Annotated in this window: 118 protein-coding genes, 2 riboswitches and 1 other annotated feature (2 of these 121 only partly in view); of the genes, 37 read left to right on the top strand and 81 right to left on the bottom strand. The window is 42.9% G+C overall.

Annotation, left to right across the window (positions count from 1 at the left end; translation table 11 throughout):
• The 4 genes in view from NST94_RS12825 to NST94_RS12810 are tightly spaced (at most 13 nt apart) and all read right to left on the bottom strand, a layout consistent with a single transcriptional unit that may run on beyond the window.
• Window positions 1-144, bottom strand: partial view of an ABC transporter ATP-binding protein gene (locus NST94_RS12825; protein WP_248548154.1) — the beginning only. The gene continues 558 nt to the left of window position 1, outside the view; the window shows 144 of its 702 coding nt (coding positions 1-144); its start codon is at window positions 142-144; the stop codon falls past the left edge of the window.
• Window positions 145-157: 13 nt separating this feature from the next.
• Window positions 158-532: a GntR family transcriptional regulator gene (locus NST94_RS12820; protein ID WP_076101764.1), complete on the bottom strand. Its 375-nt coding sequence runs from the start codon at window positions 530-532 to the stop codon at window positions 158-160.
• 2 nt (window positions 533-534) lie between these two features.
• Window positions 535-1,281: an ABC transporter permease gene (locus tag NST94_RS12815; protein ID WP_076301870.1), complete on the bottom strand. Its 747-nt coding sequence runs from the start codon at window positions 1,279-1,281 to the stop codon at window positions 535-537.
• The gene (locus NST94_RS12810; RefSeq protein WP_081383247.1) at window positions 1,274-2,230 is read right to left on the bottom strand and encodes an ABC transporter ATP-binding protein; all 957 of its coding nucleotides are present in this window, start codon (window positions 2,228-2,230) and stop codon (window positions 1,274-1,276) included. Before NST94_RS12810 ends, NST94_RS12815 begins: the two co-directional genes overlap by 8 nt.
• A gap of 195 nt (window positions 2,231-2,425) precedes the next feature.
• Here NST94_RS12810 and NST94_RS12805 point away from each other — a divergent pair, with 195 nt between their 5' ends.
• From NST94_RS12805 to NST94_RS12795, 3 genes are all read left to right on the top strand, one after another.
• Window positions 2,426-2,797 (top strand): hypothetical protein, encoded by a 372-nt coding sequence (locus tag NST94_RS12805; RefSeq protein WP_076126089.1) that lies wholly within the window; start codon window positions 2,426-2,428, stop codon window positions 2,795-2,797.
• A gap of 151 nt (window positions 2,798-2,948) precedes the next feature.
• Window positions 2,949-3,320, top strand: coding sequence for a hypothetical protein (locus NST94_RS12800; RefSeq protein WP_076126088.1), 372 nt, complete (start codon window positions 2,949-2,951; stop codon window positions 3,318-3,320).
• Between the two features lie 101 nt (window positions 3,321-3,421).
• On the top strand, window positions 3,422-4,258 hold the full coding sequence (locus tag NST94_RS12795) for a sulfurtransferase (protein ID WP_339282032.1): 837 nt from the start codon (window positions 3,422-3,424) through the stop codon (window positions 4,256-4,258).
• Between the two features lie 83 nt (window positions 4,259-4,341).
• Here the strand turns inward: NST94_RS12795 and NST94_RS12790 are convergent, their stop codons facing one another.
• Window positions 4,342-4,725 (bottom strand): helix-turn-helix domain-containing protein, encoded by a 384-nt coding sequence (locus NST94_RS12790; protein WP_076183618.1) that lies wholly within the window; start codon window positions 4,723-4,725, stop codon window positions 4,342-4,344.
• A gap of 138 nt (window positions 4,726-4,863) precedes the next feature.
• Between NST94_RS12790 and NST94_RS12785 the strand changes: the two genes are divergently transcribed.
• A complete protein-coding gene (locus tag NST94_RS12785; RefSeq protein ID WP_339282031.1) occupies window positions 4,864-5,277 on the top strand; it encodes a DoxX family protein in 414 nt (137 codons plus the stop codon).
• A 300-nt stretch (window positions 5,278-5,577) separates the two neighbouring features.
• Here NST94_RS12785 and NST94_RS12780 read toward each other — a convergent pair whose 3' ends face one another.
• Window positions 5,578-6,045 carry a hypothetical protein gene (locus NST94_RS12780; RefSeq protein WP_076126071.1) on the bottom strand — a complete coding sequence of 156 codons (468 nt, stop codon included), beginning with the start codon at window positions 6,043-6,045 and terminating at the stop codon, window positions 5,578-5,580.
• Window positions 6,046-6,129: 84 nt separating this feature from the next.
• Here NST94_RS12780 and NST94_RS12775 point away from each other — a divergent pair, with 84 nt between their 5' ends.
• Complete coding sequence (locus NST94_RS12775; RefSeq protein WP_076126069.1) at window positions 6,130-6,510, top strand: hypothetical protein; 381 nt, start codon at window positions 6,130-6,132, stop codon at window positions 6,508-6,510.
• Here NST94_RS12775 and NST94_RS12770 read toward each other — a convergent pair whose 3' ends face one another.
• The 3 genes from NST94_RS12770 to NST94_RS12760 all read right to left on the bottom strand — a co-directional run bounded on the left by NST94_RS12770 (window position 6,511) and on the right by NST94_RS12760 (window position 9,436).
• A complete protein-coding gene (locus NST94_RS12770; RefSeq protein ID WP_076126068.1) occupies window positions 6,511-6,969 on the bottom strand; it encodes a hypothetical protein in 459 nt (152 codons plus the stop codon).
• A gap of 113 nt (window positions 6,970-7,082) precedes the next feature.
• Entirely contained in the window at window positions 7,083-7,268 is a 186-nt protein-coding gene (locus tag NST94_RS12765) for a hypothetical protein (RefSeq protein ID WP_076126066.1), read from the bottom strand.
• 212 nt (window positions 7,269-7,480) lie between these two features.
• Window positions 7,481-9,436, bottom strand: a complete 1,956-nt coding sequence (locus NST94_RS12760; protein WP_248548328.1) for an AraC family transcriptional regulator — start codon at window positions 9,434-9,436, stop codon at window positions 7,481-7,483.
• A 374-nt stretch (window positions 9,437-9,810) separates the two neighbouring features.
• Here NST94_RS12760 and NST94_RS12755 point away from each other — a divergent pair, with 374 nt between their 5' ends.
• The gene (locus NST94_RS12755) at window positions 9,811-11,874 is read left to right on the top strand and encodes a methyl-accepting chemotaxis protein (protein ID WP_076126062.1); all 2,064 of its coding nucleotides are present in this window, start codon (window positions 9,811-9,813) and stop codon (window positions 11,872-11,874) included.
• Window positions 11,875-12,039: 165 nt separating this feature from the next.
• On the opposite strand, the gene NST94_RS12750 is transcribed toward NST94_RS12755, so the two are convergent.
• Window positions 12,040-14,259 carry a M56 family metallopeptidase gene (locus NST94_RS12750; protein WP_076183597.1) on the bottom strand — a complete coding sequence of 740 codons (2,220 nt, stop codon included), beginning with the start codon at window positions 14,257-14,259 and terminating at the stop codon, window positions 12,040-12,042.
• 5 nt (window positions 14,260-14,264) lie between these two features.
• Window positions 14,265-14,645 (bottom strand): BlaI/MecI/CopY family transcriptional regulator, encoded by a 381-nt coding sequence (locus NST94_RS12745; RefSeq protein WP_254847611.1) that lies wholly within the window; start codon window positions 14,643-14,645, stop codon window positions 14,265-14,267.
• A 200-nt stretch (window positions 14,646-14,845) separates the two neighbouring features.
• On the opposite strand from NST94_RS12745, the gene NST94_RS12740 reads away from it, so the two are divergent.
• From NST94_RS12740 to NST94_RS12720, 5 genes are all read left to right on the top strand, one after another.
• On the top strand, window positions 14,846-16,336 hold the full coding sequence (locus NST94_RS12740) for a 4-hydroxyphenylacetate 3-hydroxylase N-terminal domain-containing protein (RefSeq protein ID WP_076183910.1): 1,491 nt from the start codon (window positions 14,846-14,848) through the stop codon (window positions 16,334-16,336).
• Between the two features lie 214 nt (window positions 16,337-16,550).
• Complete coding sequence (locus tag NST94_RS12735; RefSeq protein WP_076135640.1) at window positions 16,551-17,210, top strand: response regulator transcription factor; 660 nt, start codon at window positions 16,551-16,553, stop codon at window positions 17,208-17,210.
• Window position 17,211: 1 nt separating this feature from the next.
• Window positions 17,212-18,585 carry a HAMP domain-containing sensor histidine kinase gene (locus NST94_RS12730; protein WP_339190774.1) on the top strand — a complete coding sequence of 458 codons (1,374 nt, stop codon included), beginning with the start codon at window positions 17,212-17,214 and terminating at the stop codon, window positions 18,583-18,585.
• A gap of 60 nt (window positions 18,586-18,645) precedes the next feature.
• On the top strand, window positions 18,646-19,458 hold the full coding sequence (locus tag NST94_RS12725) for a hypothetical protein (protein ID WP_339282030.1): 813 nt from the start codon (window positions 18,646-18,648) through the stop codon (window positions 19,456-19,458).
• 79 nt (window positions 19,459-19,537) lie between these two features.
• Window positions 19,538-19,915: a PilZ domain-containing protein gene (locus NST94_RS12720; protein WP_076126051.1), complete on the top strand. Its 378-nt coding sequence runs from the start codon at window positions 19,538-19,540 to the stop codon at window positions 19,913-19,915.
• Window positions 19,916-20,048: 133 nt separating this feature from the next.
• Here the strand turns inward: NST94_RS12720 and mnhG are convergent, their stop codons facing one another.
• From mnhG to NST94_RS12685, 7 genes are all read right to left on the bottom strand, one after another.
• A complete protein-coding gene (mnhG, locus tag NST94_RS12715) occupies window positions 20,049-20,447 on the bottom strand; it encodes a monovalent cation/H(+) antiporter subunit G (protein ID WP_036686408.1) in 399 nt (132 codons plus the stop codon).
• Window positions 20,422-20,715, bottom strand: a complete 294-nt coding sequence (locus NST94_RS12710) for a Na(+)/H(+) antiporter subunit F1 (RefSeq protein WP_076135632.1) — start codon at window positions 20,713-20,715, stop codon at window positions 20,422-20,424. The genes mnhG and NST94_RS12710 overlap by 26 nt, the downstream gene beginning before the upstream one ends.
• Window positions 20,715-21,188, bottom strand: coding sequence for a Na+/H+ antiporter subunit E (locus tag NST94_RS12705; RefSeq protein WP_076126047.1), 474 nt, complete (start codon window positions 21,186-21,188; stop codon window positions 20,715-20,717). Before NST94_RS12705 ends, NST94_RS12710 begins: the two co-directional genes overlap by 1 nt.
• Window positions 21,189-21,192: 4 nt before the next feature.
• Window positions 21,193-22,671, bottom strand: coding sequence for a Na+/H+ antiporter subunit D (locus tag NST94_RS12700; protein WP_339282029.1), 1,479 nt, complete (start codon window positions 22,669-22,671; stop codon window positions 21,193-21,195).
• Window positions 22,668-23,003 carry a Na(+)/H(+) antiporter subunit C gene (locus NST94_RS12695; protein WP_036686402.1) on the bottom strand — a complete coding sequence of 112 codons (336 nt, stop codon included), beginning with the start codon at window positions 23,001-23,003 and terminating at the stop codon, window positions 22,668-22,670. Before NST94_RS12695 ends, NST94_RS12700 begins: the two co-directional genes overlap by 4 nt.
• The gene (locus NST94_RS12690; RefSeq protein ID WP_076126230.1) at window positions 23,003-25,867 is read right to left on the bottom strand and encodes a Na+/H+ antiporter subunit A; all 2,865 of its coding nucleotides are present in this window, start codon (window positions 25,865-25,867) and stop codon (window positions 23,003-23,005) included. The genes NST94_RS12695 and NST94_RS12690 overlap by 1 nt, the downstream gene beginning before the upstream one ends.
• Before the next feature lie 127 nt (window positions 25,868-25,994).
• Window positions 25,995-26,633, bottom strand: a complete 639-nt coding sequence (locus NST94_RS12685) for a universal stress protein (protein ID WP_232061321.1) — start codon at window positions 26,631-26,633, stop codon at window positions 25,995-25,997.
• Between the two features lie 345 nt (window positions 26,634-26,978).
• Here NST94_RS12685 and NST94_RS12680 point away from each other — a divergent pair, with 345 nt between their 5' ends.
• Both NST94_RS12680 and NST94_RS12675 read left to right on the top strand, forming a co-directional pair.
• On the top strand, window positions 26,979-27,311 hold the full coding sequence (locus NST94_RS12680) for a metalloregulator ArsR/SmtB family transcription factor (protein ID WP_076126043.1): 333 nt from the start codon (window positions 26,979-26,981) through the stop codon (window positions 27,309-27,311).
• Window positions 27,312-27,362: 51 nt separating this feature from the next.
• Window positions 27,363-27,899 carry an SRPBCC domain-containing protein gene (locus NST94_RS12675; RefSeq protein WP_076183573.1) on the top strand — a complete coding sequence of 179 codons (537 nt, stop codon included), beginning with the start codon at window positions 27,363-27,365 and terminating at the stop codon, window positions 27,897-27,899.
• A 63-nt stretch (window positions 27,900-27,962) separates the two neighbouring features.
• Here NST94_RS12675 and NST94_RS12670 read toward each other — a convergent pair whose 3' ends face one another.
• From NST94_RS12670 to NST94_RS12640, 7 genes are all read right to left on the bottom strand, one after another.
• Window positions 27,963-28,715, bottom strand: coding sequence for an alpha/beta hydrolase-fold protein (locus NST94_RS12670; protein ID WP_339282028.1), 753 nt, complete (start codon window positions 28,713-28,715; stop codon window positions 27,963-27,965).
• Between the two features lie 11 nt (window positions 28,716-28,726).
• Complete coding sequence (locus NST94_RS12665) at window positions 28,727-29,527, bottom strand: alpha/beta hydrolase-fold protein (RefSeq protein WP_339282027.1); 801 nt, start codon at window positions 29,525-29,527, stop codon at window positions 28,727-28,729.
• Between the two features lie 19 nt (window positions 29,528-29,546).
• On the bottom strand, window positions 29,547-30,551 hold the full coding sequence (locus NST94_RS12660) for an iron ABC transporter permease (RefSeq protein WP_076144064.1): 1,005 nt from the start codon (window positions 30,549-30,551) through the stop codon (window positions 29,547-29,549).
• 25 nt (window positions 30,552-30,576) lie between these two features.
• Entirely contained in the window at window positions 30,577-31,593 is a 1,017-nt protein-coding gene (locus NST94_RS12655; protein WP_339282026.1) for an iron ABC transporter permease, read from the bottom strand.
• Between the two features lie 13 nt (window positions 31,594-31,606).
• Complete coding sequence (locus NST94_RS12650; protein ID WP_339282025.1) at window positions 31,607-32,623, bottom strand: ABC transporter substrate-binding protein; 1,017 nt, start codon at window positions 32,621-32,623, stop codon at window positions 31,607-31,609.
• Between the two features lie 221 nt (window positions 32,624-32,844).
• Window positions 32,845-33,297 carry a hypothetical protein gene (locus NST94_RS12645; RefSeq protein ID WP_081386290.1) on the bottom strand — a complete coding sequence of 151 codons (453 nt, stop codon included), beginning with the start codon at window positions 33,295-33,297 and terminating at the stop codon, window positions 32,845-32,847.
• Window positions 33,298-33,324: 27 nt separating this feature from the next.
• Complete coding sequence (locus NST94_RS12640; RefSeq protein WP_076126032.1) at window positions 33,325-33,663, bottom strand: winged helix-turn-helix transcriptional regulator; 339 nt, start codon at window positions 33,661-33,663, stop codon at window positions 33,325-33,327.
• 165 nt (window positions 33,664-33,828) lie between these two features.
• Here NST94_RS12640 and NST94_RS12635 point away from each other — a divergent pair, with 165 nt between their 5' ends.
• Window positions 33,829-34,557 (top strand): SDR family oxidoreductase, encoded by a 729-nt coding sequence (locus NST94_RS12635; protein WP_076279085.1) that lies wholly within the window; start codon window positions 33,829-33,831, stop codon window positions 34,555-34,557.
• A 171-nt stretch (window positions 34,558-34,728) separates the two neighbouring features.
• Here NST94_RS12635 and NST94_RS12630 read toward each other — a convergent pair whose 3' ends face one another.
• The 7 genes from NST94_RS12630 to NST94_RS12600 all read right to left on the bottom strand — a co-directional run bounded on the left by NST94_RS12630 (window position 34,729) and on the right by NST94_RS12600 (window position 43,444).
• Window positions 34,729-36,120: an alpha/beta hydrolase-fold protein gene (locus tag NST94_RS12630; RefSeq protein WP_076304203.1), complete on the bottom strand. Its 1,392-nt coding sequence runs from the start codon at window positions 36,118-36,120 to the stop codon at window positions 34,729-34,731.
• Between the two features lie 513 nt (window positions 36,121-36,633).
• Complete coding sequence (locus NST94_RS12625) at window positions 36,634-37,356, bottom strand: sensor domain-containing protein (protein WP_076217792.1); 723 nt, start codon at window positions 37,354-37,356, stop codon at window positions 36,634-36,636.
• A 155-nt stretch (window positions 37,357-37,511) separates the two neighbouring features.
• On the bottom strand, window positions 37,512-38,651 hold the full coding sequence (locus NST94_RS12620) for a toxic anion resistance protein (RefSeq protein WP_076279087.1): 1,140 nt from the start codon (window positions 38,649-38,651) through the stop codon (window positions 37,512-37,514).
• A 24-nt stretch (window positions 38,652-38,675) separates the two neighbouring features.
• Window positions 38,676-40,364, bottom strand: a complete 1,689-nt coding sequence (locus NST94_RS12615) for a VWA domain-containing protein (RefSeq protein ID WP_076217793.1) — start codon at window positions 40,362-40,364, stop codon at window positions 38,676-38,678.
• Between the two features lie 13 nt (window positions 40,365-40,377).
• Window positions 40,378-41,121 (bottom strand): hypothetical protein, encoded by a 744-nt coding sequence (locus NST94_RS12610; RefSeq protein ID WP_339173748.1) that lies wholly within the window; start codon window positions 41,119-41,121, stop codon window positions 40,378-40,380.
• Between the two features lie 151 nt (window positions 41,122-41,272).
• Window positions 41,273-42,514, bottom strand: coding sequence for a molybdopterin-dependent oxidoreductase (locus NST94_RS12605; protein WP_339282024.1), 1,242 nt, complete (start codon window positions 42,512-42,514; stop codon window positions 41,273-41,275).
• Between the two features lie 51 nt (window positions 42,515-42,565).
• A complete protein-coding gene (locus tag NST94_RS12600; RefSeq protein WP_076126224.1) occupies window positions 42,566-43,444 on the bottom strand; it encodes a LysR family transcriptional regulator in 879 nt (292 codons plus the stop codon).
• 115 nt (window positions 43,445-43,559) lie between these two features.
• Here NST94_RS12600 and NST94_RS12595 point away from each other — a divergent pair, with 115 nt between their 5' ends.
• The gene (locus tag NST94_RS12595; protein WP_339282023.1) at window positions 43,560-44,849 is read left to right on the top strand and encodes an adenylosuccinate synthase; all 1,290 of its coding nucleotides are present in this window, start codon (window positions 43,560-43,562) and stop codon (window positions 44,847-44,849) included.
• A 142-nt stretch (window positions 44,850-44,991) separates the two neighbouring features.
• Here the strand turns inward: NST94_RS12595 and NST94_RS12590 are convergent, their stop codons facing one another.
• Together NST94_RS12590 and NST94_RS12585 are read right to left on the bottom strand one after the other, a co-directional pair.
• Window positions 44,992-45,180, bottom strand: coding sequence for a hypothetical protein (locus tag NST94_RS12590; RefSeq protein WP_036686376.1), 189 nt, complete (start codon window positions 45,178-45,180; stop codon window positions 44,992-44,994).
• 119 nt (window positions 45,181-45,299) lie between these two features.
• Window positions 45,300-46,541, bottom strand: a complete 1,242-nt coding sequence (locus NST94_RS12585; RefSeq protein WP_339282022.1) for a stalk domain-containing protein — start codon at window positions 46,539-46,541, stop codon at window positions 45,300-45,302.
• A gap of 167 nt (window positions 46,542-46,708) precedes the next feature.
• Here NST94_RS12585 and NST94_RS12580 point away from each other — a divergent pair, with 167 nt between their 5' ends.
• A complete protein-coding gene (locus tag NST94_RS12580; RefSeq protein WP_076301855.1) occupies window positions 46,709-46,984 on the top strand; it encodes a hypothetical protein in 276 nt (91 codons plus the stop codon).
• Window positions 46,985-47,093: 109 nt separating this feature from the next.
• The gene (thyX, locus tag NST94_RS12575; protein WP_339282021.1) at window positions 47,094-47,810 is read left to right on the top strand and encodes an FAD-dependent thymidylate synthase; all 717 of its coding nucleotides are present in this window, start codon (window positions 47,094-47,096) and stop codon (window positions 47,808-47,810) included.
• 55 nt (window positions 47,811-47,865) lie between these two features.
• On the opposite strand, the gene NST94_RS12570 is transcribed toward thyX, so the two are convergent.
• From NST94_RS12570 to NST94_RS12500, 15 genes are all read right to left on the bottom strand, one after another.
• Window positions 47,866-49,272, bottom strand: coding sequence for a GNAT family N-acetyltransferase (locus NST94_RS12570; RefSeq protein ID WP_339282020.1), 1,407 nt, complete (start codon window positions 49,270-49,272; stop codon window positions 47,866-47,868).
• A gap of 372 nt (window positions 49,273-49,644) precedes the next feature.
• The gene (locus NST94_RS12565; RefSeq protein ID WP_076301853.1) at window positions 49,645-50,781 is read right to left on the bottom strand and encodes a hypothetical protein; all 1,137 of its coding nucleotides are present in this window, start codon (window positions 50,779-50,781) and stop codon (window positions 49,645-49,647) included.
• A gap of 238 nt (window positions 50,782-51,019) precedes the next feature.
• Window positions 51,020-51,253: a phosphopantetheine-binding protein gene (locus NST94_RS12560; protein WP_076301852.1), complete on the bottom strand. Its 234-nt coding sequence runs from the start codon at window positions 51,251-51,253 to the stop codon at window positions 51,020-51,022.
• 301 nt (window positions 51,254-51,554) lie between these two features.
• Entirely contained in the window at window positions 51,555-52,052 is a 498-nt protein-coding gene (locus tag NST94_RS12555; protein ID WP_179089383.1) for an IS3 family transposase, read from the bottom strand.
• On the bottom strand, window positions 52,049-52,747 hold the full coding sequence (locus NST94_RS12550; protein WP_076301851.1) for a helix-turn-helix domain-containing protein: 699 nt from the start codon (window positions 52,745-52,747) through the stop codon (window positions 52,049-52,051). The genes NST94_RS12555 and NST94_RS12550 overlap by 4 nt, the downstream gene beginning before the upstream one ends.
• Before the next feature lie 460 nt (window positions 52,748-53,207).
• Window positions 53,208-53,864: a DUF6531 domain-containing protein gene (locus NST94_RS12545; RefSeq protein ID WP_076301850.1), complete on the bottom strand. Its 657-nt coding sequence runs from the start codon at window positions 53,862-53,864 to the stop codon at window positions 53,208-53,210.
• On the bottom strand, window positions 53,861-54,493 hold the full coding sequence (locus NST94_RS12540; RefSeq protein ID WP_076301849.1) for a hypothetical protein: 633 nt from the start codon (window positions 54,491-54,493) through the stop codon (window positions 53,861-53,863). Before NST94_RS12540 ends, NST94_RS12545 begins: the two co-directional genes overlap by 4 nt.
• A 23-nt stretch (window positions 54,494-54,516) precedes the next feature.
• Window positions 54,517-55,437, bottom strand: coding sequence for an S-layer homology domain-containing protein (locus tag NST94_RS12535; protein WP_339282019.1), 921 nt, complete (start codon window positions 55,435-55,437; stop codon window positions 54,517-54,519).
• Window positions 55,438-55,611: 174 nt separating this feature from the next.
• A complete protein-coding gene (locus tag NST94_RS12530; RefSeq protein WP_339282018.1) occupies window positions 55,612-56,550 on the bottom strand; it encodes a hypothetical protein in 939 nt (312 codons plus the stop codon).
• A 108-nt stretch (window positions 56,551-56,658) separates the two neighbouring features.
• Window positions 56,659-56,753: riboswitch (cyclic di-GMP riboswitch) on the bottom strand.
• A 526-nt stretch (window positions 56,754-57,279) separates the two neighbouring features.
• Window positions 57,280-58,287, bottom strand: coding sequence for an ROK family protein (locus tag NST94_RS12525; RefSeq protein WP_339282017.1), 1,008 nt, complete (start codon window positions 58,285-58,287; stop codon window positions 57,280-57,282).
• A complete protein-coding gene (locus tag NST94_RS12520) occupies window positions 58,280-58,966 on the bottom strand; it encodes an N-acetylmannosamine-6-phosphate 2-epimerase (protein ID WP_339282016.1) in 687 nt (228 codons plus the stop codon). The genes NST94_RS12525 and NST94_RS12520 overlap by 8 nt, the downstream gene beginning before the upstream one ends.
• An 8-nt stretch (window positions 58,967-58,974) precedes the next feature.
• Complete coding sequence (locus NST94_RS12515; protein ID WP_038570494.1) at window positions 58,975-59,892, bottom strand: dihydrodipicolinate synthase family protein; 918 nt, start codon at window positions 59,890-59,892, stop codon at window positions 58,975-58,977.
• A 58-nt stretch (window positions 59,893-59,950) separates the two neighbouring features.
• A complete protein-coding gene (locus NST94_RS12510) occupies window positions 59,951-60,838 on the bottom strand; it encodes a carbohydrate ABC transporter permease (RefSeq protein WP_051491452.1) in 888 nt (295 codons plus the stop codon).
• A gap of 12 nt (window positions 60,839-60,850) precedes the next feature.
• Window positions 60,851-61,699 carry a sugar ABC transporter permease gene (locus tag NST94_RS12505; RefSeq protein ID WP_052097471.1) on the bottom strand — a complete coding sequence of 283 codons (849 nt, stop codon included), beginning with the start codon at window positions 61,697-61,699 and terminating at the stop codon, window positions 60,851-60,853.
• A 129-nt stretch (window positions 61,700-61,828) separates the two neighbouring features.
• The gene (locus NST94_RS12500) at window positions 61,829-63,220 is read right to left on the bottom strand and encodes an extracellular solute-binding protein (protein ID WP_076183515.1); all 1,392 of its coding nucleotides are present in this window, start codon (window positions 63,218-63,220) and stop codon (window positions 61,829-61,831) included.
• A 262-nt stretch (window positions 63,221-63,482) separates the two neighbouring features.
• Between NST94_RS12500 and NST94_RS12495 the strand changes: the two genes are divergently transcribed.
• Both NST94_RS12495 and NST94_RS12490 read left to right on the top strand, forming a co-directional pair.
• Complete coding sequence (locus tag NST94_RS12495; RefSeq protein ID WP_339282015.1) at window positions 63,483-65,111, top strand: response regulator; 1,629 nt, start codon at window positions 63,483-63,485, stop codon at window positions 65,109-65,111.
• 5 nt (window positions 65,112-65,116) lie between these two features.
• A complete protein-coding gene (locus NST94_RS12490; protein ID WP_339282014.1) occupies window positions 65,117-66,922 on the top strand; it encodes a sensor histidine kinase in 1,806 nt (601 codons plus the stop codon).
• 2 nt (window positions 66,923-66,924) lie between these two features.
• Here the strand turns inward: NST94_RS12490 and NST94_RS12485 are convergent, their stop codons facing one another.
• On the bottom strand, window positions 66,925-68,496 hold the full coding sequence (locus tag NST94_RS12485) for an ABC-F family ATP-binding cassette domain-containing protein (protein WP_076126001.1): 1,572 nt from the start codon (window positions 68,494-68,496) through the stop codon (window positions 66,925-66,927).
• Window positions 68,497-68,663: 167 nt separating this feature from the next.
• Between NST94_RS12485 and NST94_RS12480 the strand changes: the two genes are divergently transcribed.
• On the top strand, window positions 68,664-70,919 hold the full coding sequence (locus NST94_RS12480) for a pectate lyase (protein WP_339282013.1): 2,256 nt from the start codon (window positions 68,664-68,666) through the stop codon (window positions 70,917-70,919).
• Between the two features lie 1,218 nt (window positions 70,920-72,137).
• Here NST94_RS12480 and NST94_RS12475 read toward each other — a convergent pair.
• Both NST94_RS12475 and NST94_RS12470 read right to left on the bottom strand, forming a co-directional pair.
• On the bottom strand, window positions 72,138-73,259 hold the full coding sequence (locus NST94_RS12475) for a DUF4179 domain-containing protein (protein WP_076301841.1): 1,122 nt from the start codon (window positions 73,257-73,259) through the stop codon (window positions 72,138-72,140).
• Window positions 73,252-73,788: a sigma-70 family RNA polymerase sigma factor gene (locus NST94_RS12470; RefSeq protein ID WP_036686352.1), complete on the bottom strand. Its 537-nt coding sequence runs from the start codon at window positions 73,786-73,788 to the stop codon at window positions 73,252-73,254. The genes NST94_RS12475 and NST94_RS12470 overlap by 8 nt, the downstream gene beginning before the upstream one ends.
• Before the next feature lie 225 nt (window positions 73,789-74,013).
• Between NST94_RS12470 and NST94_RS12465 the strand changes: the two genes are divergently transcribed.
• Window positions 74,014-74,397 carry a winged helix-turn-helix transcriptional regulator gene (locus tag NST94_RS12465; RefSeq protein WP_076125996.1) on the top strand — a complete coding sequence of 128 codons (384 nt, stop codon included), beginning with the start codon at window positions 74,014-74,016 and terminating at the stop codon, window positions 74,395-74,397.
• Between the two features lie 150 nt (window positions 74,398-74,547).
• On the opposite strand, the gene NST94_RS12460 is transcribed toward NST94_RS12465, so the two are convergent.
• Entirely contained in the window at window positions 74,548-74,973 is a 426-nt protein-coding gene (locus NST94_RS12460; RefSeq protein ID WP_036686349.1) for a hypothetical protein, read from the bottom strand.
• 197 nt (window positions 74,974-75,170) lie between these two features.
• Window positions 75,171-75,453: a binding site (T-box leader), on the top strand.
• A gap of 102 nt (window positions 75,454-75,555) precedes the next feature.
• On the opposite strand from NST94_RS12460, the gene trpS reads away from it, so the two are divergent.
• The gene (gene trpS / locus NST94_RS12455; RefSeq protein WP_076301840.1) at window positions 75,556-76,551 is read left to right on the top strand and encodes a tryptophan--tRNA ligase; all 996 of its coding nucleotides are present in this window, start codon (window positions 75,556-75,558) and stop codon (window positions 76,549-76,551) included.
• Between the two features lie 69 nt (window positions 76,552-76,620).
• On the opposite strand, the gene NST94_RS12450 is transcribed toward trpS, so the two are convergent.
• From NST94_RS12450 to NST94_RS12440, 3 genes are all read right to left on the bottom strand, one after another.
• Complete coding sequence (locus NST94_RS12450; RefSeq protein WP_076189916.1) at window positions 76,621-77,853, bottom strand: aminopeptidase; 1,233 nt, start codon at window positions 77,851-77,853, stop codon at window positions 76,621-76,623.
• Between the two features lie 104 nt (window positions 77,854-77,957).
• The gene (locus NST94_RS12445; RefSeq protein ID WP_076219157.1) at window positions 77,958-78,416 is read right to left on the bottom strand and encodes a hypothetical protein; all 459 of its coding nucleotides are present in this window, start codon (window positions 78,414-78,416) and stop codon (window positions 77,958-77,960) included.
• 103 nt (window positions 78,417-78,519) lie between these two features.
• Window positions 78,520-78,867, bottom strand: a complete 348-nt coding sequence (locus NST94_RS12440) for a hypothetical protein (protein WP_076279804.1) — start codon at window positions 78,865-78,867, stop codon at window positions 78,520-78,522.
• Window positions 78,868-79,058: 191 nt separating this feature from the next.
• Between NST94_RS12440 and NST94_RS12435 the strand changes: the two genes are divergently transcribed.
• Window positions 79,059-80,156 (top strand): VanZ family protein, encoded by a 1,098-nt coding sequence (locus NST94_RS12435; protein WP_248548119.1) that lies wholly within the window; start codon window positions 79,059-79,061, stop codon window positions 80,154-80,156.
• 87 nt (window positions 80,157-80,243) lie between these two features.
• The gene (locus tag NST94_RS12430) at window positions 80,244-81,683 is read left to right on the top strand and encodes a serine hydrolase (protein ID WP_339282012.1); all 1,440 of its coding nucleotides are present in this window, start codon (window positions 80,244-80,246) and stop codon (window positions 81,681-81,683) included.
• 67 nt (window positions 81,684-81,750) lie between these two features.
• Here NST94_RS12430 and NST94_RS12425 read toward each other — a convergent pair whose 3' ends face one another.
• Entirely contained in the window at window positions 81,751-82,515 is a 765-nt protein-coding gene (locus NST94_RS12425; RefSeq protein ID WP_076279814.1) for an exodeoxyribonuclease III, read from the bottom strand.
• A gap of 191 nt (window positions 82,516-82,706) precedes the next feature.
• Between NST94_RS12425 and NST94_RS12420 the strand changes: the two genes are divergently transcribed.
• Complete coding sequence (locus tag NST94_RS12420; protein ID WP_076183499.1) at window positions 82,707-83,852, top strand: MFS transporter; 1,146 nt, start codon at window positions 82,707-82,709, stop codon at window positions 83,850-83,852.
• A 162-nt stretch (window positions 83,853-84,014) separates the two neighbouring features.
• The gene (locus NST94_RS12415; RefSeq protein WP_076125983.1) at window positions 84,015-84,302 is read left to right on the top strand and encodes a hypothetical protein; all 288 of its coding nucleotides are present in this window, start codon (window positions 84,015-84,017) and stop codon (window positions 84,300-84,302) included.
• 60 nt (window positions 84,303-84,362) lie between these two features.
• Here the strand turns inward: NST94_RS12415 and NST94_RS12410 are convergent, their stop codons facing one another.
• Window positions 84,363-85,223: a helix-turn-helix transcriptional regulator gene (locus tag NST94_RS12410; protein WP_076301836.1), complete on the bottom strand. Its 861-nt coding sequence runs from the start codon at window positions 85,221-85,223 to the stop codon at window positions 84,363-84,365.
• Between the two features lie 127 nt (window positions 85,224-85,350).
• Here NST94_RS12410 and fabF point away from each other — a divergent pair, with 127 nt between their 5' ends.
• The gene (gene fabF, locus NST94_RS12405) at window positions 85,351-86,589 is read left to right on the top strand and encodes a beta-ketoacyl-ACP synthase II (RefSeq protein WP_076301835.1); all 1,239 of its coding nucleotides are present in this window, start codon (window positions 85,351-85,353) and stop codon (window positions 86,587-86,589) included.
• Window positions 86,590-86,673: 84 nt separating this feature from the next.
• Here fabF and NST94_RS12400 read toward each other — a convergent pair whose 3' ends face one another.
• From NST94_RS12400 to NST94_RS12385, 4 genes are all read right to left on the bottom strand, one after another.
• Window positions 86,674-88,140 carry a family 43 glycosylhydrolase gene (locus tag NST94_RS12400; protein WP_076301834.1) on the bottom strand — a complete coding sequence of 489 codons (1,467 nt, stop codon included), beginning with the start codon at window positions 88,138-88,140 and terminating at the stop codon, window positions 86,674-86,676.
• A gap of 190 nt (window positions 88,141-88,330) precedes the next feature.
• On the bottom strand, window positions 88,331-89,398 hold the full coding sequence (locus NST94_RS12395) for an ABC transporter ATP-binding protein (protein WP_076135552.1): 1,068 nt from the start codon (window positions 89,396-89,398) through the stop codon (window positions 88,331-88,333).
• 139 nt (window positions 89,399-89,537) lie between these two features.
• Window positions 89,538-90,077 carry an HXXEE domain-containing protein gene (locus NST94_RS12390; protein WP_076125975.1) on the bottom strand — a complete coding sequence of 180 codons (540 nt, stop codon included), beginning with the start codon at window positions 90,075-90,077 and terminating at the stop codon, window positions 89,538-89,540.
• Window positions 90,078-90,144: 67 nt separating this feature from the next.
• Entirely contained in the window at window positions 90,145-91,107 is a 963-nt protein-coding gene (locus NST94_RS12385) for an aminoglycoside phosphotransferase family protein (protein ID WP_076301956.1), read from the bottom strand.
• 180 nt (window positions 91,108-91,287) lie between these two features.
• Between NST94_RS12385 and fabV the strand changes: the two genes are divergently transcribed.
• A complete protein-coding gene (fabV, locus tag NST94_RS12380; RefSeq protein ID WP_076301833.1) occupies window positions 91,288-92,478 on the top strand; it encodes an enoyl-ACP reductase FabV in 1,191 nt (396 codons plus the stop codon).
• A gap of 19 nt (window positions 92,479-92,497) precedes the next feature.
• Here fabV and NST94_RS12375 read toward each other — a convergent pair whose 3' ends face one another.
• The 6 genes from NST94_RS12375 to NST94_RS12350 form a co-directional block, all read right to left on the bottom strand.
• Window positions 92,498-92,755, bottom strand: a complete 258-nt coding sequence (locus NST94_RS12375; RefSeq protein ID WP_076125970.1) for a DUF2164 domain-containing protein — start codon at window positions 92,753-92,755, stop codon at window positions 92,498-92,500.
• 72 nt (window positions 92,756-92,827) lie between these two features.
• A complete protein-coding gene (locus NST94_RS12370) occupies window positions 92,828-93,799 on the bottom strand; it encodes an aminoglycoside phosphotransferase family protein (protein WP_076301955.1) in 972 nt (323 codons plus the stop codon).
• Window positions 93,800-93,804: 5 nt separating this feature from the next.
• Window positions 93,805-94,773 carry a sugar phosphate isomerase/epimerase gene (locus tag NST94_RS12365; RefSeq protein ID WP_076101695.1) on the bottom strand — a complete coding sequence of 323 codons (969 nt, stop codon included), beginning with the start codon at window positions 94,771-94,773 and terminating at the stop codon, window positions 93,805-93,807.
• Window positions 94,774-94,807: 34 nt separating this feature from the next.
• Window positions 94,808-95,878, bottom strand: coding sequence for a Gfo/Idh/MocA family oxidoreductase (locus NST94_RS12360; RefSeq protein ID WP_248548113.1), 1,071 nt, complete (start codon window positions 95,876-95,878; stop codon window positions 94,808-94,810).
• A 22-nt stretch (window positions 95,879-95,900) separates the two neighbouring features.
• Complete coding sequence (locus tag NST94_RS12355) at window positions 95,901-96,998, bottom strand: Gfo/Idh/MocA family oxidoreductase (protein WP_036686323.1); 1,098 nt, start codon at window positions 96,996-96,998, stop codon at window positions 95,901-95,903.
• On the bottom strand, window positions 96,991-97,758 hold the full coding sequence (locus NST94_RS12350; RefSeq protein ID WP_339282011.1) for a sugar phosphate isomerase/epimerase: 768 nt from the start codon (window positions 97,756-97,758) through the stop codon (window positions 96,991-96,993). The genes NST94_RS12355 and NST94_RS12350 overlap by 8 nt, the downstream gene beginning before the upstream one ends.
• A 277-nt stretch (window positions 97,759-98,035) precedes the next feature.
• On the opposite strand from NST94_RS12350, the gene NST94_RS12345 reads away from it, so the two are divergent.
• On the top strand, window positions 98,036-98,854 hold the full coding sequence (locus NST94_RS12345; RefSeq protein ID WP_339282010.1) for an AraC family transcriptional regulator: 819 nt from the start codon (window positions 98,036-98,038) through the stop codon (window positions 98,852-98,854).
• A gap of 105 nt (window positions 98,855-98,959) precedes the next feature.
• Here NST94_RS12345 and NST94_RS12340 read toward each other — a convergent pair whose 3' ends face one another.
• Both NST94_RS12340 and NST94_RS12335 read right to left on the bottom strand, forming a co-directional pair.
• Complete coding sequence (locus NST94_RS12340) at window positions 98,960-99,691, bottom strand: class I SAM-dependent methyltransferase (protein ID WP_076189905.1); 732 nt, start codon at window positions 99,689-99,691, stop codon at window positions 98,960-98,962.
• Between the two features lie 61 nt (window positions 99,692-99,752).
• Window positions 99,753-99,959 (bottom strand): hypothetical protein, encoded by a 207-nt coding sequence (locus tag NST94_RS12335; RefSeq protein WP_076301831.1) that lies wholly within the window; start codon window positions 99,957-99,959, stop codon window positions 99,753-99,755.
• 162 nt (window positions 99,960-100,121) lie between these two features.
• On the opposite strand from NST94_RS12335, the gene NST94_RS12330 reads away from it, so the two are divergent.
• The gene (locus NST94_RS12330; RefSeq protein WP_036686316.1) at window positions 100,122-100,802 is read left to right on the top strand and encodes a TIGR00266 family protein; all 681 of its coding nucleotides are present in this window, start codon (window positions 100,122-100,124) and stop codon (window positions 100,800-100,802) included.
• Between the two features lie 73 nt (window positions 100,803-100,875).
• Here NST94_RS12330 and NST94_RS12325 read toward each other — a convergent pair whose 3' ends face one another.
• Window positions 100,876-101,355, bottom strand: a complete 480-nt coding sequence (locus NST94_RS12325) for a transcriptional repressor (protein WP_036686314.1) — start codon at window positions 101,353-101,355, stop codon at window positions 100,876-100,878.
• A 318-nt stretch (window positions 101,356-101,673) separates the two neighbouring features.
• Here NST94_RS12325 and NST94_RS12320 point away from each other — a divergent pair, with 318 nt between their 5' ends.
• Window positions 101,674-102,330 carry an S-layer homology domain-containing protein gene (locus tag NST94_RS12320; protein ID WP_076125959.1) on the top strand — a complete coding sequence of 219 codons (657 nt, stop codon included), beginning with the start codon at window positions 101,674-101,676 and terminating at the stop codon, window positions 102,328-102,330.
• 95 nt (window positions 102,331-102,425) lie between these two features.
• Here the strand turns inward: NST94_RS12320 and NST94_RS12315 are convergent, their stop codons facing one another.
• Genes NST94_RS12315 through NST94_RS12305 form a run of 3 tightly spaced genes read right to left on the bottom strand, consistent with a single transcriptional unit; the run spans window position 102,426 to window position 104,750 of the window.
• The gene (locus tag NST94_RS12315) at window positions 102,426-103,178 is read right to left on the bottom strand and encodes an amino acid ABC transporter ATP-binding protein (RefSeq protein WP_076189904.1); all 753 of its coding nucleotides are present in this window, start codon (window positions 103,176-103,178) and stop codon (window positions 102,426-102,428) included.
• Between the two features lie 13 nt (window positions 103,179-103,191).
• Window positions 103,192-103,860, bottom strand: a complete 669-nt coding sequence (locus NST94_RS12310) for an amino acid ABC transporter permease (protein ID WP_036686309.1) — start codon at window positions 103,858-103,860, stop codon at window positions 103,192-103,194.
• 53 nt (window positions 103,861-103,913) lie between these two features.
• A complete protein-coding gene (locus tag NST94_RS12305; RefSeq protein WP_076183478.1) occupies window positions 103,914-104,750 on the bottom strand; it encodes an amino acid ABC transporter substrate-binding protein in 837 nt (278 codons plus the stop codon).
• 222 nt (window positions 104,751-104,972) lie between these two features.
• Window positions 104,973-105,076: riboswitch (TPP riboswitch) on the top strand.
• Between the two features lie 198 nt (window positions 105,077-105,274).
• Here NST94_RS12305 and NST94_RS12300 point away from each other — a divergent pair.
• From NST94_RS12300 to thiE, 6 genes are read left to right on the top strand one after another with little or no spacing between them, the layout of a single operon-like run.
• Complete coding sequence (locus tag NST94_RS12300; protein WP_248548111.1) at window positions 105,275-105,970, top strand: ABC transporter ATP-binding protein; 696 nt, start codon at window positions 105,275-105,277, stop codon at window positions 105,968-105,970.
• Window positions 105,951-106,727, top strand: a complete 777-nt coding sequence (locus NST94_RS12295) for an ABC transporter permease (RefSeq protein WP_081383239.1) — start codon at window positions 105,951-105,953, stop codon at window positions 106,725-106,727. Before NST94_RS12300 ends, NST94_RS12295 begins: the two co-directional genes overlap by 20 nt.
• Window positions 106,724-107,761: an ABC transporter substrate-binding protein gene (locus tag NST94_RS12290; RefSeq protein WP_248548110.1), complete on the top strand. Its 1,038-nt coding sequence runs from the start codon at window positions 106,724-106,726 to the stop codon at window positions 107,759-107,761. Before NST94_RS12295 ends, NST94_RS12290 begins: the two co-directional genes overlap by 4 nt.
• Window positions 107,762-107,802: 41 nt before the next feature.
• A complete protein-coding gene (gene thiM, locus NST94_RS12285; protein WP_076125949.1) occupies window positions 107,803-108,597 on the top strand; it encodes a hydroxyethylthiazole kinase in 795 nt (264 codons plus the stop codon).
• 23 nt (window positions 108,598-108,620) lie between these two features.
• On the top strand, window positions 108,621-109,451 hold the full coding sequence (gene thiD / locus NST94_RS12280) for a bifunctional hydroxymethylpyrimidine kinase/phosphomethylpyrimidine kinase (protein WP_175618947.1): 831 nt from the start codon (window positions 108,621-108,623) through the stop codon (window positions 109,449-109,451).
• On the top strand, window positions 109,441-110,097 hold the full coding sequence (gene thiE, locus NST94_RS12275) for a thiamine phosphate synthase (protein ID WP_081383238.1): 657 nt from the start codon (window positions 109,441-109,443) through the stop codon (window positions 110,095-110,097). The genes thiD and thiE overlap by 11 nt, the downstream gene beginning before the upstream one ends.
• Here thiE and NST94_RS12270 read toward each other — a convergent pair.
• The 7 genes from NST94_RS12270 to NST94_RS12240 all read right to left on the bottom strand — a co-directional run.
• Entirely contained in the window at window positions 110,078-110,770 is a 693-nt protein-coding gene (locus tag NST94_RS12270) for a pseudouridine synthase (RefSeq protein ID WP_076218199.1), read from the bottom strand. The genes thiE and NST94_RS12270 overlap by 20 nt on opposite strands.
• A gap of 114 nt (window positions 110,771-110,884) precedes the next feature.
• Complete coding sequence (locus tag NST94_RS12265; RefSeq protein WP_036686296.1) at window positions 110,885-111,067, bottom strand: DUF3934 family protein; 183 nt, start codon at window positions 111,065-111,067, stop codon at window positions 110,885-110,887.
• Window positions 111,068-111,183: 116 nt separating this feature from the next.
• Window positions 111,184-111,582, bottom strand: coding sequence for a hypothetical protein (locus NST94_RS12260; RefSeq protein WP_076301827.1), 399 nt, complete (start codon window positions 111,580-111,582; stop codon window positions 111,184-111,186).
• A 121-nt stretch (window positions 111,583-111,703) separates the two neighbouring features.
• Window positions 111,704-112,789 carry an aspartate-semialdehyde dehydrogenase gene (gene asd, locus NST94_RS12255; protein ID WP_038570412.1) on the bottom strand — a complete coding sequence of 362 codons (1,086 nt, stop codon included), beginning with the start codon at window positions 112,787-112,789 and terminating at the stop codon, window positions 111,704-111,706.
• Between the two features lie 459 nt (window positions 112,790-113,248).
• Window positions 113,249-113,851 carry a response regulator transcription factor gene (locus tag NST94_RS12250; protein WP_036686291.1) on the bottom strand — a complete coding sequence of 201 codons (603 nt, stop codon included), beginning with the start codon at window positions 113,849-113,851 and terminating at the stop codon, window positions 113,249-113,251.
• Window positions 113,851-114,987, bottom strand: a complete 1,137-nt coding sequence (locus NST94_RS12245; protein ID WP_076125940.1) for a sensor histidine kinase — start codon at window positions 114,985-114,987, stop codon at window positions 113,851-113,853. Before NST94_RS12245 ends, NST94_RS12250 begins: the two co-directional genes overlap by 1 nt.
• A gap of 158 nt (window positions 114,988-115,145) precedes the next feature.
• Window positions 115,146-115,343, bottom strand: partial view of a fatty acid desaturase gene (locus NST94_RS12240; RefSeq protein WP_076125939.1) — the end only. Its footprint extends 867 nt past the window's final position; only the last 198 of its 1,065 coding nucleotides appear in the window; its start codon lies off the right edge, out of view; it ends in the stop codon at window positions 115,146-115,148.

Below are 115,343 nucleotides of genomic sequence, written 5' to 3'. Positions count from 1 at the left end.
TTTCATAAGTGTACTTTTCCCGCTGCCGTTACTGCCCAGCAGTCCTGTGATCTTACCCGCACTCAGATTAAAAGATACCTCGCGGAGGGCATGCTTGGATCTATATTTTTTTGTAACTTCATGAACCTCAAGTATATTTCCCAACTTGTTTATCCCCCTATTCTTTATCCTTGTTACGGATATTCTCCGCTACCGCCGCTAAAATATCTTCACCTTGAAAGCCAAGATCCTGCATACCACGGATGAAACGATCTAGCACATCTTTGGCCATTTCTTTTTTGATGGTCAGGATAGTACCTTCATTACTTGTGACGTATCTTCCCATTCCACGCCGGGTTTCCACGATTTCTTCACGCTCCAGTTCCTGAAAAGTTCTTTGCACCGTATTCGGATTAATCTGCAGTTCACTGGCAAGTTCTCGTACTGAGAGTATTTTATCTCCCGGTTTCAGCTTGCCTGTGACGATTTCACCTTTGATGTAATTCATGATCTGTATATAAATCGGCAGGTTGTTATCGAATTCGATTGTCATGATTAAGCAACATCCCTTCGTCTAAAGACGGAGAAACCTACGAGAAGAAAGACAGCTGTGTATAAGACAAGCATCACGATAGAAAAAGTCAGTGTCATTCCAGGCATAGGTGCTCCTCCACCTTCATAAGCAGATAAATTTAAGTTTGGAAACAGAACATATTTGTAAAAATCACGAGAAATAATCAATTTGTCTATCATTAATGCAAACATAGTAGCCCCAATCGTTACTCCCGTTGAAGTGGTCAATATCCCCAGCATAAAAGCAAGTGTTCCATACACAACCGTACTAACGAGATTATACAATAGGTTTGTAAGCATCTCACTCATACCCGCTTCTCCACCACTTAGTCCAAACCACAAAGCTCCTGTTCCAAAAACGGCTATACCTCCGATGACAGTCAAAGTCAAAGCATAGAACAGTACAACCACATATTTGGATGCGAGGATTGCTGTACGGCTTCTGGCGCGGATAAGCAGGAACTTGATGGTTCCTTGACTATACTCTTTTGAGACAATACCTGCTGTTCCGATAATCGCAAGAATTGTAATCACTTGCCCAATCCCTTGGGAAAGCAGCATCATTGCTGAAAAATCATAAGCTGATTCAAACAGGCCAGGTGAGACAGAATGAACTATATAACCTAACAGCAGGGATAATAGAATTAATATCAGATATGGCATAAAAAATGTGCGTTTTTTTGAGAGCTTGAGCCATTCATTCACAATCAGATTATTAAAGTTACGCAATGCGGTTTCCTCCTGTCCATTTCAAGAAATCTTCCTCAAGACTTTGTTTATTCTCCGTAATCCGAAAAATCCCCACACCTTCATCACTAAAAGTAGATACAAGCTCCGGTACTCTGCTATCAAGCAGACTTACTGTCACTTCAGATCGCGCGCTATCCATAGAGATCAATTCCGCATAATCCAAGCGCTCCAAGATATTTATAGCGGATTCGATTGATCCTACACGGATGGTGAGCTTTACTTGTGCGGTTGCTTCCTGCTCCTCACCAATCGTAGTTACGGTCACCAGCTTACCATTCTGGATCACAATAGCCCGATGGCATATTTGTTCAATTTCAGTAAGTAAATGGCTGGAAATCAGAATAGAAATGCCTTCCACTTCGGCGATGGTACGCATATAATCACGCATTTCCCGTATTCCGGCCGGATCAAGTCCGTTCGTAGGCTCATCTAAAATCAATAACTTCGGCCGATTGAGAAGCGCCTGAGCAATCCCAAGACGTTGGCGCATCCCCAGCGAATAAGCCTTTACTTTTTTATTCATCGCTTCTTGAAGTCCTACCAGTTCTACAACCTCATCTATTCTGCCAGCCTCAATGTTATCCGTCATTCTTTGATACTGCTTCAGATTATCAAGTCCAGTCATATAGGGATAAAACTCTGGATTTTCAATTATCGCACCGATATGGCCAATCGCCTGCTTAAAATCCTTTTTCACACTGTGGCCTTGGATAATCACATCGCCTTCGCTCATCCGTATTAAACCCGTCATCATTCGAATCGTTGTGGTCTTTCCTGCACCGTTTGGACCTAGCAATCCAACAATTTCACCCTTACGGATATCAAATGTCAGCTTATCCACAATCGGTCTTCCTTTGATGATCTTACTTACCTCATTCATTTGCAGAACGATTGAATCTTGCATTTCTACACCACTCCCCTGTTTCATGCTAATCCTCCCTGCCAACTAATGTATTGTTCATTTTTTATATTGTGTCAGTGTCATAGTTGAATAGTACACTAATATATTGTTGGAGTAAAGCCCAAAATAATAAATTCATGCAAATAAGGGCTTTCTATTAGACTTTCAGCCAAGCCAAAAAGTTATATGAACATAGATTAGATAACAAAGGAGGAATTACAAATGAAAAAAGAAGTTCACATTTCTCAGACTTTCCCTCGCTTGACCGTGTACGATGAAGAAAACTTCAATGGACGCCGTAGAGTATATACTGGCAACCTGGGTATTCGTAATACGGACAACATCCTCGATGGTATTGAGAGCCTTCGGTTCTTCTCTACTAGCAGCAATGCTACACTGGTACTCTTCACAAGAACCCGGTTTAGAGGAAATTTCCGTGTTCTTCGCGGGAACCGCAACATTAGGGATCTGGATGATTTCATTTCAGGTAATGACGTGGAATCCATTATTTCTACTAACCAACGCTTAACCCTCGAACAAATCCGTAATATCCGCAGCAGCGGTAACTTGCCTTCGGGATATCGTTTGATCTAGGAACTGCTTACAACAACAAAAAGGAGTAATCCGGAGCCTAGCGCCCAGGTCACTCCTTTTTCCAGTCGAAAATACCGCATTCATTTATGGTAAATCTGGCGGCGAGTTGTCGAAAACGACAGTTCGTCAATCGAACTTGGAGGGATTAACCATGATTACAAAAAAAGTAACATCTGTAATATATCCTAGGCTAAGAGTGTTTAGTGAGGAGAACTTTCGGGGGCTTCGCAGAACTCTTCGTGGCAACCTGGGCATTGCAGATATAGATTCAGTCCTTACAGGAATAGAAAGCTTGCGCTTCTTCTCCACAAATCCGAACGCTACGCTTGTGTTATTCGATCGTTCTGCCTTCCGCGATAATTTCGTCATTTTGCGTGGCAACCGCAGCATCCGCGAACTGGACGACTTTCTGCGAAGAGGAGATGTCGAATCGCTCATTTCAAGCAATCAACGGCTGACCCCGGCGCAGGTTCGCACCATTCAACGTACCGGCAGCTTGCCATCAGGATATCGTTTGATCTAATTCAATGAGGACGCAGTTTAAGCCATAAGCTTAAGGTGCGCCCTCTTTTATTTTCCGCTATAATGACTCCATACATATTAAACAGGAAAGAAGGCTACTTTATGGAACCGATCGTTTCTACTCGATGGCTGCTTGCTCGGTTATACGAGCCTGAACTTGTTATAGTTGATTGCCGTTTTTTACTTACTGACCCGGAAGCTGGACGTAAAGCCTATACAGAAGATCATATTCCCGGAGCAGTTTATCTACATCTGGAAGAACAGCTCTCCGCTCCAGTAAGCGCACACGGTGGACGCCACCCACTGCCTGAGATCTCGAAGCTAACCACCGTTCTTAGCAAGGTTGGCATTAACAGAGATAGCATTGTCGTTGCTTATGATGATCAAGGCGGTGCCTACGCTTCCCGTCTGTGGTGGATGCTTAAATATTTGGGGCATGAACGTGTGTTTGTAATGGATGAAGGCTACTCTGTTTGGAAAAATGGTAAGTTTCCCGTCAGTGATCATCAAGCCGTGCGAATTCCTAGCCAGTATGAAGCAGATGTTCAGAAGAAGATGCTTGTTAGCATGGAAGATGTGCAAAATGTAGTTAACGACGGTGGTGCACTATTGATTGATTCCCGCGAGTCCCGCCGCTATGAAGGACTTGAAGAACCCATTGATCCGAAGGCAGGTCATATTCCCGGAGCGATCAATAAGTTCTGGAAGGATGTACTGGATGAGCAAGGGCGCTGGAAATCAACTGAGGTGCTGAAAGAGCATTATGAAGGAATTGATCCTGAGCAAGAAATTATCGTGTACTGTGGTTCAGGCGTAAGTGCCTGCCCGAATGTGCTCGCACTAGGCAAAGCCGGGTACAAGAATGTGAAGCTGTATGCAGGAAGCTGGAGTGATTGGATTTCATATGAGGAGAATCCGGTGGCTACCGAAGAGAGTTAAGCGTTCTTTTTATTTGTATATTTAAGAACAGGAAAAGCCCGCAATCTTTGCGGGCTTTTTTAGTGCACTTAATACCGAAACGTTTACCGCAAAAAATCGATTTCCCGAAGCTCGGATGCGCTTGCCTCTGCTTCGTCTTCTTCGCCGTACTGCTTCTGTATATGCTGCACATGCCCGGCTCCCCAGTCGCTCATTGTCTGGAGCACGGGTTTCATTAGCTGTCCGTACTCCGTAATCGAGTATTCGACCTTTGGCGGAATTTGCGCATACACTTCGCGATGCACAATATCGTGATACTCCAATTCTTTCAACTGCTGGGCCAGCATCTTTTTCGAAATATCCGGAATGGCTTTTTGTAGTTCGCTGAACCGCATTGTACCATTGCTCAGTAGGCGTAGAAGAATCAATGATTTCCATTTGCCTGTGAGGATTTCCAGCGCCGTTCCGAATTTGCAATACACCGTCATTCTTATCCTCACTTTCTGGTCTTGCCAAGGTTTACTTTTGGTTACCTGGTTAGGTTTAAGTGCCTACTTCCTGAATGGGCTTTCTCACTTTAGTATAGAGGCAGACATCGAAATCGAACAAGTGAGGGGAAAGAAAAGATGAATGTGACGTTATGGATCGTACAAATCGTATTGGCGGCAGGCTTCGTATATTCGGGATGGATGAAAACTGTTCGCACCGAGTCGTCAAAAAAGACATGGGCCTGGGTAAATGATGTGCCGAAAAGTCTAGTTGTTCTGATCGGAATCGCGGAGCTACTTGGAGCGCTGGGCCTTGTTTTGCCTTGGGCGCTGAACATAACACCGTTGCTTACGCCGATCGCCGCGATCGCTTTGACTGCGGTCGCACTGCTCGGGATGCTGTTTTTTTCATATTCGGCGAAAAGAGTACCGGGAGCTCGGCGTGAATATCTTTTTTGTGGTTCTGGCGTTGATCGTGGTAATTGGAAGACTATAAAGGAACCAGAAGGGCGATCTGTTGTCCACAGCCTGGCTTCCTTGAACCGGGCATGAGAACGTGGTCTATTGCGGCTCGGGCGTGATTGCTCCGGAGAAAGCGGGGTACAAGAATGTGAAGTTGTATGCGGTTGATAAAGGGATTGGATTTCGTATGAGGAGAATCTAGTGGCTACTGAAGGAGCTGAGCCTGCTGAAGATTCGCGCCGAAATTCTGGAGCAGCTGCTGACGGCACAGTAATTGCCTAAATGATGCAGAGCATTTCAAAAACAGGTATATAGAAAACGCGAGTCCGGGCGGCACTGCCCTGAACTCGCGTTTTTGTGTTAAGTGATTCGGTTATGTATTTCTATCGCCTATTTTGCCGGGTATCGTTTCAACTGCTGCTCAAACACGGTATTATAGTAAAATTTTCGCGGATAGGTATCCTCCTTCAACACCTTGTAAAGCACGGATTGACCTTCTTCATAACGGACCGCAAATTCACATTCATCATAAAAACGCCGGGACAGCTCACGGATATTGTCTTTCTCGGACGAACAGCGCCATCCGAAATAAATCATGTCTAGCTGGTCCAGCGGATCACGGTAAGTGTCGAGGACAATACAAGCGTTTGGTTGCTCTGGATTGCTGTAAACGAGCACATGTCCGGTGTGAACAGGGTTGGCAAAAAAATGTTCATAAATCTCAGCAACGGGTACTGTAATACCCAATTGATCCATGATGATCTGAAAATTCGGGTGCGGAATATAGGTATCACTCTGCTCATCCGGGTACTCCACCAATTCTGTAATGGATGCCATGACCCCAAATTCATACTTCATATAAACATCCTTCCTGTTGATTGCTTGAAAAATATCCCTATGCTTGCTATGATAACAAAATTATTAGGATGAGAGGCGATTTTCATGAAAAAAAAGCTGCGTTCTATCACGCTCAGGGAACTGGAATACAGCTATATATTGGGCATGAGAATCCATGACGAACGGAGTCTGCTTGAATTAAAGATTTATCATAAAAATGTAAAGCTCCACCCCCTCCGCATCCAACTCCTAACATGGGATGATCCTATTGCCGGTTGTCCGCTAAATACAGGCTATCTGCTGCAAAACCATAAAAAGGGTTTTGAAGATGTCTATAATCTAAATCATCCACAGCGTATCCGCGAATGGATCGAATATGGAACGGCTAAAGGCTGGGACGGCACCCGGACAATAGAGATCATAAATGGATTGGATGCTATGCAGGAAATGGGCTATGATATTACTTCATTGCGCACCTCTATATAATCAGTCGAAAACCTGTTCCAGTGCTTGCGGATAATAAGGGCTGATAATTTTATAGGCATTCAAGTGAGGATTGCTTAAATCATTATCATAAATGATCATATGCTGTCTGCTTTTTAAAATAATATCAAATCGTTGCTTGCAGTCAGCCTGAACTATCGTAATATAATAGCTAAAGTTTTTGTCAGAACTGACATTTCGGGCCGATTTCATTAATTGAACATGAGAGAAATCAGCAAAAATCCGCTCAATAACAGCAGGATCAGTAATAATGATGTCTTTCTTTTCACCGGGAACTGAAGACAATCGCGAGATTTCTAGAGAGGCGATTTCTTCCAAACGGATGGTATTGGCTACGATTCGTTTAAACGAAGTATAGCGGCTTGCTGTATAGGCCATCAAAGAGACACCTACCCCTGTCAGAAGCGCACCGACAAGCATATATTTTCTATTTTTATCCATTTCCCCATTCCTCCCAGTAATACGATTAAGTAAACTACAATTATAAAACTATATAGACACCGGTGCAAATTCAGAAACATAAAGTTCAAACGGTACAAAAGGGCGGTGAGCTCCTAATCCTCAAGCTCGTCCAGCTTCGCTTCCAATTCAGCCAGCTTACGATTCGCTTGATCCAATATTTCTTGAAGCTCTGCAGCTTCTGCTCGTTTTATTTCTTTTTTAACGGCCTTAATCTGCTGCTCCAAATAAAGAATATCGGCTTCATTTCCTGAGTTGTTCCAGATCTGTGAGTAAGTCATAGTCAGCCTCCGTTTATCTATGTCGACGATTCAATCATAACCCGCATTCCACTTCTTCAGATTAATCGATGCTACTCGTGGAGTCTAGCTAATCAACAAAAAACAATGACCGATTACTATTCTATATTCAACCCTCTTTACTTTATAAACAAAATAAAGAAGCAGCGAGTTCCTCCTCTGCTTCTTTGTTGCGGATTAACCTGAGATCTCATTTATTTAGCCAGCAGTTTAGGGAACTCATCCAGCAGCATGCTGCTGGTCAACATATCGTCATAATTCCATTTAGTCTCCACAAAAGTAACTTTTCCGCTCTTTACAGCAGGGAGCGAGCTCCACAACGCAGTTTTCATTAACTCATTAAAGGAATTTTCCGCATCAGCATTGGCCGGATAGATGACAAACAAATGGTCACCAATAAGCATCTTATGCATTAGCTCAGGGGAGACCTCAATATAGGGTGCACCTTCTGCCGGCTCGATTTCCTTCACTACCTCGGACATTTTGTAGCCCTGCGGCTGATACAGCAGTGCAGGAATACCACCAGTTTTCATCAAATACATTGTCTTGTTCCAATAATAAATCAGCACTACCGCTGTTTCTCCTTCGGCAAGTTTGCCTTCCTGACGCAATCCGCTCCACATATTCTCGGCCTTGCGATTATATTCGGACAACAGTTGCTCTGCTTCAGCCTTTTTACCTACTATCTCACCAATGACAGGCAGACGCTCAGACAAGGGTTTACTCTGGTCAAATACAACAGTAGGTGATATTTTGGACACTTCTTCATATTGTTTGTCCATCACATAACCCAGCATTGTCAAATCCGGTTCCAGATCCAAAACAAGTTCCAGATTTGTAGGAAATCCAATATCCTGTGCCGGGGTTGTCTCCTTATCCAAATAGACTGATTCTTCAATAAACCGGCGGTCGACACCGACCGGCTGAATCCCGAGTGCCAGCAGGTCTCCGATCGAATTACCTTGCAGCACAATCCGCTGTGGACGCTCTGGAATATCAACCTCATGCCCCTGACTGTCTTTATATACTCTTGTAGATTTTGAATTGGTGGCTGAGTCCGGTGGACTTGTCTCTGTTTGCACAGAGGATACTGGACTAGGGCCAGCATTCACAGAATTAACAGGACTGTTCCCTGAAGAACAAGCACTAAGCATTAAAACCAGACATAACAGCATCGCTGCTCCCATTGACATTTTTGTATTTCTAACCATCGGTAAATCCCCTTTTCTTCTATATTGATAATGATTATCATGATCATTATCAATATAACTTGGCTCAGCCCATCCTGCATTAGACAATCTTAGCCTGATTTTAGGACGATCTGATCCTTTGGCAGAGCCTAGGGCCAATGACTTAAAATTACCCGGAGTCACACCGGTTGTTTTCTTGAAAATACGGATGAAATAGGACAGGTCCGTGTACCCCACTCCGGCGGCAACCTCCTGCAATGATGCATCGGTATTTAGCAGCATTTCCTGCGCCTTATCTATTCGCGTCCGAATAAGAAAATCAATCAGACTGGTACCCGTCTTGCTTTTAAACTGCTTCGCCACATAGGCCACACTATAATTAAGCTGCTCTGCAATAGAGGATAAGGTAATAGGCTGACTGTAATATTCTCGTATGTATCGAACTGCTTGCTCCACCAGATCCGGCTTGACGGGATAGACTCCATATGCCTGTCTCTGCCGCTCAACTTCGTAGACAAATTGATAAAGCATTGCTTTGATCTGAATCCGTTCAAGTGAACTTGAGTCCAGCCATTTCCGGTGCATCTCCTTTACTTGAGACAGCAAAGCCACTGGAGCATTCGGAGCAAATTCATATTGTTTTTGAAAAGGACTGTTTCTTTCAAAAAGTCTACGTACACCTGATCCGGACGTTAGCGAAAGCGAGGCTTTATAGAAAATAAAATAAAACTCCATTTCCTCCTTGACCCAATCAATATCCAGTTGCCCTCCCTTTCCGCTGTGTAGGATATGAAAACGTTCCGCAGCATGTTTATTTCCATTGAGCCGAAAAACCACGTTGCCGCGAACCATATATAAAAAACCTGCAGCCGGGAACCTATAGGAGTTCAGCTTGTCTCCTGCCTTAAACAACATATGGCGAATATCAATCAGCCGGATATGTGCATAATCCCAGAGCATCAAATTATCATCAGCATTTAAAATCTTTACTCGCCTCCTTCCTATCGGAAGTATAATTGATAATCATTATCAACCGCAAGAGCTGGAAGCAATCTACAAACAAGAAGTCTGATAAAGGCAGTTAAGCATCACCTAAAAAAACAACAATTCGCCTCTAATCAGTAGCTGCAATGTGCCAAGCTACAGGCTAATTGTTAAGATCTCCCTCTCCCCCCACCATCTTGAAATCCCGCACCAGTCAAGGATTTATCCTGTGCATCATCCATTTTAATTTAATTTTTTCATTCTCAAAATTACTATTTCGAAAATCTCACTATCTTCCGATATGTTCTTATGAGCTATTTGCTCAGAGACAACTTGGGGGAGATGGTAGCATGTTACAACAACTAAAAAAAAGGCGGTTTGGTTCATCAAGCATAGCAAATACTTTGTCCATTGTACTTTTAGTTATTATTGTTGTCGTCTTCTCAATCTTGGGAACCTTTATGTTTTCCAGCACTCGCAGCATACTTGTGAAACAACAAGAATCTATGCTTCAGACCAAAACACAGGCACTTGTCAGTCAATTTGATGCACTATTTAAGGAAAAGGGTTCACTGGTCAAGCAAATGTCAACGAATAACTTATTCAAACAATACATCGAAACCACCGAAGTTCCTGAAATGGCCAAGACTTCTCCGCATGCCGCTGAAGTAGCAAAGACACTAGCTGCCATTGTAAAGGTGGAACCCACTTTTGCAGATGCATGGATTGCTAGTACTGCCGGCAAAGGTTTTTATATCCTCAACAATGGTACGACATCAGATGCTGCTTTTAACATTAAAGAACGGCCGTATTATAAGCCAGCAGTCGAAGCAGACGGCCTGTACTACTCCGATCCTTATATTGACATCACTACAGGTGATATGCTGATGGGTATTTTCTATCCGATAAAAAATGACAACAATACATTAATCGGTTTTGTCGCGGTTGATATAGCGTCTAAAAATATCCCTGAGATAATGGAAAGCTATAAGCTAGGCAGCACAGGTTATTCCATTCTCGCCTCCAAAACAGGTGATATTCTGTATCACCCAGACCAGTCTAAGGTCACAAAGGAAAAGATTAATGAGCTGCCAGGTGATCTTGGGGGAATCGGCAAGAAAATGATCGCTGGTGAATCCGGCGTACATCTGATTAATGACAACGGAGAACGCCGTTACATCGGCTATGCTACAAGTAAAGATACCGGCTGGTCCGTAGGTTTAACTATTTCAGAGCGGGAAGTGCTCTCCGAATTAAAAAAGTTCACCTGGATTACGATTGGCGGGTTTGTTGCAGCGGCGATTCTGCTCGTTCTATTTTCGTATATCACGCTCCGTTATCTGCTCAGATCCATACCGAAGCTGCTTACCAAAATCAAACGGGTGGAAAATGGGGATTTGACGGTTCAATTTGATGCCTATTCCAACAACGAAATTGGACAAATCTCCAACGGAATATTCAACATGGTCCAGAAAATTCAAGGGATGCTCCAAATAGTGGGTACCTCCGCTCAGGTATTAAACCAATCCTCAAAGGATCTGCAATCTATTTCTTCCCGTACAGCTATAACAATGAACGATACAGCCACAGCCATTAATGAGATTGCGAATGCAACCAACTATCAGTCGATCGAAACGGATACGATTTTGCAAAAAACCGGATCATTATCTGGTCAAATTGACGAAATCGCTAATGATGCCATAGCCATAGAGACGATGGTGCAAGCTTCTGCCGACCAGAGCGAACTGGGTTTGGGTGTGTTGGATCAGTTATCAAAATGGGCAGAAGAAAATCACAACTCCACTCATTCGATATCGTCTGCCATCCATGATATTGATCAAAGTCGTCATGAAATTTCGAGCATCGTGGACACGGTACATCAAATCGCTACGCAAACCAATCTACTGGCACTAAATGCTTCCATAGAAGCAGCACGTGCGGGAGAACAGGGACGCGGATTTGCCGTTGTTGCCGGAGAGGTTCGCAAGTTGGCGGAGCAGACTGCACAGGCTACACAGGAGATTGGCAGAAAGGTTCATGAAATCGAAGAGAAAACTAGAGCATCTGTGGAATACACAGCCCAAGGACTTGAAATTGCCGAAGAAAATGCAAAATCCGTGCAGGCTACGAAACAGGTATTCTTTAGCATCAACAGCGATTTGGAGGCTTTAAGATTACGTATGATTCAAATCAGCAGCAACACCTCCAAAGTCCATAAACACAAAGATGAAATCCTACAGGCACTCGAAATCATTTCTTCAACTACAGAAGAGAATTCCGCTTCAACGGAAGAAGTTAGCGCAAGTACGCAAGAACAATTGGACAGCATTGAACAGGTTGCCGAACTGTCCCTGCAGCTCAATCAGTTGTCCAAAAAGCTTCAGGACGAATTAAACCAGTTCCAGGTCGAATAGTCCTTTAGTCATCCGTAATTTACACAGTCGTAAGACTGTCCTCCCTTCTAGAAAAATTAAGCAGCCAGTGCATGCCGATAATCTATCGGCGCGTACTGGCTGCTTTTAGTTTCAATTCGCTAGTAATGGTCTCTTCAATAATACGGTACAGACCTTGAAACTTAACTATTGATACGGGTCAGGAATTTCCTCCCACTGACCAGTAAAGACATCTACTTTAATCGTGAATTCCCTGCTTCCTTGCCTAACATCACTGAACAAATAACCATCCCCGATAAAGCCTGAAATCCAGTCCGTATCTGTTGGCTTGAAACCCTCTGTATCAAAGATAGGTTGGAGTAACTTATACAGTTCCTTCTGGTATTCTGTACCGTTAGAGATGTTCCACAGATCTATCGCTTCTCGGTTTACAAGACTTCTCAGTGGACTGCCAGAAGTTACGTCATGAACCGTTCCGGTAAGCGGATTTATTTTATAGCTATTGCCTTCCCCTACGCCATTCAGTGGATCTATATCCACCCTATACTGATCTCCGTCTTTGCTAAAGGTCCAACCACTTGCCGGAAGCTGTTTTTCCATCATGGACTTGATATCCTGTTCACTGAGTGGTGGAGATATAAACGATCCATAGTACATCTGTGCGCTCTCAATGGTCAGATTCTTCCCGTAAACGGCAATAACTTCGAGCGGAAACTCAGACATAGACGCCGCACCGGACATATGGGCTACAATTTGGTCATCTATCAGTTCGTATGAAACTATAGAGCCAAATCCGACCTTCTCTCCCCAAGCTCCCTCCGTGTAATCATACACTTTGGTCAAATGCTTTCCGTCCAGTTCAGCAGATACATAAGTGTGGTTATTTCGATGTGTAATGGATGATTTCAGCTTCTGATTCAACGTTTCGATCGGATCTTCGACCACAAGCTCTTCCAAGCTAGCAGGCTGGAGCACATGAATCTCACTCATAGAAAGTCCAGTACCCGTGCCGGTCGTAATGCGTATGAAAATTTCTTTAGTTCCATCTCCGTTCACATCTGCTTCTTCAATCAATGGAGGCCGAGTTTTATCTTCACCTGCATTCCACAAGAACGTACGGCTTACTTCACCACGCACATCTACCGTGACTTTATGCAAAAGTGTATTCTCACCAGTGGGATTAGCAGATACCGTGATTCCGTTTTTTTCCGCCAATAAAGTGCCTTTAACACTGGAATCCGTTGTATTTTTATCCTGCACTTCTGCCTGAAAAGTAGCAGGAGCGCTCATTGCCGGAGCTGATGCAGAATTTAGCTTTGCTCCTGTAAGGGTACAGCCACTTAAGATCATAATTACAGCGAGGCCCAGCATTGAGCTTTTTGCCGTAAATTTTTTGTGCCTGGTGATCATAATAATCCTTCTTTCCATTTCCTTTTTACTGCTTGAAATGCCAGCTGTACCTGCCAACCGGATCGGATCGGGTAAGGTTTCTAACAATTTGAGAAGTGTCAAGGCATAACTTCTGTGGCAAGCTGGTTCAAGATGCTTCAAGGCCAGAGCATCACAGGCAACCTCTTGATCGTCTTTCATTTGGCGTACGGCATACCACAACAGAGGATTAAACCAATGCATGGCCAGCAGCAGACCTGTCAGCAGATTTAGCAAAATGTCATGGCGCTTCACATGTGCCAGCTCATGAAGGAATATATGACGGAGTCCGTTCGTCTCCAGAGTGTGTAAAGTAGAGGTGGGCAGCAGCAACTTGGGCCGCATAACGCCAAGTAGTGTCGGTACGGCAATCTGCTTCGTCCCGATCAGCTTGACTGGGCGACGCACCTGCATTTCCTGCTTACAGGATTTGAACAACCGTTGGACTTCTGAGGAATGAATCTCCGTTTCCTGTCGAACCCGTGCGGTAAATCGCAGTTGCGCTCGAACCGACATGCCCAGCACCACCGCCGCTCCGCCAAACCACACCAAAACCAGTACATGTATCGGCTCCCATCCTGAATCGGTATGCGGATTGACTTGTGCCACATCATCCGATGTCGATTCTCCCGGCAAAGGTCCAGTTTTTGCAATTCCAGTAACTGACGGCGGTTCCTTTTCCCCTCCGGTCAACTCTGGGACATAAGTAAAGCCAACTTCCGATTGCGCTGACGGAATAAAGGAACTCTGCGCCGTTTCTTTCTCCAGCGGCAACAGATTAAAAATACTAAATGTGCTTTCAGGTGCCCAAGGTATAGCCAGCCTCACGATCAATGGTATCCACAGAAGATACGTCCAAGTAGGTTTCAGACGATCCTTGAACAGGAATCGGGTCAATAAGATCAGCAGAGCCAGCACGCTCGCCATGGCAGACAGCGACAATACCTTGACGAACAGATTGTATGCAGCTTCCAGCAAGCGGCTCAGTCCTTTCGTTCATCCAAAATTCTCTTCAGTTCTTCAATATCTTCCCGGGACAACTTTTCATCCTGCAAAAAATTGACCAACATCGGGCGCAGAGTTCCACCGTAGATCCGCTTCAGAAAGGATCTTGTCTCCGATTGGACACATTCCTCTTCCCGCACCAGCGGATAATAGGAATACACCCTACCTGTCTGGTTATAACCAATAGCCCGTTTCTCTGTCAGACGCTTAATCAACGTCCGTACCGTCTTTGGGTTCCAGTCCCTGCTGCCTTCTAGTGCTTCAACAATCTCACCTGCAGTGCGTGGGGCACTTGCCCACAGCACCTTCATCACTTCCCACTCGGCATCCGAGATCTTTGGAGTTTCCGTAGACATCATTCTATCCGCCTTTCTTTCCTCTGTATGACTACACTTGTAATCCAATATCCAAAATATACAAGTCAGCATCGTTTATGTCAACCCTAAACTCCCAGCTCACCACGGTTTATGGACAATGTACACGGAGATTCATGATTACGTACATTAATAGCAATAATACGGCTTTATTAGTCAAAGATGACTTCAAAGAGGTGGAACCTATGCCTATAAAAACAGGTAATCAATACATCGAACGAATCGACCGGCAAAAGATCAATATCTGGTACAAAGGAACACGTGTTGAAGGTCCTTTATCCAAACACCCTGCCTTTCAAGGTCTCATACAAACACAAGCCGAAATGTATAACATGCAGTGTGATGAACGTTATTTGGCGCAGATGACCTATCCTTCACCTGATACTGGAGATCCGGTTGGTTTATCTTTTCTTCCACCCAAAAATGCTGAAGATTTAGAACGCCGGAGAAAAATGATTGAACTCTGGTCCAACAGACACCACGGATTTTTAGGACGTTCCCCCGATTATATGAATACGGCCATCATGTCTCTGTTCACAGCTGCTGATATCCTTGAGGATCATAATCCGAAATATGCTGAGAACCTCAGAAAATACTATGCCTTCTGTCGAGATCATGACATTTCCTTATCCCATGCTTTCATCCAGCCTCAAGCCAGCAAAATATCCGGCCAGATTGATGCTACAGAGGATTCTATCGCTGCAAAAGTCGTAGAAATCAATGATCAAGGGATGTTTGTTACCGGTGCTTTTATGATGGCAACACAGGGAGCTACATGCGATGAAATGCTTGTATTCCCAACTCCCTCACCCTCACTTGTGGATGATGATAATCCCTTTGCGTTTGCCTTTGCGGTGCCTAATGATCTGCCTGGGATGACTTTTTTTTGCCGTGAAAGCTACGCTGCCTCATCCTCCTACGACCATCCGTTAAGTTCAAGATATGAAGAAATGGATACCCTTGTTATCTTTGACCGCGTACTGGTCCCTCATGATCGTATATTTTATTATGGCGATGAGAGGTACTGTTCCCGATTATTCGGCGAGAGTAACTTTCATACGCATATGGCCCACCAAATTATCACCCGCTATATTGCAAAGACCGAGTTTTTTCTTGGTATGCTAGAGTCTTTGGCGGAAGAACAAAATGCTGTCCTTGAGGCCTACACGATTTTACCTATTTCCAGAATATTAACCTATTTAGAAACTTTCAAAGCCTTAAGACTTGCAGCGGAAATAGGGGCTTCGCTCGACAAATTTGGATATCTCGTTCCAGATAAAGGTCCACTGTTGGCTTCAACCATTCACTTTTCAGAGTTTTATCCAGAGATGGTTGAAATGGTTCAAAACCTCAGTTCAAGCGGGCTCATCATGATCCCCTCTGAAGCCGACTTTACATCAAGCGCTGGTTCGTATCTTTATGAGTATTTGAAGGGAAATGTCTCGGATGCGTGGTATCGAAATGCCTTATTCCGGCTGGCTTGGGAACTAGGAGCGGGTGCATTCGGAGGTCGTCAAACCCAGTTCGAGCGGTTATTTTTCGGCAACTCCCAAACAGTGGCCTGGCGTATGTACAACAGCTATGATAATCACGAATATTTTCGTCAAATCGTTCACGAATTTATTGCCCCTGATGCCCACTTGTCTAAGTCAACAACAGATGGAATTTCCAATTAATCAAGAGTTGCGAAGGTTTATAATGATGTTTTTCAGGATTGATTAAGAGACTGCTTCCGCTCTCTTTTTCAGTCCTTTTTAAGCTTTATCAACAAACCAAATTAGGAAGAACTAGATGCTTTTTCATACCTGCACTGGACAATTCTGTAATAAGTTGTTTATAGTTTATTAGCATTAGGAAGTGATTTGCTAGCTTAGGAGGGAACAATGAACTATGGGCCATATCATAGTCGTAGAAGATGAACGTGCAATCAGTGACTTAATTACTATGAATCTAAAATTAGTCGGACATACCTATAGCAAGGCTTATCGCGGGCTGGAGGTTATTGAACTGCTGGAACGTGAAAAGGCCGATTTAATTCTGCTCGATATAATGCTGCCCGAACTGGATGGTTTTGAGATCATGCAGCGGATTGCTCACTTACAAATTCCGGTGATTCTGATCACCGCAAAAGATTCACTGGCTGATCGCATCAAAGGCTTTGAGCTGGGCGCCGATGATTATATTATTAAACCTTTTGAAATCCTTGAATTGTTGGCAAGAATCAATGTGGTGTTACGCAGGAGCGAAAAAGGCATTTCCAATTTTCTCTGTGAAAACGTTGAGGTACGTTATCTTGAGAGGCTTGTGATGGTGGATCAGATACCCGTAGATTTAACCGCTAGGGAATTTGAGCTGCTTGAGGTCCTTATCCGTAACAGAAATATTGCTTTATCAAGGGAAAAGTTGCTGGAATTAGCCTGGGGCTATGATTTTGAAGGAGATACCCGTACTGTAGATGTTCACATCAGACAGCTGCGCAAAAAACTAGGCTGGGAAGAACGAATTAAAACCGTATTTAAGCTTGGTTACCGCTTGGAAGTTCAGGTCTAGTATGAGATTCTGGCATAAAATTCTGCTGTCAGTCCTCGCCTTCTTCATCGTCGCCCTAGATGTAAGTGTAATCATGATTATGAAAAAAAGCTGGCAGCTGAACATGGACAGCGAAATGCAGCGTGCTTCAAGCGAACAGCTATTAATTGCAAACAACATTTATGAAAATCTTGAATCGATTCAGACCCGTGGGGCCACACTTACCTCTACTTTAATCTCAAGTGTGGCTCAATCCTATGGTGAATTTTATCATAAGCAGGGAATCGGACTACAGCTCTGGGAGAATGACCAGCTGGTTTATCCGAATGCCGGAGTCCCATCAGTCTCAACACCGGAGTCACATTCTATTCAACTCTCTACTGAGCTCCCTGCTCCCTATCAAGCTTTGTCGATCGTTTATCAACGTGATATCAGTGACCTGTATGCTAAGCAGCATGAGCTGAACCGTTTTTTTGTAATGATTAACTGGATTATCGGTCCAATTCTGCTCCTATTACTCTACTTGCTGATCCGGCAGTTGACCAAACCACTTAAACAGCTTTCAAAGACTACAAAAACGATCGCTGAAGGCAAATATACCGAGCGCGTGCAGTTGCGCAGTAAAGATGAATTTGGTGAGTTAGCCCTGAACTTTAACCGAATGGCAAACGCAGTGGAACAGCACGTGATCGAACTGTCTAATATGGCCGATGAAAAGCAGAGAATGGTCGATAACCTCGCCCACGAACTGCGCACACCTTTAACCAGTATGCAGGGATTTGCTGAATTTCTGACTTCCGCGAATATAGGCCAGGAAGAACAGCAGAAGGCTGGTCAATATATCCTTAGTGAAACTTTACGCCTGAAGAATTTAGCCTTCAAACTGCTGGATTTGTCCGTCCTACGGCATCATCCTCTGACTCTGAAACAAGTAGACATATCAGATTTGTTCAAATCGGTTAAACAGATTGAGCAGCTTAAATTGGACGAAGCAGGCATCAAACTAGAAATGGATTATTCCATCCCTGCGGTTTGGGGTGATCATGATCTGCTAACTTCCTTCTTGGTTAACCTTGTCGAAAATTCCATTCATGCATCTCCGCAAGGGAGCACCATCCGCTTGCTTGCCTATGTATTGCAAAATGAAGCCATATTGGAAGTATGTGATTCAGGATTTGGGATGACACCGGAACAGAGCGCGCGTGTATTTGAACCCTTTTATCGAGGTGAAAAATCGCGCACACGCGAATACGGGGGTGCGGGTCTTGGTTTATCTTTATGCAAGCAAATCGCAGATGCGCATCAAACTAGAATTTCACTCAATTCTACTTTAGGTCAAGGAACAAGTATCCGCATCTTTTTACAACTCCATAACATCTGTTCACCTACTCTATAACATCTATAGTTTAAGGTTAGGAAGATTCAGCATCATCCGAAGCAAATGGAGGTTATTCAAGTGAATAACAAAAAATTCCCCACTACTTTAGCTGTACTCCTGTTCTCGGGGAGTCTGCTAATCGTCAGTGCAGTCATTCAAAACACCACCCATTTAGCTTTAACCAGCACCAAAACCCAAGGGATGAAGTTGGAAGCACCAACGCCGGTGTCCTCCACAGTGAATGACGATCTACAACCGCAGATGAGTCCTAAAGAAATACAACCCATTAACAATTTCATAGACATGGCTGGTCATGAGACTTCTGAATCCAAACGGACCACTGTCACACCGCCTGCTGCAGGGAATTTGAGTCAGACTGATGCCGTTATTCTTGCTGCTACAAGCGTACGCAAATTATTCGATGTGGATATTGCCAAGCTGCAGATGCGGGTTATTCTGAGTGATACCCGAACCTCGCTGCCGTGGACATGGGCTGTACATTTCAGTCCATATAACGCCAAGACCCTAGAAGGGCAAGGTAAGGAATTCTGGGAATATGATGTACTAATTGATCCCATAAACGGTATGGTAGTGAACACGACCGCGATTAATATTGCTCTGAAAAGAACACCAATTAGCGCTTCTGCTGCCAGCACTATCTATAAAGATGCCCGTTGGATCAATGCGGCCATAACTATCCTTACAGATAAACAAAAAGAAAACCGGAAAATTGCTACAGCAACACTGATCAACACTGACACCAATGATAAACGCGGCATGGTCGCTGTTCAGATGATGCTGGAAGATGGCAGCAGCTACACGGCAGAAATGCGTTATCCTGATCAAAGTCTGCGCTGCCTTACCTACGAGACTGCTCAAGTACTGAAATAATCAAAAATAGAATCAGCTCTTCACTAATCCTACTTTTATGTCGATAATTTATATTACATGGAAAAGTATGGAGGAGCATATGAACACTAATCGCAGAACCGAACCTTTTCGATATACCCTTAAAGAACCTGTAACATTTGATCTTCATATTCTTACTATTAACGGAATTCAGGTTCCTTCCAAGCCTGTAAGGGCTGTATTGTTCGACATCAGTCGATCGGGTTGCCACTTATCGTTACCCCTCAATATCAACCCAGAAAATAACCTAGTACGCATTGGCATGGAAATGAATCTTACGGATGAATCTATGTACATAGAAGGAATATTGAAATGGAACAAAGAACAACAAGGCAGTTTCCACTACGGCATTCAATTGGACATCCCTGAGAATGATGGTGATCGACTCCCAAGGGTACTTCGCATCCTTGCTGGAGAAGGCAAAATATTAGTTCGTTAAGATAACAAAAAAGAGTAGTTTTAATCTAAAAAAGCAACAACCCCGCGTTTTCATGCAGGGTTGTTGCTTTTTAGCTATTGCGATCCAAACTTATTGTTGTAATCCGAAATCGCAGATCACCATTTCATGGATTTTATTCTTGAGGCACATCCCGTTCAGGGGATGCTGCTACAGCTTTTTCTTTCTCCAGTACCTCTCTTAAATCATCTTGAATTCTGCGATTCCATAAGGGAACCCCTGAGCGATAAGCAGCTCTGCCCGTCAAATGTGCAGATAAAGGTGAGGTCATAAATACAAAGACAATCCCCAGTAGCAGCTTAGCACTTATATGATCTAGAAAAAATGCAAAATATAGAAAGGCCCCGCTCAGAACACATAAAACACCAAGGGTGGCACTTTTGGCAGCGGCATGTGATCTCAGATAAACATCAGGCAGCCGAATCAGACCATAAGCACTTACAGCACTAAGCAATGCCCCCATCAGTATTAATAAGGCAAACAGCAATTCACCGACTGTCTTGATCGTTTCCATGTTCTAGCACCACTCCCCTTTCGATGTATCTGGCAAATGCCGTCGTGCCGATAAAGGAAAGAATGCCTATTAACAAAATAATTTCGATAAAAGCCTGCGTTCGGAGTAAAACAGAAAGAACGGCTACCATGGCTAACAGATTAATTCCAATCGTATCCAGTGCCGCTACCCGGTCGGGCAAAGAAGGTCCCTTCAACAACCGCCAGGCACATACACCAATCGCCAGCGCCATAATCGTAAGCGAGAGCATAAGAATAAATTGGATCATTAACGGGTCACCTCCAATATCGCACGCTCAAAGGTGTCACGGATATTCGCTCTGAACTGTGCGGGATCCTCAACATCCATGGCATGAATATACAAAGTCCGGTTATCATCCGAAACTTCAAGTACCACAGATCCGGGAGTAAGGCAGAGCAATGTGATCAACGTAGCCACTTCCCAATCCGATTTCAGCTCTGTAGTATATTTTAAGATTGCTGGACGTATATTAAGCTCCGGTCTCAGAACAGCTTTTACTACTACATAGCTTGAAACGACCAGCTCCCGCAGCAGCAACAGGATTAGCTTAATAATTGCCCACACTTTTCCTAGATATAATCTGGGCCAAAAACGTCGCATTCCGAGCAGAATGAGGATACCGATCAAGAAACCAATGACGAAACGTGGCCCAGTCCAGTCATTGTGCAGGAACATCCACAGGAATGCTATCATGAAATTCAATAATAGTTGAAAAGCCATAGTATCACTCCTTCATGACAGCGTTAATGTATAGTGCTGGATCAGCCAGTACAGCTCCGGCTTGGCTGACAAGTCCGTTTACCGTCTCCGCACCCACACCCATCAGAATTACAATCGCGAACAGAACAGCTGCCGGTGCCATCATAGCTTTATAATGAAGCGGTTTGACTTGTTCTTCCCTTTTCTCGCCACCCCAGAACACTTGCTGGAATACCTTGATCAAGGAATATAACACTACGAAGCTGGATGCAAGTGCAATCAGCGCCAGAGCCACGTGATTCTCGCCAAATCCACTCCGCACCATCATCACTTTTCCAGCGAAACCACTAAGGGGCGGAACACCAACCAATGCCAAAGTCAGTACAAAAAACATCCAGCCGGTCCACGGATAACGTCGGATTAAACCACCCATTTCTTTTAAGCGGTCAGTGCCTGAAGCTGAGATAATCATCCCACCCAGGAAGAATAATAATGCTTTGGCAACCATGTCATGCATTAAATAAAACACTACACCATTTAACGAATCCTGAGTCGCAACAGAGATCCCAAAAGCAATAAATCCTACACTGATGATGATATTATAATTAAATATTCGGCCCAAATCGTTGTATGCCAATGCCCCGATTGCCCCAAGTATCATCGTCGCCCCCGCCATCCAGGCAATCAATGTATGGGTAAGTTCCGGTTCTTGAATAAAAATCAAAGTAAAGGTACGAGTAATTGCATACAATCCGACCTTGGTTAGCAAAGCCCCAAACAGGGCTCTAACAGCCAATGGCGGTGCACTATAAGAATCGGGAAGCCAGAAAAAGAGCAGTAAACCTGCCTTAATCGAAAATACAATTAGCAGCAGAACCGCAATGACGTTCATTACACCGCCTTGTCCCGCCTCTGCTACACGCATAGATAGATGCGCCATATTCAGTGTTCCTGTCGCGGCATATAAATAAGCAATCGTCGCCACAAACAAGGATGAGGAAATCACATTAATTAATACATACTTTAATGTCTCTCGCAGTTGACCCTTGGACCCACCAAGTACGATCAAAGCGTAAGAGGCAACTAACAGCACCTCAAAGCAGACAAACAAGTTAAACAGGTCCCCGGTGAGGAAAGAGCCAAATACCCCGGTTAATAAAAAATGGAAAAACGGATAGTAATAAAACCGTTCCCTGTCTTCCCCAATGCTAGCGAAGGAAAAAAACAGACAAGCCGCGCCAACAATGGCCGCAGTCAAAACGAGCAATGCCGAAAACATATCGGCAACAAACACAATGCCATAAGGTGGACGCCATCCCCCCATATATAAGGTCTGGATACCGTTTGTATTTACCTGATACACAATGAATCCTGCAACAAAGATATTTACAAACACACTGACGGCACTTATGATTCGTTGCAGACGTACTCGTTCTTTCAAAAAAATGAGTATAACTGCCGTAATGGCCGGAATCAGCAGAGGCAGCACTAACAAGTTGTTCATCGTCTCTCCTCCTTGGTTCCTTCCACATCATCGGTACCCGTCGAGCGGTAAGTCCGGTATGCCAAAACAATAAAAAATGCTGTTACTCCAAAGCTAATTACAATAGAGGTCAAAATGAGCGCCTGCGGCAAAGGATCGACATAAGCTTCCGCTTCCTCACCCAGCAATGGTGCAGCACCTGTCTTGAGGCCAGACATTGTCAGTAACAACAAATGAACGCCGTGCGTTATTAAAGTGGTTCCCAGAAGGATGCGCAGCAAGCTTTTGGAAAGAACTAGATAAACACCTACGGAAAACAGTACACCGATCGCCAGGGCAATAATAAGCTCCATTAGCTATCCCTCCCGATCGTAAATATGATATTCATAGTGACACCAATAACAGCTAAGAAAACACCGAGATCAAAGAACATTGCTGTGGTCAGTTCTGTTTTGCCCATAAGTGGCAGTTGGAAATAGCCAAACGCTTGGCTCAGAAAAGGTACATCGAATAAAAACGAACCTATTCCTGTAAGAAAAGCTACAGATACCCCAACCGCGATTAACTTACGATAGTCGATAGGCAATACCTTCTCAACCATATCAATCCCAAAAGTAATGGCGAGCAGTACCAATGCGGCTGATGCCATCAATGCTCCAATAAATCCGCCTCCCGGATTATTATGTCCGGCGAAAAACAGATAAAGCGAAAATATTAGTATCATAACGAAGGCTACTTTAGCTACCGCTTGTAGTAACACATCATCACTTACAGAAGAACGTGGTTTATTATCCTTCACAGCCCGCTTCAGTGGGGCAATAGTTCCATCCGTATCCAGCTGCAGTTTGATCATGGAATAAATAGCAAGTGAGGCAAGGCCAAGCACTGTAATTTCAAACATGGTATCAAAGCCGCGGAAATCAACGAGCAGAACATTAACAATATTTTTACCGCCACCCAAGGTATAGCTATTCTCCACATAATATTTCGAGATGGATTCGAACGGACTACTGCCTAAAGCAGCAAGTGCAACCAATGTCATAGTTATTCCCATCCCGATGGAAATAATTAGCTTAGGCAAGCGGGACCGAAGTTTGAGCGGCTCTTTCTCCAGCTTAGGCAAATGCCGAAAACATAGCAGGAACAATGTAACGGATACTACTTCGACAATCATCTGGGTAAGCGCCAGATCAGGTGCCCGGAACAGAACAAAGAGTAAAGTAACCATATAACCAACCATTCCTGTTAACAAAATGGCTGTGATTCTGGAACGAACAAAGGGGATAGCCAAAGCGCCCACAAGCATAACCATAACAACAATAACTTCAAACAAAGAAAACGGAGCATATTCAGTTGTCCCAAGCGTTATTCCATCGGTATACCACACGGCTCCACCAATGGCTACGATCAGGAAAGCGAAGATATACATCAAGTAATGGCGCATGGAACCTGTCATATAGGTGCCAGTCAACGCCCTAGACGATTTCTCGACCAGCCGGATTACTCCGTCATAGACTTGATTTAAAGTGTAGCCACTGCCCCATTCTTTATCGACCAGACTCCAGCGGCCATAGATTCGGTATACAATAATACCAAGAATCACAACACCAAGTGTCATCCATATTTCTGGTGTAAAGCCGTGCCAGAAATGAATATTCACAACAAAGGGTTCTCCGGTCTGCAAGATAGGGTGAATAGCATTCATTGCAGGGATAATAAGTGTTTTGGATAATATATTCGGGAAAAAACCGATAAATATAGACAGCACTGCTAGCAGGCACGGGGCAAGCAGAAGTCCAAATGGGGCTTCATGCGGTTTTTTGTCCAGCTTCTCAGGCTGATATTTTCCGAAAAAGGTGTGGAAAACCAAAATCATACTGTATGCAAAAGTAAACACGCTGGCAATCCAGGCCAAAACCGGGAAGAGCGTAAACAACGAGGGAATAGACAATATATCCAGGTTTCGGATATTCAGAACAGCCGTAAAAAACATCTCTTTACTTAAAAACCCGGAAAATGGCGGCAAACCAGCCATCGAGAAACTGCCGATCATCGCTACCGTAAAGGTAACCGGCATAATGGAAATCAGTCCGCCCAGCTTTCGCAGGTCGCGGGTACCCGTCTCATGGTCAACTATACCGACCATCATAAACAAAGAGCCTTTAAAGATGGCATGGTTAATAAGGTGAAAGATAGCCGCTGTTGTTGCAGCAGTGTAAAAGACTGAATCTTCCCCTACATAAAATGCCGCTGCCGATCCCATTCCCAGCAATCCCATAATCAGTCCAAGTTGACTAATCGTTGAATAGGCTAATAGAGCCTTCAGGTCCGTCTGCTTCATCGCCTGGATGGAGCCATAAATCAAGGTGATCAAACCGACGCCTGACACAACCCAGAACCACTCATATTGCCCCGCAAAAACAGGGCTGAAACGGGCGACAAGATACAATCCAGCTTTAACCATCGTTGCCGAGTGCAGATAGGCGCTGACGGGTGTCGGTGCCTCCATGGCATCCGGCAGCCAGATATGAAACGGGAACTGAGCTGATTTGGTGAAGGCGCCTAAGAGAATTAGTAGCATCGCCGGAATAAATAAAGCATGCCCGCTGATATCGCCAACCTCACTCCAAATTTCCCGGATACTAAAGGTGCCTGTCATTACATAAAGCATTAAAAAGCCGGCAAACATCGCTAAACCACCAAATACGGTAATCAACATAGATTTGAGAGCACCATACCGCGATTTTTGCCGCCGATGCCAAAAGGCAATTAACAGAAATGACGAAACACTTGTTAATTCCCAAAAGCCATATAACACCATCAAGTTATCCGAGAGCACAACGCCAAGCATCGCCCCCATAAACAACATTAGATAAATATAAAAAGGGGTTAACGCTTCTTTTCGCCGGTCCAGATAATAAATTGAATAGATAATTACAAGACTACCCATCCCAGTGATTAGCAAAGCAAACAACAAACTTAATCCATCCAGATGGAAAACCAAATCAATTCCTAGTGAAGGAATCCATGAAATGGTTTCATATCCCAAATCCCCACCTTTAATAACGGGAATCCGGGTTAAGAAATAAACAAACAAAACGAGTGAACCAGGGAAAACAAGCCATCCTCTATGAAGGTTGGGTGCTCTCTTGGACAAAAGTGCGATTACTAAGGCCATTAGAAACGGAACAAGTATGATTACATGCAGCAAAGGCAGTCCTCCTTTTCCACTTGAGCTTATCAAGTTGTGAACTTTAGTACTTACTTTTTTACCAAAAGCCAAAGATCATATGATTGGTAGGGCCTTTTATACAAGGCCCCAATGTTGATAAGGGCAAGCCCGATTATAAAGAATCGGTCAATGTGCCATCACAAATATGCAGATATCTAGCCTTTCCATCTTCTTGCTCAATTCTGAATAAACCGTTCTCAAATTCTGTGTGTAGTTCGTGAAAGAACTTTCCCTTAAGCGAATACTCTCCCTGAGGTTCATCACTGAGCTGGTACTCAGCCCCGTTTTTGACCAGGTAAGCGATAACGCCTTCCTCATGGGTTTCTTCCAGCCCTGCACGCATCCGCTGCACAGCCACGACATGCAGATCCATCATTTTCATTTTACCAATGAGTTCATTGATGAAATTACGTTTGGTAAGCTCCTGCCACCGAGTTTGAGCAGATTGTCCAATGACGATCTGTGTGACCTCATTCTCTTCAGCAACTTCTACAATAATATCTGTTGTTTTTCGGCCTTCACGTTTCCGAATGATAAACTCTGCGCCAGCTTCATCGGCAAGACGTTTCCAGACCGTCATATACATTTCTTTGCTCTGATTATATTCATCAATATCCGAACTATCGACATTTAATACAAACAATGGCGCCCCTATAATTTCAGATAGTTGGACACCACGCCGGATTAAACGCTCCCCATGCGGACCATAATGAACACAAACCATAATCTTTTCATTGTGTATGACCTTCACCCTCCTGTAACATGGCCAAGAAATACAAAAGGAGCCCACTGGCGTTAGGCCCCTTGCGTAATTCTAAAACCCGATAAGTTATACTTAATTATATCTATTCCTATGTTTTTTGTAAAGTTTGTTGGTTATCATGGAACATATTTCTTTTTAATGCTTGTATCATGCCCTTCTCTAGCAGTTGTCATACAATGGTTATTATATATTCCTTTACAGGAATATTCCCTCCGTGGTATATTATCATCACAAACAGGAAATACCAAAAAGGAGGCGCTATAGAGCCGCTTAACCACAGTATGTCATAATAGAGATACGAATGAATTTAATGAATCGAAGTGATCCTTGTTTATGAATACTAACGTTATGAGTGCCTTAGCTGAGCCCCACCGCATGCAGATCGTTGAACTATTACGCGAGAATCCTCTAACCGTTGGGGAGATTGCAGAAAGTCTTCAGCTACGGCAGCCTCAAGCGTCCAAGCATTTGCGCGTCCTTAGTGAAGCGGGCTTAATTGAAGTTCAAGCTGTTGCTAACAAGCGCATTTGCAAGCTCCGTCCTGATCCATTTAAGGAAATAGACGATTGGTTAGACTCCTACCGCCATATATGGGAAGAACGATACGATCGACTGGATGATTATTTACAAAAGCTACAGAGCAATGAAAACAATAATAAATCATAGCCTCAGGTCGAAATTGGCAGGAAGCAAACAAATTTGAGGAGGATCTATCCCATGACAAATTCTAACCCGTCCAACCAAGTGGTATCCAAAGTTGTTGATGGCAACACATTAGTATTAGAGCGCGTATTCCAAGCTCCACGTGAGCTAGTATTCAAGGCTTTTTCTGAGGCTGAGCATTTGAAGCACTGGTGGGGTCCAAAAGGTTGGACGCTTCCCGTATGTAATGTCGATTTCCGTCCAGGGGGTACTTGGCATTATTGCATGAAGTGCGTGGATAAGAATCAAGGGGATTTCTACGGTATGGAGTCTTGGGGCAAGGCGTTGTATAAGGAAATTACAGTCCCAGAACAAGTCATTTATACAGATGGATTCTCAGATGCAGAGGGTAATATTTCAAAAGATTTGCCTGAAACGCTTGTCCAGCTAGATTTTATCGACCTGGAGGGTCAAACGAAGCTGGTGAATACCGGTAAATACACTTCTCCGGAAGCCTTGCAACAAGTGATTGATATGGGGATGTTAGAGGGGATTTCCCAAACCTTCGATAATTTGGACGCCCATCTTGAGAATTTACAGAAGAATAACTAGAGCAGCTATCACACGATAAGTAGGACGATGCAAGGATACTCACTCCTGCTCGTCCTATTATGTTTATTTTGCAGGAAATAAGAACCTGATACTATTCGGAAAATATTGCAGGAAAAACGTATCATTATGCGTGCCCAGCGGATCCGTCTCAAACTTCACTCGCTGATCCGCTCCAACAATCTTCTCTTTTAAAATATCATAAGCACGTTTGCTGTTAGGCACCATGTCCTTCTGGGCATTTGTCTTGTGGATCCCTTCCTTTTCACCAACATACATATAAATTCTGCATTCCCTATCTAGTCTTGATGTCTCCATGAAATGAATGAAATCTTTAAACCATACAGACGCAGATATCAATATAAAATTTCCAACAGTAGCTTCAGTCTTGTACATCGCATACAGACTTATTAATCCACCTAGTGAAACACCACCCAAAGCCAATTTCTCCGGCTCGTTGGAGATGCGATAGGAGCTTTTGATATAGGGTACAAGATCCTGATAGACATAATTCAAATAATCATCGCCCTTGCCCCCAAAGGACCAATCCTTAAAAAGAGCAGACATTTCCCAAGGTGTATATTCATCATTCCGCAGCTGAGAATCGATCCCGATAAAAATAACCGGCTCTGTTACTCCCTCTTCCACATCTTTCTCTATAGCTGTAATCGCCTCTTTGAACAAAAAATCTCCATCCTGTAAGAAAACCGCTGGAAACATCCGCTCCGGAAATAGATGATATTCTTTCGGTAAATACACGGTAATCTGACGATCCATATGTTCAAAAAGCACAAGCTCGCCTGCCCTCATTTGCGTCATATCCCCACTCCTTAACAGTTCAGCACTCGAAACGCTCTACTCATAATCGTTGGTACTACAGAAGCGTGATTTTCATTGGGTGCGACATAGTGCTTAACCTCTAAATTAGGCAAAGCATACTCATTCAATTTTGAAAATAATATTGCTGCGTCATCGACCATAAACGACTCTTCACTCCCTACGGTAATCAATAACTTTTGTTTATCGGCCGTCAGCTCTTGACCCTTGCTATAGAACTGCTCCGCATACGTCAGGATTTCATGATCATTCCACCAAATGGATGGACTAGAGGCCAAATAATACTGGAATAGCTTCGTACGAGTGAATAACGTCCAGAGGACAAATAGACCACTGAGAGAGTGACCAAACAAGGCTTGTTTATGCTGATCCACATTATATTTCTTGTTGATTGCTGGCATTAACTCTAATTCTAAAAAAGCCAAAAAATTCTCAGCCCCACCATGTGGACCTATGTCAGCATTTTTCAATCGATCCGGATATACATACTGCTTCGCTGGAGGTGTGAAATCATAAAATCTTCTTTTAGAGACCTCTTCATCTGAACCATAATGTCCAATGCCAATCACAATTGCTGGTGCAATAAAAGTTTTCGGGGCATTTCTTGACTGCAATTTCACAACATCCCGACCCAATTGAAAATATGAATTACCATCGAGCATGTAATACACGGGGAAGCCCTTTTCTGGTGCTGCTTCTCTGGGAAGAGAAACCTTTATATCGTACGTGTAACCCATATACTGAGATTCAAGTTTCCATGATTCTGTGTGTTCGAGCTCTACTTGTGTTGTCATTTTTTCTGTACACTCTCCCCTACACTCTTGACTTTGCTAATAAATATAAGAAATAAGGAATTCCAATAATCGAAACGACTATACCCACGGGTAACTCTGCCGGCTGAAATATTGTTTTGGCAAAATAATCCGAGATCACCAGCAAAAACATCCCTACCACTGCACTGGATAACATAATATAGCGGTGATTAATCCCTACTAATCTTCTGGCGATATGAGGAGCCATCAAGCCTATAAAACTTATAGAACCGGATACAGATACACAAACACTTACGATCCCCACACTGCATAACAGAAAGATCAGCTTTTCTTTTTCTACAGAGATCCCTAAGCTCTTTGTACTGGAATCCTCCAATTGAAAATAATTGAGTAAATAGCTTTTTCGATACATTATAAATCCTAAAATAAGCACCCAAGGTGCGATCATAATGATATAAGTCCAGTTCGCGCTGTAAATACTTCCGACACTCCAAACCGCAGCCATCTCATAATCACTTGCATTCATTTTCAGAGAAATATACAACGACAACGCACCAAAACCACTGCTAATCGCGATCCCTGTCAAAATCAAGCGTTGCATATCGAGTGCACCATTCCGCCATGAAAAAATAAAGATAATGACAACTGCGGCAAGCCCACCTACAAAACCAAACAGCGGCATGGCTAGTATCGAGAACCAGCTTTCTTTAAAAAAAGTAACTCCCGACATCTGAAAGAAAAACATAAATGCAACGATGGCAGCTCCTGCGCCTGCATTAATCCCAAGGATACCTGGATCAGCCAGCCCGTTACGGGTAATCCCTTGAATGACAGTTCCCGCCATCCCCAGACCTATTCCTACTAATGAGGCAATAATGATCCGTGGTAACCGAAACTGAAAAATAACCAGGTCAAATTTAGCATTAGGATCTATTCGCAGCAGTGTTTTTATCACATCCATTACAGACATATCAAACACGCCATTCGTAAGATGAAAATACCCGGCCACAAGGGTTAACAGGATAAAAACTAATAGTGTAAGCATATAGCGGCTAAACTGTACTTTACTTCTATCCACGCTGCTCTCCCCCTTTAATCCGAATTAAATAAAGGAAGAAAGGGATGCCAATAAAGGCTGTTACAACACCAATTGGCGTCTCAAACGGAAAGTTAATATAACGGCTTAAGACATCGCAAAACGCTAAAAAAACAGCTCCAATCACCGCTGAGCAAGGAATGATAAAGCGATAGTCTATACCTACGATAAAACGTGTAATATGAGGAATGATTAGACCCACAAAGGCTATCTTGCCGACTAAAGCTACTGCTGTCCCGGTCAGACATATAACAGATATAATACTGACAATTTTCACCCATTTTGTTCGTTGACCCAAGCTAATCGCGGTTTCATCCCCCAGGGAAGCAACCATTACTGACTTAGAAATACTAACCGCCAAGAGCAGTCCAACGATTATAAAAGGAACTGATAATATTAGCATATCTGGATTAACGGTATGTATTTTCGAGCTATACCAAACGCTAACATTTTGTGAGACTTGAAAAAACATCGCTACTGCTGAGGCGATACTACTTAAAAAAGTACCAATTACAGTCCCAATAATAGCTAACCTGACTGGTGATAAACCGTTTTTAACCAATGAACCAAATCCGAAAACCAAACCTGCTCCGATGGCTGAACCCACCATAGATAAAATAATCATTTGAACATTCGATAATCCCGGATAAAACACCATAGCCAACGTAATAACAAATGCCGATCCGTCATTTACTCCCATAATCGATGGTGATGCAAGATAGTTACGTGTAACCCCCTGCATTAACGCCCCTGAAACAGCCAGAGCCGCTCCAACTAATAAAGCGGCGATTACACGCGGAAATCTAGATGTCATAATAATGTTGTGGTCCACATTATTAGCATCGAAGTGTGTAATCGCCTGCCATATTGTCAATATTCCAATATCTTTAACACCATATAAGACGGATACAACCATTGCTAATACGATGAATAATGGAGAAGTTGATAGGATCAATATAACTTTCCAATTTTTTGTATTCATCTTATTCATCGCACCTTCGGTTTTACTTCAACAGGTTTTCAATTGCCGCATCCAGGAATCTTACTTTAGACCAAGCCGTTCCACCTTGTGCCAACGGATCAATTGCATTTACAAACACATGATTATTTTTGACAGCAGTTACGCTTTTGAAGATCGGATTCTTGAGCAAATCATCAAGTGCTGTTGCATTATCAGTATTCTCACTAGTCTCAAACTGCAAGAAAATATAGTCCGGATTAATATCCGCCAAAGCTTCTAATGAAAGCTCTGCTTGTGCTTCTGTAGAGGAGATCACCTCAGGAATGGCAGCACCCAGATCTTCATAAATAACCGGATTCAAATAAACGCCAGCAGGATACACACACATACTGCCCTGACGAATACGAATGACTAGAATGGATTGATCTTTCAGCTTTTCTCCAATTTCAGCCTTTGCACCCGCAGCTTTAGATTCATAATCACTAATAATTTTTTCTGCATCTGTGGTCTTACCGGATAATTGGCCTAATAAGAGCAAGTTATCTTTCCAGTTTGTTGAAATATGTGAATAAGGAATCATCGTTTGAATTTTATTAAGTGCGCCGGCCACATCTTCCCCAAACTTGGAAGACCCTAAGATAACATCTGGATCCAGTTGCAGAATCGCTTCATTACTTGGAGCAAATTTATCCCCCACTAAGGATGCACCCGCTAGGTCAGTTGACAGATAACCTGGAATAGCATCAGCTATTGCAAGTACACCTACAGGTTTCACTCCCAGTATGGCAGCATCTTCCATAGATTCGAGACTTGCTGCTACAATATTATTAATCTTTGCAGGCACGACATAATCCTTGCCCAAATATGTAACGGTTTGTTCAGTGGCAACAGCCTCCTGAGCCGCATTTCCTTTGTTATTTGCAGTTCCTTCTGTTGCTACTGCAGCATTATTTGTGCTTTTTTCTGAAGCTGTCTTATCCTTTTCATTGTTACCGCAAGCTGCCAAACTCAAAGCTAAAACTGCTGATACCCCAGCTAATAAATATTTTTTCTGATTCATAATCAATCTCCCCATCTATATTTTATTTATCATTCTTCAAACTAAAGTAATGATAATGAGAATCGTTATCATATTAAATCATATGAGAATAATTATCAATACTTTTCTTTGATTATATGAAATCTTGTAATTTAACAGTTGCGTTTAATTATTAGTGAACATGCAGAAGAACCCGCACCAAATGCGGGTTCTTCTGCACTATAAATATGAGTCCATTTTTTTTAATCAGCGTTATAAAACTCAGATAAGTCACGGAACAACAATCCGCACGCCTCTAGTCTATTAAGTTCCTCATCCACATCAGTGATCAAATTGCTTTCTCTCTCATGGGCTGTATTGATTAGCCACGGTTGTCCCTGTTTTAGAAAACAAAGATCATCAGGCAGCCTGGTCTGTACCCACGAGTACAAGCTGGTGGAATAGGATAAAAGAATATTGACGGCTTCAGGCGAACAATCAAAAAAATAAACATCTGCATAATGCCCCATAAGCCGAGTCCCCGGCCAATAGTCATCTTTTATGACCTTTTTGAGAAAAGGTTGCAGCTGTTCAAGCAGTTCATATCCTTCTGGCTCCAACTCCATCTGATCACGTTTTACTAAAATAAATTCATCACATACTTCCATAGCTACCTGTACCAGCGTCTTGTAGGTCTGACCCGTTGGTTCCTGCAAAATAGTATGAATAATAATGTACCCCCTCTACTTACTTGTATTATTCAAATATTCTTTATGCATCCTACCCCAGCCACACATGCTATCCAAAACTGTAATTAGCGATTTGCCATGTTCTGAAATACTATATTCCACCCTGAGTGGAAGCTCATGATAACTCACCCGGTCGATAAGCTGATCCTCTTCAAGCTCCCGTAATTGTTTAGCTAACGTACCTTGGGAGACATCTGGGATAATCCGTCTAAGTTCACCAAATCGTTTTGTGCCATCTATCAATAAAATAAATAAAATGAGCGGCTTCCACTTTCCACCGATCTTTTCAAGTGTTGTAAGAACCCCGGTTAATCTCGGCTCCAGCAAATCCATGCGATCCCCTCTTTCGATAGTTATATAACTATATGTTCGAACCAGCTAGTACGAAAAATCGTACCTAGTACGAAAAAAGTGCGTACTGTGCAGGTTATATTTTATAGCTAATAATAAAAAACAGAACTTAATAAGTCCAATTAACTATGAACGGAGAAGATAAATATGTCCACTATTTCATTAAAAAACCAGCGCATCGTCATTATCGGAGGAAGCTCCGGAATAGGGCTTGCGACTGCCAAACAAGCGGTTGAACAAGGCGCAGCTGTCATAATCGCTGGGCGTTCACAAGATAAATTAGAGAAAGCTCAACAGCTTCTGGGATTCGATTCTGTTGAAATTCATTCACTAGATAATCAAAATGAACAGGACTTGAAGGATTTCTTTGAAAAAATCGGCGTTTTTGACCATTTGTTCACTCCGGGAGCCTCCTATGTTAGAGGACCGATTACTTCTAGCTTGGAGATTGCACACAGTTGCTTTAATGCAAAGTTCTGGCCGCAATATAATGCTGTAAAGCATGCCATCCCTTTTATCAACCCTACAGGCTCCATTGTTCTTATGTCCGGCGCATTCAGCCAACGTCCACTTGCAGACGGTGCCTCCTATGCAGCTTGTAACGGCGCGATTGAAAGTCTGGGAAAAGCATTAGCAGTAGAATTGGCTCCGATTCGGGTAAATGTCATCTCCCCTGGAACCATTCATACCAACTTTAATTGGGAAGGCGCAGAACAGGAAACTAGAGACAAGGCTTACGACGAATATACGAATATCAATATCCTTGGCAGGGTTGGTCATGCCGACGAAGCAGCACATACAACGATTTATTTGATGACCAATAGCTATACAACAGGAAGTACTTTATTTCCGGATGGGGGATATATTTTGCGATAAAAAACAGCTGAGTCAATAAGTTGGAAACGCTACTTATTGACTCAGCTTCTTTAGTTTAAAGAATCAGGGAGAAATTCCCTGATTATCAGCCAGGGGATCATTTCCCCTTAGTTACGATCATAGTAAATTCAAAAAAGGAGCATAATCTCAGTTGAATTTTAATTTCTATGACTACTTCGTAGTAAAGATTATACGAATTACATCCTCCTGAGTCTCCTTAATTTTATATATACCGATTTTTTCAGCAGCGCTCACTAGCGCTGTGATATACTCAGGAGTTGAATTTATTTTTCGAGCAGAGGCCTTCAGATTAATGGAGAACTCATCCCCGTTCTCGTCAACATCAAGAGATTTCACATAAACTTTAAATACCTTTACATAATGCTCATAGTTAACCAAATGTTCTTCAGTAACACCTTGAAATGAAACATTTACTTTCAAGGATTCCGGCTTCAGGAAGCTCACCTTACCTGCCTTGTCTACCTGCCCTACTTCAGGATTCAACACTTGATATTCAACTCCGTCAAGGATTGTAAAATCCATCCCGTTATCCATAGTGACTAGTAAATTAAGACGTATATCGATAGCTTCTGGTCCGATTAATGTCAGATAGTCACTTACTTCATGCTTGATCGATTGTCCAGCCTCTTTCCCGGCGAACATAATCAATGGACTATGTACACGTCTATTCCATGACTTCTCTTCATGTGTACCCAAACGGTCCATCTGAAAGAATAGATCCTTCCCTAATACAAATCCCTTTGACTTTAGTACAGTTACAAGCGGATCAATTGGCATTCCTTCGGTTACGCCCATGTCGAGCCAAATCTTCAATGCAGGCTTCCCGGACTCTTTCGCCAACTCATCCAATAGACGCCCATTGCTTACCCAAGTGGCAGGGGATAAAGCCCCTATCGCTGAGAAGGTCTCCGGGTGCTGATACCCCATCCATAAAGCCTGAATAGCACCGAATGACGATCCCATTATCATCCGGTGATCCCGATCGGGAATGGTCCGGTAAGCACCATCCACATAGGGAATAACTGTATTGATAAAATATTGGGTAAATTCGGCTGCACTCGCTCCATCCGAAGGAATAGACTCGTCCGGAAATGGAACATACTCCATTCCCCGTTCTGATCCATCACTTGAAGCGACTCCTATCACGATAACCTTCTCCATGGTTCCATCAGCAACGAGCTGATCAATGATCTCCTCAACTCTCCATTCTTTGCCTAAAGAGCTGGTATTTGTATTGAAAATATTCTGCCCATCGTGCATATACACAACAGGATAACGCTCACTGTCAGCTTCATACCCTGCAGGTAAATAAACAAATATTCTCCGCTCACCTATATTTTCTATGTGCACAGTACCTTTTGCCGCCCCCACATTGGTTGGGTTCTCCGATGCATTAGAAGTATTGCTTATCGTTGGATTGGGGGTTGGTGATGTAGCAACTTTTTCATTTACATTTTCGTTACTGGAACATCCCGAAAGCGCTAACAAAACTAATACTGCAAACCCCAAAAAGCTCCATCTAAATAATCCATTTGAATGCATAGAACCCCTCCTGATTTTTTGTTCAAACGTTTTCACAACTCTTATTATACAGGATTTATATGGGATTATGAACATTTTTTCACAAGTTGGAAAGCGTTATAAAGCGCTCAAGTTTAATTGTATTTCATACAACTATAATTCAATAGAACGCTCGATCACTGGATATAAGTGTATTTCATGCAGCTATTTTCTGAAATTACTCCCTTATAAGTGGATTCTCTAGTTTTTAGTTGTATAAAGTGCAGTTAAAGTCAGGATTATTCTTTTAGCACTCGAAATAACTGCACAAAGTACAGCTATTTCGCACATTCCATCAACATCCCTCACCAGTAACCGACACTAAAAAAAACAAAGAAGCAGTCAGGCAGCCTCCACTAGCTCATCATTTGCAAAAGCAAACCTCCCCGCAGACCAAAAACACCAGACAGTGATTCTCCACGAACTGAAGGATCATTGTCTGGTGTTTTATTCAGATTCAGTAAGGGTTGTTTGGAGACAATCTCTTCTTTCCAATTAGTACTGTTGTCTTTCCTCGTAGGATACGAACAGCATTCTACGTTGCACATCCATAAGCATACGAATTACCCAACTTGCTAACAAGGCAACAACAAATCCAGCTACTACATAGGAGATATATTGTTGGGATAATGTCCAGTCGATCTGGAACAAAGCAAACACACTATTCTCTAAAATGTTCAAATCCATGGTTTGCAAGAAAATCTGGTGCAGCACAGGTAGTGTAATCAGGCCCAGTGCAGCCGCTACTACAGTTACTGTTATTGAAAAGAAAATAATACTGGATACGAATCGACCCATAATCAGCATGACGTTACGGGCAAACTTCGCTCCATGAAAACCTAACTTCATTCGTTGCAGGAAGCCCGCTCCCTCTAGCTGCATATCCGATCTGGCCTCTTCACTAGGTCTAGGAATATCTAACAATGATCTGACCAGCTCTTGCTCAAATTGTACGATGTAATCCAATCCCTTAGCTACTGCAAAAAACAAAGGAATTCCGATGAATATTGGGGTTAACGCAATGGATAACGTCAGCCCTGTCACCATAAACACGAAATATACAATCGTAAGCGGTAAAGAGATTAAGAAGTATAAAATACTCCGATATGTCTTTGGACTTGCTCCACGTTTGCGCGTTTTAGATTGGGGTTGTGATTCTGCTGGAATATGCATGGAATCAAGAGCTCCCATCGGCATAGTGTATAACTTATCATTCATTTCTATTGTCCTTCCTCTCACGTTTTTCAATTAATCTCATTATACGTGGGAAAAAGAAGGCTCAAAACAGTCTTGGGGCTGGAGTCATACCAGACTAAAGGCTAGGATTTGTTGCTTCGAAGCGCATAATTAACCAGATTTATGATTTTGCTAGGCTACAACCCCAACTTATTTCCCTTTTCCAGCCGTACAATCTGCTGTTCGCCATTATCTGCCAGCTCTCTGAACTGATTAATGGTTTCACGCATTTTGGGGAGAGCTTCCTGCTTATAAGTACTGATGGAATCGAGAGCGGATAGCACATCTGTAAAAGCTTGCTTTAATGTATCCACTGAAATACTTGATTCTAACGACTGTTTATGGATTTCCGCCCCTTGGTTTTTCAACATTTTTGAGGTACCGCTGATCAGGCTATCGGTGGTTTGATTTAAAAGTTCGATCTTTTTCAAAACAATTCGTTGATTATACAGCGCACTAGCTACCGTAACCGATATTTTCAAGGCAGACACGGTAACATTTCTAGCTCTGTCCACCCCTCTGATCAGCTCTTTATTATTTCGAATAACCACCTCTATGGCCATAATTCCTTGTTGATTCACTACAAGCATCTGTTGCAAATCCATGACACGCTGCCGCAACGGAAAAAGCACTTCTTCTGTAATGAACCGAACTTTCTCCTCATCCTCATCACGCAGCTTAGCCGCTTCCAGTTGCGTCTCTATTTCCTGATCCATCAGCATGCCGAGCTGAATTTCTTTTTGTAGCTTTTTTGTAAGTTCCCGAAGTGCCTGTTGCTCAAATTCCAGCGTAGTATTGTCGTTCTTCAAAACGGTCTTACCCTTGTCTAAAGAAATTATAATATCTGAAATGACAGCATCCGCCTTTTGATATTTAGCAAAATAACTACGTAATGGATTAAAGAACTTCCCAAGAAAACCCGTCTTGGCAAAATCTACTGCACTGGGATCCAAATCCTTCAGCTGGAGATTAAGCTCCGTCAAACCTTTTGCTACTTGGCCGCCTTCATCCCCTGTCTTTGATAAATTCCCCACTGAAACCTGCAACAGGGAGTTTTTGTCCGAAGAGGATCTCATCGTTTCCATACCGAAGCTATCAATGGATTGCAGCACCGCTTTCCGCTTATCCAGTGACTCTAAATTCAGATCCAGAATGGCGGAGACATTGTTTACTGCCAGTGTTTTCAGTTGTGATACTTCCTCAGGCTCAGGTTTGACCTGCTCTTCAATTACTGATTTCAGCTTTTCCTGACTTACGACTTCCATAGTAAACGACATAGAACCCCTCCTATAAAAAATAGCTTACATTTGAACATTGAGCAGGTTGCCGATTTTATAGACTACATCATCTGTATCTGCATTGATGTTGGCCGCTTCATTTATACTCGAAATACTCTCAAGCGCCTTGATATTCGCATTGTAGCCAATCGTGTAAATCGGGATTTTGTAGGTCTCAATAAGACCTCTGATATCATTCAAGGAATGCCCTTCATTGGTCTCTCCATCACTTAATACAAAGATCAACGGCTTCAAATCCGGATTTAGCTGTAATTCCGTTTGAAGCATATGGATGGCTACCGCGATCCCGTCAAAAGTAGCCGTCCCCCCATTTGCTTGTAGACTGTCAATCGCACCAACAAACATGGACTGCTGGTTCGTGTCATATTTTCCAATCGGAAGATTGATTGTAACGTTATCAGAGTAAGAGACAAAACCAATGCTGTTATCCTTGCCCAAGTACTTCTGGCCTGTTAATAAAGATTGCTTTAAGCGGTTCAAAGGTTCCCCGTTCATACTTCCTGAGACATCTGCCACAAATACTGCGGCGATAGGTTTATTGCCATTTTTCTTCTCTTTCCACAGCTTCTGAGCTGAGGATATGAGACTGCCATCCACTGTACTAAGCTCTGATTGGTAATCATTAAGACCATTGAAGCCTTTTTTCTCACCCAGCTCCTGGTATTTATCCTGTTCAACAAACTCAGCAAACTTCTTAATAATATCGAGTTTTTCCTGAGGAAGATCACCCAAAGCATAAAGCGGGCTGTCATGTCTTACACCAAAAGGAGTGAATACATACCCCCCTTTCAAATCTGTTGCATTCACAAAAATCTGGTATTCTAAGACAAAAGCATCAAGCTTACCGGTTTTTGCAGCCTCTCGCATCTGTAAAGTGGTTGAGGCAATAAAGGGAACATTTGCTTGGAATTTCTCAAAGCCCTGCACCGCTTGCTCACCAAGTAAGTCTGAACCGCCAAACGTCCCAAGCGCTGTTACCAGAAAGTTTAAACCCGTAGAACTGGCAAAAGGGTCGGTATAGCCCATTGATAATTCATTATTTGCTATGGCGTCTGTAACCGTCTTAACGTTTAAAGAACCGTATTTCTCTATTAGTTCATCATATTTCGCCTTACTGGTAACAATACCAGCTACATTTCCTACAAGGCGTTTAGTGATTAGCTGAGTGTTCATCCCGTTTGCTTTTACCATTTCGCCCCACAACTCATTTGATGGGGTAAAGGCATCTGGCACATACTTCCCAGATCTTATGTAATCTGTCGCTGTACCTGAAGCAATATTACGGATTTTCACAGAAACGTGACTCCCGTTCACCTCAATATTAGAGTTGTTAAAATCTGTGGCAACTTCATTTAGCCAACCATCATTACCCGTTCCTGATTTCTCTGTAGAAGAGAATATCTCTACAAAGCTATCTGTTGTATTGTCTACGGATACAGGAAACTTTGAGATATCTGGTAATGAATCCCCAATCGCAACAGGATCCAGGTCAATCTGGCCTTTAATTTGCTCAGCAGTGGTCACGTTTATGTTCTTATATAGCTTCTCAAGCTGCTTCCCCGCATCTTCGGAAGAAATCTGGGTTTTGGTTTTTCCTATATTAGAAGTCAAGGTGATTCCAAAATACACGAGAGCAAAAACTACCACCGTAATGGTCCCTAAAACTGCTACTGTTTTTCCTTTATTAGCCATACACATCTCCCCTTCATTGCTTATAGAATTTCGTCTGCTTGATCAGCTCATCGATTTCCTTCATACAAGGCATCTCTTCAACATCTGTATAATCTGTACTGTCAAGTAGCGATATTTCCAGCAGCAGCTTATCCAGCTTCAGCAGAATCTCTTCATTTGCCCCAAGATACCCTGTTACGTAGGCTAAATATTCATTGTACAAAGCTGTCTTTTTTTGCACCAGTTTATCTGAGAACTGCGAGGGTCTATGCTGGCTGGAGAAAAGGGTGAACTCTGAGGCATCAAATACACTGAGTTTATTCAGAATCCCTCGAATGTTCAGGTAAAAAAGCTTTGCTACTTCATAACTGACTGCATTAAATTTTTTGAAGCTAAGTTCAGTGGATTCGAATCTCTGACCTAAAACATCTAACAAGGTACTTCTCTTCTTTTCCATCCGGGATATCTGATCTAGAGCAAGCGCAATGTCTTTTTTCAGCACTTTGACATTTTTGTATTGAGTAAGCGCGGCTATATAATCCTCATAAGATTTCAGTGTTTTCACAGCAGGGATAGATGAAGGTTTAAACAATAAAATATAACTTCCGTAAAGAACAACAAGTAGACTAACAAACAACAATGTCACACCTAAAGCTATTTCAAATACACTGGTTCCTCCGATTTCCACCCCTAATAAACCTGGTGACAACACGATAATGTTCAGTAGTACCACACCGAGAATAAGTCCCAACAGCTTTATGGCTCTAAACCCGTTCATCACAACCACCTCCTGCATCCAGTCACTTCTATTGTATGGAGCAATTTCTGTTATTACGTCTCTTCATTTGCTATATGCTAAAAAAATAAGGAATTAGTCAACAAAAAAACCTTAACAGGCAATAAGCCCATTAAGGTTAACGATCCCTATTTTATACCCACGCATCATTTGAATACCCGCGTTGCTCCCAATATCCCGTATGATCGCCTTCGATCAGCTCAATCCGATTCAGCCACTTCACAGACTTGTATGCGAACATCTTCGGAACGATTAACCGTACAGGACCGCCGAGATCGCTAGGAATCGGCTTTCCATCATGCATTACCGCGACCAGCACATCATCCATGTCGGCTTGTTCCAATGTGAGCGTATCCGTGTATACACCATCACCCGAATAGAATTTCACAGTCTTAGCTGTGGGCTTCACACCGGCCTGACTCAAAAGATCTTTTAGCTTGATTCCTTCCCAGGTATTCTTATAGACTGACCAGCCTGTCACACAGTGAAAATCACTCACCTGAACGGTCCGGTTCAGCTTTACGAACTGTTCCCAGTTCCACTTGAAATTCTGCTCCACAAGCCCATCTATCGTAAAAGACCAATTATTGTTCGTAAACTCCGGAATCGGAGTGACTGTATAAACACGGAATTGACCTTGCGCCCCTCCTCCGAGAGGGGGTGAGGATGCCGCCAGTGGCTGGGGTGCAGGCAACAACTGATTACGATCACTTTCGATCAGCTTATCAATTGTTTCGCTGCCCCCGATATTTCCAATTGAACTGCCGAGCCATTTTATAAACGATGGACCTATAGTGACCGCAAGCCCAACACCAATCGATCCGCGTATGAAAGCTCTACGTGTATAAACCGGCTGCGGGGTTTCCCGATGATTCGAAGGGCTACCTGTCTCAATGCCGCTTTTCACTACTCGCCGGCTCGGTTCTTTAAGCCATTTTACCCGAGTCAAAGAATGATAAATAATATAAGGAAGGCCTATCCAGGTCAATAAGTCATGGACGACCAGAGCAACGTTCGATACATGTGGACCCACCACGCGGAATTGCCAGAGTAGTACTCCTGAAACGAACCAGCCGAGCAGCAATGAAAGTACAACGATTACATTAAAACGTTGCCAAGGCCGCTCCTTCAGTTGTTTCCAATGTTTCCCTGCCAGCAGCAAATAATAAATAACCGGAATAATCGAAGCAACACCGACCACGATATGAAGCCCTTTGATCCATACTCTGCCTTCCCCTAAGAAGCCACGCCAGAAGCCACCTACAAGTACAAGTCCTGTGAGCGTGAGCAACACAACCAGCCAGCCATTCCAGGTATGAAGCGCCCGAAGCTTTTTCCCGTATCCCTTGCGCAGCCGAGCCAGTAAAGAATTCATTACCTTTCCTCCTCTTCACTAGGTATGCTCAAATAGCTCTTTATCCTGATTCTACTCTAATAATGTTAGAAAAGACTTTGAAGCAGCTGTAAGAGGAACTCCACGCAGGGTAGCAATTCCTATGTTACGTTCTGGCAAAGGTGGGTCCAGAGGAATCTCGACAAGCTCACCTTTCTTCAATTCTTCGGTTACGTAATCACGAATAACAAAAGCAAGGCCAAAACCACGTTTCGCAAACTGAACAAGCAAATCCACACTTCCCAGTTCAAATTCAGGTGTAATCGTCAGATGATTAGAAGCTAAAAACTGATCCATATACTTTCTGGTGCTCCCACCCGCTTCTAAGCATAACAACGGATACTGCTGAATGTCTGCAAGCGGCATGGTCTTGTCCGCCAAATGACGAAAACCTTTGCCCCCTACCAGGCAATCTTGAAGCTGAGTACTTTTGCGAAAATCAATCTGTTTATCAGATGTCGGCAAGCTGACGATACCAAAATCAATTTTCCCTTCTTTTAAAAGCGTAAGTGTTTCTGGTGTCGTTCGATTCGTAATATGAATGCGGATATTGGGAAATTGTTCATGAAATTGCTCCAAATAAGGCAACAGATAATATTTGCATAAGGTATCACTTGCTCCGATATGAATCTCGCCGCTGTTCAGATTGTTCATATCTGCGATCGCTCTTTCGCCCATGTCTACATGATGAAAGGCTTGCTCAATAAAGCTAAGCAGTACTTTTCCTTCTGTTGTTAGATCGACCCCGCGAGAAGTGCGAAAAAATAACGGGCCGCCCATTTTTTCTTCCAATTGTTTAATCGTGTGACTTACTGCCGGTTGTGTAATATTGAGTCGTTCTGCCGCAGCAGTTAAACTCCCAGTATTCGCTACCCAATAAAAAGAGCGATACCACTCCAAATTAATGTCCATCCCCACGTCATTACTCCACCTTATAATAGATATAACTTATATCAATTTTTCTAATGATTTAACTAGCATTATACTTAGTCCTGTAGCCAAAAACAAGCTTGGGAGGCGAAAACGCGTGACCATAATTGCAATTGTAGGAGCAAACTGGGGCGACGAAGGAAAAGGAAAAATGACGGATGTGCTAGCTGCACAATCTTCCTTTGTCGTTCGTTTTCAAGGTGGTAGTAATGCTGGGCATACCATCATAAACCAATATGGAAAATTTTCATTGCATATGCTGCCATCTGGGGTATTTTATCCTTCCGTTACAAACATTATTGGACCCGGAACAGCACTTGATACAGAAGTATTAATAAAAGAATTGAAAGCTTTAACGGATAGAGGTGTGCCAAAGCCTAGATTATTCGTATCCGAACGGGCGCAAATCGTGCTTCCAATCCATCGTTTGTTTGATGAACTAGAAGAGGAACGTCTGGGATCTCAAGGATTCGGTTCAACTAAACGAGGAATCGCACCATTTTACGCAGATAAATATGCAAAGCTAGGCATACAGGTAGCGGATTTATTTGATACCGCCCGACTTGAGAAACGTCTTGAACAATTACTCGCTTCCAAAAATATCTTACTTGAGCATTTATATAAGAAAGCGCCGATCCAAATCTCGGAATTAATGATTCAGCTGCAAGAAGAAGCTGCACAGCTAGCGCCTTATGTAGCCAATACAACAGACTTGCTGCAAGAGGCTTATGCTAAGGGAGAGACTATCTTACTTGAAGGTCAGCTTGGGGCTCTGCGTGATCCTGATCACGGTATTTATCCTTACTCCACCTCCTCTTCAACACTTGCCGGGTTTGCACCTGTCGGTGCCGGTCTTCCTGCAGCAGCTATCACGAATGTCATCGCTGTAACCAAGGCCTATTCCAGTTGTGTCGGCGCTGGACCTTTTGTTACGGAATTAGAAGGGCCCGTTGCGGATGAACTTCGTACAAGAGGTGGCGATGCCGGGGAATTCGGGGCTACGACTGGCCGTCCTAGACGTATGGGCTGGTTTGATGCTGTAGCTACTCGTTACGGTTGCCAAATGCAGGGTGCCACTGAAGTCGTGTTGACTAATCTTGACGTGCTTGGTTATTTGGATGAGATTCCAGTTTGTGTGGCTTATGAGCTTGAAAATGGAGAGATCACCGACAAGTTCCCGGCTACGAATAAACTGAACTCTGCAAAACCGATATTCACGCATTTATCTGGCTGGAACTGCGATATCTCTCAGATCACCGACTTCGAAGATCTGCCAGAACAAGCTAAGCTTTACATTGATTTTATTGAAACCTCTATTGGCACGCGTATTACTACGATTTCCGTGGGTCCTAGACGCGAACAGGTCATTAATCGGATAACGAAATAATCATATACGTACTAAATCTCTGTAGAATTTAAAAGAAGCGCCTCTCTTATTAGAGAAGCGCTTCTTTGTTTTATTCATGAGAAGGGCTGCCTCATACGTAGAAAAATCCACTTTTGAGACAGCCTCTTTTTGTGTACTCTTTTTAAATCAACACGGCATCCACTTTCGTCTGCGGAGCCTTGTCACAGCGTTTACAGACCTTAACGACTGCTCCATCCGTTTTTTTCTTGGGATAAAGCAGCTTAATACGGGTGTTCTGACAGATTGGACAAGTCCCCCTGCCCCTTGATGGTAAATTCCAAAGTGCATGTCCACGTTTTGACTTTGCCATGAATAAACCCCTCATTTCGGCCAACAATAGTCAACACTTTAATTCTGAAAGTGCTTCTCCAAAATGATATGTCGCAAAGACAGGCTCTATGACTAAAGTAACGCAGAAGTTAGGAAGAATTAATTCGTATAAATCATGGAGACAACACCGTTCGTAAAGGTAACATAGTTATAATTACCATACTGCCAGGTCTCCACTTGAATGCCACTACCTGATAGTGTGGATTTACTTATTGGCTTACCCCAACTAAACTCCACTTGCTGCTTGGTCATCCCAGTAGCAACTATGCTCTTTTTAATCTTACTCCAAATCGCATCTGACCACTTATAGGTCTTAAATGGATCCGTTGTTAAGAAATATTCTTTATTTCCTAATGTACGGATCAACTCATCCCCCGACATTGTATAAGAGTTAAGAATTTGCCCCGTTGATAAAACCTTAAATGAAATGGCGAATTCACCTTCATAATCAGGTAGAATATCTACAATAGTGACTTTTTGGAACTTATAATCGGAGTCAAATTGATTGAGCCAATATGTTTTTCCAATGAACTTAACGAGGTTTCCTTGTTCTTCCTTCTTAAAAATCTGCGCAGTTTGTTTCGTATAGGCGAACAACTCTGCTTTGCCGAAGTAGATCTCCATCGTCTGATAATTTCCATCCCAAATTAACTCTGCTGACAGTGCAGTCTTTAAAAGCGTGGCAGGAAAAACTGTAGATCCGTCGATCTTTTGCACTTTACCACTCATTTTGACCTTCGCACCATTCACCATTGCAATATCGCTTCCGAGTTGAAGCTGTATTGGCAAATCACCTAGACGAATGCTAAAGATTTTAGTTGCTGTATTAACTTGGACTGTTGCTCCCAACGTTTGAAAAACCGATTGAACCGGCAAATACATTGTTCCATTAACAAATGCACCTTGATCAATATCATGGTCCGCACTGATCGAAACTTTTATTGTTTTGGAATCTGATCCTGAAATGACCGTTACGTTCGTTTCTCCTACCGCTAAGGCTTTCATTGTGCCATCGGCTTGCTTTTGCAGCAAATAAGGTTTTTCAATTACGACATTTGCTTGAGCTAACGGAACGCGTTCAGATATGCCATCGGCATCTTTAGCATAGATTTGTACCGGAACATTGTCCCCAACAGTGATTTCGGTAGCATCCATCTGAAAAATCAAATCTTCAACCTGCGGATTGCCTTCATTGTATGATGACGAAACTGAACTGGCATTCCGTAAAATACTACCTTGATCGTAATCGACGTTACGCGTATCTGCCGCCTTCACTGTATGTATTGGACCCAACATAGATACTGCTAACGCTGCAGTGATGCTCCATTTAATAGCTTTCATTTTCCTTACATCCCCCTCTAAATATATAAACCTTAATTACTGTATCACAATTCCACAATTTTACTAGAGAAAAATTTACAGAAATATTTTTTTGTATTTCTAGTGAATTTACTCCGTGATAATTACAGAGTCTTCCATTATAATCATGGATTAGGAGGTGTTAGCACATGGAAATAATAGCCGACAGATTGATATTAAGAGATTATACAAGCGATGATTTTTCTTTTTATGAAGAACTGGAACTTAATCCTTTGTCTCACAAATATGAAAACACCGCACCAGATGCAAAACAAATTGAAGAGAACTTCCTTTCGATTCTGACTCAGACTACCAGCGATCCGCGTGAGCATTATGATCTAGCAGTATGTACTAAGCAAAATAGGACACCCATGGAGTCGTTGCATATGCCAATGCAGAGAATCTTCAATCTGAAAAAGTTATGATTAGAGCAGGAATGATTAGGGATGGAATCCTCAGAGAGACTAGATTTTGCAATCAACAATGGTGTGACGAACTCATTTACTCTGCTTTGGAAAAGGAGGCTACATTAAATTGACAACAATCAAAGTTTTAAATGAAGGTTATGTAAGATTAGTAGATCATATGGGCTCAGATTTAACGGTTGCTAACGCTGCGCGTGTTTCTTATGCTAAACAATCTTTTGAGCTTAGTGATCGGGATGTCAAACTAATAAAATTCCTTGCCCGTGAAGGACATACCTCTCCTTTCCGCCATGCCATCACTCAATTTGAGGTTTATGCCCCATTAATGGTTGCGAGACAGTGGTGGAAATACGTAGTCGGTTCTGCTCATTACGAAGGTACTGGAGATAGCTTGGAAGCCTGGAACGAATCCAGCCGAAGATACATAACAGAAGAACCCGTTTTTTATCAACCTGCTGCGGGAGAATGGAGATCCAAACCAGAGAATTCCAAACAAGGCAGTGGTGACATCATTGCATGGGAGCTTGGTGAAAAATACACCCGCGAGCTTCAAGAATACACCGAGTTAGGATTATCTAAGTATGAAGCAGCTTTAGCAGATGGCATATGTGCTGAACAAGCAAGACTGTTTCTACCTGTTTATGGATTATTCGTTCGTTGGTACTGGACAGCTTCAGTTCAATCTATAGCTCATTTTTTAAATCAAAGACTGGAGCATGACGCTCAGAAAGAAATTCAGGAGTATGCAAAAGCAATTTTATCGCTAATTGAGCCACTATTCCCTGTCTCTTTTGATCAGCTGCTGACTACCGGCTCTGTAGATTAATTTAATTTCCTTATATAAAAAAAGAGCCGCCAAACCCTTGGCGGCTTCTCCCTTTTCACACTACCAACCCTCGTATAACTTCAAACTCGTCCCTACTGACTTCAACGAACCCGAGTGATGTATATAAATTCGAAGCACGTTCGTTCTCGATCCGATGGCCAATAACGATTTTGTCGCAATGGTGTTCTGCTTTAATATAACGAATTAAGGTATCCATACCCGTTCTGCCTAAACCCCTGTTCTGGTATTTCTGGTCAATCATAAAAGCCATAATCCAATAACTTCCGTCCTCAGGATCTATGCTATACACAGAGAAACCTACCAATTCTTCATCTGCGTATAAAGCGAGCGGGGTCATACCACAATAAGCTGCTTCTGCTAACCAATAGACCACCGGTACAGGAAAAATAGCCTTTTGCTCATCCGATACTTCTAATTGAGTACAAGCGTACCAGTTTTTTTCAGTGATATCCTTCAGCACTATATGTGGTTGAAAGCCGGTTCGTAATCGGTCACAAACTCTTTCTAATTTCAGTTTAAGCTGTTTCGCCCAATCCGGGAAAATAGAATCATCCGTATTCTCCATACACCGAAGTAATCTAGCAAAACTGTATAAGTCTGCAAATCTTTGAAATTCAGGTATCAACTTCATATACTCATCATCTAGCTGCTTAACCGATCTATATCCACTAATAAAATGGTCAATGTTTCTTCTACTTTCATCATCATCCGATTCCGTCAGGTCTCTTAACGCCGATGTAATATCCATCGCAAACCAGTGATACATAGAATCATCAAAATCGATGGCACTGTAGCGGGATTCTTCTTGCATATAAAAGATATTATCCATCTCAAAATCATAATGTACGAGCCCCGTATGCCCCACTCCAAAAGGGAGCTCTGATAGCCAAGCTTCAATCCGCTCATATTCCTTAAACGCCTTATGCTCCTCAGGATGCCTGCTCAATACGGAATAAATAAAATTCAATGAATCGACCCAGCTTTTGCGATAAGGTGTGCTCGGTGCATAGGTTTCCGAACAATTATGCAGACGTGCAAGCGATTGGCCCCATTGATAAAAATGAGGTTCCTTCATCTCATCAAGTGAAACATATTCACCCTGAGCCTGTTCAAAAACTACCCCGTGGTATCGCCCGTGATCCGTTAACAACGTTTCAATCCAATTGCCAGACTTAGAACGCACAGGAGCGACGGTCTCATAACCTTGCTCTAATAAATACATCATAAAATCCAGCTCTGCCTGGATATTGTCTGCAGAATTATCCTCTTCATGAGTAAACCTTAAATAAAAGCGTTTACCATTCCACTGAAAGCTATAAATAAAATTGCTGCTGGCCCTTACCATCTTTAAGGTTCCAGGCTCATGATTCCAATACTTAATCATCTCTTTAGCAGGAAGATCGTTCTCCGTTCCCCGCACCATGTTCATTAAAGTCATCATTGTCCGATAGTGCCTCCCATAGCCAATGAGGGTGTTCTTCTCTTACGAATACTGACCTCTCTCGGACTTCTTAATGTTGTTGTGCGTACTCAAACATCATCACTCCTTATGAATAGATTAGGGGCGAATGATAGATCCGACTGTTCACTCACCATCCCCAAAAACATTATCGGTAAATTTTTCTATTTGATCAAGAAAAAAATTCAGGAAAGATTATAGTAAAAACAAATAATCCTTATATTTCCTTTATTTGCTTTTCGATACAGATGAAAAAAGCTCCCATCCTCCGACAAGTTGCTTTCTTAACACTTTACTGTTAACAAATACTATTTTGTACTTTCCTTTATTCTTCAACGCTTTACCTTATAAAACTCATGATAAAACTTCCTGAGCATCTGTGTCTTTTTTTTTATTTAAAAACGAGATTGTACTAATAAAATCAAAACTTTCTTCCAATATTTGGTATAGGGCATCTTCGGATTCTAAAACATTTTCCAATAGTTTCTCCATTTTCTCATCACATAAGAAATCATTTTTCATATATTTTTTCGTCAAAGTATTTTTTATTAACTCCCACTTCACTAAATTCTCTTCAATAGCATCAACCAGTTTTTGAATGGATAGACAATATGGGAGATTGTTCAAAAATAATAATAGTATTTTCTTTCTACCAATGTTCCTGTTAAAAATGGTTCTAGACAAGGAAAACACGTCATGATCTCTGTTTTTTATAGCATCATTCAATTGGATTTGTCCCTTACTATATAAATCAATGAATTTCCGAAGCATATTTCTTCCAAGATACACTATTCGCTCATCCTTGTTATCAATCATTTTGGATTTATAGTTTTTTATAGATTGATCAATTATATAAGGTATTCTAGTGTTTAAATTTTTCAACTCAGAATAATTAGGCTTTAGAGTACAACATCTAAACTGGTAGTTAAAAGCATTTAAAAAACTTGATTTGAAATCAATCCCTATACTTTTATTGCTTGGATAAGCTTTGAATCGCTTATTATAGTTAACATAATTATCCATATAATAAAACTCATCACTTGTCTGACCTAACAGTAAGAAAAAATGATTGTCAACCACATCGAGTTCTTCTATACTCGAATTTTCTTTAAAAGTCTTGTAAAATGGAACCAGTTTCATAATTGTATTTACTAAAACAGTCTCCCCTTTACAAAGTAATGATTCGATATATTGTATTGCTTTTGGACCATCGTTTTTCAGCTCTAATCCATTGTTCATAATGACATAACAAGTAGGACTTTTTATATCATTTATTTGAATATCTAATATTGTTTCTTCATTATCAGTAATTAATATCATAGAAAAATCATCAATATAAGCACTCATTAAGAGTTCTGGATCTTCAAGATTATCTTTAAGAATAAAATAAATATTTCTAGTTAAACAATTGCCTAGATCTTGAATTATTTCATTGGGTCTGCCACTTGAATCATAATAATATTCTGCTTCAAGCACTTGATTAGATACCAATATCTAGACCTCCTTTTGCTGAAATTATCATCATTAGGATGGAAACAAAGACTTACTCGGTATGTAATCGGTGAGAATGAATCAACAAGTTCTGAATCAACGCACTCAATGACTGCCAATCGCGGGGTTCCGCTGACCAAAGGTCATTTACAAAGCCACAACCGAGAAAAGAACTCTACTTTCAAGCTTATGTACATACGCAATTTTTCATTAATCCCACCTGCTTGTAGCACATTAACTAAGTGTTAATAGTGATATAAGCGACAATATCGTCAATACTAGGAAGCATCTTCAAAGAAAGAAGCTCATCAGGAACTGATATACCGAATTCCGATTCTATATTTATGATTAACCTTACATATGACAATGAGTTAATTCCGACATCTTCAATATTATTTTCTATAACAGAGTCCTGTGGAATTTCTAATATCTCGATAATCATTTGCTCCACTTTTTTTCTTAATTCTTCCACTACAACTCCTCCATCTCTTCAGTACTCCAAGTCAAGAAATTGATCACATTACGATGTGATTCGAAACCACCTATAGGTAGCCCTGTAGAATCGGAAGCATACAGGATATAAATCGGCAGCTCAGGATCGTAATTCGTTCTGGCTCTTGCCTTCCCTCTAGCAACAACTTATTTTTGTATGGCTCATCACTCCCGATGCTCCCCTTTTTTTAAATATATTGGAATAATATCTCATATCCATTATACATAAATCTATTGAAAAAATCATACATAAGGCTTCCTGCTGAACCCAATAGACCTTTTCAAAAATCATCAATCTGTGACCATTTCATATTTCCTGTAGGATCAGTAAATCCTAACGGATTATTCTCCACTACGTTGAATTCCGTTACATCCGTTACCCATTTTTGGTTTGGAGCTTCAGCCTCAAAATTACGGTTCAGCACATTCTCTGCAACCTGCTGAGGCGTGGAGCCTACATACTTTTTTCTCTTTCTGCGGATGACTGACTGGATGCCATGGCATCTCATCAGCCGGTACACTCGCTTTGCGTTAATAGATTTATCCATTTGTCTGCGCAAATGCAGGGTCAATTGGCGATACCCAAAGGTTCGTTCCACCTTCTCATACAAGAGGAGGATGGCCTCTGTCAGTTTCTCGTTGTCAGCCTCTCGAAAACTGGGTTTGCGATTCAACCATTTGTAATAACTTGACCGTGAAATCCCTGCGATGTCACACAAAAGCCGAATGGAGCAAGACTGTTCCTGCTGAACGGCCTGAATGGCCTGATAGATGTTCACCTGGCGAATGGTTCTAAACGTCTCATCCTTTCGAGTTCCTCTAACTTTTTTAGAAAAGCATTCTCCGCACGCAGGCGTGCATTCTCGTATTCCAGCTTTTGCATCGCGAGTTTGTGGCGATCTGCTTCCGTAAGTTCTTCAAGCGCTTTGGTGCGTCCTCTACCGTCTCGTAACGCCTCTTCAACACCAGCTTCGTACTTCTTTACCCAGCTATATACTTGTTGGTAAGACACGTGAAAATGGCTTACCGCCTTCGTATAGTCTTCTCCGTTCGAAAGGCAGTACAGCACGATATGTATCCGTTCCTGCCAAGTGGTTACGCGTCCTTTGGTCATAGCTTTAGTTCCTCCTGAATGAGCTGTTAAGCTGTTGCTATGACCATTATACTTCCTAATCCAGTTGGCGAGTTGGGTTGAACTTGCAATCTTATACTTGCAGATGATTTGGTTTTGCGACAATCCTCCCTCGAGATAATCCTTAACGGCATGGAGTTTAAGTTCTGCAGAATACGTACGATTATAGCTTCGGACTTCCAGCCCTTCGTATCCATACAATTGATAACGTTGCCGCCACTTCACTATAGAGTTTTTGGATATTCCATACTTCCGGGCCGCAGTTTTCAAACCAATGTCGCCCCGTTCAATTTCTTGGAGAATCGTTAACTTTTCCAGTGCTGTATACTTCTTTTGTTCCATAAAAATGCTCCCCATACAGCGACAGGATTTATTATTTCACCTGTCTACTATATGGGGAGCATATCAGTCCAGACAGTTGCGAGTGATTTTTAAAATGCTCTTACTAAGAGTAGTCCACGTATGTCTGAATAAAGTTGCGGAAGTTGTTTTATTTCGAAAATCCGCAAGAATACCAAGGTATGGTTTTAGGAATGAGACATGGAGGTAACTAGGAATTTTGAGGAAGTTGAATAAGGGTGTAACATTACAAATAGGTTATACAATTCGCAGAATTTCTATATGGGGCTGATCAGGGTTACATTATCTTTAATAACGTAACCGCCAGATTCATTCGGCACTGGGTGGGAGAAAGAAAGACCTTGAGGATTGTCGCCTTCAAGGTCGATATTATAGTAGTTCTATTTTGATATCAACTTATTTGCCCCTTAATGCTTCAAAAAATGCTCTATGCCGCGCGGAGTCAGATAACGCCCACCGGATAAAGGAATATATTAAAACGTGAGCCGTCACGGCTCATCACCTCAATCTTACCGTCATTGATTGGCGTCAGCTGCCATTCATAGCTATGGTGCCAGCCAAGTCCGCTTACGCCTTTAAACGAATCGCGACTTAAATAATTCGAACTAAACTGAAGTGGCATTAATGCCTGAAGAGTTATGGCATCAGTAGCGTAGACAAAATTAACGCGTGCCGGATCAACCGGTGTCAGTCCCGTAAGATTAACAATTCTCAGACGATCTGCAAGCGCTAATTCCGTAAATTGCGATAACTCCTCCTGTTTTATAGTGTCACTAGACTCCGGCTCAGTTAACAATATGGAGGTCAATCCACTGACATTTCCAGTAGCTGTTGCTGAATTATTGATGTCAGCTAAAGCTATTGCCTTTTCTTTCGTAGCCTCTACAGAATCCAATTTGTAATAAAAAGCTGCAATAGCTTCCCAATTGACGGAAAAAGCTGGAGTCAGTACACGAAGCACTTCAAGCGGCTCTGAATAGCCAGAAAGATGACTATCCTTTTTAGCTCTTGCTGTAATGTGGGCAATTGACCCTACACGAAGCTCTACATTTTCACTCCACTGTCCAGCGGTGTTGACTGAGATACCCTCATATTTCACCGATCTCCCTCAGCGGGGTAATATAACTCTAGATCCAGCGTGGTTCCTGTTGCAGCTGAGCCTGAGATGATAGAGGCGTTTCCTGACGCGGCTGGTTTAATATCCAGCTCGGTTGGTGCAATCGCTGCCTCACCGCCCAGAATTTCGAAACTAGCCATTTGGCCATAAAAGACCCCTACTCCGTTATAAGTAGATGGAGAGATACAAATCGCATACCGCCCTTCTTCCAGCGGGACACCTCCAATCTTCCCGTCCCAATCTACATTATGAACGATGTACTCACCTTTATTGTTTTTCGTCTTATAGACACCGCTTTTAATTAGCTTTGCTAATACAGGTGACGATCCATTTGCTTGTGGACTACAAAGATTAATATTGGTCTCATGCTCTTCTTGACCATCATCCGCAGCATTAAAGCTAAAAATGATATTGCTCATTTCCCCCTTTTCAGGGTTAATCTCGCTAGGTTCAATTCGCATATTTGTTGCTGCATATGCCTTCGAAGTCAAATTATCCAACGCTGGAAATACTGGGATATATGAAACAACTAACAGAAAAGCAAACATAAGATGGATACATAATTTCATATTTCCGCGACGCCATTTCCTTTTTACAGTTCTAATGATCATCTTTATTCTCCCGTTCATTATGATTAGAGTAGCTCTAGCTCAGCCAACAGTTTATAGACAATGATCGCAGCCTCGGCTCTTGTAGAGGAATGCTTAGGATACAGATACAACCCGTCACCTTGTACTAACTTATTATAAATCGCTGCTGCGACAGAGTTTTTTGCCCAGCTGCTGATGCCATTACTATCCTTAAACCGTGCCAATTCAGCTTGTATTTTATTCATTCCAGATGCGTCAGCTTCAACTCCCGTTCGCACTTCGATAGCACGAATTAGCATAACCATCATCTGTTCTCGAGTCAGAGGATCATTTCCACGGAAGAGACCCCCGTCCCCTTTCACAATTCCAGCAGCAGCAGCCTCTACCCATCCATAAGACCAATTCTGCGCTGAAACATCACGAAAGGTTGGAGCAGCGGGAAGGATCGGCTTGATTTGGAGCGCAGCTGCTAGCAGTTTCGTAAATTGAGCACGGGTCAGTGTGGCTTTTGGTGCATAATCAGTACTAGTCATTCCATCCGCAATTCCTCTTGATGCCAGCACTTCAACCTCTTGCCGAGCCCAGTGGCTTGTCATATCAGTAAAGCTTCTTTCCCGTAGCATCACCGAATAGATTCCAGATTCCGTAATTGCGCTTCGGACGAAATCGTCTTCCAGGTTAGTAACCCCGCCATAGTAGCTCCAAGTTCCTAATGCAGTATCATATTGATAGATTCCGAGCTTCTCTCGGTTCGTAGTCCAAGGAGTTTCCTTTGCATATCCAATAGCCAGTAACGCTGGAAGTTTAAAGGTTGAGCTGGCCTCCACTTGCCAACTAGAACTTTCTTTACGTAGTTTAATTCCTTTATTATCGATAACCGTTTGAGTCTTACTTTCTTCTACTTGAACCAAACTTACTGTTGTATTCTCAGGAAATGTCCCTGCTGAAATTTCTAAACGAGCCAAACCATTTGCCGCAGTCAAAATGCCGCCTTTATCTCCAAACACCTTACTGTCTTTAGGACCCGTTGGTGTTGGAACTGAAATGTTTGAACCTGAATTCCCGCTTGAATTTGAATTTGAATTCGAGTCTGGGTCAGGATTAGGATTAGGACTCGGAGTTGGAGTTGAACCCGGCCCCTAATCTACATCCAACTGTACTGCTTCTATGTATTGGTCATTAATGCTATAAAGAAGTTTCTCTCCACTAATTCCTATAAGCTTCGCGCCTGAAGGGAGTGCGGGAAGAGAAGTAACACTCCGTGATAAAAGATTAACGTTCTTCAAAACAGGAGCACCATTTACCTCTACCTGAAAGACCGCTTGTCCTGCACCTATCGCCATAAAAGCATAATCCGTGTTAGAAATATTCATTGCAGTAAGATCCATAGGCGATAAAGTAAAATCCTTGATGGACATCAAGACGTATTTGCTCTCTGAAGCTCCATTTTTTTGCTTCCAAAGCACGTGGCTACCATTGAACACGAACCAATCTACAAAATTCGCTCCACCCAGCCTGACTATGGAACGTGTGGCTCCGCTGCTCAAATTGAGCATGCTAAGTCCTCCGCTCCGAGCATTTTTATAAACTACTATGCCATTAGCTAGGACCGGAAATCTTCCCTCACCCAGTTCCGCTTCTACACCCGAGGCCAAACCATGATAGATCATATTTCCATAATGTGTACGCTCATACCAGACTACGCCCACTCCATCTGTTGATGGATTGCCGTATTGTCCTGACGTTTGGTTGAGCTTGGTAGGAGATCCAATAGAAATGTTGGAACTATAAATATCCCAGTTCAGTGAAGATTCTTCTTCACTACTTTTATCAGCCCACACCACAAAACCTCCACCAACTGCAGGTGCATCTTTAGCAGAAGAACTGGAGGTGAGTATTTTAGCTGCTCCGCTAGTCTGATTTAGGGTATGTACCTGTTTGATTCCTTTTGCATCCTTTTCCATCCATACAATCTGATCACCGAACACACTATAATCTGTTCGACCTGGATCACTCCCCGCTGCCGAAGCTATATCAGCTTCAACTACTCCGGCAAACAAATTCACAAACATACACATAACCGTGAGCAGCATCAGCCTATTCCTCGGGGTCCTCACTCTACTTCTGAACCTCATTCTTTTCTCTCCTTCAGGGGGATTTTTAGGCACGCAAAAAAACCAAGTGCCTTGAGCGGCCCGGCTGTCGTAACATCCCTTCGTGGGATGAATTAGACCCGTGGCTTTGCGTCTCCGACTTTCGTACGAATTTGCCTTTGTTTCCAAACTCGGTTTCCAAATAAATATACATAGGTAGGACTATACTATTAGCGGAATATAATACTTTAGAATTAATATGTTCTATATATTCCATTTTTAAGGTGATTATAAAAAGCCCATCATTTAAAATAGGTAATTTTCAGACAAAAAAAAGTAATCTATAAAAAGACAACCAGACAACAATTCTCCAATAATCGGAGAAACGCTGCCTGGCAGGGTGCTTGAGCAGATGATAGAGGAGAATTCGCCAATTACACCGGATCTCAGGGGAATCTGAGAAATAGAATAAATGTATTCTATACAGTTATTTCGTAGGCAAATGCAATCATTTTGACTTTAGTTGCATTTTCTACAACTAAAAACACGAGAAGCCACCACTAAGGCTGTAAATCAAGAAAATAGCTGTACAAAATACACTTACATCCATCGGCTGGAGGGATTCGAGAAATATAGTTGTACGATGTACAATTAAACTCGCTTCTACGTATTGCTCCCCATGACTTTCTATACAGATAGATGGTGAATAGACCCTTATAGCTCTGCTCTCTTTACTTTATCGGGACTATACTCCCACATCTGCAGCCCCGCACCGATCATTCCACATAAATTACCATGATAGGCTGCTTCAATACGAACATTTTCCAGCATCGATGGCATTACTCTGCCCTTTACTTCCCTTCTAATGCCTTCAAACAAAAGTTCGCCTGCTTCAGCAACTCCACCGCCAATGACGATGACTTTAGGGTTAAAAATATGGATTAATGAAGCAATCGCGGATCCGAGCGCAGCAATCGTGTCTTCCATTAACGCTGTAGCCAGAGAGTCACCTGCCCGCCATCTCGCTATCACTTCCCGTGAGTCTACGTTCTCTGGGGACTGGTTATGTAATAAAAGCTTGTCGCGCATGCGACGTGCGATACTTGTGCCTGAAGCATACTGCTCCAAGCAGCCTGTTCCACCACAAATGCATGCAGGCCCTTTGAAATCTACAGACATATGGCCTAACTCTCCAGCCCCACCCCAAGAACCGTGGACAAGATGGCCGTCTACGACTATCGCTCCACCCACGCCCGTACCAAGGGCAAGACAGATAAAGTCTTTTACCTCTTTGCCTGAGCCTAAATATTTCTCTGTTAATGCTAATACATTCACGTCATTATCAACGATTACCGGAAGATGAAACTGTGTCTGAAGCAAATCCTTCAAAGCTGTGCCAGCATAGCCAGGGATAAGCTCCGAAGCGGAACGGACACGTCCCGCCTCCCAATCCATTTGCCCTGCTGATCCTACGCCAATTCCTTGGAGTTGAATTCCCGCTTGTTGTGCTGTTATTTCATCCATTAATGTCCGAATAGCTAGTATAATGCGATCCATTGTTTTCGTCTGTCCAGCCAATGTGCTTAGGCTTACAGTATGTAAAACGTCCCCTTGTGAAGAGACGAGTCCGGCATTAATTTTCGTGCCGCCAATATCTACTCCGATCGCATATTCTATATGAGGATCATACCCTTCCATCGCGGACTCACCTCCGTCAGTCATTGAAATCGCTCACGGCCTTAACATATCTCGAAGTGATCAATTGTGGCCTAGTAATTGCACTTCCTACAACAACATAGGATGCCCCCGCATTCTTAGCTTTTGCTGCGTCTTCCGGTGTCCATATCCGTCCTTCCGCAACAACAGGAATGTTCACTAATTTGCTTAATTGTTGAATTAAGACAAGGTCCGGTCCTTCCTGCTGTGTACTGTATGGGGTGTAGCCTGAAAGCGTGGTACCGATGAAATCCACACCTAATTTCTCAGCGGCAAGCCCTTCCTCAAATGTCGAAATATCCGCCATAACCAGCACACCTCTCAGATGTGCATATTCTATTAATGGCTTTACTGACTCTAAGCGTTCTTCCCGATTCGTTACATCAAGCGCAACAATCTCTGCTTTTGCAGAAACAATCGCCTTCACTTCATCTAAGGTTGGTGTTATAAATATGGCTGATCCGGGAATATCCCGTTTAATAAGTCCAATGACCGGTACATTTACTTCTTTTTTGATAGCTACAATATCTGGAACACCATTTGTCCGGATTCCTATAGCTCCTGATTGAACCGCTGCTCTTGCCATTTTAGCCATTGTATCCCCACCATGAAGCGGCTCATGCTCAAGTGCCTGACAGGAAACAATCAGACCTTTCACCGGAAAGATATCACTTATTCGAGTCATTATTAACCCTATCCCTTCGCTTCAAGAATATAATCTAATATTCTATTGTTCAGAGCTTCCACCCGCTCCTGATCGGAATCCTTAATCGGTAAAAGCGGCATTCTTGGCTGACCTGTTTCAAATCCGCGCACACTAAGGATCGCTTTACACGCACCATATAATGAAGGAAAGGAAAGCAATTCAACAATGAGATCATTGATGATAAACTGCCATTTCTGCGCCTCAGCCATCTCTCCTTGCACATAACATTGTTCCACTTTTAGGAATAACTCGGGCATCACCCCATAAGTTCCACCAATCCCGCCATCTGCCCCAATACTGCGGCCCGCCAAATACTGCTCATCTGGTCCATTTAAGACTAGAAAATCCTTCCCGCCTGCGGCTTTAAATTGCTGAAGCTCAAACGTGCTCTCCGCCGAAATTTTCACCCCGATTACTTTATCCTGAGCTGCCATCTTAATCAGCAAGCTTTTCGATAATTGAAAGCCTGTAGTTTGCGGGATGTGATAGATAATAAATGGAAGCGCCGTACTATCAATAATCGCCTGCCAATGACTTTCAACACTTTCCGGTGACAGACGATAATAGATCGCTGGAACAGCCGATACGGCATGTGCGCCAACTTTCTCAGCATGGATAGCTAGTTCAACACTGTCTCTTGTAGATGGGGCACCCACGTGAGCAATGATTGTAAGCTCTTTTCCAACCTCTGCTATAACTGCCTCGAGCATTTGTTTGCGTTCTTCTACAGATTGCAGCATACCTTCGCCAGAGCTTCCGCCAACATAAAGACCTTTTACTCCCGTAGAAGCATACTGACGAGCTAATTTTCGGGCTGCTTCTTTATCGATTTCCCCCTCAGCATCATAACTGGAGTACATAGCAATAATAATGCCTTTAAAGGATTCAAGATCATATGATTTCATAAATTACAGCCTCCATCGTTTAATTCATTACTATTAATTTTCGTTGTTATAGGAATAATTAGCCTTTTACAGCCCCCATAGTAATCCCTTGGGTAAAGGCTTTTTGGAACATTAGAAAAATTGCAATCATAGGAATAGAGGCTAACGCAGCACCCGCCATAAGCAGTCCATAGTTTGTTGTGAATTCACCCCGAAGAGTCGCTACCCCAAGTGGTAATGTCATCATTGAAGTCGATCTGGTCATGATCAGCTGACTGAAATAATCATTCCAAGAAGTGATGAAGGTAAAGATTGCCAGTGCCCCTATTGCAGGCTTTAACAAAGGTAAAATGATGGTTCCGAACAAACGAATCTCAGAGCTGCCATCTATTTTGGCTGCTTCAATTAATTCTCCTGGAATCGTCTGCGCGAACTGCTTCATTAGGAAGACTCCAAATGGCCAGCCAATCGCTGGTAAAATAAGCCCTTTATACGTGTTGACCCACCCAAAATCTGCAAGCATCGTAAACAGCGGGACAAGAATAACTTGCTTAGGCAATGCCATAGCGGCAACAAACATCGTAAAGATAATCCCTCGGCCAGGAAAAGACTTTTTGGCAAGCACATAACCAGCACAGGAAGAAACGATACAAATCGCTGCCATTTCGCAAAAAGCAATGATGAAACTGTTAAACATCCAGCGCTCAACGGGATTCTTAAATAACTCGGTCCAGTTTTGCAGAGTCGGCTTAGCCGGAAACCATTCCGGGGGGATCGTTGTTGCTACAGTCTGAAGCTTAAATGCCCCTGAAACCACCCAATAAAAAGGGAAGATAAAAAACAACGTTGCTAGAATCAACAGGATGGTCGCTAATATTTTTGGAATCGTCAATTCTTTTTTCCATTTGCTTACTTTCTTAGATTGGCCAATAGGTGCTCTCAGTTCTAACGGATTCGTAGAATTCATGATGTCCCCTCCTTAATACTCAACATCACTGCCAAAGTATTTGAATTGAATGATAGAAATGATCCCGATCACAATCGCAAGGATGACACCCATCGCCGAGGCATATCCAAAATGACCGAGCATAAAGGCTTGTTCATAAACGCCATACATAACAGTCGATGTGCTATACACAGGTCCACCCGAGGTGAGCAACTGAATTAGCGCAAAACATTGAAAGGTGTTGATCGTGGTAATCACGATAATATATAAGTTCGTTGGCATTAGCATTGGCCATAATATTTTCCGGAAAATCTGCCAAGGCGTCGCTCGATCAATCTCAGCTGCTTCTATGTAAGAAGTAGGAATGTTCCCAATAGATGCCACATATAAAATGATCGGCTGCCCAACAGAGGTCGTTATCAGAACCACGATAATAGCAAGCAGTGCAGTCCTCGTATCTCCTAACCAGGATATAGGCTCCATTCCCAAAAAGCTGGTTAAATAATTTAGAATCCCATAGTTCGGATGATAGATCCAGCCCCAAACGACTGTGATGCTTACGACCGAGGATACAGCCGGCAAATAGAACACTCCGCGGAAAAACGATCTGGCAAACTCTTTTTTCTTATAAATATTCATAGAGATAAATAACGAGAAAATAATAACGATGGGTACGGTGATGAGTACAAGCAATAATGTATTTCCCATCGACTTCCTGAAGTTATCATCTTTTATTAAGGAGATATAATTATCGAGGCCAATAAAGCTGAAATCTCTCAAGGAGTAATCAAAGAAACTAATATAGACCCCTTTCACCATCGGATAAGCTACAAAAAGCAGGAAAAACCCAAATGCCGGCACTAAAAAGAGATAACTCATCATCCAGTCACGAATCACATAACCTTTTATTTTGCGAACCGTTGTCCCCACAGTCCTTCCCCATTTCTTCAATGATTTAAAAAGAAAAGAGTGCTTGCCGCACTCTATTCTTTTAGACACCATTCACTTTTTTTATTTCATTGCAGCCTTTGCTTTCGTAATCGCTTCGTTTGCTTTTGCAGCAAAGCTGTCCAAAGCTTCTTTACCGGTTGCTCCTCCAGTTAAAGCACGTTGTAATTCAGGGAACCAGAAAGTACGAATATCAGCATATCCATCGGCAATGGTAGGTGCATCTGTTGTGAATTTACGAGCATACTCAGCGTATTTGTACTCTGCATCATCATAGAGGCCTGTAATCGAATTACGAACAGACAAACCACCTGTTTGAATCAAGTTTTTCTTCCCCCATACAGGATCATTAGCAATAAAATCAATCAGCTTCTTAGAAGCTGCAATCTTAGCTTCATCACCATTATTGAATACAGCCATACCGCCGAGGTAAGGTTCAAGCTTAGGTTCCGATCCATCTAAAGTAGGGAATGGAAGCAGAACATCTTCGAATTCAACCATTTTTTTAGATACGTTCTGAGCTTTAAGTACTGCAGAATAGTTGAGTGTAAAGGCTAATTTCCCTTGTAAAAATAAGTCGTTCACGTCAGCAGCCGCAAGGGAAGCCGCACCAGAAACGCTAAGTTTATCTTTTGTAGCTTGAACGATCCAATCCAACGCTTTTGCAGCATTATCAGTATTGATAGCGACTGCGGAATTATCTTCATTTAGAAATCTGGATACACCTAAGTTAGCAAGATATGCACGAGTTCCTTGATCTCCAGCCTGGCTCTTCGCGAAGAATCCGGTAGGAATAACATCAGGTGCTTTTTCTTTAACAGCTTCCAGCGCTTTCTTATATTCTTCAAACGTCCAAGTTCGGTCTTCCTTATCCAGAGGAAGCAAATCTAGCGCGCCAATCTTCTCAAAAACAGTCTTGTTTACCGCCATCATAAAAGGAGCTGTATTGATCGGGTACATAAAGATCTCTTCGCCAACACTAGACTGTTTCCAAAAGGCTTCCGAAATATCATTTTTCACTTCATCGGTCACCATATCATTAAGAGGTGCTAATAAGTCCTTTTTACCCCAGTCAATAATCCGTCCAGGAGCATCATAAATTACATCAGGTGCGGTATTCGAAGCAATTGCCACATTCAGTTTTTCAGGGCCGCCTTCAAAGGTGATCATCTCAAGGTTGACTTTAATTTCCGGATTCTTCTCATTAAAAGCTGCAATGATTTCCTTCTCATATTTGCCAACTTCACCATCTAAAGCTTGAAAGCTCGGAAAATTCCACCATGTTATTTCTACTGGTTTAGCAGCAGTCTCAGTGGCCGCGGGCTCACTCTTATCAGTATTATTACTTGGTTCATTGGCGGAATTCGCTGTATTCGTATTTCCGCATGCAACTAACTGTGTACCTAAAAGTGCGACACCAACAATGCTCATTAGCCCTTTTTTCATTGCTCTCATGTGCTACCCCCTATTATTTTTGTGGAATAGAATGCTTTCTCATTCCTTGCGCTAATCATAAATCAATTATAAATTCAGGAGAATCCCACTCCTTTTACATTTAGGGTCGTATTCTGACCTATACCTTCTTTCAGCCCCTCTTCAATGTTATAATACATTACATATTTCACCTATAATTATTTTAATTTTTAGCTTATAACTTACATTTGATGATATCGTTGTTGAAAAATCCACTATAAATCTAGTCTTCCGGAGGGATTTCATGTACAAGCTTATGATTGTAGAGGATGAACCGTTAATACGGACGGGATTAAAACATTACTTTTCGTGGCAGGAGCTTGGTGTTCAGAGTATTGTTGAAGCGGAGAATGGAAAAGAAGGCGTCGCTACCGCACTACGTGAGCAGCCAGATTTAGTGATCACTGATATTCGCATGCCCGAAATGGATGGTCTTCAGATGATAGAAGAGCTTCGCCAATTCCTTCCTGATACTTTGTTTATTATTTTGACAGGATTTAATGATTTCGAATACGCTCAACGAGCCATCAAGCTTGGGAGTGTGCATGCTTTTTTACTCAAACCTCTGGAATATGAAGAAAGCCTAACCGTGATTCAAGAATGCATGAACAAGCTGCAACTTAAACAACAAGAACAAAGGAAACGTTCTACTCTGGAAGGCTCACAGCTTATAAAGCTACTACTCGAAGAAGAACAACCTGCAATTGACACTAATTTAATCGCTGAATTATGTAGTTTCAAAAGTAAACATTATCTGTATCTCCCTTTTGTTTTGGCAGGTTTCCCTATCAGAGAAACACCTTCACCATCCACAAGGTGGATGCGAGAACAGGCGACTAAGTTCATACATCTTGCAACGGAGGCCTATCTCCCGGCGAGTCTGCCACGATCTATTTTTACATATGCTGCTAAATCCAAACTCTACGGGCTAATAGTCATGGGATCACAGACTGCAACGAGCATTGTCCCTTTTGAGACCCAAGTACTTACTGAACTCGATCAGCATTTGAACAAGCTTACGTTAGAACATCATCTTGCCCTTTATCTTGCCATAGGTACAGTGACGAACGAACTGTCTCAAATCACTTCATTACTTCACGAGTCTGAAAAGCTGTTATATCAACGCTTCTATCAGAATGAACAGAATATATTCCATATCTCTTCCATAAAGGCAGGCGCCACAGCTACTAAACCAATGCTTATCCAACTAGATGACAACGATAAGAAACGAATAATCTCCTGCATCGAAAATGCCAATAAACAAGAAATTCTACAATTAATGCAACGATTGGCACAAGATATTTTGCATAAAGCAGATGGCCCTTCACCTGATCTATGGCTTGCGTATGTACAAGAAATCATAAGTGTCATTATCCGCTTCGCTAATAAAAACCACATTCATAGGGATGGTGTGTACAGCGATAAACTATTAAACCTTACTTTTGTTGAGGATTTTCACTCCCTTGAGGTCATGTTCGAGTGGCTGGGGAATTGGATGGTTCATCTGGGGAACATATATACCGAAGGTCTGACGGATAACCATCAGCAGGATGTGATTATCTTTGAACATATTAAATCCTTCATTAGAGCTAATATTGATCAAGATTTTACTCTACAAATGGTAGCGGATCGCTTCTTCTATAACCCTTCTTATTTAAGCCGTCTGTTCAAAAGAAAACTCGATAAGAACTATATGCGATTTGTAACCGAAATCCGTATGGAATACGCGCAGGAATGCTTAAAAAAACCGGAAATTCTAGTGACCGATGTCTGCACAATGTGTGGTTACAAGAGCTATAAGCATTTCGTTAAAACGTTCCGGCTCTTCACCAACATGACCCCATCAGACTATAGAAAACAATCGGGGTGGTAAGCAAAATGATGCAAATAAACCAGCCAAAAAAACGTTATCGGATGCGGCATGTCAATCGGCAGATTTTTGTGCTGATGATCCTGACCATTACTATTCCTTTGCTGATTATATCCGCGATTATCTATATTTTTTCAAATCAAGCCGTCAAAAATGAATATCAAAGCAGCTCTAATCTCATCCTTAATAATCTTTCTTTCAACATCGACCAGTATCTGCAAAGTATTGAAAAAGGGACCCTTAACGCCCAAGTAGATAGTCAATTACAAACCGCTCTCGAGCATTGGACTATCAACAAAGATAATATCGGGAATGATCTAAGTATTCAGTATGGAAACACGATTGAACAGTTCATCAGCGGGATTGAAATGACGATTAAAAATGTCGACAGTGTGCAGATTTTCGCGGGGTCACGTGTATTCTACTCCGCCAATTTCAATCGTGCGGATTATGATGTGAAGGACTACACCCAAGAGGATTGGTATTTACAGACGCAGCAAAAAAAGGGGGGCGTAATCCTGTTTGGAAGTCATCTCCCCTTCTATCGCACCAATTCCAAACAATCCGTCATCTCCATCGCCAGAGTCATTAATAAAAAAGGAAGCAAGCAGCCCTTAGGTGTCATGTTAATCGATATCCGGCTGGATTCATTACGGGAAATCTTAAAGCTGTCCGAGAATAGCAAGCGGAAATTTATTATTTTAGACGATAAGGGGGGCAACGTTTACAGCTCAGATTCATTGGAGACGAGTCCTTTAGAGCCAGTCCCTATCGACAAACAGGCGCTTAACACTTTTATGAACAATGACGCCGGGAGCTTATATGGTACTTTTGATGACAAGGATTCGTACATTAATTTTGTTACCTCTCCTTACTCCAACTGGAAGGTCATTCAATATATTGATGAAAAAGAGATGACTAAGCAGGCTTCTTTTCTTGGCAAAATCATTTTAACCTTGGCGCTCTTATCGCTTGTCACTGCACTCTTATTTATGTATATCCTCTCGGAACGCGTAACCAAACCTATTATTCTGTTAAGCCGGAAGGTGAAGCTGGTGGGGATGGGGAATTTCGATGTGGATTTGTACAGTAATCGTCAAGATGAATTTGGGGTTCTATATAATGGAATTCGTAAGATGGTTAAAGATTTGCAAAACTATATTGAGCGATCTTCGATGGCCAAGGCCCAACAAAAAGTAGCCCAATATGGTGCACTCAAAAGCCAAATCAATCCGCATTTTCTGGCAAATGTCCTTGAATCTATTCAAATGAAAGCCATCATCAATGGACAAAGAGAGATTGGCGAGATGGTGGGGATCGTGGGCAGATTGTTTCGGATTCATATCCAGACTGGGAAAATCACCGTTACCCTGCGCGAAGAACTTGAGCATGTCCGGCTATATGTGAAGATTCAGCAGATGCGTTTTGGGGATAAATTACAGTACATGGAGCAGCTAGATCCGCAATGCGAGATCGTTAAGGTCATGCACTTCTCCTTGCAGCCCATCGTAGAGAATGCTATCGTACATGGCCTAGAAAGCCGCAGTGAACCAGGTCTGCTTGAGGTATCCTCGGTGATATCGGGGGAGGATATGCTGATTATCGTTAAAGATAACGGCATTGGCATCGAGGAAGAGAAACTTAAACAGCTGCGTTTCCGTCTCTCTCAACCCTCAGATACCTTAGATGAAGAACATATTGGCATTAAAAATGTTCATGATCGTATTCAATTTCATTTTGGCGAAAAATATGGAATTGAAATTTCCAGTCACGTAGGTGAAGGAACGACAGTGATCATCCGACTTCCCGCGTAATCCTAAACATTTTGCTCAGTAATGCCTAATTCAGGATCAAAGGTGAGCATTTTCGTCGCTATTTTATCAATAAAAAACCGATCATGACTAACTGTTACTACAGCGCCAGGAAAATGAATCAACGCCTGCTCCATCACCTGAATACTGGTTAAATCCAAATGGTTAGTGGGCTCATCTAAAATAATGACAGCAGCTCCGGAGAGAAGGCATTTCGCTAAAGCCACTCTGGCCTGCTGTCCACCTGAAAGGCTGCCAATCGTTTTACTCAGATCCATTTCCGAGAATTGCAGCATCGCTAGAAATTTATTCACCTTTTTCCGCGGTGCGTCCAGTCCCAGTCCATAAACATTTACGGCATGGCTGACGGTATCTTTATGATCCAGCTCATCCCACATCTGATTAAAGTACGCATAACCGACCCCGCGTTCCCAAGTCACTTCCCCCGATTCCGGTGCTTCTTGTCCAGTCAGTACCTTGATGAGTGTCGACTTTCCGCTGCCGTTCGGACCCACGATAGCTATCCGGTCTTCCTTTTGAATATCGAAGCTAATGTTCTGGAAAATGGAGCGGCCATCATAACTTTGTCCAATCCGCTTCACTTCCCCCAGCTTGTCAGGAAAACGTAAATTACTATAAATATCAGTGATTAATACGTTAACTGGATGAGGTTCCACTCGTTTTTTCATATCCGTTAGCTTACGGGATAGACGGTCCTTAGAAGACTTCTTACTACCACGGTTTTCAATGGCCTCGGACTCCATAAGGAGAAGTTCTTCTTCCCACTCAAATTGCCGATCGAGCACTTTTTTACGCATCTTCTTTTTACGAACGTAATCGGTATAATTGCCTTCATATTCCTGAAAATGATAGTTCTCGATTTCTATCGTCCGCGTGACCACTCTGTCAATAAATTGCCGATCATGAGAAACCAGAAGCATCGCCCCATTGAAACGGTGCAGCCACTGCTCCAACCATACGATCCCTTCCATATCCAAAAAATTAGTAGGCTCATCGAGCAATACAACATCGGGCGCTTCAATTAAGACTTTAGCCAGTGCCGCGCGGTTCCTCCAGCCTCCGGATAACTCCTCTACAGGTTGATGCCGCGATCTCTCATCGAATCCTAATTTAGTCAGCACCGTATTGATTTCCACAGATACATTCCAGCCATCCAAATGCTCCATTTGTTCAAAAAGCTCAGCTTGGCGCTCTAAAAGTGCATTCATCTGGACATCATCCGACACCTGCCCAAGCTGTTCTCCTATTTGGTTAAGCTCCTGTTCAATGCGTGCTACCTCTTCGAAGCAAAGTTCTAACTCTTGTTGTACAGACAAAGACCCGGAAAGCTCCGAAAATTGAGAGAAGTAGCTGATCTTCACATTGGGATCTAACTCTACTTTTCCTGCCGTTGGCTCCTCTTTTCCCATGATTAGCTTAAAAACAGTAGATTTACCTGCTCCATTTCGTCCGATTAAGCCAATACGTTCGCCCTTGCTCACACGAAAATAAATATCTCGAAAGATCAATGTATTCTCATATTTCTTAGTTACGTTCTCCATTCGGATTACGCTCAAGTCTATCACTCCTAGTTCGTATAGATCAGAATTCATCGTTGAATACCCAAAAAGCTATTATAGCACTAATTAAAAAAAGGACTTTATAATCATATTATTACTTATATTTATTTCCGATATATGTATTTATATTAATATAAATTTATAAATACATAAGGAGGATTACAATGAGTTTGCTAAAATCAATCAAGAAAAATGCTAGTGTTATTATGTGCATTACCCTGATCTTTTCTCTTTTTATTGTGTATCCGGCAAGTGCTTCTACCTTCTTCCAAGACCGCTTTGAAGAGGGCGATAATCTATGGACATCCACTAGTGGGAATTGGACTATTGTTGAGGACGAAGGTAACAGCGTATATTACCAGTCTGCCACAAAAGAAGGACGTACTTCTGCAGGTGATCCAGCCTGGAGCGATTACACTGTGGAAGCGGATGTAAAAGTAGTTGATTTTAATGGCTCAAACAGAACTTATGTTGCGGGCAGATACATAGATGGAAATAATTTTTATGCAGCTTCTTTGTATAATAATAATGATGGCATGCTGGAAATCAGAAAGAAGGTTTCTGGATCTACTACAACTTTGTCCAGCAAACCTTACGCTCTGCAACCAGGAGTTTGGTATAATGTAAAACTCGAAATGAGCGGAAATACCATCAACATGTATGTAAATGATACGCTGGAGCTCTCAGCTTCCGATTCCAAATTAAAAAAAGGTGCAGCAGGGCTCGTTACCTTTAAGACAATTACGATGTTCGACAACGTGACCGTTTCTGATACCATTGGCACTACGCCGACACCAACACCTACTGCTACGCCATTACCGACTGTTACACCGATACCGACTTCTTCACCAACACCTACTGCTTCACCGACACCGACGGCTACACCGATACCGACTTCTTCACCAACGCCTACTGCTTCACCGACACCTACTGCTACGCCGATACCGACTGTTTCACCAACACCAACTGCTACGCCGATACCGACTGCTTCACCAACACCAACTGCTACGCCGATACCGACTGCTTCACCAACACCAACTGCTACGCCGATACCGACTGCTTCACCAACACCTACACCGGTTCAGGTTAGTGAATATGATTTGGCTGGGTTTGCCATAGGAACAACAGGTGGTGGAAATATCCAAGAAACCAGTCCACTCTATAAAAAGGTATATAGCGCAGAAGATCTTGCCACTGCACTGAGAAAAGGATCCAAAATAAAGGTTATTGAAATTATGAACGACTTGGATCTGGGATGGAATGAAATTTCTGATGCGGCAAAGATCTCCCCATTTAGCGCTCATAACAGTGCTTTAACACATCCCGTATTAATAGAGACTGGTGTCAGCAAAGTGTCTATAGACAACTTCGACGGTTTGACCATTTTCTCAGCTAAGGGTGCAACCATTAAACATGCCGCTTTTACTTTTAAAAGAAGCTCTAACGTCATCATCCGCAACCTTGAATTTGATGAGCTGTGGGAATGGGATGAAGCAACCAAAGGAAATTACGATAAAAACGACTGGGACTACATCACCATTGAGAACAGCAACAACATATGGATCGACCACTGCACCTTCAATAAATCTTATGACGGAGTTGTCGATGTTAAAAAAGGCAGCAACGGCGTCACCATTTCATGGTCATCCTTCTTAGGGGATGATAGAAACGCAAACAGCTGGGTTACTCAGCAAATTAATGCTATGGAAGCCAACAAGGCTGCCTATCCCATGTACGCTTATTTAAGAAGCAGCTCAGTTGGCCTAAGTAAAGACGACATCATTGCGATTGCCGCTAGTCAAAAAAAGGGCCACTTAATAGGCGCAACAGAGTTTGCAGCTGATAATGCGCTTCTTTCTGTAACGCTCCATCACAACTACTATAAAGATATACAAGACCGCATGCCCCGCCTTCGTAGTGGTAATGCGCATGCCTATAACATTGTAATGGACAACGAAGATACCAGATTGGCTAAAAAACGTCTAACCTCCGCTATGGAAAAAGCGATCTCAAGCAAGGGGTATCATTTCGGGGTTACAAGTAACGGAGCCATCTCGACAGAAGGAGGAGCTGTATTACTTGAAAGTTCTGTAATCATTGATGTAGTGTATCCTCTTCGCAACAATCAAGCGGATGCAAGTAATAGCAAATATACGGGTGCAATCGCAGCTTTAGATACGATCTATTCACTAGATGGAGCAACGTTCAGAGGAGACAGTACATCTAAGAACAGCCCTCTCTCCCCTGTACCCGCTGCCGTTAAAGCATTTGCATGGAACGGATTCACAACACTACCTTATAGCTACACTTCAGATGACCCAGCTAGTCTAAAATCTAGACTTACCGCTGTTGACGGCTCAGGGGCAGGCAAATTGTCCTGGTCAAACAAGGAATGGTTGAAAACAAATTACAGCAACTAACTCGACTAACTAATTACTGAACACATACTCCCATAACTACAACGAGAAAAGTTACTGACTTAGTAGTTGCCACACTAGCGTCACCTTTGCACCAAATTAGTGCCATATTAGTGCTACTAGCGCCATATTAACGCCATATTAGGACCACATTAGCACCACTTTTGTACGCCGAAATTACTCAGACGCTCAGACGGTGATTTACAGTTTAAAGTGCAGTATTTACGAGGTCAGATGGTGAGTTTACTGTGCAGTATTTACGAGGCCAGATGGTTCGGACTCAGGAGCCCTTATTTCGAAGAATCCGGGCATTTCGCAGTGCTATCGGACTCAGATGCAGCTATTCATCCCAATATGCTCATTTTGGGTGTGGATTTAGACCAATAAGAGCTATACAGTCCGAAAACTCAGCAAAATGGTCAAAAAAGCCAAAATAGCTGCAATACAGTCCGTTAGGAGTGTTACGCGCGTGAGGAACATGAGGAACATGAGGAACATGAGAAACCTGAGGAGCATGAGAAACCTGAGGAGCATGAGAAACCTGAGGAGCATGAGAAACCTGAGGAGCGTTATTAACTTAGTTGCCACATTAGCAACACTTTTGTACCGCACTAATGCCACTTTTGTTCTGCCGAAATAGCTAAGACGCTCAGACGGTGACTTACAGTTTAAAGTGCAGTATTTACGAGGTCAGATGGCGAGTTTACAGTGCAGTATTTACGAGGCAGATGGTTCGGACACAGGAGCCCTTATTTCGAAGAATCCGGGCATTTCGCAGTGCTATCGGACTCAGATGCAGCTATTCAACCCAATATGCTCAATTTTGGTGTGGATTTAGACCAATAAGAGCTATGCAGTCCGAAAACTCAGCAAAATGCTCAAAAAAGCTAAAATAGCTGCAATACAGTCCGTTAGGAGTGTTACGCGCGTGAGGAACATGAGAAACCTGAGAAACCTGAGAAACGTGAGGAGCCTGTGAAACGTGAGAAACCTGTGAAACGTGAGAAGCGTGAGTAACATGAGAAACCTGAGGAGCATTATGCACATACAGTCCCGATAGGAGCATCAGGAGTTTGTTCTCATTTAACAAGTGGCGTGTTTGGTGTTAAAAGGTAACTCGCAAAGTTAGTATAATGTCCCAACAATAACAAAAAGGCCGCAACCAGCGGCCTTTTTCTATATTACAACTCCCAACGCATATTCACTAATATCGCTTACCGCTCATTTTTTCAGAATATCAATATACTCTTCTTTCTCTCGATCTGCCCCCGCATTAAGTTTCAGTCGCAGTGACTTCGGGTGATCCAACACATTACTGCTGAAGTAACTTATAAATCCATCATCAGATCCACTACCAGAATTCGGATTAATTTTAATGTCGCGCTTCCCAACCTGCGCTGTTAATTCATAGGGGAGCTTTTGAAACAGTTCATTTCGGACGATCCAATCCGTTTTCAATTCCTCATTTATCGTAAATTTGAGCGCTATGCTTAACGGAGAAAGCTCGACTTCGGCTAGTTTTACTTCCTGTCCGTCAATTATGAAGGGGTGGTCTACAACTAATGTCTCCGTCTTCTGCTCCCAAAACTTAGGATCAATAGAGAAGTTCACTTTTAAACGATCAGAATACCGCATGTCGGATAAAACCGTTCCTGTTTTCGGTTTACTTAACATTCCCGGGTCTACAGAGGCAATCTGAAAATCCGCCACTACGTCTGTTGGCCTTGGTTTATTTCGGTCCAGTGAGAATACAGTTTTACCGAGCCAAGTATATATGGTTCCCTCTGCGTGTGCTCCCATTCCGCCCCTATTCCCATTCTCCTCCATTACGTCTCGTCCAGTTTCAGCTTCTGTCAGCTTCACACTATTAACACTGTACACTTCCTGACCATCACTTGTTGTCCCTGTATACAGCAGCATGATTTTATTTTCATCAGCAAGCACAGCATTTAGAGTAATTTTATATCCATTTGATTCAGCACTCTTATTAACGATTTGTACATAATCATTCCGAATTGCAGACTCTAGTGTAAGAGCATCAATATCAGCTGCAGCCAATGTTTTAAAAGGCTCCAATACGCCCCAATCGAACGTATCAACACTCGAAGTCCCTTGCTGTGGCAACAGCTGGGTTGGATTGAAGAACAGCAAGCCCGCTATCATCACTGCAGCCGCCAGCACAGACATCGCACTTTTTGTGAATATTAACCTTCTGCCACGTTTCTTGCCTAATTCCAAACCTGCTTGGATCGCATAGATCTGAGCGGCTGCATTCTCTATTTTTTGTTCTTGTGGGATACGTTCGGCATCGCTTAACATGGCAAGCTCCTCTTGACTACTCATTGTTCCATTCACCCCGATTCTTTATGATGGTTCGCAACTGCTTCAGCCCCTTATGCTGCCAAGTCTTAACCGTCCCCTCGGGTTTATTCATAATGTTAGCGATCTCAGTCAAGGTCATATCGTTGTAGTATTTTAGCAGCAGCACATGGCGATACTTGGGCTTAACCTGCTCGAGTGCCCACAGCATTTCCATCCGATGATGGCCAATGTGTGTGACCTGTTCTCCTATTCTTTCATCTACCAGCGGCATGGAACGTTTTCTCCGTCTTTGTTCATCTATACAGACATAAATTAGAATTCGAATAATCCATGATTTGAATGCTTTGGGGTCCTTTAAAGTTTTTCTTTTAATCCAAGCCCGGCAAGTCATTTCCTGCATCGCTTCCAGCGCATCGTTTCGGTTACGCAAGTAACTATAAGCAATACTGTACAATTGTTCTCTATGTACCAATATCGAATCGTAAAAATCTGTCTCGCTCCGAGTATCAAGAATCGTTACTTTTTTCATTTCTGCATTAGTCATCGTCATATCCTTCCTTAGCCTCCTCTCTTCAACCTTTCATAGATTAAGACGGGGGAGGTATAGAAACGGTTTTTATTTCATTTAACTTTTTTTCGCCCAAAGCTCTCTAAATTATAGCATTCTATAAAAATTGAACGAAAAATGTTATGATGAGTTATATTGGACATAATCAATAGTACGCACTCAAAAGTGCCATAGGTGCTAAAAAGTACCCATACCTTGGAGGTTATCATGACAACAACATCTACAACAACTGTCAAGAAAAAATACAATATTTCTGTTGAAGCCACCCTAGAGGTCATCGGAGGGAAATGGAAATGCGTAATTCTATGTCATTTAACTCATGGCAAAAAACGCACCTCCGAGTTAAAACAGTTGATGCCGGGCATTACTCAAAAAATGTTAACCCAGCAGCTACGCGAGCTTGAGGCAGATGGAATCATCAACCGAATTGTTTATAATCAGGTTCCACCAAAAGTAGAATACGAGCTTAGTGAATATGGGGATAGTTTAAGCGATATTTTGACTGCATTATGTAATTGGGGAGAACAACATATCATTAAACAATACGGTGATAAATACGCTGTTTTAGAGGATAACATCTTAAATAAATAAACCGCTATATCAAGGAAATGGTTGGAGATTTATGCTGTGAGAGTTGTACTTCAATTATATGCCCACGAAAAAAGGACAGCTGAATCAGATCGATTCAACTGTCCAAAGCTTTGATTCACCCGTCCCTTGAATGGCGCACAGGAACATAACTTAAATTACGCCCTCTCCTCCAATAGCAGTTGCTGTGAATGATATGGGTCCAAATAGATTAATAGGCAAGTTGCTATCATTCTGAATTACCAATTCATAGTTGTGGACTCCAATATAAGCACCATCGACCCACTGAGCACTTAATTGAATATCAGTAATTGTAGTGAAACGATAAAAGGATCTATAAATATCGACTCCAGCTCGTCGGATGATAACAAGAAATTGGCTATTAGCAAGTGCAGTAAGACTAAAACTACCATTTAACTCGACTCTACTGGAGAAAGAAGCCGGATTAGCCGGACTAATATTTACTTGTGCTGTGGCTAGACCCGCTCCAGCTCCAGGAATCCCTGCAACCGTTATAGCAGTAGTAAACGGATCTAACGGGATTTTTGCCTGTGACCCATAACTTATTATTGTCGCCATTTATCATCACTCCATTTCAAGGTTATAGAGTAGTATATTGTGAATCCACAATGATAGATTGGACTTAATTCCTGATGATTATATACATTTAAGGTATACTTTGCTAGATCATATAAACCTAGATACCTCGTCAATCACCATACGATTTCTGCTCATTGACAACACCCCTGTTCAGAATTACAATAATTCACATATCATGAACAACGATGACAAAGGGTAAGTAGACAGACGAACATGGTCTTCAGAGAGCCGGTGGTAGGTGCGAACCGGTGACCAGCGTATGCTCGAATGGCCTTTATAGTTGTTTTTCCGAACTATCTTAATGGATGCAGTAGGGAAAACCGGGGTTCCCGCCGTTATCAAGGGACCTGTATCGAGAATAAATTCAACCTCTCCGTACAGGTAAGAGAAGATCGAAAGCCAAGAATCGTAAGGTGACACGATCATTTAAGGTGGTACCACGACAACTTCGTCCTTATTGGATGAGGTTTTTTTGTCATTTAAAGGAGGTGATGGCCATGGATGATGGCTGGTGGTGGCGACTCGAGTGTAACCAAATGCTAAATAACAGGAGGAATTTATATGATGAACGAACGTGTCTTAACTGGAGATCGAGTGACTGGAAAGCTTCACCTTGGCCATTACGCCGGCAGCTTGCAGACCCGAGTAGCCCTTCAGGAGCAATATGAAACTTTTGTGTTTTTAGCGGATATTCAAGCCCTAACGACCCATTTTGATCGTCCACAGCTGCTGGGTCAACATCTGCATGAGATCACACTGGACTATTTATCTGCGGGTATAAATCCGGAGAAAACAACTATATTTATTCAATCGATGATCCCTGAAATCGCAGAGCTGACCCTCTTGTTCTCTATGTTTGTTACTGTGAATTCTTTACGGCATAATCCCACGATTAAAGCCGAATCGAAAAATTCGAGCTTAGATGAATTGTATTACGGTTTTCTTGGTTATCCAGTTAGTCAGACTGCTGACATAACATTTTGTAAAGCAACGATAATTCCTGTAGGGGAAGACCAACTCCCTCATCTGGAATTAACCCGTAAAATCGTCCGCAGATTCAACGAGCTGTACAGCCCGATACTGGTGGAACCCAGAGCGCTGATCAGTGAGACTCCGAGGCTTGTGGGTACGGATGGCAACGCTAAAATGAGTAAAAGCCTTGGCAATGCCATCGAGCTGGACTCCACTAAGGAAGAGATTATCTTTAAGATACGAAAAGCCACAACCGATCCAGCGCGTGTGCATAAAAATGATCCTGGACATCCAGATATCTGTCCTATTTTTGCTTATCATGGTGCTTTTCGCTCAGCGGGGGTAACCGAAATTCGTGAAGGCTGCGAGCGGGGTACCATGGGTTGTTCTGCTTGCAAACAGTTGATTTCGACAGCTCTAGATCAGCTTATAGAACCGATGCGAGAGCTTCGTTCCTATTATGCTACTAAGCCCAAGCTTGTGCAGGAAATCTTAATCTCTGGAACACAGCATGCCCGCAGCATTGCTCAAGAAACAATGGCCGAAGTACGTGAGGCTATGAGTCTTAACTATTTTTCAATCTAAAAATGACCAGTATAGGGACTCAAAAAAAGCCGGAATCTCATTGGAAGAGATCCGGCTTTTTTCTTCTCCTTACAACACCCAATTTCCCTTACGGAATACGGGTTCAATCGTGCCGTCCGCCAGCTCTCCGTCAATATCCAGCTCTGCTGAACCGATCATAAAATCGACATGAGTTAAGCTGACATTAGCTCCTCTAGCCACAAGCTCTTCGTTCGTAAGCTTTGTGCCGCCTTCAATATTTACAGGATAAGCACTTCCTAGCGCGAAATGGCAGGAGGCATTCTCATCAATCCCTGTATTGTAAAAAATGCGGTTCAAGCGAGAGATTGGAGAATCATGCTGCACTAAGGCTACTTCTCCTAGATAAGATGCACCTTCATCCGTTGCCAGCAGTGAGGTTAAATGTTCGCGTCCGGATTCAGCTTCATAAGCTACGACTTTCCCTTTTTCAAAAGTGAATGAAAGTCCTTCAACTAACCGTCCATTCAAATTAAGAGGGAGCGTGCTTCTAACTGTGCCATTAACGCCAGTCCGATGGGGCATGGAATAAATCTCTTCCGTTGGCATATTAGCTACAAAATATACGCCTTTATCATTCTCACCGCCACCCCCGCGCCATAAATGGCCTTCCGGAAGCTCTACATGCAGATCCGTTCCCGGAGCACGGTAATGCAAGCTTTTATAACGTTTAGCGTTCATTCTGTCCTGACTTTCTTTCAACTGACCAATATGCTCTCTCCAAGCAGCTACCGGATCATTGCTGCCCACACGGTTCATCTGGAATACAGCTTCCCACATCGCCTCTACCCGCTCTTCTTCAGGAAGATCGGCAAAAACCTTGTTCGCCCAAGCACGTGTTGGCGCTTTGACCAGAGACCAGCTGATTTTGCTGTTCCGAGTATATTTGGAGTAGTTCTTGCGAGCAACAGCCGCTGCTTTGACAGCTCTAGATACCTTAGAAGAATCAATGCCATTAAACAGTTCAGGATCAGGTACTTTAATATGTAAGATGGCACCATTCTCTTCCGCGAATTTCTCCATCATCTCAGCCTGCCACTGTGGATAGTAATCGAAAGAATCCTCTGGGGCTTTTTCATAACGGATCCGTGTAGTTGCTTCATCGTCCCAGTCAACAATTACATATTTAGCTCCCGCTTCATAGGCTTTCGCTACAATCAAGCGAGTAAGTTCTGCGGTTTCTATCGGTGCATGTACCATAAGGACTTGTCCAGGCTGTACATTTACTCCTACTTTTACAACTAGGTTCGCATATTTCTCCAGCATTACTTCAAAATCTTTCATGAATTCTCTTCCTCCATCTCTAGGGTTGCTATAAGGACTCGGTCAGCTTCACTTCTTATTTTAACGCAAAACGAGGATAGTTGCGATTCGATTTAGATTCTCAGCTACTTCACTTCAGGTATTTCACCTGTATAGACACCTAGATCATTCTTATGAATCTCTACATTGGACGTTCCGATCTGCTTATCATTATGGTAAGCAATCACTGTGATCTTGGTATCCTGAGGTTCATCTATTTGCTTATTCCCCCCATCCATTGGACTCCAATAAATTTGATCTCCAGATTTGATTTTCAGCTCAAGACCTTTGTTATGCACCTTGTAGTCAGGGGGAGTCCATAACAATAAATTGCCGGATGTAGCCTGTATCTTAATAACATCCGCCCCTTCAGCAGTTATAAGCATAGGTAATCCTGGAGCACTACTATCAGTCACCCTGTATTCCGCTGTTGGGAACATAACATCCGGTTTTACCTCAAGTGATTGATTATTATGCCGCAAAATAAAGAAGAAAAAAAGTAAAATCGTTAAGCCCATGACGCCTCCGATGATTATTTTTTTCACTATTCAACCTCCCTTCCACCCTAATACTGTAACATATTTCCTTAATTTGGACAGTTATGAGCCAAATTAAGCGGCTCCCGCGAGGAACCGCTCACTTCAATCCCTATTTTTTATCCACCTGTAACAGTGTCACTGTCTTCAAAGCATAAGTATGCATGATTTTATCCTCTGAAATTACATTCAACTTGGTCAAGCTTGCCACCTTTGCCGGATCTGATTTGGAGAGCAAACGCCACACTTCGGGGTCTGATAAGGTCTCATATAACTTTGCATCATCATATTCTTTGCGGTTTTGCACGACCAGCTTCACTTTATAGCGGCCAATTTCAGTCTCGTTAGTTTCCTGCTGACTACAATAATTTAAAATATCCTGACGAAGCTCGGCCAATTCTTTTTCAATATCCTTTTGTTTTTGCTTGAGCCGATAATACTGCTGAACCTTTTTCTCCATCCACTTCACGCTCCTTCATAGACATATGTATGCCGGAAACGTTCGATAAATTAGTTGAGTTCCCTATCATAAAAACTTATAATGAGCCGGGGATAGCTTATTTCCAAGTAGAGTCAATTTTCTTATAAAAACAATTCCACGGCAGGTGACTTATGTTTCATTCGTACTTTTTTCCAATTTCGTATGCGTTCATGATGTTTCCAATAGCAGCGCTGGTCTTCACACTACCTTTTCTTATCGTACAATACCGCAGACATGGCTATATACATAAGCTTAGAGCTTTAATCCTATATCTGCTGCTGCTCTATCTGATGAACGCTTATTTTCTTGTCTTGCTTCCTTTTCCATCCTCCCGGCACAATGCAGCACCTTCTGGGAGTGTCGTCCAATTCATTCCCCTTCAGTTTATTCAGGATATTGTGGATGGATCGTCAATCATCCCTGAACAAATCTCGACCTACTGGTCATTACTGCGTGAGCCTGCATTTTTACAGGTCATTTTTAACGTTGCATTGACCGTACCGTTTGGAATGTTTCTGGGCTATTATTTTCGTACACGCTGGGTCGTGTGCATTCTACTATCCTTTGCCTTTTCCTTGTCCTTTGAGATCACGCAGATTACAGGAATTTATGGTTTCTTCGATCATCCTTACCGTCTTTTTGATGTCGATGATCTCATTACCAACACAATCGGAGGGATTTTTGGATTTCGAATTTCCATTTGGATCTCCGGGCTATTGCCACGTATAGAACAACTGGATACAAACATTGACCGCTCTGCCAAAAGAGTCTCCTATACCCGCAGAGGAATAGCTTTTCTAATCGATAGTATGGTGTGGAGCATCGGGTTTGGGGTACTCTTCGGATTCGATATAAAAGCTGCCTTCTGGATTGTAACTGGTATTTACTTCATGCTTGTTCCGGCTCTCACGGGCGGACGGACCTTAGGGAAATGGATGGTGCGGATTCGGGTGAAGAGCAGCGGGAATCATGCTTTTTTCTGGGCTCTGATGATCAGATATGGCCTGCTATATTGGGTGCTGCTTGGGATTCACGCTCTTTTGCTTGATTCCGCCCTTCTAGGGAATCTTTCCTCCGTATGGAATATGCTTATTCATCTGTTTGTTCTATTGATAGACTTGGCTTTCTTTATTCATTTAGTCATTAGTATATTCAAAAAAGAAACTCAGCTAATATATGAGAAACTAAGTCGAACTTCTCATGTTATTTCTTGGCCAGAGAAACGGCTCCAATCTGATGTATCCAGCAACAGCCCTGTAGAAAGCTAAACTAGTTATTTTTTAAATGGTATTTTTACATTGGAAATTATTATAGAATTAGGAGGTGAGCATTCTCAAAATTTAGGAGATGAGCGTATGGAGACTACAAGCAGCTTGCAGTTATCTAGAAGTCTTCCAGAAGAACAGGGGATTTCATCAACCGCAATATCCAGCTTTATTAGTGCAGTAGAGGAACAAAATTTAGGCCTGCACAGCTTTATGCTATTACGACATGGTTATGTGGTCTCTGAAGGCTGGTGGGCTCCTTACAGGTCCGTTCTTCCGCATATGTTATTTTCCCTTAGCAAAAGCTTCACCTCAACCGCAATCGGGTTTGCTGTTACTGAGAAACTTGTCACCCTCGATGATTCTGTCCTCTCCTTTTTCCCTGAAGAGGCTCCTTCGACTATCACGGAGAATCTATCCAATATGACAATCAGACATCTATTGATGATGGGTACCGGGCATGTCGTGGATACTATGGACACCCTTCGCAAAAGTACCGACGGGAATTGGGTGAAAGCTTTCTTCTCCGTCCCCGTCGAGAAACAACCGGGTACACATTTCCTATATAATACCGGTGCTACTTACATGCTGGCCGCGATCCTTCAACGGGTTACTGGCCAAACATTGCTAGAATATTTAGAACCGCGCCTCTTCGTTCCTCTGGGCATTCACGGTGCAACGTGGGAGTCTTGTCCACGTGGAATTAACACAGGGGGATTTGGCTTAAACATTACAACCGAGGATATCGCTAAATTCGGCCAGCTATACTTACAAAAAGGAATCTGGAATAATCAACGGGTTCTGCCTGAAAAGTGGATTAATGAGGCTACTTCCAAACATATTTCCAATGGCGAAGGTGATCATGACTGGGCAATGGGATATGGGTATCAGTTCTGGCAATGCCAGCACGGTGGCTACCGGGCAGATGGCGCCTTCGGTCAACTCTGTGTTGTGCTTCCGGAGCAAGATGCCGTAATTATTACTACTGCTGCATCAGACAGTATACAAGGAATGTTGAATGCTGTGTGGGAACATCTGCTTCCCGCGATGAAGCCAGCTCCCTTGCCATTAGAGCCGGCTGCTTCTGCCCACTTGGTTGAACAATTAAAGAATTTATCTATCCAACCGCCACAACTGCAGCCCTCTTCATCACAAGAAGAACGAATAAACGGCTTAACCTATAAGCTCGATGACAACCAATTTGCCTTGGACACCTTCTCTATCTCTTTCAATAACAACGAAGCTGCAGTTACTTTACAATTTAAGACTGGAGAGGATTCTGTGATCCGTCTTGGTCGAGGGAAATGGCTCGAAAGCTTCGCACAGGTCATTGATGCTTCCTTGAACCGAATCATGTCCAGCTTTACTTGGGTTGCTGATGATCAGCTACAGCTTACTTTATTGTTTATTGAAATGCCTTTCTGCATAACTCTTGAAATAATCTTACTAGAGAATCAGCTAATTCTTAAACAAAAGTTTAATGTGAATATGGGACCGACTGAATTCCCTGAGATCATTGGCAGACTATAATTCTTAATGAATACAAAAGACCGCTTCGTCCTTTAAAGAGACTTAGCGGCCTTTTAAATATTCGATTCTAATCTGTGAAATCAGCAAGCTTGAGGATGACCGGACAATGATCGCTCCCCATAATGTGGCAATCGATTTGGGCATCCAGCAGATTAGGTGCAAGTCTAGAAGAAGCTAGGAAATAATCAATCCGCCAGCCTACATTCCGTTCTCTCACCTTCGGCATATAAGACCACCATGAATAAACGCCTTCAAGCTCTGGATGAAAATATCTAAAGGTATCTATGAAGCCGGACTCCAGCAGCGTACTCATTTTTCCTCTTTCTTCATCGGTAAAGCCAGAGTTTCCGCGGTTAGCTTTAGCATTTTTGATATCAATATCCTGATGGGCTACGTTCATATCGCCGCATACAACGACTGGTTTTAGCTTGTCCAGTTCCAGAAGGTAATTGCGGAAGCGGTCCTCCCATTCCATTCTGTAATCCAATCTAGCCAGATCTCGTTTGGCATTTGGTGTATACACATTCACTAGATAAAAATGTTCGAACTCCAGCGTAATAATCCGGCCTTCCGCTTCTTCATCCTCTTCCATTCCGTATCTCACAGAGATCGGCTTGATTTTGGTGAATATAGCTGTGCCTGAATACCCTTTTTTCACTGCATAATTCCAATATTGATAGTATTCTTCACCCTGTTCCAGAACAATCTGCCCTTCTTGCAGCTTCGTCTCCTGTACACAGAAAATATCTGCTTCTACTTCCTTAAAATAATCATCAAACCCTTTTTTAACACAGGCCCGAAGACCATTCACATTCCATGATACCAACTTTATCATTAACGTTTCTCCTTGCATTTTGCTTTAATAGTAACCAGTTTATCATATTACGGCCAGAAATTTATAGAGGGTTAGGGTCATCTTGAGCAGTTCCGCGAATAGATTTATATCCTAATCATTTATTATCCATGATACAATAGCAAAATTGACTCTATACAAATTTTCTAACACGTGAGGTAAAAAAACTTATGAATGCACCAAATCTTTTACGAGGGTTTAACTTTTTGTATTTTGCTCTGCTAGCCATGTTTATTCCCTTTCTGCCAGTCTATCTAAGTGAACAAGGTCTAAGCCCATCGCAAATCGGCTTCATTATTGGAACTGGTGGTTTTGTTACCATCGTTGCCCAGCCTTTATGGGGGATGATCAGTGATAAAACAAAAACCATCCGCAAAGTGCTGTTAGCTCTGCTGTTATGCTCAGCGGTAACCGGATACTTTTTGTTCGATTCCAGCAGTTACGTTGTTCTCATTCTTTTTGCTATGCTGCTGTATTTCTTCTTGATGCCCATTGATCCGCTGACAGAAAGCTTGAATTTCCGAGTCTCTGAGGCGGCTGGAATTAGCTATGGTTCTATCCGTACATATGGTGCGCTAGGTTATGGTGTAATGGCTCTGATTACTGGCTATGTGCTTGGTTTTTTCGGCTCTCATGGAATAGCTCTTCTGTTTGTTGCCATTTGCCTTATAAGCTTTATAGTAAGCTGGAACATGCCAGATGCCCCCGTCACAGGTAAGCCGGTCACGCTGGATAGCCTCAAGCACTTTTTTGGCAACAAAAAGACATTGATGTTTCTGGTGCTCATATTTATTAGCTCTGTACCCGCACGAATGAACGATACATTTATTGGAGTTTATATTCGTGAGCTTGGTGGCAGTCCTCAACTGGTAGGCCAATCATTTTTCCTCGCGGCAATAAGTGAAATCATTGTCTTTGCATTAAGCTTCTGGTGGTTGCGAAAAGGAAAAGAACTGATTATCATATCGATTTCCGGAGCCTTCTATTTCCTTCGTTTCTTGATTTCAGCTTGGATCATTGATCCACACTTGTTAGCGTATTTGCAGATTCTGCAAATTCTTACCTTCCCTGTGTTCTACTCCGCTGCTATTCAATACCTCTACAGCATTGTACCCGAGGAATGGCGTGCTACAGGGCAAACCGTTCTTGCACTATTGTTCTTCGGTGTATCAGGTATCCTGGCTTCTTATGCTGGTGGGGCATTATATGATGCCTTTGGGGGTAAAGCTCTTTACTTAACGATCTCCGCAATGTCGTTTGTCGGCATGCTATTCGGATTGATACTGTATCTGATTTATCGTAAAAAAACGGAATAAGCGTACGAAAATAAACCGGGGATGTCCCAGCCGCTTTCTAAGTGGCTATTGGACATCCCCGGTTTTTTCTATTAAAAAGTGCTAATTCACCATGGCATTCGCTCTAGCATTAATAGATTTTCAACATAGAATATCCTATCAAACGAAAAGGAGGTCGTTACTATGGCCATCGTATTACCGCTTCAATATTTCAATTTAGCCCCTGTCATTGGTAAATCTTATTATGAAAACCTTGCAGGTGGAATTAACGCTGCTGTTACTGTGAACAATAACTCCAACTTCCCAGTAGATTTAGTAATCACTCGTGTGAATGCTCCAGTTATCACATACACGATTCCAGCATTCAATAGCCTTACGCTTGCAGTTCATGCCCTTTTGGTAGCTGCACTCTTAAGTACTCCTGCTGGCACCACATTCGGAACTATTGAAATTTCAACATCAGATTTCTAATAGTGTAGCATTAAGCATCTCTAGCTGGAAGTTCAGCTAGGGATGCTTCTCTATGTGAATCTAGCTTAATCCTTCTATTGTGTGCTGCTCCATAAGCTGCTTTAGCTTGGTTTCAGTATTCGAATCTCCCGCAGGAGTATAGATGCTGCAGCGTAAATCTGCACTGCCTTGAACCTGCAAAGAGGTTAGATGAAATAACATTTTCCCCGCCTTGGCATGTCTGAATTCTAGTAACACATCCGGGGCCGAGCTAACCCGACTTTGCTCCCACATCTCATTAAAAGCCGGATGCAATTCTTTCAATTCCTCTATAAATTCATCATACCAATGATCCTCTACATACTGTCCGTAATACGCTCTGAAGATAGAAAGATATCCGCTGACGAATTGTTCCCAATTCACTGCTAAGCGCCTAAACTCCTTACGAACAAATAACAATCGGATCATATTCCGCTCTTCGATGGGCAGCTTTGAGAAATCAAGAAAAACATGGGCTGCAGCTTCATTCCAACCGACGATCCCGCAACGTCTATCAGAGATTATCGTAGGACAATATTTAAGTTCTTGTAAAATTTTCTGCAGCGAAGGACTAATTACAGAAGATTCATCTTGCGGATAGGGTGTGGTGCCGGTTCCAGTTTCTAAAGCCAGTGCAAAAAGATACTTCCGCTCATCTTTAGTCAGCCTAAGTGCAGTGGCAATACAGTCCAAAACAGAGGACGAGACTTTTATATCTCTGCCTTGTTCAAGCCACGTATACCAGGTACTGCTTACCCCTGCAAGCTGTGCAACCTCTTCCCTGCGGAGTCCTGGCGTTCTTCTGCGTGTGCCTTCTGGTAAGCCTACAGCGCTTGGTGAAATAGCCGCACGTCGTGCTTTCAAAAAATCGGATAATGCTTGTAATCTTGTTTGATTAGCCATAAGCTACCTCCACTTTGGGATTCCTGTTCCTTTAGTATAGTACAAATTATACTAGGATAAACGATAACTTGTAATAGGATAAATAAAGTGGAAAAATACTAGTATACACTAGCTGAGGAGGTTCATTATGGAACGCGTAGTGATTACAGGCATGGGCTTAATCTCACCACTTGGAAATACAATCGGGCAATTTTGGGATCGGCTAATTTCTGGTGAATCGGGTATATCCCCGATCACTTCATTTGATACAACAGGTTTTAAGACGAGAATTGCCGGCGAAGTACGTGATTTCGATGCAGAAGGCAGATTTGGGCGTAAAGAGGCACGGCGAATGGACAGATTCAGTCAGTTTGCCCTCGCAGCTACTGAAGAGGCTTGGAAACATTCTGGCCTCCAGCTTGATAAGATTGACAAGGAGAGACTTGGCGTTTATGTAGGATCTGGTGTTGGAGGAATTCAGACCTTGATGGATCAAGGTACGGTCCTGAAAGAGCGTGGACCTGATCGAGTCAGCCCTACCTTAATTCCCATGATGATCTCCAATATGGCTGCGGCGATGATCAGCATTAAATTTGGAGCTCTCGGCCCGACCATGTCTCCAGTAACAGCTTGTTCTATTGGAAATACTGCGATTGGCGAGGCCTTCCGTTTAATTCGTTATGGCGGTGCGGACATTGTTATAGCCGGGGGTTCTGAAGCTGCTATTACTGAAATCTCGTTGGCCAGCTTCGGGAATGCCACCTCTTTATCTACACGAAATGAAGAGCCTACTAAAGCGAGCCGCCCTTTCGATGGAGGACGGGATGGCTTTGTAATCGGTGAAGGTGGCGGCATAGTCATTCTTGAGTCACTCTCCCATGCTCAACGTAGAAACGCCAAGATTCACGGCGAAGTGATCGGGTATGGTGCTAGCTCTGATGCTTATCATATGGTTGCCACTCATCCAGAGGGAATGGGTGCCTATCAAGCTATGAAGTTAGCGCTAAATGAAGCTAATCTCCAGCCCCACAATGTAGATGTAATCAGCGCGCATGCGACAAGTACAGTAGTAGGAGACCATTCTGAAACCCTAGCGATTAAAAAGTTATTTGGCGAGCATGCCTACCACATCCCCGTAACCGCTAATAAGTCCATGACTGGACATGCTTTAGGGGCCGCTGGCGGCTTAGAAGCCATCGCTTTAGTTAAGAGTATCCAAGAAGGGATCATTCCTCCTACCATCAATCAGGACACGCCTGATTCCATCTGTGATTTAGATTACGTACCTAACAATGCACGAAAAGCTAATCTCGAAATAGGCATCTCCAATTCATTTGGCTTCGGCGGCCATAATGCTGTTATTGTGATCCGAAAGTTCGTAGACTAATCCTACATTATAAAAGGGGTTTCAACTTAGCCATTACACATGACTAGTTGAAACCCCTTCTGCTGTTAATCCTTTTAAACTATCTTATTCCGAAGGTGATACATGACTTCCCCAGATAGAGATCCCTTCATTAGAAACCGCGGTGAACGTCATAACATTACTGGCTGTAGCTTCATTCCACTCTTTCAGGAACACACCCTTATAAGTAGAACCAGCTATCGTTAACTCTGCAGTATGATCGTCGATAAGCTTCCACTTACCCTTTACTGCGCCTTTGATTTTACCACTCTTCGTCAATTGAATTAGCTCCGATTGCACGATATCTGCCGTAATTTCTTTATTATGATTCACATATTTGTATTCGCCTGCGATTTGCTCTTTCGTATATTTATCAATGGTCTCGCCACCATAACGGTGTGGTGCGACCACCGGCCAGCCATCAGCGTTCATGAACATCTGGTGTACTCTAACCTCATGCTTTTCACCACGATTCGGGAACCGTGTATGGAAGATCAAATAATACTTGCCAGTCTCTTCATCGTAAAATGCGGAGTTATGTCCTGGTGATACATATCCTTCCCCACTTACTGGGAGCTCATCGTCATTATTCAGGAATTCGAAATTCCCCATGAGTTTAACTCCGTAAGGAGCATAAGCAGGATCATCAAACAATACGCCAGCTGTGCCCTGTGAATCGATCATATCCTGGCCCTCAGAATCTTCAAAAGGTCCATCAGGTGTCTTCGAGCGAGCTACACGGATGTTATATCCGCCATCAGCAGCCAGCCCCCCGTAGGATAGGAACAGGTAGTAGTAATCCGTCTCAGGACTGTACAGCATATAGGGAGCTTCTATCCGCGCATGATTTGCGCCTAGAAGCTTTTTGCCATAACCTTGATCTGGCAGTGGGAATCCTGTGCTTGTATCCAGTTCCATAATAAAAATACCACCGGAATAAGAACCATACACCATCCACAATCTGCCTTCTTTATCAAAGAACACATCCGGATCTACAACATTCGGCTTTTGTGTGGCATCATAAGTTTCTCCGTCATCGCCTACACCCACCATACCTGACTTTAAGAAGATCCCTTTGTTCTTATAAGGTCCTTCAATATGGTCTGACACGGCTATACCAAGTGCTGATAATGGGGAATCACCTTTACACGCGTTGTAATACATATAATATTTACCATCCGCCAATTGAATGACATCCGGTGCCCATAAAGTGTCCGTCTTTCCCCAGGTTAAGGCCTCTTTTAATTCCTCTTTGACATTCGGGATGAGTACGTTTCCATCAACAACTCCAGAGGACAATTGAGTCCAGGACATCAGGTCGTCGGATTTAGCAGAAGCCAAATGCGAGCCAAACACATAGTACTTATTATCAGCCAAAATAATGGAAGGATCATGTACAGAAACATTCTTGAAGACAGGCTGAACAGGCTCAGGTCCGCTGTTTGTGTTGCCAGAATTAGCCGTGTCGTTGTTGCACGCGGTTACAGCTAATAATGAAACGCTAAGTAAAGTAGTAATAATTATCTTCTTCATCGTTATACCCCCTATGTATGCCTTTTCATTTTGAGATGAAAACGATAAATAGTCAACCCTTTTATTTAATTAAGTTCGTATTAATTCATATTTATTTAAATAATAGTGAATATTGTAGAAAATAAAAAAAAACGCTAAGCCAACTAAATGGCCTAGCGTTTCCTCTTATTATTTAGTTAAAACAAGTTGCTTACTTAGCGCCTTCTTGCACTAAAACTGGCTCTGGATAAGCGTTCTTAAGTATACGTTGTCTATTCTTAACGACTGTCGGCGGTTCCACCTTAGGTGCCATCGGATGCATTAACCAAGACTTCACCATATGGGTATCCGAAACCTTATACATTGGAGGCTCTTTCTCCATATCGATTTGCATAGCATAGGTGCTGCGAAGTGCGAAGGCATCACCCTTAGGCGGTTTGATCAAATCTGGAGGGGTACCAGGAATAGCGGTAAGCAAAGAACCTTTGCTCTCTAAACTTGGCATGGATGCAAGCAATCCCCAAGTGTAAGGATGTCTTGGATCGTAGAAGATCTCTTCTGCAGTTCCCATTTCAACAATTTGTCCGGCATACATTACCGCTACACGATCCGCCATTCTTGCTACAACACCAAGATCATGGGTGATAAAAATAATCGCCGTATCAATCTTCTTCTGCAATTCCTTCATCAGGTCAAGAATCTGTGCCTGAATGGTAACGTCGAGCGCTGTGGTTGGCTCATCCGCAATCAGAAGCTTAGGGTTTGCTGCAAGTGCCATTGCAATAACGACACGTTGACGCATACCGCCACTGAACTCATGCGGATATTGATTGAAGCGGCGCTCTGGTGAAGGAATACCTACTAGCGTAAGCAGTTCAACCCCACGTTTATTGGCAGCTTCTTTGGAGATTTTCTCATGTTTGTGCAGTACTTCAGTAATTTGTCTGCCGACCTTCATCATCGGGTTCAAGGAAGTCATCGGATCCTGAAAAATCATACCGATCTCTTTACCACGAATCTTCTGCATTTGCTTCTCAGTCTTACCGATCAAATCTTGTCCATCAAATAAAATTTGTCCACGTTTATATTCTCCTGGCGGCGTTGGAACTAACTTCATTACCGCTTGTGAAGTTACACTTTTACCGGAACCGGATTCCCCAACTATCGCTAGAGTTTCACCTTTATCTACATGGAAGCTAACACCACGGATCGCTTGTACTTCTCCACCGTGTGTTTTGAATGATATCGCTAGATCTTTTACCTCTAAAAGGCGCTCCATCTTGTCACCCTCTCATTTCCTCGTCAATTATGATAATGATTCTCACCAAGTTGTAAGCAATAAGTATTATTTTATCTAGTTCTAAGGGTTCTAGTCAAGATTTTTCTGAAAAAGATATGGCCAGCAGCAGCCTTATGTACTAGTTCTGTTTAATGCGAGTTCTATTCTTCACTAACAACCACAATATTGGCGGAAGCAGCAAAAGAACTAACAGCAGAGACCATCCGATATCTCCAAGGGATACCAAGTTGTCATTCAATAGTCGATAATACGCATAAAGAGAATAGGGAAGAACTACTAGTACTGCTGTAACTACCCCTGGTGTATATATCTTTAAATATATCGTCTGTCCTAGATGAGTAAATACATGTAAGAAAAATACCGCAAGCACTGCCAAGTACAATAAGTAATTAGAAAAGAATACTGCAATACAAGTTACCGTCACTATAAAAATATACACGAATAATACGTCCATTGCAAAATTACGTGTAGTCATTTGTAACATCGAATGATACGTCTTGCGCATAAACGAAGGAATTGCGTCCTCTAACCTGGTTCTATACTTTGCCCCCCATGCTTCAATCGTTAATATTTCTTCAAAATCATGAAACATAAATAGGATCGGCAACAGCCACAGCAAACTTACGATATCTATATGTACACTTAGCCACTCAAACATGAGAATCCTCTCCCTTCTCCTGCTCAGCCTCCTTACCTTCTTATGTTGTAATCTTGCTGAAAATGTCCTAACCCATGAAACGTTCCCAACCTTCCAGCAGATTATCCTGTGCCCACTGGAAATGGCCTTGGCTATCGTATTTACGCGAATAACACTCAATGAAATAAATTAAATCGATATATAAGTCGTAGAGCTTTTTGCGTACACATTCATTAGGGCTATCAAAGCTGTCCCCATAACCTCTACAGAAATGCTCAGAATCCTCAATATAGCGAAAATAATATTCCATAAGGTGATCGCCCCATAACGCCCGTTCCCAATCGATTAAGGCAACAATGCTTCCCTCTCGTACAAACACATTCCCATCCCATAGATCCCAGTGAACTAAACGTGGCTCAGTGACCACATCCATCACATGTATACGGCTGTTGATCTCCGCCTCAATCTTTTCTAAAGGAATGGGCATCTTTGCCTCTAAGCGCCGAGCATCATCAAGGAGGTTGCCAATCAAATTTTGAAAGGTTTCCCGCCAAGAAGTCCCCTTTATCTTCGAGGATACATTAAATAATCCGAAATGATCCCCTTGAATCTCATTGATAATCCGGCTATAACGACCTAATTCTTCCTCAATACAACTTCTTTGCTGCGGACTAAGCTCTTCCTTAATTTCATTATAGGGCTGGCCGATTATTTTCTCCATGAAAAAAAAGTCACTCGATATTAAATTTCTGCTGTTATCATAAGCGTATACCTCAGGCACAGGTACCGTTCCTTTAGACTTCATTAGCTGCATTGCCGCAACCTCTGTAGCCATGATATCGTGCTCGTAACTTAGCGTGTCTGTCTCATCGGATGGCGATATTTTAAGGATCGTAGCTCTGCCATCTGACAATAGGAGGTCATAAGCTGCGTTGAAATAACCTCCCGTCAATTCCGTACTTTGAATGATTTTCACATGGCTTCCAAAAGCAGCACCCACCAGGATGTCCTGCTGCTCAACCGTCAATTTTGTTTTAGTCTGACTTTCCAAGACTTCACCACCATACAGAGTTAAGTAAAAATGCAAAAATCCAACCTCATAAAAGCCCGGGATTCATTGTATTTGATATAAGAAAGATAAACAATCCTTCTCCATTGGAATGAAAATTGTTAAAATTAGAAATAACACGTATCATTAGCTGCTTTTCATGAAAGAGAGGAAACTATTATTATGATCATAAAACCTAGAACACGTGGCTTTATATGTACAACCGCACATCCGCAAGGCTGCGCTCGTCAAGTCGAGCGGCAAATTGAGTATATTAAGGCACAACCCGCGATCAAAGGACCCCGGAAGGTACTTGTCATTGGCGCATCCACAGGCTACGGCCTCGCCTCACGGGTTACAGCCGCCTTTGGGGCTGGAGCCAGCACAGTAGGCGTATATCGGCCGAGCAGCAGCAATGGAGCCCGTACAGCCTCTGCTGGGTGGTACAATTCCGCCGCCTTCGAACAACTTGCGGAGTCTGCAGGCCTGCAATCCTACAGCGTTACGGGAGATGCTTACTCCAAAGAGACCAAAGAAAGAACGATTCAGCTGATCCGCAGCGAATTAGGACAAGTCGATTTGGTCATCTACAGTGTTGCTTCTGGGCGCCGTACAGACCCGGAGACAGGTGAAGTATATAACTCTGTTCTCAAACCTATTGGCGACACCTTTACCAACAAAACTGTAAATTTTCATACGGGTGAAGTCACTCAAATCTCCATCGAACCCGCGACCGATAAGGAAGCTCATGATACCGTACGGGTGATGGGCGGTGATGATTGGCAGTTATGGATAGAAGCACTCCAGCAAGCCGGAGTATTAGCTGATCACGCAACCACTATTGCTTATTCGTATATCGGATCAGAGCTTACTCAAGCCGTATATCGCCAGGGAACGATTGGACTTGCTAAAGACCATCTCGAAGCTACGGCAAGAACACTTAACGAAGCGTTATCTGTTACTCACGGTAGAGCTTATGTAGCGGTCACAAAAGGTCTTGTCACACAGTCCAGCTCGGCGATTCCTGTCGTGCCCCTCTATATTTCCGCCCTTTACAAAGTCATGAAAGAGCACGGTCTTCATGAAGGTTGTATTGAGCAAACCTATCGGTTGTTTGCTGAACATCTCTACGCAGCGAAAGGAACTCCTGTGGATGAAGAAGGGCGTATCCGTATAGATGATTGGGAATTGTCTCCGGCAGTCCAGCAAGAAGTTATAGAAATCTGGGACCAGCTTACTTCAGACAATATCTACGACCTAACGGATCTGCATAGCTATAAACAGGAATTCTTCCAGCTATTTGGATTCGAGACTGAAGGTGTAGATTACGAAGCTGATACTGATCCAGACGTAACTGTTATAAATCTGCGCTAAAATTAATCGTGTTTTTGGATTATCTTCTGCCTGAGGATAAGGGTTGTTCGAGAGCATAAATCTCCTCTTCCAGAGAAATCATCTTTTGCTCAATCATTTTTCGTGCATCTGCCAACGCTTGATTGTAAATATAAGGCGAAAGTTCTTTGAGCATAAAATCGAGAAGGTTCTCGCTGGCTAATTGCCCAATTTCACTGGACAGCTCTGTGTCAAAATATTCTTGAATACTAGCTGTAATCTGAAGCTTATGTTCTCTCGGTATTTTTAACGGCTGCATGGTAATCCTCCAATCTAATTAGATACAGGAAAATGACGTGCTTTCGCACGTCATTTTTCACACCTATAACCTTCATTCACTGCTGCCTTTAAAACGGTTCCAACCCTCAGTCAAGTTATCATGCGTCCAACGGACATAACCTTCGTCTGCATATTTGCGTGAATAACATTCGATAGCAAGAATAAGATCAAGATAAAGATCATAAAGCTTCTTCCGCTGAATCTCGTTCGGACTGTCGTAGGTTGTTCCGTACCCCTTATAGAAACTGGCAGAATTCTCAAAATGCCTAAAATAATACTCCATCAGCACATCGCCCCATAGGGCTCTCTCCCAGTCAATCAGCGATACGATGACTCCATCCTTCACAAATACATTCCCATTCCATAAATCCCAATGCACCAGTCGTGGCTCGGTTACGGCATCTAATGCAGGGAGATACTTGGAAACCTCCTGCATAATCTCTTCACTGGACGCAGGGAGCTGTGCATTCAGCCTCTTGGCATCAGCAAGCACACTTTCCATCAGGCATGAAAAGGTCTCTCTCCACGAGGCTCTTGGCTCCTCTGAATCCGTTCCAAAAATGCCAAAACGTTCTCCGCGTATCTCATTGATTATGCGATTGTAACGCCCCAGCTCAGTTTCGATAGCGTCTCTCTCCGGAAGCGAAAGACTCTCCTTTACATCACTGTAGGGCTGGCCCTCCACCTTCTCCATAAAGAAATACGGAATAGGAATAAGCAGCAGACTTTCATCATAATGGTAGACGGCAGGCACGGGCACAACACCCTTATCTGCAACCATACGGAGAGCTTCCACTTCAGTTCGCATAATGTTCTTCTCGTAACTTAACGTATCTGTCTCTACAGCAGGGGCAACCTTTAGAATGACAGATTTCCCAGTGCTGAGTTCCAAATCATAGGCTGTATTAAAAAAGCCTCCCGTAAGTTCTGAACTAAGGTTAACCGCAGTTTCTGAACCGAAAACCGCTTTCACCAAAATATCCAGCTGTTCATCATTTAATTTAACTTTCGTGAAGCTCTCCATTTCGTTTAAACCCACCACATTTCTGTCAGTGGCTCCTCAATCAATACTTGTTGAAGGTTACTTACAGCTTTGGAGAAACCTTCTTCAATAGACATCAGCCCATCTTCATGCTCGATACTAACCACATAGTCATACCCAACCAAACGAAGTGCACTAATAATGTCAGCCCAAGTCTTAAGATCATGTCCAAAGCCGACAGAACGGAACTGCCAAGCACGGTCAAGCATCTTGGTATACGACTGCATATCAGTTAATCCGTGCATATTGACATTCACAGGATCAATAACGGTATCCTTCGCATGGAAGTGATGGATTGCACCTTGGCGTCCCAAAATATGAATCGCTTGCACAGGATCAATTCCTTGCCACCACATGTGACTCGGATCAAGGTTCGCACCGATCACTTCACCTGCTGCTTCTCTCAGCCGCAGCAGAGTACCTGGTGTGTGTACAGAGAATCCGCCATGCAGCTCAAGACCTACCTTTACATCATGCTGAGCGGCAAAGGCACCCCATTCTTTCCAATAAGGAATAACCTTGTTCTCCCATTGCCAGTCCAGAATTTCTTGATAATCATTGGGCCATGGAGCTACAGGCCAGTTCGGATATTTAGCACCCTCATGATCTCCAGGACATCCAGAGAAGGTATTCACAACCGGAACCCCTAGCTTCTGCGCCAATTTGACCGAGTTTACGAAATCCTCATGATCCTTTTGAGCAAGTTCTTTTTGCGGGTGCAATGGGTTACCGTGGCAGCTCAAAGCACTGATTGTAAGTCCGCGAGATTCCACGGCATGTTTGAATTCTTGTAAGGCTGTTTCATTCTCCAGCAGCATTTTAGGGTCGCAGTGGCTGTTGCCAGGATTGCCTCCCGTACCGATTTCTACCGCCTTTAGCCCTTTGGATACTACGTAATCAAGAGCATCCTCCAGCTTACGACCTCCAAACAAGACCATAAATACTCCAAGTTTCATTGTAGGCCACCTCCTCTTGGAAATAGTTTACTTATTATTTATCGTAAAGATCAAAATTCTTCACCACTTGATTACTCTCAGCAGCTTCAAAAATAACTTCAATCAAATTCTGTACCCGCATAACCTCAGCGTTCTTAACGATAGGTTCTGCAGTACCCTCAATGACAGCAGCGAAATTATCATAAAAGCTAGAGCTTAACTCCGACGGCTGAGGTAATTCCTCAGTGATCGTTGCCCCCTCCGATGGAGGTGCCATAGTTTTAGTTAGTCCTACACCTGCACGAATCGGCTTCGGTTCGATTTTTTCGCCTGCATTATTTCTTGTCACCAATCTTCCAGTTAAAGACCAGTCTTCAATAATTCCAGTGCCTTCGATACCCTTCACATACCATCTTGGCAAAGTAATAAAGTTAGTCGTGCCAACCTCTACGATCGCTTTAATTCCATTCTCAAATTGCAGAATAGCTTCAAAACCGTCATCGACATCGTTTCCTAAAATAAAGCTTAGACTACTGCTCACACTGGTGATTTTGCTATCAATCATGAATAATAGCTGGTCCAATAAGTGAACGCCCCAATCCAGCAGCATCCCTCCGCCTTGTGCCTTAACATGACGCCAGTCACCAGGAATTCCGTTCGCTCCGTGCACACGGGATTCGATCTGGAATAGGGATCCAATCGTCTCCTCGTCGTACATTTTTTTGATGGTTAAAAAATCTTCATCCCAACGTCTGTTCTGATGCACCATAAACACACGTCCGGCTTGATCAGCCGCCGCCAGTATTTCTTGAAATTCAACCTTAGATAGAGCAACTGGCTTCTCACAAATGACATGTTTGCCAGCTTGTAATGCACGAATCGCAATTTCTTTGTGCACATCGTTCGGTGTGGCAATTAGAATAATTTCGACCGAAGAATCTGCCAATACTTCTTCATAACTTTGGTACGCCTTGTAGCCAGCGTCGTTGGAATTGGTACGACGTGCTTCAAGCACATCGTACGTTCCAACTACGATTAAGGTAGAGGTCTCTTTTATCAATCCTGCGTGATAACTTCCCATTCCTCCAAAACCAACAATGACTACAGAATGTCTGTTTGAACTCATGAACTTCACACCTGCTTCTCGTTTAGTTATCTGATGTTCCGTCAAAATACACAGCACGACCTGTACGGGAAGATTCGTAAATAGCCTCCAAAATTTGGGTAACGACAAGGGCTTGTTCAGGTTTAACTACTGGTTCTTTATCTTCCCGAACTGCTTCAAGCCACAAGCGAGCTTCACGATCGGATTCACTCTCTTGTCCTCCGTTAAAGAAAGCTACTCCCCCTGCGGACAAGTCAATTTTAGTCTCGTATAGACGGCCACCACGGTCACCATTTAAGCGTAACCCGTCCTTCATATCTGCGCCACCCTCTGTACCTGCTAGGAGCGTCTTCGCTTCTCCAAATTCAGATACATTAAGAGCCCAGCTTGATTCCAGTACAATTGTAGCACCATTTTCCATGGTAATAAATCCAAATGCTGAATCTTCTACTTTAAATTGTTCAGGGTCCCATGGACCAAAGGCATTTCCGCCGTTTTTACGGTTACCGAGCTTATGGAAAGTCGAGCCCATAACACTACGCGGTTTATAATTGTCCATCATCCATAATGTTAGATCAAGCGCATGCGTACCGATATCGATCAGCGGACCGCCGCCTTGCTTTTCTTCATCCAGGAATACGCCCCATGTAGGAACCGCACGACGACGAACGGCAATCGCTTTTGCATAATAGATCTCACCAAGCTCACCGTTTTCACAAACGTCTTTAAGATATTCACTATCCGCACGATAACGGTTCTGATAAGCTACAGACAATTTCATGCCTGTACGTTTGGCAGCCTCTAACATTTCCTGTGCTTGAGCTGTAGTCTTCGCCATTGGCTTCTCACACATTACATGATTGCCAGCTTCCAATGCTGCGATTGTGATCACGGAGTGACTGTCATTCGGTGTACATACATGCACGATATCGAATCCTCCGGCTTTCAAAAGCTCTTGATAATCTGTATATACAGCCGCGCCTTCAGCACCATAGGTTTTTGCTGCTTCCTGTGCACGTTCTTCGACGATATCACAGAAGGCTACCATTTCAGCATCTGCTTGACGTGACAAACTTGGCATATGTTTTCCATTAGCAATTCCACCGCAACCGACAATAGCAATTCTCAACTTTTTAGACATGAACATTTCCCCCTTGATTAGCGTATGCTTTTACCCATTTCAAACTATCTTCTACACTTCCTAATGGTGAACGGCTGCAATAATCCTGCTCCACTACCGCCCACTCTACCTTTGCCTGTACAGCCGCATCAAGAATTGCTGTAAGGTTTACTTCTCCTTCGCCTAGAACAACCGTTTCCGGTGAACCATCCTCATGTTTCTTCAAATCTTTAAGATGGATGATTGGCAACCGGCCAGCGTATTTGTTGATATATTCTACGGCATCATAACCTGCGTGATGTACCCAGCATGTATCCATTTCAACTTGCAGCAAATCAGCTGGCACCTCTTCAAACAAACCGTCAAACGCTGTACGGTCACCATATCGATCAGTTAACTCAAAGTCATGATTATGGTACAAAAGAACCGCTCCACGCGCCTTACACTTTTCTCCAATAATCTTCAGATTCGCAGCAACTTCTTCATAGTTACGTTGTTCTTCTGACAGATACGGCACAATCAGATGATGATTTCCAATCTCCAGGTTGTACGCGATCTCTGCCTCTGTATCATTCAACAACGCGTCATAGGGACGGTGTGCGCCCAGCGCTACTAGTCCAAGTTCATCAAGCAATTGTTTGACATCTGCTGCGCTACGGCCGAAGTAATGGAAAAACTCCACACCTTTATAACCAAGGGCTGCTACTTTACGCAGTGTCCCTTCAAAATCCTGTTCCAGTTCTTCTCTGAGCGTATACAATTGCAGGCCTATCTTCAGCATTTTCGAATCACTCCAATTGGATTTAAAGTTAGCTTTCTGTAGTGACAATCACTTGAACAATAATGCTGTAACAGAATTGACTAATCTGATTCACATCAGTTTCCTTAAACTGTCATTCTTGTAAGCACAGCTAATACCGACTGTTTCTAGCGTTGATGGTCGATTTCTTTCTTTATTGCTTAGCTACATAGTAATATGAAAGCGTATATATTAAAATGAATAATATGATTAAAACATGAACAATCTGCTTATCATTTCAATACACTCAGGAGGACCTATGACTCATTCTGCTACCTGTCACGTATTATCAGCCGGATTTTCTTTTCATCGCAAGCCTTTTCATATGTCTCAAAGTCAAGGGAACCAGAACTTTCTTATACGTCTGCAAACGGAAGGAAGAAGCCGTGCATTGATCAATGGTGTGATGTCACCTGTGGAAAGCGGGGATATTATGCTATTCGCTCCAAATGATCCTTACTATTTGATCATAGATAAAGAAGAGTACCCTGTGGGCAAGCCACGAATTGAAAGCGGAGATTATCATATCTTTTGCGGAGGAACATGGATTGATGAATGGTGGCAACGTTCACAAAGACCCACTCGCCTAAGTGTGCCGCTTAGTGAGAGTTTTCTTGGCTTGTTTCGCCAATTGATTCTGGAGCACCGTCGACTTTCCGACTTCTCTCCAGAAATATCTGCCTGCTATCTGCAAATTCTATGTATGGAAATCGACCGGCTAATTACAGACCAGCCAGCAATTACTCCAAAAGGTTATCTGGCATACCGAATGAAGCAATATGTTGAGGAGCACGCAACCCTACCCTTTCTATTGGAAGATGTAGCAGGTTTTGTGGGTATATCCGTCTCGCGGGCCGTTCATTTATTTAAGGAAGCCTTTGGGACCAGTATTATTAAATATGTAAACGATGTCCGACTGGAAATGGCCAGAGAACGGATAACCTTCAGTCCCATGCCGCTGGAGCAAGTAGCAGAAACTTGTGGTTTTGCGAACTACACCTATTTTCACCGGGTCTTCCGAAGTCGTTTCGGGATGTCACCAAGAGAATATCGTGTGCACAGCAGAGAACAGGTGTAAATGAAGTAAACCCGTTTCATTGCAAAAGGGTTGTCCCTTAGTAGAAAAAGCTACTTTTAGGACAACCCCTGCTTCTATATTCGAATATAACTCGTGAGCATGAGATTATTCTTTTACAGCCGAAATGATCAGGAACATCGGTCTACGCTCCTCATCCTTCATCCAAGGATCATTACTCATTTCTTCTGAAGGCTTTGGTTCTTTAACCGCTTTAATAGTAAAGCCAGCTTCAATCAGGTCATTAAAGTAGGTGGAAATCGTGCGATGGTATTTAATCACATTTTCTGTTAAGAATTTAGTTTCACGAAGTCCTTCTGATTGATAATGATCTACGGGCCAATGCAGGCGGTTGCCTTGCTCATCGGCATACCAGTCTTGCTCTTCACGTGAAGTAAAGATTGGATGCTCCACTGAAAAAATAAAACTCCCGCCAGGCTTAAGAAACGAATGCACCTTTCGGCAGATGGCTGCAAAAGATTCAATATAGTGGAAAGCCAATGAACTGAGAACCACATCAAATTGCTCGCTCGCAAAATCAATGTCCTCAATCGGCAGCTGGATATAAGTTATAGCAGGATCGTTCGTTTTTTCACGCGCCTGTTGCAGCATTTTTTCAGAGATATCCACACCTATAACTGAACTCGCCTGCTGCTCACGGGCGTATAGGCAATGCCAGCCAAAGCCGCAGCCCAGATCAAGCACACTTTTATTATGTAAGTCTGGAAGAAGCGCCTTTAATACATGCCATTCTCCTGCTGCTGCAAGCCCTCCAATAGAACGGGGCATTTGCTGGTAGGCGGAGAAGAAATTCGAATCGTCATATTTATTTTGTTTCATCAGGGATACATCTCCTATATATTATTTCTTCAATTACTATACGCTGAGCGATGTTCTCTTATCAAATAGCCAATAAAAAAGGAGCATCATCTTGGAAGATCTGCCCCTTATATCTATTCTTATTCAATTGTTCCTGCTTGCTTGGTGTTAATCGTACATGCTGTGAAATGGCTCCATAATCACTATTCAATCTACGACTCTGTGCTGCGCACCAGGTTCCGGAGCGCTCTGCCTTACGCAAGGCTTTTTGTGTCTTGGTTCGTGCCATGTGACACCACTCTCCTATTCATGGGTGAATGATTATTGATCTTACATCTATAAGACAACTTCATTTTAACATATTCCAGACTATGAGCGAAGCAAGAATTCCGTTACACTTAGAGCAAAGCTAGTATTCTATCTTATCTAAATAGATGCGGAGGTTTAAAGGATGAATTACCAGGTTTTGTATGAAGGTGCTTTTGCTATGTTAAAGGTCCAACTAAATCCCGGTGAAAGCGTAAAGGCTGAAATGGGCGCAATGGTCGCGATGTCACCTAACGTAGAATTAAAAGGAACCGTGGATGGTGGTTTAATGCGCGGTCTCGGGAGAATGCTGAGCGGTGAGAAATTCTTCTTTCAAGAACTTAGAGCGACCCGTGGTCAAAGTGAGGTATTGCTGTCGCCTGGCTCACTCGGCGATATTCAGGCGATAGAATTAGACGGATCGTATAAACTGTTAGTTCAAAAAGACGGATTTCTCGCCGGAACTGAAGGCATTCAAGTAAATACCAAAATGCAGAATTTAACCAGAGGGCTCTTCTCCGGTGAAGGCTTCTTCATTGTAGAAATCAGTGGCAGAGGAACGGTGTTCCTGTCTTCCTTCGGTGCTATCCATGCAATAAATTTAGGACCTGGTGAAGAAATGATTATCGATAACGGACACCTCGTAGCATGGCCAGACTATATGGACTACAAGGTGGAAAAGGCAGCCTCTGGCTGGCTTAACAGCATAACTAGTGGTGAAGCACTTGTCTGCCGCTTCCGTGGAGAAGGTGTAATTCTCGTTCAGAGCCGTAACCCTGGCAGTTTCGGAACGTGGATCAAATCCTTTGTACCTACTCGAAGCTAGACTTCCTAGAACGCAGTAATCAAAAAAGACACAGGCTTAGAGAAAGCCTGTGTCTTTAGGTTAGAAAGCAATCTTACGAGACTGCTTTATCTGCTTCTGCTTTTGCTTTTTTGCAGCCAGTACGTTTACATGTTCCATAAGTACCCTTGAAATCAAGGCGGTGATCCGTGACGTTAAAGCCATATTCACGTTCCACTCTTCTCTCCAGCTCCACAAGCCAGTCGTCCTTAATTTCCTCCAACCGACCGCATACGCTGCATATCAAATGATGATGCATATGCGAATGATCGTTCCCGCGCAAATCGTAACGGGCAACTCCGTCTCCGAAGTTCATCTTCTCTACAATGTGTAGCTCACATAAAAGCTCAAGTGTACGGTATACCGTTGCCAGGCCCAGATGTGGATAGCTGTTCTTAACAAGCATATATACTTCTTCTACGCTTAAATGATCCTTCTCATTGTCGAGCAGAACGTTCACTATAGCTTCACGCTGAGGCGTTAATTTATATTTTTGCGCCGCAAACAATTGACTGATATTTGATATTTGATCCATTTGGTCTCCTACCTTCCCGGAACGATTTAACATCCGTACCCTCTGAGACGCTCCTATTTATGCAGTTAAGACAAACCATAAATAGTAATCGTTACGATATAATCATAACAAAATTAACCACGAATGAAAAGAGCCTGACATCATTATATCATTTCATGCCACTTATCCAAAGTACTACACCCCAATCTGGCCTATATTTCTATTAAAATCTACTTTTTCGTGAAATAATACAGATTAGACCGCAACCTTTCCATAATTTACAACGTTAAAGGAGTGACAAAGGCTAAGGAGCCTATCCATACAACGAGGTGAAAAGACATGAACATGAAAAAAAGCACACTAGCAGCGATCACAACCGTAGCCATTTTCTCCTTTTCTTTGGGTGGTCAGATGTTTGCAGCTGGGAACACCTTTAAGGATATTGATAACATAAACGGCAAAGAAAAAATCATTTCTTTAAAAAATCAAGGGTTAATTAAAGGTGTCAGCGAATCTCAATTTCTCCCTGGCTCTAAGGTAACTACAGCCCAAGGGATTCAGTTTATCTCCGGCGGTCTTCAGCTCAGCCTCGCAGCCATTGACTTTAACAAAGCTCCTGTTGCCAGCGGCTTGTTCACAAAAGTAAAAGACAAAGCCTGGTACGCTGAAGCCTTCATCAATGCTTATTACAATCAAGTTAAGCTTCCAAAAGACATTGATCCTAGCCTAATTATGACCAAAGAGCAATTCACTAACTATCTAGTGCAAGCGATCGAAGGCGTTGGTAATCTGCCGATGATCAATATCGTTCCAGTAGATATCGCCGATGAAGCGTCATTGACCCCTGCGTATCAAGGCAGTATTCAGCGCTCCCTGAAATACAAGATCAATACTCTAGACGCTAACGGAAAGTTTAATCCAAAAAGCGAACTCACCCGTGCCGAAGCAGCGATTATGCTTTACAACGCTTTGGAGTTCCTGAAAACTGGAGGATAAGCCAAATTTCAGTTACTCTTCTCATTTGAATAATCTACACACGAAAAAGCAGCTCCGGATGATTCCCGAGCTGCTTTTTCATATATATTGTCTTTCTACTCTTCTTCACCATTCAGTCTATTCAGAAATTGCAGAGCCCGGGGATTCTTCGGATGCTCCAGCACTTCTTGCGGCGTTCCTTGCTCTAAGATATGACCGCCATCCATCAAAATGATCCGGTCCGCTACATCGGCGGCAAATTTCATCTCGTGGGTCACAATCACCATAGTCATACCTTCTGCTGCTAATTGTTTGATGACCTTAAGCACTTCCCCTACCAGCTCGGGGTCGAGCGCCGAAGTGGGCTCATCAAACAACAGCACTTCTGGATCTACTGCCATAGCCCGGGCGATGGCCACTCTCTGCTGCTGTCCTCCTGACAGCTGATGTGGATAGTTATCAGCTTTATCAGCCAAACCCACCTTAGCCAGCAGTTGAAGGCCCCGCTTACGCGCTTCTTCCTTGGTTCGTTTCAAGACAGTTACCTGTCCCTCCATCACATTGCCTAGCGCAGTCATATGCGGAAATAAATTATACGATTGAAAGACCATCCCTGTTTTCTGCCGAAGAGCTAATACGGAATTCTGAGGAATTTTCTTATGATCTGTAAAATTGATGGTGATATCCCCGAGTGACAGGCTGCCTTGATCCGGGATTTCCAACAGATTAAAACAGCGCAGCAGTGTAGTTTTTCCGGAGCCGGATGGCCCAATAATGACAAGTACCTTTCCATGCTCCATTTTCAGATCAATACCCTTTAACACTTGGAGTGCGCCGAAGGATTTATGCAAATTAATGATTTCAATCACAAGTATCTCTCCTTTAGGTCGCAGAGTAACGATCGAGTCGTTTCTCCAAGTAATTTTGCAGCGCCGACAGCACAGAACAGAACACTAAATAAAACAATCCTGCTTCGGAGTATACCAGCAGAGGCTCATAAGTGGTAGAGGCTACCTGCTGAGCAGTTCTAAACATCTCCGTATAGGTGATGATCGCTGCAAGCGATGTATCTTTGACCAAGCTAATAAAAGAATTGGATAACGGCGGTACAGAAACGCGTGCAGCTTGTGGCAGAATTACGCGGCGCAGAGCCTGCCCACGAGTCATCCCGACTGAGAACGCAGCTTCCCACTGGCCTTTATGTATCGACAGGATAGCAGCGCGTACGATTTCCGATGAGTAAGCCCCTACGCTAAGGGTAAATCCAATGGTGGCGGCAATGAAAGGGTCGAGTACAATACCAACAGCCGGCAAACCATAAAATATAATAAATAGCTGCACTAACAACGGGGTTCCCCGAATGACCCATACATAAAAACGGGCGATTAGCTTCGGAATTACCCACGGTGAAAGACGTGCCAACGCGGTTAGGATCGCCAAAATCAATCCAAGCACAAAGGAAAGTAGCGCCAACGGAATGGTAAAAGCCACCCCGGCTTTAAGCAGGGGTAGCAGTGTATCTAAGAAAATTTGTATTTTGCGGTCATCCATTATTCAGACATCCTTTTTAGCTTCTAGGCTTAATTAGCCTTGCTAGCCTTGTATTATTTTGAAACGTCAGCTCCAAAGTATTTCTCGGAAATTTTCAAGTACGTTCCATCACTTTTCATCTCTTTAATCGCATCACTGACCGCATTCACCAGCTCATCATTGCCTTTCAGGAATACCGCGGCACTTTGTGAGCCTTCAGGAATCTCATCAACCACTTTAATTTTTGCATCTGGTTTTTGTTTTTTCAGATCCAGATAAGACAAGCCATCATTCACAGTTGCATCAATACGTCCCGAAGTCAGCAGGTCCATCGCTTGATTGAAACCGTCCGTAGCTACGATTTCAGCACCGTTCTCACGAGCGATGTCGGATAAGTTACTGGTCAGGGATTGTCCGGCTTTTTTACCCTTTAGATCAGCAAAGGTCTTAATATCCTCATTGTTTTCGCTCACGATCAATACTGCCTTGGATACAATATAGGGTTCAGAGAAATCATATTTCACTTTGCGATCTTCGTTAATGGAAACTTCATTAAAAATGACATCAAACCGTTTCGCATCCATCCCAGCAAAAATACCATCCCACTGAGTTTCAAAAAATTCAGCTTCAACACCTAAACGTTTGGCTACTTCTTCGGCAATTTCCACGTCAAAACCCGTCAATTTCCCCGCAGTGTCATGATAAGTAAAAGGTGCATAAGTCCCTTCTGTACCTATCCGCAATTTGCCGCTGGCCTTCACAGCCTCCAAACTGTTTTGCGCTGAAGATGCTGCTCCACCATTCGTTCCAGCTGTTGGTTCAGCAGCCGTATTGGTATTCGAATTATTGCCGCAAGCCGCTACAAGGACCACGGTTAACGCCAATATAATAGTTAAACTCCATTTTTTCATTATTAAATCCCCTCTCTCTATCCGGTTTTTTTCCGGTAAATTGAATAGTACACTGCCATCACATGATCGTCAATACTTTTTTCCGATTATGTACATCGGAATTGTAATATTAACTAGATTTCTACTTATATCTTACCCAATCTTGGATTAATCCTTCACTTCTTTCTCTCTTTACTTCTCAGAAAGATATGGTATATTTATAAACAAATTAATATGGACCTGTTATTTCACTAGGGGAGTCGGCCGACTGAGACGGAGCTTCAAGCTCCGGACCCTTGGAACCTGATCTGGATCATACCAGCGGAGGGAAGTGGAGCAGAATTTTCATCAAGCATGTTAAGTGTTATTATGCAGAATGAACTTTTTGACCCATTCATTTCCTCTGGAAATGGATGGGTCTTTATTTGTTTAGGCGCTCCACAAAAATATTAGGAGGTTAGATCATCACGACCATTTTATCTATTCAAGGCCTAACCTACTCTTTTCCGGAAACTGAACAACCCCCTGTATTCGCAAAACTATCCATGGATATCAGGCAAGGGGAATTCGTCTCCGTAGTAGGTGCTAGCGGATGCGGGAAAAGCACATTTTTCAAAACGGTTGCCGGTTTACTCGAACCTACTCATGGAAAAATAAAACTCCCTACGCTCCCCTCAACCGCTAGTCGTTTAGGTCAGATCGCTTATATGCCTCAGCAGGATTTATTGCTGCCTTGGAGAACAGTGCTCGACAACTGCCTTTTGCCCTGGGAGATCATGCCCAGATTTAGTAAACAGGAAACAATCATTCAGATTCGGGAAATGTTGGCCCGCTTCGGCTTAACAGATGTAGAGAAGGCTTATCCCCATGAACTTTCGGGAGGAATGAAACAGCGAGTCGCATTTCTGCGCACCTTAGTGGCTGGAGGCGGAAGTGGCCTTATGCTGCTGGATGAGCCCTTTGGCGCTCTCGATGCCATGACCAAACGTGAGATACACCGTTGGCTGTTGGAGTTATGGGGTGAACTGAATCAGACGATTATGCTCATCACTCATGATCTGGAAGAAGCACTATTGCTCAGTGACCGGATTTATTTATTATCTGGCGGTGCGCACAGCGAATTACAGGAGATCATTGTCGATCTACCAAAACCAAGACATTATAAGATGAACTATGAACCCCGGTTTATAGCACTACGGGCAGAGTTGGAGCGAAGATTGCATGCAACCTATACCTTTTAAAAAACATCTAGACAACTATGGTCCCTTCCTTCTTCTGGTACTGCTCATTCTTGTAATCTGGGAGTCAGCTGTTCGCCTTCACTTGATTCCAGCCTTTATTCTCCCTGCACCTTCATCTATTGGCATCGCATTGATCGAGCACAGGCAATTATTATTTGGACAGCATTTATTAGCGACGTTGCAGGAGATACTGGTAGGTTTTGTCCTTTCTGTGATTTTTGGTGTATTGCTGGGTATTGGAATGTTCCTGTTTCGCCCCGTAGAAAAGGCCATCTATCCCTTCCTTATCATTAGCCAGACGGTCCCATTAATTGCGCTATCGCCCATTTTTATTATGTGGTTCGGATATTCGCTGTGGAGCAAAGTGGCTGTGGTGTTTTTGACGGCTTTTTTTCCAGTTGTAGTGAGTACATATGATGGACTTCGTACAAGTGGCCAGACTTACAAGGACTTATTATTAACATTTGGTGCAAACCGCTGGCAGCTGCTTGTCAAAACCCAAATTCCACTGGCGTTGCCTGCTTTTTTCTCTGGCTTAAAGCTGTCCATTGTATACTGCGTCATCGGAGCTACTATCGGGGAATGGCTCGGCGGCAGTAAAGGACTCGGTTACTTCAGCCGCAGAATGGCCGGAAATATGCAGAGCGATGAAATGTTCGCGGCTGTATTTCTGCTGTCCGCGCTTGGTGTTGTGCTTTTTCTGGCGATAGCTTTACTCGAACAATTATTTTTAAAGAAAAGAGGATCTAACCAATGAATCATTTAAAATCCCCACAACGAGGACTTATTTCTGTATTTCTAGTATGCACACTTTTGCTCTTAAGCAGCTGCGGGAAGGCAGACAAGCTAAATAACAACTCCCAAACCGGTTCCTCCAATACCGATAATAAGCAGTCACACAAGCTGACGATTATGCTTGATTGGTATCCCAATGCCGTTCATTCCTTTCTATACGCTGCGCAACAGCAAGGATTTTTCCAAGAGGAAGGTTTGGATGTCGAGATCAAAATGCCTGCGGACAGCAATGACGCCCTAAAGCTTGTAGCAGCAAATCAAATTGATCTAGCGCTCAGTTATCAGCCTCAGGTGCTTATGGCACGCGGAGAGAAAATCCCTGTACGTTCGATTGCAGCAATCGTGCGGCATCCACTGAATCATCTGATGGTTCCTCAAGCAGGCAGTATTCATAGTCCCAAAGAGCTCGTGGGAAAACAAATCGGCTATTCCTCCATTCCGCTCTATGAAGCGATGATTCGGACAATGATCCAGAGTGATGGAGGCGATCCTTCATCCGCCAAGCTGATTGATGTAGGTTTTGACCTTATCCCTGCGATCTCTACAGGACAAGTGGACGCAATAATGGGCGGATTCATCAACCATGAACAACTGATCCTTGAAAAAGAGGGACATCCGGTCACCTCGCTTAATCCAACGGATTACGGAGTACCTGACTATTATGAGCTTGTGCTGGTGGCCAGCGAACAAGGATTGCAAAATTCTGAAGCCTACTTTAAAAAATTTCTAAATGCCATAACAAAAGGACAGGAATTTGTGGAGCAGAATCCTGAACAAGCCCTGGATTTACTGATTGCACATGAAGATGCAACTTCACCGCTCGACAAGGAGATTGAGAAAAAAAGTCTTGAAATTCTACTGCCGCTGATGAATGCAGGCGATCAAACTTTTGGTTATCAAGACCCGACATCTTGGGAAAAGGTTCAGCAGTGGTTATCCACCAACGATCTTCTACCAGAAGATATTAAAGCACAAGAAGCTTTTATCAATCTGTAACGTTTAGTTGGTTATTCATACAAGCTTGAGGAGGAATTATGATGAGTTACTTAGCCAAAGTACGGGAATCCAACCCCTTGATCCACAACATCACTAATATTGTAGTAGCCAATTTCTCAGCCAACGGTCTGTTGGCGCTGGGTGCCTCTCCCTTTATGGCGGATGCCCACGAAGAAGTGATCGACATCGCCGCTATGTCGTCTGCTGTAGTTCTAAATATAGGCACACTCAATGACTACGCCATTCAATCTATGTTGCTCGCTGGTAAATCCGCTAATAAACACGGGGTTCCCCTAGTGCTTGACCCGGTAGGTGCAGGCGCAACTTCTTATCGGACCGCTGTCACTCAAAAACTAGTGAATGAGATGCAAATCACCGCACTGCGGGGGAATGTGGCTGAAGTCGCTAATGTGATTGGGGAGAGTTGGTCCATTAAAGGAGTGGATGCTGGCGAAGGTGAAGGCGATGTAGTCCTTTTGGCTGAAGCTGCTGCGAGGAAGTTAAGCTGTGTGGTCATCATAACTGGAAAAGACGATGTGATCACGAATGGAAAAAACACTTATATTGCCAGCAACGGTCACCCTATTCTCACGAAGGTTACAGGAACTGGCTGCTTGCTCAGTGCTGTTGTGGGTGCATTTCTCGCGGTAAGTGGTGGTGCCTCGTTGGAGGCCGCAGTGGAAGCCCTCTCCTTCTATGGAGTAGCCGCTGAAATCGCCGCTGAACTAACAACTGGTCGAGGACCGGGAAGCTTTCAGGTTGAGTTTCTAAATCAACTGACATGGGTCACGCCAGAAGTCTTCTTAGAAAGATCTAGCATCAAACAGCTCAGTTAATGACCCTCAAAGGAGTGAATTCGATGATTATATCCAAAGCTCTAACCATTGCCGGCTCCGATAGCGGCGGTGGTGCTGGCATTCAGGCCGATCTAAAAACCTTTCAAGAGCTTTCTGTCTATGGGATGTCCGTCCTCACAGCTGTGACAGCGCAGAATACGCTGGGTGTCCAAGGGGTTTATCCAGTGACTCTGGAAGCTATAAATCAGCAGCTTGATTCTATAGGACTTGACCTGCAACCAGATGCCGTAAAGACCGGGATGTTATTTAACAGCGACATCATCCGCATTGTGGCAGATAAAATTAAGTATTACGGCTGGTCTAATCTTGTAATTGATCCTGTGATGGTCGCTAAAGGAGGGTCCACACTGCTGCTGCAGGAGGCGGTTCAATCCTTAATCAGCCATCTGCTGCCCTTAGCATTGGTGACGACACCCAATATTCCCGAAGCCGAAATGATCACAAAGATGACGATCTCCACCATAGAAGAACGCAAAAAAGCAGCCAAAATCATTCATGGAATGGGCTCCAAATATGTAGTGCTAAAAGGGGGACATGATACTTCAACCACAGCCGTAACCGATCTTCTATATGATGGTCAGGAATATACCTTATTGGAGAGTAGCCGGATTCAGACCAGACATACGCATGGTACAGGCTGCACCTATTCAGCAGCGGTCACCGCCGAGCTAGCCAAAGGCAAATCCGTAGCTGAGGCCATTCAAACTGCCAAAGCATTTATACAAGCGGCGATTGAGGACGAGTTGGGCATAGGGGCTGGGCATGGACCAACCAATCATTTTGCTTATCAAAACAGACTGCGGGGGATAAACAGTGCAACGAATGAACAGTGAACATCTGCGAGATCTATTAAAAGTCTATTTCATAATGGGCAGCGTAAATTGCCGTAAAGCTCCCGTTAAGGTGCTGCAGGAAGCGGTAGCTGGGGGCATAACCATGTTTCAATTCCGTGAAAAGGGTACCGGATCCTTAAGCGATAAGGCACGACTTAATCTTGGCAGACGACTTCAAAAGATTTGTCATGCCAATGGCGTGCCCTTTATCGTGAATGACGACATTGATTTAGCGATCGCACTTGATGCGGACGGAATTCATGTAGGACAGGAGGATACCCCTGCATTGGCGATCCGCCAGCTACTTGGAGAGAATAAAATCATTGGTGTATCCGCTCACTCCTTCGCTGAAGCTCAGCAGGCGATTGCCGATGGAGCCGACTATCTGGGCGTGGGTCCCATTTATCCTACGTCATCCAAGGAGGATGCCAAAGCTGTTCAAGGCACTGCGATGATTGAAGAACTAAGAAATAAAGGCATTACCATCCCTTTGGTTGGCATTGGGGGAATCACGCTGCAAAATGTTGCACCAGTATTAACAGCTGGTGCGGATGGGATCTCTGTTATCTCAGCGATTGCCGGAGCTGAAGATATTACCACAACTGCCAGAGGCTTCGTTGACAAAGTCAGTTTAAGCGGGACATAAGCTCATACAGCTCTTCACTGCTTAAATGCCGCCATTGTCCCAGCTCCAAGCCGTCTAATGTAATATTCATAATTCTTATGCGCTCCAGCTTTAGTACTCTATATCCTAACTCCTTGCACATTCTGCGTATTTGCAGATTAAGACCTTGAGTTAGGATAATTCTAAACTGACATTCTGTGATCCGATAGACCTCACAAGGTTTCGTTGTGACTCCCAGAATGTTCACGCCGCTAGACATCTCTTGTAAGAATTCTGACGTAACCGGTTTGTCTACATGAACTACATATTCTTTTTCATGCCCATTCTCGGAACGCATCATTTTATTTACAATCTCTCCATCGTTGGTTAACAAAATGAGGCCTTCCGAGTTTTTGTCTAATCTGCCAATCGCAAAGATCCGTGAAGGATACCCTACAAAATCAATAATGTTCCCAGCCACATGTGGGGCTGCTGTACAGGTAATGCCTATCGGCTTATTCAAAGCGAGATACACTGGCTCCCCTTTACTGCTTGTTATCGGCTCCCCATCGATCCATACGATATCCTCTGGCTCTATAAGAATGTTCGCCTCACAGACAATACCGTTTACAGCGATTCGACCTGCTGCAATTAATCGTTTGGTTTCCCTTCTGGAACAAAAGCCTGTTTCGCTTATATATTTATCGATTCTCACTGCTGATCCTACTTTCATTCTATATACTTACCTTACCTCTAGTCATAAAAAAACACCTGATTTTAACGATCAAAATCAGATGTTAACCTTCAGGAATAACCCAGTTTAAGGGAGCTATTTGGTGCTTCCGCTTTTTTTCACGTTACTGCCCTTGCTTCCACCTGCACCTTTAGCACCTGGACCCGTCGTTGGGTCACCTTTTGCAGGTTTAACTGGTTTTGCTGTTTTGTTCCAGCGTGTCCAGCCTTTACTCCCCGTACCTCTGCCTGTGCCGCCACCTTTACTTTTTGCACCCATCATATCACTCCGTCAGTCATTCAGAATTCGTATAGTTTATACACTTTACCTATCTTACCACACTCTCAACCTTTCTGTTTAAGTAATAACAAATGCTTCATCTAACTAGCCACTGTTTAGAATTTAGCATCTTTATTCATTTCATGAATATCAAAGGTATCCTGATGTATTTCGATGGCGATGACGGTGTCCTTTTTTTCAAAAAATTGCACATGTCCTAACCGCTTGTCCTCCATCTCTATCCATCCAGCATCGTTTAATTTATTAAAATAGCCCTCAGGCCGATAAAGACCTTGTTCTCCCCCTATATTATCCAACTCGTACTTTGCTCCAATTTTTATATTAGGGTTATTTGAATTTGTTATCACTTCGATTTCTTTGGCATTCTTCGGAATAGGAATTTCGGCATTTATAGAGGACACTCCATACTCTTGTTCCTCTTGAGCTGACGATGTACAACCGCTTGTAAACAGGATTAATGGTAACCATATAAAAGCTAATAAATATTTATTCAATGGCATCCTCTCCTTCCATAACTTATTTTACCAAATTCAAAATTAAAATAAAAACACCCCACCAAAGACTAAGCTTTGATGAGGTGTCTATTCACATCAGCTTTGCAGCTCATGCATGGACTTATTTCGGTTGAATATAACCTTCTGCTTTCAGAAGCTCAGCGATCAGCACAGCACCGCCAGCCGCTCCGCGCAGGGTGTTATGGGAGAGACCTACGAATTTGTAATCATAGAGGGCATCTTCCCGGAGTCTGCCCGTCGATACGCCCATTCCGTTCTCAATATCACGATCCAGCTTGGTCTGTGGACGATTGTCCTCTTCAAAATAGGTAATGAACTGTTTAGGTGCGCTAGGCAGTTCAAGCTCCTGAGGACGTCCTTTAAAGCTCTTCCAGAGATTCAGAATCTCTTCTTTGGACGGTTTTTTCTCAAAAGAAACAAATACAGCAGCCATATGTCCATCCGCTACAGGCACACGGATACACTGCGAAGTAATCGTTGGCGCTTCACTCTTTACGATACCCTCTTCTTCAACGCTTCCCCAGATCCGCAAAGGCTCTTGCTCGCTTTTCTCTTCTTCGCCACCGATATAAGGAATCACGTTGTCCAGCATTTCTGGCCAATCTGCAAAAGTCTTTCCTGCACCAGAAATGGCTTGGTAGGTGGTGACCACCACTTTAGAAGGATTAAAGTCTTTGAGCGCATGAAGTGCAGGCACATAACTTTGAATGGAGCAGTTAGGTTTAACCGCAATGAAACCTGTCTCTGTTCCCAGACGTTTTCTTTGCTGTGCAATAACCTCAAGATGCTCCGGATTAATCTCAGGAATGACCATAGGCACGTCAGGCGTCCAGCGATGCGCTGAGTTATTGGAGATTACTGGTGTTCCGGTGCGCGCATAAGCCTCTTCGAGCGCTTTAATCTCATCTTTTTTCATGTCTACAGCACAAAAAATCAAATCCACGTCCGCAGCAACTTCTTCTACCTTAGAAGCATCTTGGACCATAATATTCTTTACGTTCTCAGGCATTGGAGTAGATAACTTCCATCTGCCCTTGGCCGATTCTTCATACGTTTTTCCAGCAGATCTAGCACTGGCAGCAATCGCAGTTACTTCAAACCAAGGATGATTCTCTAGAAGGGCAATAAAACGTTGTCCTACCATACCTGTGCCGCCAACTATGCCGGCTCTTAGCTTTCTTGACATCAGAAAATACACTTCCTTTTGATTAACTGTCCTATTGTGGATAATAGGCCGATAATTAATGATATACGGCGCGGGAACATTTGGCGAGTGTTAACATCAAAATAACATTAAAAATTTTATTTTTAGCGGATTATATTGAATTTCACTAATACTAATGAAGGAAATAGCTGCACTCAGTACAATTATAAGTCTATTTTCTGCTTAGACAACTCTTTAACTGCATTCTCTACAACTATTTCCCCGAAAAATAATGGAAATGCCCTCTAAGTGAACTTTTAGATGTAAGAAATGCAACTAAATCGCATCTGCAGAGCATTTTATAGCATATAGTTGTAGGAAATACATCTATTTGCGATTGGAGAGTATAAATCAGGAATCTGCGCTCTGCGATCAGCAATCGGCAATTAGCGATTTACGTTTACAAGCTGCTTCAACCAACTAAGCGTTTCTTTCCCCCGCTCACTTAAACCAACCTTTTTCCTTAAATCGAGTGATTGCCTCGATGCGGTTACCTACATCCAGCTTATCTAGAATAACTGAGATGTAATTCCGGACTGTTCCCGTGGTAATGTACAACTGGCTGGCGATCTCTTTTGTATTTTTACCGTCGGCAATGAGTCCAAGTACTTCCTTCTCCCGCTGAGTCAGAGGATTTACTTCACCGCTGTAGGCTTCATCCATTAGCTCCGGTGCATACATGCGTCGGCCTGCCATCACATTACGTATCGAAAGTGCCAGTTCTTCGCTAGGACTGTCTTTCAGCAAATAAGCATGAACTCCCGCCTTGAGCGCACGTTCGAAATATCCCGCACGGGCAAAGGTGGTTAATATCATCGTTTTGCAGCCGCTATTCTTCAGCGCTTCCGCAGCGTCGAGACCACTCATCGCTGGCATCTCAATATCCATAATACAGATATCCGGCTTATGCTGCTGAACCATCGCTACAGCTTCTTCCCCGTTGCTTGCCCGGCCCACGACCTTCATATCCTCTTCTAAATCCAACAAAGATGCCAGCGCTCCAAGGAGCATTCGCTGATCCTCAGCGATTACAATCTTAATCATTATACGGTTACCTCCTGTTCCGGATGCTTAAATGCATTTGGGACCTTAATCACTATCGTAGTACCCTCATCTCGCACGATATCCATACAGCCATTTACAAATTCAAGACGTTCCCGCATACCTTGCAGCCCATGTCCTTTAAAATAAAGATCATTGCCCGGGATGCCGGTTCCATCATCTTTCACTTTAATGATGAGATCTGTGCGTGTGGGTTCAATGATAATTGCGCAAGATTGTGCATTACTATGCTTCACAACATTTGTGACAGCTTCCTTAATACACATGCTGAGCACATTCTCCGTAATCAATGAAGTGTTAGACAGTTTAGGATTGCCTTGCAAAACATAGTCGATCTCCGCAGCCGCAAGAAGCTGCTGAATATGAACGAGTTCGTCCTCAAGCCGAATGCCGCGCATTCGCGTAATCATCTCCCGGACCTCTTTCAGCGCACTTCTTGCCGTCTGGCGTACATCATTGATCTCGGCTTTTGCTTGCGTCGGATTACTGTCGATAAGCTTTCCTGCCAAATCACTTTTCAGACCAATTAACGAAAGCTTCTGACCTAATGTATCGTGAAGATCACGTGAAATCCGCTGGCGTTCCTCGAGCTTAACCAATTCTGAAATACGCTTATTAGCATCCTCCAATTGGTCTTGCAGCTTCCCTTGATTATTCCGGTTATAGGTACTGATTGGCAGCAGGATCACTGCAATCATACTGACAAGCACAAAGGGAAGCTGGCTGATAAATACGGGATTACGCGACAGCAGCTCATAATTGATCGTAATAATCGTAGTCAGCAAATGAATGGAGTACAGGGTGAAGAACCCAACTCGGTTCTGGATATTCCCAATAAAAAAGGCTAAAAAAAGCGCAAAATACATATATCCGAACAACAACGTCATCGTTATAGAGACCAGTATCTGCACGCTCGTCCAAAAATAAACTAACCAACCCTTTGAGACAAAAGAAAGCACATAACAAACAAAAAACACAGCGATCATCAAGATTCCCGAAACTACCTGGTAGGGAGAAGAGGACCGAAAGATGAAATAAAACGGTAGAATATAAAATACGACCCATACATAAGGGCTAAGACCTGTACTTTTATGAAAAATATGATGCCACTTCTGCATGTTCGCTCTCCTTTTTGCCATATGCCACTCACCTTATTCTAGCATAAATCCGGTAAAATCCGGTGAACCACAACGATAAAGAGAAAAAAGATTAGAGCGCGAATGAGTTCTCCGGCTCTAACCTTCCATTTTGCTGCTATTTGATTACAATGTAGCTATTATTCTCCCTGGAGTCTGGGCTTATGAACTTGCAGGACCTCGCCTGCAGTTTTCGGTTTATTTAATATGGACTTCATCTCTTTGAAGCTAATGAATCGTTTATTTTCCTCATCCCAAAGACGGAAATTAAGGGCCTTCAAGCTGGTACCAATCGTAATCGTTGTTGCTTTTTGTAGCGGTGGCGTCGCGTTATGCGC

It is taken from the genome of Paenibacillus sp. FSL H8-0282 (genome assembly GCF_037963825.1).
In the GTDB taxonomy this organism is placed as follows: Bacteria; Bacillota; Bacilli; order Paenibacillales; family Paenibacillaceae; genus Paenibacillus_AQ; species Paenibacillus_AQ odorifer.
The sequence above is the reverse complement of the archived record's forward strand: the minus strand, read 5'-3'. Positions and strand labels throughout refer to the sequence as shown.

Bases quoted from the DNA above. Each gene is read 5' to 3' on its own strand.
- NST94_RS12820 (WP_076101764.1), bottom strand. From the start codon at position 532: ATGACAATCGAATTCGATAACAACCTGCCGATTTATATACAGATCATG.
- NST94_RS12810 (WP_081383247.1), bottom strand. From the start codon at position 2,230: ATGAAACAGGGGAGTGGTGTAGAAATGCAAGATTCAATCGTTCTGCAA.
- NST94_RS12805 (WP_076126089.1), top strand. From the start codon at position 2,426: ATGAAAAAAGAAGTTCACATTTCTCAGACTTTCCCTCGCTTGACCGTG.
- NST94_RS12800 (WP_076126088.1), top strand. From the start codon at position 2,949: ATGATTACAAAAAAAGTAACATCTGTAATATATCCTAGGCTAAGAGTG.
- NST94_RS12795 (WP_339282032.1), top strand. From the start codon at position 3,422: ATGGAACCGATCGTTTCTACTCGATGGCTGCTTGCTCGGTTATACGAG.
- NST94_RS12790 (WP_076183618.1), bottom strand. From the start codon at position 4,725: ATGACGGTGTATTGCAAATTCGGAACGGCGCTGGAAATCCTCACAGGC.
- NST94_RS12785 (WP_339282031.1), top strand. From the start codon at position 4,864: ATGAATGTGACGTTATGGATCGTACAAATCGTATTGGCGGCAGGCTTC.
- NST94_RS12780 (WP_076126071.1), bottom strand. From the start codon at position 6,045: ATGAAGTATGAATTTGGGGTCATGGCATCCATTACAGAATTGGTGGAG.
- NST94_RS12775 (WP_076126069.1), top strand. From the start codon at position 6,130: ATGAAAAAAAAGCTGCGTTCTATCACGCTCAGGGAACTGGAATACAGC.
- NST94_RS12770 (WP_076126068.1), bottom strand. From the start codon at position 6,969: ATGGATAAAAATAGAAAATATATGCTTGTCGGTGCGCTTCTGACAGGG.
- NST94_RS12765 (WP_076126066.1), bottom strand. From the start codon at position 7,268: ATGACTTACTCACAGATCTGGAACAACTCAGGAAATGAAGCCGATATT.
- NST94_RS12760 (WP_248548328.1), bottom strand. From the start codon at position 9,436: ATGCTCTGGGATTATGCACATATCCGGCTGATTGATATTCGCCATATG.
- NST94_RS12755 (WP_076126062.1), top strand. From the start codon at position 9,811: ATGTTACAACAACTAAAAAAAAGGCGGTTTGGTTCATCAAGCATAGCA.
- NST94_RS12745 (WP_254847611.1), bottom strand. From the start codon at position 14,645: ATGATGTCTACGGAAACTCCAAAGATCTCGGATGCCGAGTGGGAAGTG.
- NST94_RS12740 (WP_076183910.1), top strand. From the start codon at position 14,846: ATGCCTATAAAAACAGGTAATCAATACATCGAACGAATCGACCGGCAA.
- NST94_RS12735 (WP_076135640.1), top strand. From the start codon at position 16,551: ATGGGCCATATCATAGTCGTAGAAGATGAACGTGCAATCAGTGACTTA.
- NST94_RS12730 (WP_339190774.1), top strand. From the start codon at position 17,212: ATGAGATTCTGGCATAAAATTCTGCTGTCAGTCCTCGCCTTCTTCATC.
- NST94_RS12720 (WP_076126051.1), top strand. From the start codon at position 19,538: ATGAACACTAATCGCAGAACCGAACCTTTTCGATATACCCTTAAAGAA.
- mnhG (WP_036686408.1), bottom strand. From the start codon at position 20,447: ATGGAAACGATCAAGACAGTCGGTGAATTGCTGTTTGCCTTATTAATA.
- NST94_RS12710 (WP_076135632.1), bottom strand. From the start codon at position 20,715: ATGATCCAATTTATTCTTATGCTCTCGCTTACGATTATGGCGCTGGCG.
- NST94_RS12705 (WP_076126047.1), bottom strand. From the start codon at position 21,188: ATGGCTTTTCAACTATTATTGAATTTCATGATAGCATTCCTGTGGATG.
- NST94_RS12700 (WP_339282029.1), bottom strand. From the start codon at position 22,671: ATGAACAACTTGTTAGTGCTGCCTCTGCTGATTCCGGCCATTACGGCA.
- NST94_RS12695 (WP_036686402.1), bottom strand. From the start codon at position 23,003: ATGGAGCTTATTATTGCCCTGGCGATCGGTGTACTGTTTTCCGTAGGT.
- NST94_RS12680 (WP_076126043.1), top strand. From the start codon at position 26,979: ATGAATACTAACGTTATGAGTGCCTTAGCTGAGCCCCACCGCATGCAG.
- NST94_RS12675 (WP_076183573.1), top strand. From the start codon at position 27,363: ATGACAAATTCTAACCCGTCCAACCAAGTGGTATCCAAAGTTGTTGAT.
- NST94_RS12670 (WP_339282028.1), bottom strand. From the start codon at position 28,715: ATGACGCAAATGAGGGCAGGCGAGCTTGTGCTTTTTGAACATATGGAT.
- NST94_RS12665 (WP_339282027.1), bottom strand. From the start codon at position 29,527: ATGACAACACAAGTAGAGCTCGAACACACAGAATCATGGAAACTTGAA.
- NST94_RS12660 (WP_076144064.1), bottom strand. From the start codon at position 30,551: ATGCTTACACTATTAGTTTTTATCCTGTTAACCCTTGTGGCCGGGTAT.
- NST94_RS12655 (WP_339282026.1), bottom strand. From the start codon at position 31,593: ATGAATAAGATGAATACAAAAAATTGGAAAGTTATATTGATCCTATCA.
- NST94_RS12650 (WP_339282025.1), bottom strand. From the start codon at position 32,623: ATGAATCAGAAAAAATATTTATTAGCTGGGGTATCAGCAGTTTTAGCT.
- NST94_RS12640 (WP_076126032.1), bottom strand. From the start codon at position 33,663: ATGGATTTGCTGGAGCCGAGATTAACCGGGGTTCTTACAACACTTGAA.
- NST94_RS12635 (WP_076279085.1), top strand. From the start codon at position 33,829: ATGTCCACTATTTCATTAAAAAACCAGCGCATCGTCATTATCGGAGGA.
- NST94_RS12630 (WP_076304203.1), bottom strand. From the start codon at position 36,120: ATGCATTCAAATGGATTATTTAGATGGAGCTTTTTGGGGTTTGCAGTA.
- NST94_RS12625 (WP_076217792.1), bottom strand. From the start codon at position 37,356: ATGAATGATAAGTTATACACTATGCCGATGGGAGCTCTTGATTCCATG.
- NST94_RS12620 (WP_076279087.1), bottom strand. From the start codon at position 38,651: ATGTCGTTTACTATGGAAGTCGTAAGTCAGGAAAAGCTGAAATCAGTA.
- NST94_RS12615 (WP_076217793.1), bottom strand. From the start codon at position 40,364: ATGGCTAATAAAGGAAAAACAGTAGCAGTTTTAGGGACCATTACGGTG.
- NST94_RS12610 (WP_339173748.1), bottom strand. From the start codon at position 41,121: ATGAACGGGTTTAGAGCCATAAAGCTGTTGGGACTTATTCTCGGTGTG.
- NST94_RS12605 (WP_339282024.1), bottom strand. From the start codon at position 42,514: ATGAATTCTTTACTGGCTCGGCTGCGCAAGGGATACGGGAAAAAGCTT.
- NST94_RS12600 (WP_076126224.1), bottom strand. From the start codon at position 43,444: ATGGACATTAATTTGGAGTGGTATCGCTCTTTTTATTGGGTAGCGAAT.
- NST94_RS12590 (WP_036686376.1), bottom strand. From the start codon at position 45,180: ATGGCAAAGTCAAAACGTGGACATGCACTTTGGAATTTACCATCAAGG.
- NST94_RS12585 (WP_339282022.1), bottom strand. From the start codon at position 46,541: ATGAAAGCTATTAAATGGAGCATCACTGCAGCGTTAGCAGTATCTATG.
- NST94_RS12580 (WP_076301855.1), top strand. From the start codon at position 46,709: ATGGAAATAATAGCCGACAGATTGATATTAAGAGATTATACAAGCGAT.
- NST94_RS12570 (WP_339282020.1), bottom strand. From the start codon at position 49,272: ATGATGACTTTAATGAACATGGTGCGGGGAACGGAGAACGATCTTCCT.
- NST94_RS12550 (WP_076301851.1), bottom strand. From the start codon at position 52,747: ATGGAACAAAAGAAGTATACAGCACTGGAAAAGTTAACGATTCTCCAA.
- NST94_RS12540 (WP_076301849.1), bottom strand. From the start codon at position 54,493: ATGATCATTAGAACTGTAAAAAGGAAATGGCGTCGCGGAAATATGAAA.
- NST94_RS12530 (WP_339282018.1), bottom strand. From the start codon at position 56,550: ATGTGTATGTTTGTGAATTTGTTTGCCGGAGTAGTTGAAGCTGATATA.
- NST94_RS12525 (WP_339282017.1), bottom strand. From the start codon at position 58,287: ATGACTGACGGAGGTGAGTCCGCGATGGAAGGGTATGATCCTCATATA.
- NST94_RS12520 (WP_339282016.1), bottom strand. From the start codon at position 58,966: ATGACTCGAATAAGTGATATCTTTCCGGTGAAAGGTCTGATTGTTTCC.
- NST94_RS12515 (WP_038570494.1), bottom strand. From the start codon at position 59,892: ATGAAATCATATGATCTTGAATCCTTTAAAGGCATTATTATTGCTATG.
- NST94_RS12510 (WP_051491452.1), bottom strand. From the start codon at position 60,838: ATGAATTCTACGAATCCGTTAGAACTGAGAGCACCTATTGGCCAATCT.
- NST94_RS12505 (WP_052097471.1), bottom strand. From the start codon at position 61,699: ATGATGAGTTATCTCTTTTTAGTGCCGGCATTTGGGTTTTTCCTGCTT.
- NST94_RS12500 (WP_076183515.1), bottom strand. From the start codon at position 63,220: ATGAGAGCAATGAAAAAAGGGCTAATGAGCATTGTTGGTGTCGCACTT.
- NST94_RS12495 (WP_339282015.1), top strand. From the start codon at position 63,483: ATGTACAAGCTTATGATTGTAGAGGATGAACCGTTAATACGGACGGGA.
- NST94_RS12490 (WP_339282014.1), top strand. From the start codon at position 65,117: ATGATGCAAATAAACCAGCCAAAAAAACGTTATCGGATGCGGCATGTC.
- NST94_RS12480 (WP_339282013.1), top strand. From the start codon at position 68,664: ATGAGTTTGCTAAAATCAATCAAGAAAAATGCTAGTGTTATTATGTGC.
- NST94_RS12475 (WP_076301841.1), bottom strand. From the start codon at position 73,259: ATGAGTAGTCAAGAGGAGCTTGCCATGTTAAGCGATGCCGAACGTATC.
- NST94_RS12470 (WP_036686352.1), bottom strand. From the start codon at position 73,788: ATGACGATGACTAATGCAGAAATGAAAAAAGTAACGATTCTTGATACT.
- NST94_RS12465 (WP_076125996.1), top strand. From the start codon at position 74,014: ATGACAACAACATCTACAACAACTGTCAAGAAAAAATACAATATTTCT.
- NST94_RS12460 (WP_036686349.1), bottom strand. From the start codon at position 74,973: ATGGCGACAATAATAAGTTATGGGTCACAGGCAAAAATCCCGTTAGAT.
- trpS (WP_076301840.1), top strand. From the start codon at position 75,556: ATGATGAACGAACGTGTCTTAACTGGAGATCGAGTGACTGGAAAGCTT.
- NST94_RS12450 (WP_076189916.1), bottom strand. From the start codon at position 77,853: ATGAAAGATTTTGAAGTAATGCTGGAGAAATATGCGAACCTAGTTGTA.
- NST94_RS12440 (WP_076279804.1), bottom strand. From the start codon at position 78,867: ATGGAGAAAAAGGTTCAGCAGTATTATCGGCTCAAGCAAAAACAAAAG.
- NST94_RS12435 (WP_248548119.1), top strand. From the start codon at position 79,059: ATGATGTTTCCAATAGCAGCGCTGGTCTTCACACTACCTTTTCTTATC.
- NST94_RS12430 (WP_339282012.1), top strand. From the start codon at position 80,244: ATGGAGACTACAAGCAGCTTGCAGTTATCTAGAAGTCTTCCAGAAGAA.
- NST94_RS12420 (WP_076183499.1), top strand. From the start codon at position 82,707: ATGAATGCACCAAATCTTTTACGAGGGTTTAACTTTTTGTATTTTGCT.
- NST94_RS12415 (WP_076125983.1), top strand. From the start codon at position 84,015: ATGGCCATCGTATTACCGCTTCAATATTTCAATTTAGCCCCTGTCATT.
- NST94_RS12410 (WP_076301836.1), bottom strand. From the start codon at position 85,223: ATGGCTAATCAAACAAGATTACAAGCATTATCCGATTTTTTGAAAGCA.
- fabF (WP_076301835.1), top strand. From the start codon at position 85,351: ATGGAACGCGTAGTGATTACAGGCATGGGCTTAATCTCACCACTTGGA.
- NST94_RS12400 (WP_076301834.1), bottom strand. From the start codon at position 88,140: ATGAAGAAGATAATTATTACTACTTTACTTAGCGTTTCATTATTAGCT.
- NST94_RS12395 (WP_076135552.1), bottom strand. From the start codon at position 89,398: ATGGAGCGCCTTTTAGAGGTAAAAGATCTAGCGATATCATTCAAAACA.
- NST94_RS12390 (WP_076125975.1), bottom strand. From the start codon at position 90,077: ATGTTTGAGTGGCTAAGTGTACATATAGATATCGTAAGTTTGCTGTGG.
- fabV (WP_076301833.1), top strand. From the start codon at position 91,288: ATGATCATAAAACCTAGAACACGTGGCTTTATATGTACAACCGCACAT.
- NST94_RS12375 (WP_076125970.1), bottom strand. From the start codon at position 92,755: ATGCAGCCGTTAAAAATACCGAGAGAACATAAGCTTCAGATTACAGCT.
- NST94_RS12370 (WP_076301955.1), bottom strand. From the start codon at position 93,799: ATGGAGAGCTTCACGAAAGTTAAATTAAATGATGAACAGCTGGATATT.
- NST94_RS12365 (WP_076101695.1), bottom strand. From the start codon at position 94,773: ATGAAACTTGGAGTATTTATGGTCTTGTTTGGAGGTCGTAAGCTGGAG.
- NST94_RS12360 (WP_248548113.1), bottom strand. From the start codon at position 95,878: ATGAGTTCAAACAGACATTCTGTAGTCATTGTTGGTTTTGGAGGAATG.
- NST94_RS12355 (WP_036686323.1), bottom strand. From the start codon at position 96,998: ATGTCTAAAAAGTTGAGAATTGCTATTGTCGGTTGCGGTGGAATTGCT.
- NST94_RS12350 (WP_339282011.1), bottom strand. From the start codon at position 97,758: ATGCTGAAGATAGGCCTGCAATTGTATACGCTCAGAGAAGAACTGGAA.
- NST94_RS12345 (WP_339282010.1), top strand. From the start codon at position 98,036: ATGACTCATTCTGCTACCTGTCACGTATTATCAGCCGGATTTTCTTTT.
- NST94_RS12340 (WP_076189905.1), bottom strand. From the start codon at position 99,691: ATGAAACAAAATAAATATGACGATTCGAATTTCTTCTCCGCCTACCAG.
- NST94_RS12335 (WP_076301831.1), bottom strand. From the start codon at position 99,959: ATGGCACGAACCAAGACACAAAAAGCCTTGCGTAAGGCAGAGCGCTCC.
- NST94_RS12330 (WP_036686316.1), top strand. From the start codon at position 100,122: ATGAATTACCAGGTTTTGTATGAAGGTGCTTTTGCTATGTTAAAGGTC.
- NST94_RS12325 (WP_036686314.1), bottom strand. From the start codon at position 101,355: ATGGATCAAATATCAAATATCAGTCAATTGTTTGCGGCGCAAAAATAT.
- NST94_RS12320 (WP_076125959.1), top strand. From the start codon at position 101,674: ATGAACATGAAAAAAAGCACACTAGCAGCGATCACAACCGTAGCCATT.
- NST94_RS12310 (WP_036686309.1), bottom strand. From the start codon at position 103,860: ATGGATGACCGCAAAATACAAATTTTCTTAGATACACTGCTACCCCTG.
- NST94_RS12305 (WP_076183478.1), bottom strand. From the start codon at position 104,750: ATGAAAAAATGGAGTTTAACTATTATATTGGCGTTAACCGTGGTCCTT.
- NST94_RS12300 (WP_248548111.1), top strand. From the start codon at position 105,275: ATGGATATCAGGCAAGGGGAATTCGTCTCCGTAGTAGGTGCTAGCGGA.
- NST94_RS12295 (WP_081383239.1), top strand. From the start codon at position 105,951: ATGCAACCTATACCTTTTAAAAAACATCTAGACAACTATGGTCCCTTC.
- NST94_RS12290 (WP_248548110.1), top strand. From the start codon at position 106,724: ATGAATCATTTAAAATCCCCACAACGAGGACTTATTTCTGTATTTCTA.
- thiM (WP_076125949.1), top strand. From the start codon at position 107,803: ATGAGTTACTTAGCCAAAGTACGGGAATCCAACCCCTTGATCCACAAC.
- thiD (WP_175618947.1), top strand. From the start codon at position 108,621: ATGATTATATCCAAAGCTCTAACCATTGCCGGCTCCGATAGCGGCGGT.
- thiE (WP_081383238.1), top strand. From the start codon at position 109,441: ATGAACAGTGAACATCTGCGAGATCTATTAAAAGTCTATTTCATAATG.
- NST94_RS12265 (WP_036686296.1), bottom strand. From the start codon at position 111,067: ATGGGTGCAAAAAGTAAAGGTGGCGGCACAGGCAGAGGTACGGGGAGT.
- asd (WP_038570412.1), bottom strand. From the start codon at position 112,789: ATGTCAAGAAAGCTAAGAGCCGGCATAGTTGGCGGCACAGGTATGGTA.
- NST94_RS12250 (WP_036686291.1), bottom strand. From the start codon at position 113,851: ATGATTAAGATTGTAATCGCTGAGGATCAGCGAATGCTCCTTGGAGCG.
- NST94_RS12245 (WP_076125940.1), bottom strand. From the start codon at position 114,987: ATGCAGAAGTGGCATCATATTTTTCATAAAAGTACAGGTCTTAGCCCT.